At 61.5% G+C, this 115,343-nt stretch carries 96 protein-coding genes and 1 tRNA gene (1 of these 97 cut by a window edge); 62 read left to right on the top strand and 35 right to left on the bottom strand.

Features of this window, described 5'->3' with window-relative positions; genetic code table 11:
* The first annotated feature begins 105 nt into the window (after positions 1-105).
* The 17 genes from mutL (at position 106) to B1781_RS16060 (ending at position 19,808) form a co-directional block, all read left to right on the top strand.
* Positions 106-1,926 (top strand): DNA mismatch repair endonuclease MutL, encoded by a 1,821-nt coding sequence (gene mutL, locus B1781_RS16140; protein WP_078120639.1) that lies wholly within the window; start codon positions 106-108, stop codon positions 1,924-1,926.
* A gap of 44 nt (positions 1,927-1,970) precedes the next feature.
* Positions 1,971-2,885 (top strand): tRNA (adenosine(37)-N6)-dimethylallyltransferase MiaA, encoded by a 915-nt coding sequence (gene miaA / locus B1781_RS16135; RefSeq protein ID WP_125932284.1) that lies wholly within the window; start codon positions 1,971-1,973, stop codon positions 2,883-2,885.
* Positions 2,886-3,114: 229 nt separating this feature from the next.
* Positions 3,115-3,375 (top strand): RNA chaperone Hfq, encoded by a 261-nt coding sequence (gene hfq / locus B1781_RS16130; protein ID WP_078120637.1) that lies wholly within the window; start codon positions 3,115-3,117, stop codon positions 3,373-3,375.
* Positions 3,376-3,469: 94 nt separating this feature from the next.
* Positions 3,470-4,780, top strand: coding sequence for a ribosome rescue GTPase HflX (gene hflX, locus B1781_RS16125; protein WP_078120636.1), 1,311 nt, complete (start codon positions 3,470-3,472; stop codon positions 4,778-4,780).
* Between the two features lie 85 nt (positions 4,781-4,865).
* Positions 4,866-6,059 (top strand): FtsH protease activity modulator HflK, encoded by a 1,194-nt coding sequence (gene hflK, locus B1781_RS16120; protein WP_078120635.1) that lies wholly within the window; start codon positions 4,866-4,868, stop codon positions 6,057-6,059.
* The gene (gene hflC, locus B1781_RS16115; RefSeq protein ID WP_078120634.1) at positions 6,059-6,928 is read left to right on the top strand and encodes a protease modulator HflC; all 870 of its coding nucleotides are present in this window, start codon (positions 6,059-6,061) and stop codon (positions 6,926-6,928) included. Before hflK ends, hflC begins: the two co-directional genes overlap by 1 nt.
* Positions 6,929-7,138: 210 nt before the next feature.
* A complete protein-coding gene (locus tag B1781_RS16110; protein ID WP_078122103.1) occupies positions 7,139-7,324 on the top strand; it encodes a DUF2065 domain-containing protein in 186 nt (61 codons plus the stop codon).
* 6 nt (positions 7,325-7,330) lie between these two features.
* On the top strand, positions 7,331-8,512 hold the full coding sequence (locus B1781_RS16105; protein ID WP_078122102.1) for an ATP phosphoribosyltransferase regulatory subunit: 1,182 nt from the start codon (positions 7,331-7,333) through the stop codon (positions 8,510-8,512).
* A 25-nt stretch (positions 8,513-8,537) separates the two neighbouring features.
* A complete protein-coding gene (locus tag B1781_RS16100) occupies positions 8,538-9,830 on the top strand; it encodes an adenylosuccinate synthase (RefSeq protein WP_078120633.1) in 1,293 nt (430 codons plus the stop codon).
* Between the two features lie 214 nt (positions 9,831-10,044).
* Positions 10,045-12,306: a hypothetical protein gene (locus B1781_RS16095; RefSeq protein ID WP_078120632.1), complete on the top strand. Its 2,262-nt coding sequence runs from the start codon at positions 10,045-10,047 to the stop codon at positions 12,304-12,306.
* A 205-nt stretch (positions 12,307-12,511) separates the two neighbouring features.
* Positions 12,512-12,907: a hypothetical protein gene (locus B1781_RS16090; protein ID WP_125932130.1), complete on the top strand. Its 396-nt coding sequence runs from the start codon at positions 12,512-12,514 to the stop codon at positions 12,905-12,907.
* 47 nt (positions 12,908-12,954) lie between these two features.
* Positions 12,955-13,446, top strand: coding sequence for a L,D-transpeptidase family protein (locus tag B1781_RS16085; RefSeq protein WP_078120630.1), 492 nt, complete (start codon positions 12,955-12,957; stop codon positions 13,444-13,446).
* 144 nt (positions 13,447-13,590) lie between these two features.
* Positions 13,591-13,998 (top strand): hypothetical protein, encoded by a 408-nt coding sequence (locus B1781_RS16080; protein ID WP_078120629.1) that lies wholly within the window; start codon positions 13,591-13,593, stop codon positions 13,996-13,998.
* Between the two features lie 335 nt (positions 13,999-14,333).
* Entirely contained in the window at positions 14,334-15,236 is a 903-nt protein-coding gene (locus B1781_RS16075) for a GAF domain-containing protein (protein ID WP_164513425.1), read from the top strand.
* Positions 15,237-15,352: 116 nt separating this feature from the next.
* The gene (locus B1781_RS16070) at positions 15,353-16,204 is read left to right on the top strand and encodes a DMT family transporter (protein ID WP_078122101.1); all 852 of its coding nucleotides are present in this window, start codon (positions 15,353-15,355) and stop codon (positions 16,202-16,204) included.
* A 120-nt stretch (positions 16,205-16,324) separates the two neighbouring features.
* Complete coding sequence (locus B1781_RS16065) at positions 16,325-17,335, top strand: class 1 fructose-bisphosphatase (protein WP_078120627.1); 1,011 nt, start codon at positions 16,325-16,327, stop codon at positions 17,333-17,335.
* A 412-nt stretch (positions 17,336-17,747) separates the two neighbouring features.
* Entirely contained in the window at positions 17,748-19,808 is a 2,061-nt protein-coding gene (locus B1781_RS16060; RefSeq protein ID WP_078120626.1) for a sensor histidine kinase, read from the top strand.
* Here the strand turns inward: B1781_RS16060 and B1781_RS16055 are convergent.
* Positions 19,805-20,728, bottom strand: coding sequence for a LysR family transcriptional regulator (locus B1781_RS16055; protein WP_078120625.1), 924 nt, complete (start codon positions 20,726-20,728; stop codon positions 19,805-19,807). The genes B1781_RS16060 and B1781_RS16055 overlap by 4 nt on opposite strands.
* Positions 20,729-20,868: 140 nt before the next feature.
* On the opposite strand from B1781_RS16055, the gene B1781_RS16050 reads away from it, so the two are divergent.
* The 4 genes from B1781_RS16050 to B1781_RS16035 all read left to right on the top strand — a co-directional run bounded on the left by B1781_RS16050 (position 20,869) and on the right by B1781_RS16035 (position 23,760).
* Positions 20,869-21,492, top strand: a complete 624-nt coding sequence (locus B1781_RS16050) for an FMN-dependent NADH-azoreductase (protein WP_078122100.1) — start codon at positions 20,869-20,871, stop codon at positions 21,490-21,492.
* An 11-nt stretch (positions 21,493-21,503) separates the two neighbouring features.
* Positions 21,504-22,379, top strand: a complete 876-nt coding sequence (locus B1781_RS16045; RefSeq protein WP_078120624.1) for a pirin family protein — start codon at positions 21,504-21,506, stop codon at positions 22,377-22,379.
* Between the two features lie 62 nt (positions 22,380-22,441).
* Positions 22,442-23,236 (top strand): SDR family NAD(P)-dependent oxidoreductase, encoded by a 795-nt coding sequence (locus B1781_RS16040; protein ID WP_078122099.1) that lies wholly within the window; start codon positions 22,442-22,444, stop codon positions 23,234-23,236.
* A 92-nt stretch (positions 23,237-23,328) separates the two neighbouring features.
* Positions 23,329-23,760, top strand: a complete 432-nt coding sequence (locus B1781_RS16035; RefSeq protein WP_078120623.1) for a hypothetical protein — start codon at positions 23,329-23,331, stop codon at positions 23,758-23,760.
* Positions 23,761-23,776: 16 nt separating this feature from the next.
* On the opposite strand, the gene B1781_RS16030 is transcribed toward B1781_RS16035, so the two are convergent.
* From B1781_RS16030 to B1781_RS15995, 8 genes are all read right to left on the bottom strand, one after another.
* Entirely contained in the window at positions 23,777-25,135 is a 1,359-nt protein-coding gene (locus B1781_RS16030) for a DegQ family serine endoprotease (RefSeq protein ID WP_078120622.1), read from the bottom strand.
* Between the two features lie 66 nt (positions 25,136-25,201).
* Positions 25,202-25,681 (bottom strand): Hsp20 family protein, encoded by a 480-nt coding sequence (locus B1781_RS16025; protein WP_078120621.1) that lies wholly within the window; start codon positions 25,679-25,681, stop codon positions 25,202-25,204.
* Between the two features lie 115 nt (positions 25,682-25,796).
* Entirely contained in the window at positions 25,797-28,535 is a 2,739-nt protein-coding gene (locus B1781_RS16020; protein ID WP_078120620.1) for a cation-transporting P-type ATPase, read from the bottom strand.
* Between the two features lie 51 nt (positions 28,536-28,586).
* The gene (locus B1781_RS16015) at positions 28,587-28,823 is read right to left on the bottom strand and encodes a hypothetical protein (protein WP_078120619.1); all 237 of its coding nucleotides are present in this window, start codon (positions 28,821-28,823) and stop codon (positions 28,587-28,589) included.
* A 54-nt stretch (positions 28,824-28,877) separates the two neighbouring features.
* A complete protein-coding gene (locus B1781_RS16010; protein WP_125932128.1) occupies positions 28,878-32,276 on the bottom strand; it encodes a UvrD-helicase domain-containing protein in 3,399 nt (1,132 codons plus the stop codon).
* Positions 32,269-34,941, bottom strand: coding sequence for a PD-(D/E)XK nuclease family protein (locus B1781_RS16005; RefSeq protein WP_164513424.1), 2,673 nt, complete (start codon positions 34,939-34,941; stop codon positions 32,269-32,271). The genes B1781_RS16010 and B1781_RS16005 overlap by 8 nt, the downstream gene beginning before the upstream one ends.
* A 63-nt stretch (positions 34,942-35,004) precedes the next feature.
* On the bottom strand, positions 35,005-36,093 hold the full coding sequence (locus B1781_RS16000) for an ABC transporter ATP-binding protein (protein ID WP_078120616.1): 1,089 nt from the start codon (positions 36,091-36,093) through the stop codon (positions 35,005-35,007).
* A 9-nt stretch (positions 36,094-36,102) separates the two neighbouring features.
* Positions 36,103-37,734 carry an ABC transporter permease gene (locus tag B1781_RS15995; protein ID WP_078120615.1) on the bottom strand — a complete coding sequence of 544 codons (1,632 nt, stop codon included), beginning with the start codon at positions 37,732-37,734 and terminating at the stop codon, positions 36,103-36,105.
* 451 nt (positions 37,735-38,185) lie between these two features.
* On the opposite strand from B1781_RS15995, the gene B1781_RS15990 reads away from it, so the two are divergent.
* The 3 genes from B1781_RS15990 (at position 38,186) to B1781_RS15980 (ending at position 41,733) form a co-directional block, all read left to right on the top strand.
* On the top strand, positions 38,186-40,399 hold the full coding sequence (locus tag B1781_RS15990; RefSeq protein WP_164513423.1) for an MltF family protein: 2,214 nt from the start codon (positions 38,186-38,188) through the stop codon (positions 40,397-40,399).
* A gap of 83 nt (positions 40,400-40,482) precedes the next feature.
* Entirely contained in the window at positions 40,483-41,172 is a 690-nt protein-coding gene (locus B1781_RS23245; RefSeq protein ID WP_164513422.1) for a DsbA family oxidoreductase, read from the top strand.
* A 36-nt stretch (positions 41,173-41,208) separates the two neighbouring features.
* A complete protein-coding gene (locus B1781_RS15980) occupies positions 41,209-41,733 on the top strand; it encodes an MOSC domain-containing protein (RefSeq protein ID WP_078120612.1) in 525 nt (174 codons plus the stop codon).
* Position 41,734: 1 nt separating this feature from the next.
* Here the strand turns inward: B1781_RS15980 and B1781_RS15975 are convergent, their stop codons facing one another.
* From B1781_RS15975 to B1781_RS15955, 5 genes are all read right to left on the bottom strand, one after another.
* Complete coding sequence (locus tag B1781_RS15975) at positions 41,735-42,235, bottom strand: gamma-glutamylcyclotransferase family protein (protein WP_078120611.1); 501 nt, start codon at positions 42,233-42,235, stop codon at positions 41,735-41,737.
* A gap of 48 nt (positions 42,236-42,283) precedes the next feature.
* Complete coding sequence (locus B1781_RS15970; RefSeq protein WP_078120610.1) at positions 42,284-42,571, bottom strand: encapsulin-associated ferritin-like protein; 288 nt, start codon at positions 42,569-42,571, stop codon at positions 42,284-42,286.
* 75 nt (positions 42,572-42,646) lie between these two features.
* A complete protein-coding gene (locus B1781_RS15965; RefSeq protein WP_078120609.1) occupies positions 42,647-43,111 on the bottom strand; it encodes a hypothetical protein in 465 nt (154 codons plus the stop codon).
* A complete protein-coding gene (locus tag B1781_RS15960; RefSeq protein WP_078120608.1) occupies positions 43,092-43,613 on the bottom strand; it encodes an O-acetyl-ADP-ribose deacetylase in 522 nt (173 codons plus the stop codon). Before B1781_RS15960 ends, B1781_RS15965 begins: the two co-directional genes overlap by 20 nt.
* Positions 43,614-43,916: 303 nt before the next feature.
* A complete protein-coding gene (locus B1781_RS15955) occupies positions 43,917-46,058 on the bottom strand; it encodes an ankyrin repeat domain-containing protein (RefSeq protein WP_078120607.1) in 2,142 nt (713 codons plus the stop codon).
* A 635-nt stretch (positions 46,059-46,693) separates the two neighbouring features.
* On the opposite strand from B1781_RS15955, the gene B1781_RS15950 reads away from it, so the two are divergent.
* A complete protein-coding gene (locus tag B1781_RS15950) occupies positions 46,694-46,969 on the top strand; it encodes a hypothetical protein (RefSeq protein ID WP_125932126.1) in 276 nt (91 codons plus the stop codon).
* A 125-nt stretch (positions 46,970-47,094) separates the two neighbouring features.
* On the opposite strand, the gene B1781_RS15945 is transcribed toward B1781_RS15950, so the two are convergent.
* A tRNA-Leu gene (locus tag B1781_RS15945) sits at positions 47,095-47,181 on the bottom strand.
* Positions 47,182-47,293: 112 nt separating this feature from the next.
* Between B1781_RS15945 and rnr the strand changes: the two genes are divergently transcribed.
* From rnr to radA, 8 genes are all read left to right on the top strand, one after another.
* On the top strand, positions 47,294-49,681 hold the full coding sequence (gene rnr, locus B1781_RS15940) for a ribonuclease R (protein ID WP_078120605.1): 2,388 nt from the start codon (positions 47,294-47,296) through the stop codon (positions 49,679-49,681).
* Positions 49,682-49,684: 3 nt separating this feature from the next.
* Positions 49,685-50,425, top strand: coding sequence for a 23S rRNA (guanosine(2251)-2'-O)-methyltransferase RlmB (gene rlmB / locus B1781_RS15935; RefSeq protein WP_078120604.1), 741 nt, complete (start codon positions 49,685-49,687; stop codon positions 50,423-50,425).
* 152 nt (positions 50,426-50,577) lie between these two features.
* Positions 50,578-50,970, top strand: coding sequence for a 30S ribosomal protein S6 (gene rpsF, locus B1781_RS15930; protein ID WP_078120603.1), 393 nt, complete (start codon positions 50,578-50,580; stop codon positions 50,968-50,970).
* A gap of 19 nt (positions 50,971-50,989) precedes the next feature.
* Positions 50,990-51,214 carry a 30S ribosomal protein S18 gene (gene rpsR / locus B1781_RS15925; protein WP_078120602.1) on the top strand — a complete coding sequence of 75 codons (225 nt, stop codon included), beginning with the start codon at positions 50,990-50,992 and terminating at the stop codon, positions 51,212-51,214.
* A gap of 54 nt (positions 51,215-51,268) precedes the next feature.
* Entirely contained in the window at positions 51,269-52,189 is a 921-nt protein-coding gene (locus tag B1781_RS15920; RefSeq protein ID WP_078120601.1) for a DUF2232 domain-containing protein, read from the top strand.
* 23 nt (positions 52,190-52,212) lie between these two features.
* Entirely contained in the window at positions 52,213-52,668 is a 456-nt protein-coding gene (gene rplI, locus B1781_RS15915) for a 50S ribosomal protein L9 (RefSeq protein ID WP_078120600.1), read from the top strand.
* 208 nt (positions 52,669-52,876) lie between these two features.
* Positions 52,877-54,256, top strand: a complete 1,380-nt coding sequence (gene dnaB / locus B1781_RS15910; protein ID WP_174575439.1) for a replicative DNA helicase — start codon at positions 52,877-52,879, stop codon at positions 54,254-54,256.
* Between the two features lie 27 nt (positions 54,257-54,283).
* Positions 54,284-55,657, top strand: a complete 1,374-nt coding sequence (radA, locus tag B1781_RS15905; RefSeq protein WP_078120598.1) for a DNA repair protein RadA — start codon at positions 54,284-54,286, stop codon at positions 55,655-55,657.
* Positions 55,658-55,660: 3 nt separating this feature from the next.
* On the opposite strand, the gene B1781_RS15900 is transcribed toward radA, so the two are convergent.
* Both B1781_RS15900 and B1781_RS15895 read right to left on the bottom strand, forming a co-directional pair.
* Positions 55,661-56,041, bottom strand: a complete 381-nt coding sequence (locus tag B1781_RS15900; protein WP_078120597.1) for a PilZ domain-containing protein — start codon at positions 56,039-56,041, stop codon at positions 55,661-55,663.
* Positions 56,042-56,195: 154 nt separating this feature from the next.
* On the bottom strand, positions 56,196-57,476 hold the full coding sequence (locus tag B1781_RS15895; protein ID WP_078120596.1) for an HlyC/CorC family transporter: 1,281 nt from the start codon (positions 57,474-57,476) through the stop codon (positions 56,196-56,198).
* 208 nt (positions 57,477-57,684) lie between these two features.
* Between B1781_RS15895 and B1781_RS15890 the strand changes: the two genes are divergently transcribed.
* The 9 genes from B1781_RS15890 to fliJ all read left to right on the top strand — a co-directional run bounded on the left by B1781_RS15890 (position 57,685) and on the right by fliJ (position 67,529).
* Positions 57,685-59,166 carry a sigma-54 dependent transcriptional regulator gene (locus B1781_RS15890; RefSeq protein ID WP_334223753.1) on the top strand — a complete coding sequence of 494 codons (1,482 nt, stop codon included), beginning with the start codon at positions 57,685-57,687 and terminating at the stop codon, positions 59,164-59,166.
* Between the two features lie 111 nt (positions 59,167-59,277).
* Positions 59,278-60,480: a sensor histidine kinase gene (locus B1781_RS15885; RefSeq protein WP_078120595.1), complete on the top strand. Its 1,203-nt coding sequence runs from the start codon at positions 59,278-59,280 to the stop codon at positions 60,478-60,480.
* Positions 60,477-61,853 carry a sigma-54-dependent transcriptional regulator gene (locus B1781_RS15880; RefSeq protein WP_078120594.1) on the top strand — a complete coding sequence of 459 codons (1,377 nt, stop codon included), beginning with the start codon at positions 60,477-60,479 and terminating at the stop codon, positions 61,851-61,853. Before B1781_RS15885 ends, B1781_RS15880 begins: the two co-directional genes overlap by 4 nt.
* 81 nt (positions 61,854-61,934) lie before the next feature.
* The gene (gene fliE / locus B1781_RS15875; protein ID WP_078122097.1) at positions 61,935-62,252 is read left to right on the top strand and encodes a flagellar hook-basal body complex protein FliE; all 318 of its coding nucleotides are present in this window, start codon (positions 61,935-61,937) and stop codon (positions 62,250-62,252) included.
* 53 nt (positions 62,253-62,305) lie between these two features.
* A complete protein-coding gene (fliF, locus tag B1781_RS15870; RefSeq protein WP_078120593.1) occupies positions 62,306-64,000 on the top strand; it encodes a flagellar basal-body MS-ring/collar protein FliF in 1,695 nt (564 codons plus the stop codon).
* Between the two features lies 1 nt (position 64,001).
* Entirely contained in the window at positions 64,002-65,030 is a 1,029-nt protein-coding gene (gene fliG / locus B1781_RS15865; RefSeq protein ID WP_078120592.1) for a flagellar motor switch protein FliG, read from the top strand.
* A complete protein-coding gene (locus tag B1781_RS15860) occupies positions 65,030-65,725 on the top strand; it encodes a flagellar assembly protein FliH (RefSeq protein WP_078120591.1) in 696 nt (231 codons plus the stop codon). Before fliG ends, B1781_RS15860 begins: the two co-directional genes overlap by 1 nt.
* Positions 65,712-67,091, top strand: a complete 1,380-nt coding sequence (fliI, locus tag B1781_RS15855) for a flagellar protein export ATPase FliI (protein WP_078120590.1) — start codon at positions 65,712-65,714, stop codon at positions 67,089-67,091. Before B1781_RS15860 ends, fliI begins: the two co-directional genes overlap by 14 nt.
* Positions 67,092-67,097: 6 nt before the next feature.
* On the top strand, positions 67,098-67,529 hold the full coding sequence (gene fliJ / locus B1781_RS15850; RefSeq protein ID WP_078120589.1) for a flagellar export protein FliJ: 432 nt from the start codon (positions 67,098-67,100) through the stop codon (positions 67,527-67,529).
* Positions 67,530-67,577: 48 nt separating this feature from the next.
* On the opposite strand, the gene B1781_RS15845 is transcribed toward fliJ, so the two are convergent.
* The gene (locus B1781_RS15845) at positions 67,578-71,084 is read right to left on the bottom strand and encodes a sensor domain-containing protein (RefSeq protein ID WP_078120588.1); all 3,507 of its coding nucleotides are present in this window, start codon (positions 71,082-71,084) and stop codon (positions 67,578-67,580) included.
* A 238-nt stretch (positions 71,085-71,322) separates the two neighbouring features.
* On the opposite strand from B1781_RS15845, the gene B1781_RS15840 reads away from it, so the two are divergent.
* Entirely contained in the window at positions 71,323-71,655 is a 333-nt protein-coding gene (locus B1781_RS15840; RefSeq protein ID WP_164513421.1) for a glutaredoxin family protein, read from the top strand.
* 27 nt (positions 71,656-71,682) lie between these two features.
* Here B1781_RS15840 and B1781_RS15835 read toward each other — a convergent pair whose 3' ends face one another.
* The gene (locus B1781_RS15835) at positions 71,683-72,534 is read right to left on the bottom strand and encodes a phytanoyl-CoA dioxygenase family protein (RefSeq protein ID WP_164513420.1); all 852 of its coding nucleotides are present in this window, start codon (positions 72,532-72,534) and stop codon (positions 71,683-71,685) included.
* Between the two features lie 50 nt (positions 72,535-72,584).
* Between B1781_RS15835 and B1781_RS15830 the strand changes: the two genes are divergently transcribed.
* Positions 72,585-73,232, top strand: a complete 648-nt coding sequence (locus B1781_RS15830) for a DUF1287 domain-containing protein (RefSeq protein WP_334223752.1) — start codon at positions 72,585-72,587, stop codon at positions 73,230-73,232.
* A 50-nt stretch (positions 73,233-73,282) separates the two neighbouring features.
* Here B1781_RS15830 and B1781_RS15825 read toward each other — a convergent pair whose 3' ends face one another.
* The 10 genes from B1781_RS15825 to B1781_RS15780 form a co-directional block, all read right to left on the bottom strand.
* Positions 73,283-73,918 carry a V-type ATP synthase subunit D gene (locus tag B1781_RS15825; protein WP_078120585.1) on the bottom strand — a complete coding sequence of 212 codons (636 nt, stop codon included), beginning with the start codon at positions 73,916-73,918 and terminating at the stop codon, positions 73,283-73,285.
* Positions 73,915-75,306 carry a V-type ATP synthase subunit B gene (locus B1781_RS15820; RefSeq protein ID WP_078120584.1) on the bottom strand — a complete coding sequence of 464 codons (1,392 nt, stop codon included), beginning with the start codon at positions 75,304-75,306 and terminating at the stop codon, positions 73,915-73,917. The genes B1781_RS15825 and B1781_RS15820 overlap by 4 nt, the downstream gene beginning before the upstream one ends.
* On the bottom strand, positions 75,303-77,099 hold the full coding sequence (locus B1781_RS15815; RefSeq protein ID WP_078120583.1) for a V-type ATP synthase subunit A: 1,797 nt from the start codon (positions 77,097-77,099) through the stop codon (positions 75,303-75,305). Before B1781_RS15815 ends, B1781_RS15820 begins: the two co-directional genes overlap by 4 nt.
* Positions 77,096-77,758 carry a V-type ATP synthase subunit E gene (locus tag B1781_RS15810; RefSeq protein WP_078120582.1) on the bottom strand — a complete coding sequence of 221 codons (663 nt, stop codon included), beginning with the start codon at positions 77,756-77,758 and terminating at the stop codon, positions 77,096-77,098. The genes B1781_RS15815 and B1781_RS15810 overlap by 4 nt, the downstream gene beginning before the upstream one ends.
* Complete coding sequence (locus tag B1781_RS15805; protein ID WP_078120581.1) at positions 77,755-78,078, bottom strand: V-type ATP synthase subunit F; 324 nt, start codon at positions 78,076-78,078, stop codon at positions 77,755-77,757. Before B1781_RS15805 ends, B1781_RS15810 begins: the two co-directional genes overlap by 4 nt.
* A gap of 6 nt (positions 78,079-78,084) precedes the next feature.
* Positions 78,085-78,537: an ATP synthase subunit C gene (locus B1781_RS15800; protein WP_078120580.1), complete on the bottom strand. Its 453-nt coding sequence runs from the start codon at positions 78,535-78,537 to the stop codon at positions 78,085-78,087.
* Positions 78,538-78,581: 44 nt separating this feature from the next.
* Positions 78,582-80,477 (bottom strand): V-type ATP synthase subunit I, encoded by a 1,896-nt coding sequence (locus B1781_RS15795; RefSeq protein WP_078120579.1) that lies wholly within the window; start codon positions 80,475-80,477, stop codon positions 78,582-78,584.
* Entirely contained in the window at positions 80,477-81,511 is a 1,035-nt protein-coding gene (locus B1781_RS15790; RefSeq protein WP_078120578.1) for a V-type ATPase subunit, read from the bottom strand. The genes B1781_RS15795 and B1781_RS15790 overlap by 1 nt, the downstream gene beginning before the upstream one ends.
* A complete protein-coding gene (locus B1781_RS15785; protein ID WP_078120577.1) occupies positions 81,508-81,837 on the bottom strand; it encodes a hypothetical protein in 330 nt (109 codons plus the stop codon). Before B1781_RS15785 ends, B1781_RS15790 begins: the two co-directional genes overlap by 4 nt.
* Before the next feature lie 126 nt (positions 81,838-81,963).
* Entirely contained in the window at positions 81,964-82,347 is a 384-nt protein-coding gene (locus B1781_RS15780; RefSeq protein ID WP_078120576.1) for an Mth938-like domain-containing protein, read from the bottom strand.
* Positions 82,348-82,503: 156 nt separating this feature from the next.
* Here B1781_RS15780 and alaC point away from each other — a divergent pair, with 156 nt between their 5' ends.
* From alaC to thrC, 4 genes are read left to right on the top strand one after another with little or no spacing between them, the layout of a single operon-like run.
* Complete coding sequence (alaC, locus tag B1781_RS15775) at positions 82,504-83,700, top strand: alanine transaminase (RefSeq protein ID WP_078120575.1); 1,197 nt, start codon at positions 82,504-82,506, stop codon at positions 83,698-83,700.
* A gap of 46 nt (positions 83,701-83,746) precedes the next feature.
* The gene (locus B1781_RS15770; RefSeq protein ID WP_078120574.1) at positions 83,747-85,057 is read left to right on the top strand and encodes a homoserine dehydrogenase; all 1,311 of its coding nucleotides are present in this window, start codon (positions 83,747-83,749) and stop codon (positions 85,055-85,057) included.
* Between the two features lie 4 nt (positions 85,058-85,061).
* A complete protein-coding gene (locus tag B1781_RS15765) occupies positions 85,062-86,057 on the top strand; it encodes a hypothetical protein (RefSeq protein WP_078120573.1) in 996 nt (331 codons plus the stop codon).
* A 32-nt stretch (positions 86,058-86,089) separates the two neighbouring features.
* The gene (gene thrC, locus B1781_RS15760; protein WP_078120572.1) at positions 86,090-87,562 is read left to right on the top strand and encodes a threonine synthase; all 1,473 of its coding nucleotides are present in this window, start codon (positions 86,090-86,092) and stop codon (positions 87,560-87,562) included.
* Between the two features lie 73 nt (positions 87,563-87,635).
* On the opposite strand, the gene B1781_RS15755 is transcribed toward thrC, so the two are convergent.
* A complete protein-coding gene (locus B1781_RS15755; RefSeq protein ID WP_078120571.1) occupies positions 87,636-88,643 on the bottom strand; it encodes an NAD-dependent epimerase in 1,008 nt (335 codons plus the stop codon).
* 24 nt (positions 88,644-88,667) lie between these two features.
* On the bottom strand, positions 88,668-89,939 hold the full coding sequence (gene tviB / locus B1781_RS15750) for a Vi polysaccharide biosynthesis UDP-N-acetylglucosamine C-6 dehydrogenase TviB (protein WP_078120570.1): 1,272 nt from the start codon (positions 89,937-89,939) through the stop codon (positions 88,668-88,670).
* A gap of 202 nt (positions 89,940-90,141) precedes the next feature.
* On the opposite strand from tviB, the gene B1781_RS15745 reads away from it, so the two are divergent.
* From B1781_RS15745 to prsT, 4 genes are all read left to right on the top strand, one after another.
* Positions 90,142-91,533, top strand: a complete 1,392-nt coding sequence (locus B1781_RS15745; RefSeq protein ID WP_334223751.1) for a TIGR03013 family XrtA/PEP-CTERM system glycosyltransferase — start codon at positions 90,142-90,144, stop codon at positions 91,531-91,533.
* A gap of 133 nt (positions 91,534-91,666) precedes the next feature.
* Positions 91,667-93,745, top strand: coding sequence for an XrtA/PEP-CTERM system histidine kinase PrsK (gene prsK / locus B1781_RS15740; RefSeq protein ID WP_078120569.1), 2,079 nt, complete (start codon positions 91,667-91,669; stop codon positions 93,743-93,745).
* 37 nt (positions 93,746-93,782) lie between these two features.
* Positions 93,783-95,144, top strand: coding sequence for a PEP-CTERM-box response regulator transcription factor (prsR, locus tag B1781_RS15735; RefSeq protein ID WP_078120568.1), 1,362 nt, complete (start codon positions 93,783-93,785; stop codon positions 95,142-95,144).
* A 228-nt stretch (positions 95,145-95,372) separates the two neighbouring features.
* Positions 95,373-98,162, top strand: coding sequence for an XrtA/PEP-CTERM system TPR-repeat protein PrsT (gene prsT, locus B1781_RS15730; RefSeq protein WP_078120567.1), 2,790 nt, complete (start codon positions 95,373-95,375; stop codon positions 98,160-98,162).
* Here the strand turns inward: prsT and B1781_RS15725 are convergent.
* Positions 98,159-99,478, bottom strand: a complete 1,320-nt coding sequence (locus tag B1781_RS15725; protein ID WP_125932123.1) for an FGGY-family carbohydrate kinase — start codon at positions 99,476-99,478, stop codon at positions 98,159-98,161. The genes prsT and B1781_RS15725 overlap by 4 nt on opposite strands.
* An 8-nt stretch (positions 99,479-99,486) precedes the next feature.
* Positions 99,487-99,876: a preQ(1) synthase gene (queF, locus tag B1781_RS15720; protein WP_078120565.1), complete on the bottom strand. Its 390-nt coding sequence runs from the start codon at positions 99,874-99,876 to the stop codon at positions 99,487-99,489.
* Positions 99,877-100,069: 193 nt separating this feature from the next.
* Between queF and smc the strand changes: the two genes are divergently transcribed.
* From smc to B1781_RS15685, 7 genes are all read left to right on the top strand, one after another.
* On the top strand, positions 100,070-103,570 hold the full coding sequence (gene smc / locus B1781_RS15715) for a chromosome segregation protein SMC (protein ID WP_078120564.1): 3,501 nt from the start codon (positions 100,070-100,072) through the stop codon (positions 103,568-103,570).
* Positions 103,571-103,630: 60 nt separating this feature from the next.
* Positions 103,631-104,662 (top strand): cell division protein ZipA, encoded by a 1,032-nt coding sequence (gene zipA / locus B1781_RS15710; protein WP_078120563.1) that lies wholly within the window; start codon positions 103,631-103,633, stop codon positions 104,660-104,662.
* The gene (gene ligA / locus B1781_RS15705; RefSeq protein ID WP_078120562.1) at positions 104,659-106,887 is read left to right on the top strand and encodes an NAD-dependent DNA ligase LigA; all 2,229 of its coding nucleotides are present in this window, start codon (positions 104,659-104,661) and stop codon (positions 106,885-106,887) included. Before zipA ends, ligA begins: the two co-directional genes overlap by 4 nt.
* 255 nt (positions 106,888-107,142) lie before the next feature.
* Positions 107,143-108,165 (top strand): amino acid ABC transporter substrate-binding protein, encoded by a 1,023-nt coding sequence (locus B1781_RS15700; RefSeq protein WP_078120561.1) that lies wholly within the window; start codon positions 107,143-107,145, stop codon positions 108,163-108,165.
* Positions 108,166-108,249: 84 nt separating this feature from the next.
* On the top strand, positions 108,250-109,437 hold the full coding sequence (locus B1781_RS15695) for an amino acid ABC transporter permease (RefSeq protein WP_078120560.1): 1,188 nt from the start codon (positions 108,250-108,252) through the stop codon (positions 109,435-109,437).
* 4 nt (positions 109,438-109,441) lie between these two features.
* The gene (locus B1781_RS15690) at positions 109,442-110,542 is read left to right on the top strand and encodes an amino acid ABC transporter permease (protein WP_078120559.1); all 1,101 of its coding nucleotides are present in this window, start codon (positions 109,442-109,444) and stop codon (positions 110,540-110,542) included.
* Between the two features lie 15 nt (positions 110,543-110,557).
* Complete coding sequence (locus B1781_RS15685) at positions 110,558-111,337, top strand: amino acid ABC transporter ATP-binding protein (RefSeq protein ID WP_078120558.1); 780 nt, start codon at positions 110,558-110,560, stop codon at positions 111,335-111,337.
* 12 nt (positions 111,338-111,349) lie between these two features.
* On the opposite strand, the gene B1781_RS15680 is transcribed toward B1781_RS15685, so the two are convergent.
* The gene (locus tag B1781_RS15680) at positions 111,350-111,673 is read right to left on the bottom strand and encodes an EscU/YscU/HrcU family type III secretion system export apparatus switch protein (RefSeq protein ID WP_078120557.1); all 324 of its coding nucleotides are present in this window, start codon (positions 111,671-111,673) and stop codon (positions 111,350-111,352) included.
* Complete coding sequence (gene fliK / locus B1781_RS15675) at positions 111,673-112,794, bottom strand: flagellar hook-length control protein FliK (RefSeq protein WP_125932122.1); 1,122 nt, start codon at positions 112,792-112,794, stop codon at positions 111,673-111,675. The genes B1781_RS15680 and fliK overlap by 1 nt, the downstream gene beginning before the upstream one ends.
* Positions 112,795-112,884: 90 nt before the next feature.
* On the opposite strand from fliK, the gene B1781_RS15670 reads away from it, so the two are divergent.
* The 3 genes from B1781_RS15670 to B1781_RS15660 all read left to right on the top strand — a co-directional run.
* The gene (locus B1781_RS15670; RefSeq protein ID WP_078120555.1) at positions 112,885-113,631 is read left to right on the top strand and encodes a pentapeptide repeat-containing protein; all 747 of its coding nucleotides are present in this window, start codon (positions 112,885-112,887) and stop codon (positions 113,629-113,631) included.
* An 85-nt stretch (positions 113,632-113,716) separates the two neighbouring features.
* Positions 113,717-113,968, top strand: a complete 252-nt coding sequence (locus B1781_RS15665) for a hypothetical protein (RefSeq protein ID WP_078120554.1) — start codon at positions 113,717-113,719, stop codon at positions 113,966-113,968.
* Between the two features lie 219 nt (positions 113,969-114,187).
* Positions 114,188-115,343, top strand: the 5' portion of a protein-coding gene (locus tag B1781_RS15660; RefSeq protein ID WP_078120553.1) for a cation:proton antiporter domain-containing protein. The gene runs 14 nt beyond the window's last position; 1,156 of the gene's 1,170 nt are visible here — the first part of the coding sequence; its start codon is at positions 114,188-114,190; its stop codon lies beyond the right edge, outside the window.

The following is a 115,343-nucleotide window of genomic DNA, read 5'->3' as shown; positions in this document are numbered from 1 at the left end:
GGCTTTTTTACGCCCGGCGTTTGCCGCACGGGCTGAAACAGAGGCCCGAACAACCCGGCGTGCTGGCGGTGGTCAAGCGCCGAACGGCAATGGCAGAATGCCGCCATGTCGTCACGAATACACGCCTTACCCAGTCAACTCGTCAACCAGATTGCCGCCGGCGAGGTGGTCGAAAGACCGGCCTCGGTGGTTAAGGAGCTGATGGAAAACAGCCTGGACGCCGGCGCAACCCGGGTGCAGGTAGATGTCGAGCAGGGCGGGGTCAAACTGATCCGCATCACCGACGACGGTGGCGGCATCGAACGCGACGACCTTGCGATGGCGTTGTCACGTCACGCCACCAGCAAGCTCAATGCGCTCGAGGACCTGGACCGGATCGCCAGCATGGGGTTTCGCGGCGAGGCATTGCCGGCGATCGCCTCGGTTTCGCGACTGACACTCGCATCACGCGCACAAGATGCCGACCGCGCCTGGCAATACGAGCCCGATAGCGGCGAGCTGCAGCCTGCCGCGCTGTCTCAAGGCACGGTGGTAACCGTGCGCGATCTGTTCTACAACACCCCGGCGCGGCGCAAGTTCCTGCGCACCGACAAGACCGAATTCGTTCATCTCGAACAGGTCGTGAAACGCCTTGCCCTGGTGCGCCACGATGTAACGTTCGTGCTGACGCACAATGGTCGCGAGGTGTTCTGCGCGAAGCGGGCCGAAGATCGGGTGGCACGTGAGCGTCGCCTTGCAGACCTGCTCGGCCCGGCCTTTCTCGAAGACGCCTTGTTCTTCGAACACGAGGCAGCCGGTCTGCGCCTGAGCGGTTGGGTGGCGCGCCCGACGTTTTCGCGCAGCCAGGCCGACATGCAGCATTTCTATGTCAACCGCAGGATGGTGCGCGACAAGCTCGTGACCCATGCGGTCCGTCAGGCCTACCAGGATGTGCTGTACCACGGCCGCCATCCAGCCTTCGTGTTGTTCCTGGAACTTGCGCCGGCATTGGTCGATGTCAATGTGCACCCTACCAAGCACGAGGTGAGGTTCCGTGAGAGCCGCCTGGTGCATGATTTTCTGTTTCGCACGTTGCACCAGGTGCTTGCCGAACCTGCAGTGACGGCAGAAGAGTACCAAGCCGTCACCCAGCCGGCGTCGACCGAGGCGCGTGCGGCGGAGTTCGGTCTGCGTGCAGAGGCGGGCGGTTCGATTGAACAGGCGGTGCCCCGTCAGGCGACGATGCGACTGGCGGTCGGCGAGCAGCGCGCGGCCTATCGCGCGGCGCAGGAATGGCAGACGCCGCCGGCGACGCCGGTGGCGCACACAGCAACCGAGTCCGCCGATGACGCCGATACGGACGAGCATCCGCTCGGCTTCGCTATTGCGCAGTTGCACGGCATCTATGTGCTGGCGCAGAACCGGCATGGCCTGGTGGTGGTCGACATGCACGCGGCGCACGAGCGCATCACTTACGAGGCGTTCAAACGTGCGCGTGAAGGTGAGGGCATCAAGAGTCAGCCCTTGCTGGTTCCGGTCAGCGTGGCGGTCAGCCAACGCGAAGCCGACCTGGTTGAAGAGCATGCGGCGGTGTTTGCCGAATTGGGTATGGAGGTCGATCGCCTGGGCGATCAGAGCCTTGTGGTACGTGCCCTTCCGGCGCTGCTGCGTCATGCCGACGCCGAGCGCCTGATGCGCGACGTACTGGCCGACCTGGTGGTGCACGGCAGTAGCCGGCGTATCCTCGAACAGATCAATGAAGTGTTGGGGACGATGGCCTGTCATGGCTCGGTGCGTGCCAATCGCCGACTGAGCATCGAGGAGATGAACGCACTGCTGCGCGATATAGAAAGTACCGAGCGCAGCGGTCAATGTAATCACGGTCGCCCGACCTGGGCGCAGATGGACATGCAGTCGCTCGACAAGCTGTTCTTGCGCGGACGTTGAACACCTTGCCGGCGACCAACGCATTGCCGCCCGCCATTCTACTGATGGGGCCTACCGCGTCGGGCAAGACGGACCTGGCGATCGCGCTGCGCGAGCACCTGCCGGTGGAGTTGATCAGCGTCGATTCGGCCATGGTGTATCGCGGCATGGATATCGGTACCGCCAAGCCGTCAGCGCAAGAGCTGGCCGCGGCGCCGCACAGCCTGATCGATATCTGCGACCCGGCAGAGGCCTATTCGGCAGCCCGCTTTCGGCAGGATGCGCTGGCCGAGATGGCGGCAATCTCACAACGTGGCCGAATCCCCTTGTTGGTCGGTGGCACCATGTTGTACTTTCGCGCGCTGCAGTATGGCCTGTCCGAACTGCCGTCGGCCGATGCGTCGATTCGCGAACGCCTCGAGCGCGAGCTGAAGTCAGACGGCCTGGCGGCGCTGCATGCCCGCCTGGCGTCGGTCGACCCCGTCGCTGCGCAGCGCATCCACCGCAACGACCCGCAACGAACCCTGCGTGCGCTCGAGGTGTTCGAGGCGACCGGCAAGCCGTTGAGCGAGTTGCAGGGTGGTCCGGGCGAGGGGATGCCGTTCCAGGCGATCAAGCTGGTGCGTTGTCCGGCGTCGCGAGCCGAGCTGCACCGGCGCATCAACGACCGCTTCGTGCGCATGCTCGAGCAGGGGTTTGTCGATGAAGTCGAGCGGCTGGTGGGGCGGGGTGACCTCGATCCGGATATGCCGTCGATGCGCTCGGTCGGTTACCGTCAGGTGTGGGCATGGTTGCGTGGGGAATTTAGTCGCGAGGAAATGGTCGAAAAAGGCCAGGCGGCGACCCGCCAACTGGCCAAGCGGCAAATGACCTGGTTGCGTAGTGAGAAAGATTGTCATTGGTTGGACGAGGCTGGCGATGTATTGAAACAGGCAATGACAATCATCAGTAATTCAAGCGGGAAAGCTACGCCGAGCTGACTTCATAAGTGATGTTGTGAAGCGGGTCTAAAGCCAAGAGACGGCTAATAAATCCAATTATCGGAGTAAATCGCTGTGCTATAGTTTTCATGCATCGCACACACAGGGATCGATTGGTGCAGTGGCGCTGGCCAAGTTGGACTGAAGCGCTGCACCGTATCTACGCACTGAGTTGTTTGGCGTAAAGACAAATTAAACCTAAACAAAATAAATCTAGGGAGCCCTCTCCATGTCAAAGGGACAAAGCCTTCAGGATCCGTTTCTAAACGCGTTGCGCAAAGAGCGCGTTCCGGTATCTATTTTTCTTGTGAATGGAATCAAGTTGCAGGGAACCATCGAATCGTTCGATCAGTTCGTTGTCCTGTTAAAGAACAGTGTCAGCCAGATGGTATACAAGCACGCTATTTCGACAGTCGTGCCGGCGCGCAATGTGCGCATCCAGCACGCGCATGGTGATAGTGACGGTGAGGCCGAACCCGGTAACGCCTGACTTAGATTTTTCGCCCGAACTGCTGCGTCCGACCTCGAGCCCCGGCTCGGGGCCGACGAGTTCTGCGTGGCTGAAAACTACGTGACCGTCAGTCGTGTTTGAACGTCCGCAAAGCGGCGAAAAAGCCGTACTCGTGCACGTCGGTCTGCACGGTGCCCCACGACCCGAAGAACTGCAGGAGTTCACCGAGTTGGCGAGCTCGGCGGGCGCGCAGCCGCTCGCCCTGATCTCGGGTCAGCGCAAGGTGCCCGATCCGAAGCTGTATGTCGGCAGCGGCAAGGCCGAAGAGATACACCAGCAGGTGTTGGCACTGGGCGCCGAGTTGGTGATCTTCGACAACACCTTGTCACCCAGCCAGGAACGCAATCTCGAAAAGGTCTTCGAGTGCCGTGTGCTCGATCGCACCGGCCTGATTCTCGATATTTTCGCCCAGCGCGCCCGCTCTCACGAGGGCAAGCTGCAGGTTGAATTGGCGCAACTGCGCCACCTGTCGACCCGCTTGGTGCGTGGCTGGACCCACTTGGAACGTCAAAAAGGTGGTATCGGCCTGCGCGGACCGGGTGAGACCCAGCTCGAAACCGACCGCCGCCTGCTCAATCAACGAATCGACCAGATCGGCAAGCGCCTGGCACGGGTCGACAGCCAGCGCGAGCAGGGGCGTCGCTCGCGGCGCCGCAACGAGGTACCGACGGTTTCCCTGGTCGGCTACACCAACGCCGGCAAGTCGACCCTGTTCAACCGGGTGACCGAGGCCGGGGTGTACGCCCGCGATCAATTGTTTGCCACGCTCGACCCGACGCTCCGCCGGGTCGAACTCGAAGACGGCGCGCCACTCATTTTGGCGGATACGGTCGGCTTCGTGTCGCGCCTGCCGCACGAGCTGGTCGCTGCGTTCAAATCCACCCTGCAGGAGACCGTGGAGGCCGATCTGCTGCTGCACGTGGTCGACGCGAGCAGCGCGCAGCGGGCGGAACAGATCGCCGAAGTCGAGGATGTCCTGGCGCAGATCGGCGCCGACGAAGTGCCGCGCATCGAGGTGTACAACAAGATCGACCTGTTACCGGGCACCGAGCCCCGGGTTGACCGGGATGCCGATGGCAGGCCGCAGCGCGTCTGGCTGTCTGCGGCGGCCGGTCAGGGGGTGGAGCTGCTGTTGGGGGCGCTGGCCGACTGGTTCCGCAGCGACATTATCAATACGAGGGTTTCATTGGGCCCGGCTGACGGTAGACTGCGCGCCTTACTGTTCGAACAGGGCGCCATCGTCAGTGAAAACCACGCCAGTGACGGGGGTTGGGAACTCGAAGTGGAGCTCAGGCGTCAGGACTTCGAGCGCTTGAGGAAGCGTGAATCCGTCCTCGCAGCGCAGTGGCGCGACCAGCCGCCGGCGTTTGACCAAACAGGGTAATGGGCTTTCGCCCTGCACTGTTGGTAGAATCGCCGCGATAAATCGCCTAATGACATCGAATTGAACCAGCGCACGGGAGTAATGCATGGCCTGGAATGAACCGGGTGGGGGCAATCGCGACCCTTGGAATAACAAGGGTGGTGACCAGGGACCTCCGGATCTCGACGAAGTTGTCCGCAAACTGCAGGACAAGATGGGAGGGCTGTTCGGCGGCAAACGTCGTGGCGGCGGAGGCGGTGACGAGGGCGACAGCGGCGGTTCGTCTGGCGGCGGCAGTTTCGCCGGCGTCGGCATCATCGTTGTTCTCGCGGTGATCGTGGTCCTGGCAATGGATTCGTTTTATATCGTCGAGCCCGCAGAACGCGGCGTGGTGACACGCTTCGGCGCCTACCATGTGGTGACGGCTCCCGGTCCGCACTTCAAGCTACCGTTCATCGACACCGTCGACGTCGTGAATGTCGACCAGGTGAACAAATTCCAGCACCGTGCCCAGATGCTGACCAAGGACGAGAACATCGCCGACGTCACGCTCGAGGTGCAGTACCGTATCCAAGACGCGGCAGACTTCCTGTTCCAGGACGCCAATCCGCAGGGCACCATTCATGGCGCCATGGAATCGAGCCTGCGTGAGGTCATCGGTAAGAGCCGCTTGGACGACATCATTACCGAGAACCGTAGTGCTATTGCCGTATCCGTGCAGGACGGCACGCAGTCCCTGCTCGATCTGTACAAGACGGGCCTGAAAGTGACCAACGTCAATATTCAGCGCGCCGAGGCACCGGAGGCCGTGGCCGAGGCGTTTGCCGACGCCATCCGTGCACGTGAGGACAAGGAACGCTTGCAGAACCAGGCCCAGGCCTATGCGCGTGACATCGTGCCGCGTGCCCGCGGTGAGGCCGCACGCCTGATCGAAGACGGTAAAGGTTACAAGGCGCGGGTTGTCGCCGAGGCTGAAGGTGAGTCGCAGCGCTTCCTTGCGCTGAAGAACGAGTATGAAAAGGCACCGCGCGTGACCCGTGAGCGCCTGTACCTGGAAACCATGCAGGACGTACTGAAGAATACCGGCAAGGTGCTGCTCGATGTGAAAGAAGGCAGCAACCTGACCTACCTGCCGCTCGATCGGATGATCCAGCCACCGCAACAGCGCAGCAGCGAATCGACGACCAACAGTCCGTCGGTCAGCCGCATGCCGACCACGAGTTCGACGTCGTCCGACCAAAGCTCGCGTTCGAGCTTTCGCGACAGCCGTAACTTCGATCGCTCGCGGAGGGACCGTTAATGAATTCCGGTAAAGGTATTGTCATTCTGATCGTGCTGGCGCTGCTGGTGGTGATCGGCAGCTCGTCGCTGTTCGTGGTGCGCGAGGCACAGCTGGCACTGTTGCTGCGACTCGGTGAGATCGTCGACGCCGACTTCAAGCCCGGCCTGCACTTCAAGGTTCCTGTGATCCAGGAAGTGGTCAAGTTCGATAAGCGCATCCAGACCCTGGACGCCAACCCCGAGCGTTTTCTGACCATCGAAAAGAAATTTGTGGTGGTCAACTCGTACGCCAAGTGGCGGATCGCCGATGTCGCCCAGTTCTTCCGCTCGACCCGCGGCAGCGCCGACACGGCATCACGCCTGCTGGCTGCACGGATCAATGCGGCACTGCGTGACGAATTCGGTAAACGCACGGTACAGGAAGTGGTGTCGGGTGAGCGCACCGAGATCATGGCCACGCTGGCGCGCAACGCCAACGAGCAGGCCGCCGACCTCGGCGTGGAGATCGTCGACGTGCGGGTCAAGCAGATCGACTTCTCTGACGACATCAGCGAGAACATCTACGAACGTATGCGCACCGAGCGTCACCGGGTCGCCGCCGAGCTGCGTGCACAAGGTGCGGAGGCCGCAGAGCGTATCCAGGCCGACGCCGACAGGCAGCGTATCGAGATTGTGTCGAACGCCTACCGCGACGCGGAACTGCTGCGCGGTGACGGCGATGCGCAAGCCGCCGAGATCTACGCCAACGCGTTCGAGAGCAATCCCGAGTTCTATGCATTCTGGCGTAGCCTCAGTGCCTACCGTGATGTCTTCAAAGACGGCGGCAGCATGATGGTGCTGGATCCGGATTCGGAGTTCTTCCGCTACTTCGGCACCGAAAAGCAGTAACCCGAATCACCCAGATTCGGCACGCAATCAAAGCCGGGGCGATCCACCCCGGCTTTTTTGCTTTGTGCACCGTTCAGCGACGGGCCGCGTGGACAATTCGCGGGTGATCTGGGAAAATTTCGGCTGTTGGTGTCCGGTTTTATCGGCCGGCAACCAAGGTCGAATCGAATGTGGCCGGGTGAACACCCCGGCTTTTTTGTGGATGGAACGATGTGGGACGATCTCTGGGTCGCATTGGCCCTGATGCTGGTGCTGGAAGGTATCCTGCCCTTCGTCAATCCACGAGGTTTCCGCAAGATGATGCAAACGGTCAGCGACATGGATGACAAGGCACTGCGCAATGCCGGCCTGTTTACCATGGTGGCGGGCCTGTTGCTGCTGTATCTGGTGCGCTAACGAATGATGCAAAACAACACCTGGTTGTTGCCCGACGGCATTGACGAACTGCTGCCCGCACAGGCGCGGACGCTCGAGACGCTGCGCCGCAACCTGCTCGATTGCTATGCCGGTTGGGGCTACCAACTGGTTATGACGCCGTTCATCGAGTATCTCGAATCCCTGCTCACCGGCACCGGCCGCGACCTTGAGCTGCAGACCTTCAAGCTCACCGATCAGGTCAGCGGCAGGCAGCTCGGCGTGCGCGCCGATATCACACCTCAGGCAGCGCGCATCGATGCTCACCGCCTGCGTCACGAGGCGCCGACCCGTCTTTGTTATATCGGCAGCGTGTTGCGCACACGCGCCGACGGTTTCTCCGGTTCGCGCAGCCCGCTGCAGATCGGCGCGGAGTTGTACGGTCACGCCGGCGTTGAAAGCGATGTGGAAATCGTCTGCCTGATGATGGAAACACTGGGCCAAGCCGGTTTGAAGGATGTCTATCTCGACCTGGGGCATGTCGGCATCTACCGTTCGCTGGCGCAGGCCGCCGGTCTGACGCAGAGTCAGGAAGCCGACTTGTTCGAGGCGCTGCAACGCAAGGCGGCGGCTGAGATTAGCGCGCTGGTCGAAGGTTTCGGGGTCGATGCGGACCTTGGCCGCATGCTGTTGTCGCTTGCCGACCTCAACGGCGGCGCCGATGTGCTGCCGCGCGCGCGCGAGGTGCTGGCCGGTGCGCCGGCGGCCGTGGGCGATGCGATCGATTATGTTGAAGCCGTCGCCACGCAGTTGCGTGCCTATCTGCCCGACCTTCCCGTGCATTTCGATCTGGCCGAGCTGCGTGCCTATCACTACCAGACGGGCGTGGTGTTTGCGGCGTTCGTTCCCGGCGAGGGCCAGGAGGTCGCGCGCGGCGGCCGTTACGACGAGATTGGCGAGGTGTTCGGTCGGGCGCGACCGGCGACTGGTTTCAGCGCCGACCTCAAGACGCTGATGCGCCTGGGCAGCTGGTCGCCGCAGGTTCTGCAGGGCGCGATATTGGCGCCGAGCGAGTTGGAACCCGCGCTCAATAGGAAGATCGCTGAATTGCGTGCAGCAGGGCAGGTCGTGATCCGCGCCTTGCCTGGCCAGGAAGGTAACCCCGCAGAGATGGGTTGCTCGCATCGATTAGAAAAACAGGCTGAACAATGGGACGTCGTCCCGCTTTAGCCGTCAACCGGAAAGAGATGAACCGATGGGTAAGAACGTAGTCGTCATTGGCACCCAGTGGGGCGATGAGGGTAAAGGCAAGATCGTCGATCTGCTGACCGACAAGGCCGACGCCGTGGTGCGTTTTCAAGGGGGGCACAATGCCGGCCATACCCTGGTTATTCAGGGACGCAAGACGGTCCTGCACCTGATTCCATCGGGCATTCTGCGCAGCGATGTGCGTTGCCTGATCGGCAACGGTGTCGTGTTGTCGCCCAGTGCGTTGCTCGAAGAGATCGACATGCTCGAACAGGGTGGCGTTGACGCGCGAGGCCGCATGGGTATAAGCGAGTCGTGCCCGGTGATTCTGCCGTATCACATCGCCTTGGATCAGGCGCGCGAAGCCGCACGCGGTAAGAAGGCAATCGGTACCACCGGTCGCGGTATCGGCCCGTGCTACGAAGACAAGGTGTCGCGTCGTGGTATCCGCCTCGGTGAGATGCTGGATGCCGAGCATTTCAAAGACCGGCTGCGCGAGGTCATGGAGTATCACAACTTCGCCCTCGAGCATTACTTCAAGTTCGATACGGTGGAGTATCAGCAGGTCCTGGACGAGGCTTTGGCACAGGCCGAGCAGATTAAGCCAATGATCGAAGACGTGCCCGGCACCTTGCACGGTCTTCGCCGTCAGGGGCGCAGCGTGATGTTCGAAGGCGCACAGGGTGCCTTACTCGACATCGACCATGGCACCTATCCCTACGTCACGTCGTCCAACACCACGGCCGGCGGTGCGGCAACAGGCAGCGGTGTTGGTCCGTGCGATTTCGATTATGTGCTGGGTATCGTCAAGGCCTACACGACGCGTGTCGGTGCGGGTCCATTCCCGACCGAGTTGTTCGACGACGACGGCAATCATCTGGGCGAGAAGGGTCACGAGTTCGGCGCCACCACTGGGCGTAAGCGCCGCTGTGGCTGGCTCGATACCGTCGCGCTGAAACGCTCGCTGCAGATCAACAGCGTCACCGGTATGTGTATCACCAAGCTGGATGTGCTCGATGGCTTGGATACGGTCAAGATCTGTATCGCGTACAAGCTCAACGGCCAGGAAACCGACACGCCGCCGGTGGGTGCCGATCGTTTCGAACAGTGCGAGCCGGTGTTCATCGAGATGCCGGGTTGGAAGGAATCTACCGTAGGACTCAAGTCTCGCGACGAGTTGCCCGAAGCGGCAATCAACTATCTGCGCAAGGTGGAAGAGTTATGCGAAACGCCGATCGATATCATCTCGACCGGCCCGGATCGTGACGAAACCATCGTGCTGCGACATCCCTTCGATTGATCGCAATCCTCGGTCGATGAAACATCAAACCCCGCCATCGTTCGATTGCGGGGTTTTTTGATGCGCCGAAATAGCAACATCGTGTAGGAAAACTTCCGTTCGGGTAGTCGCGCGAGATTCGCACGCTAGACTTGCCATTAACAAAAGCAACAAGTTTCAGGGAACCCGACCCGGGGATGGGTCATGGCCAAGGATGGCTCCAGGGGGAAACATAATGACAACAGAAGTGCCGCACGACATCCGTACGCATCATTACAGCGCGCGAGACATTCAGTTCGCCGAATGGCGGCGTATCCACCGCAGGCGTTATCTCGCCGGCCTGAGCGATAAGGATCAAAGTGACGATGAGCCGGCGCAGCGCCCGGAGGATCTTGTCGGTCTGGGGCTGTCGGGCGGAGGTATACGCTCGGCCGTTTTCAATCTCGGCCTGCTGCAGGGGCTGCGGTTTTACGATGTGTTGCGTCACGTCGATTACCTGTCGACGGTTTCAGGCGGAGGCTATGTCGGCGCGAGTATGACCTGGTTCGCCAGCGTGCTCGGTCGCGATTTTCCCTATATCGCACACGACGAGGACTCGGTCGAGAGACGCGGCGAGGTGCGCAACCGCTTACAGTATCTGCGCGCGCACGGCAGTTATCTGATCCCTGGCGACGGGTTGAACCTGTGGTCGCTGATCGCCGCGATTGTGGCCGGCAGTCTGACGACGATGGCGGTGCTGCTGCCGGTGCTGGTGCTGGTGGTCGCGCTGTTGGCAACGCCTTTGGTCTCGGTGCCGGATTGCACTCAGGCTTCGGTCAACGGTTGGCTGCCGCCGTGTTTCAATACCTTCGATATCGCGCTCGGCTTGGGCGTTTTCTCCGCGGCCCTGTTCGGTGTTTCCGTGCTGGTTTACGGCATCGTCAGCAGTCTGGGGCGAGGCTCGAAGATCCGCAGTGCGAGTGCGCAGCGCATGATGCGCGAAGGTCTGGGGCGATTACTCGCGTATGCCCTGGCGCTCATCGTGCTCGGCTGTGTGCCGATCGTCTACGAGTTTATCGCCACGCATTTCCAGGAATGGAAAGCGACGGCGATGTCGGGCATTTCGATCGGTGGCGCGCTATCGTTTGGCGCGGGCCTGTTCGGCGCGAAGAAGGGCAGCGAAGTCCGGCTCGGGCGTTCGAGTCTATTGAGCCTGGGTCTGTTGCTCGCGGTGTTTGGCGTGATGCTGTGGATCTATCACCTGGTGCATGCCCATGTGCCGGCGTTGTTGTGGGATTGGCGTTTCCTCGCCTTGCTCGGTGTTTCCGTCATGCTGGCATGGTTCGCCAATATCAATCACGTGTCGATGCACCGCTTCTATCGCAATCGCCTGATGGAATCCTTTATGCCGGTGCCCGACGAGCCGACGACGGGTGATGACGATCCTGCCGAGCGTTTGCCGCAAGATCCCGATCAGTGCTTTCTGCACGCCATTCCGCAGACGGACTACCCCTATCACTTGATCTGTACCAATGTGCAGACCGTGGGGTCGACCTCGGCACGTCTGCGCCAACGCGGCGGCGACAGCTTCCTGCTCAGCCCGGAATACTGCGGCTCCGAGGCCACCAAATACGTGCGAACCCAAGACTTCGTCGGTGGCTCGATGAACCTGGCGACGGCGATGGCGATTTCCGGTGCCGCTGCGGATACCAACTCGTATGCGACGCGCTCGCGTCCGTTGGTGTTCCTGATGACCTTGTTCAACATCCGGCTCGGTTACTGGATTCGCAACCCTCGCCACACCACGCCGTCGCCGGCGCAATGGCGGGCGAGCAAGCAACCGATGTGGACCTATCCGCGCCAGTGGTTGGCGATGCATCGTCGCCCGATGTGGTATTGGTATCTATTCCGTGAGGTCTTCGGCCGTGGGATGGACGAAGATGCTTTGAATGTCCGCCTGTCCGACGGCGGTCACTTTGAAAACCTGGGGCTGTATGAACTGATCCGGCGTCGATGCAAGACCATCGTCATCTCCGACGTCGGCTGCGATCGCGAAATGACATTCGGCGACCTCGGCCGTGCCGTCGAGCGTGTGCGCGCTGATTTCGGCACGCTGGTGGATATCAATCTCGACCCCCTGCATCCGGAATCCGATGAGGGTTTCTGTGAAGTGCCGTTCGTCACCGGCACCATTACCTATCTGCCGGATGGCGATCTGCCGCGTGATGAGGGGATTCTGATCTACGTGAAGAGCGCGCAACTGAAGAACGTCCCACCGGACGTGGTGGCATACCGGGCGGCGAATCCGGACTTCCCGGACGAGAGCACAGGCGATCAGTTCTTCGACGAAGAGCAGTTCGAAGCCTATCGTGAGCTCGGCTTTGCCAGTGCCCGCTTGTTGTGCTCGCGCGGCAACGGCTACGACGGCAGCGCCAAAGATGCCTGTGCCGGCGCCCTGTCGCATTTCCGCGCCGCTGTCGGGATAGAGACCCAACCGGGAGTCGAGTCAGACGACTGAGCAGCATTTCCGCCGTGTGACACGCTGTGCGGCATTGATCGCACAGCGTGTCGTCTGTTTTACTTCTCGTTGACGCAAGCTTCGAAGCAAGCGAACCGGATGCCCATCGCGTGACCGCGGCTTGATCGGCATACAGGCCGATCAGCCGAGCACGGCCAGCAGTAAGGTGCGTGCGCCTGTGGTCGAGCCCTGAGGAGAGGACCCTATGTCGAATACAGCCACGTCCATTGTGTCGGCGATACTCGGTGGTTTGGTCGCCACGGGGATCACGCTGTTCAGTGTGGGTTGGTCTGAAGCGGAGAAGCAGGCCGAGTTGAGTCGAGCGCAGGCGCTGGCTGATTTTGCGGAGGCGACCTGGGGTCACGATCGCCAGCGGTATGATCGCAAGGTGAGTTCATTGACCATATACGCCTCGCCCGAAGTCATCCAGGCACACGCACTCTGGGTGCAGGCGCATTGCAACGACACGGTGCGCTCCGGATCGGATCGCTGCAAGGGTTTATGGGCCGATGTAGTCATCGCGATGCGCGCGGAGATCGGTATGCGGCCGGTCGACAAGCGCCTGATCGTCGAAGCCATTTGGGAAAAACCGGAGCGCTGAATTTCGCGGCAGCTGCCGGACGTGAATTACGACAGCAAGGAAGAAACATGCTGAGAGGGAAGTTGTTGGCCGGACTGTGTTGTCTGGTGTTGTGGGCCGGCGAGGTGCTGGCTGCAGGCGTCGATCATGTCGTCGTCTACAAGGCCGAACGTACCATGCAGCTGCTGGCGAAGGGCAAGGTCGTCAAGACCTACGCCATCGGCCTGGGTGACGACCCGTTCGGGCACAAACAGCAAGAAGGCGATGAGCGTACGCCGGAGGGCAATTACGTCATCGATTACCGCAATCCACAAAGCGGCTACCATCTGTCGCTGCACATCTCTTATCCCAATGCCCGCGACAAGGCCAATGCGAAGAAGGCCGGCGTCGATCCGGGCGGCATGATCATGATCCATGGATTGCCGAACGGTTACGGTTGGGCCAAGCACTTCTTTGCGGGGCGTGACTGGACCGACGGCTGTATCGCGGTCAACAACGAGGAAATCGAAGAGATAGGACAGCTCGTCGCAAACGGTACGCCCATTACCATCCATCCGTGACGGCTCGATTCTCCAGCGCAAGTCGCGCGTCGGCACAATAGTGAACTGCGAGGCGGCATCCCCGCTCGGCAGAATATCGCCTAAGCTTGCCAGCAGCGCAGCCCTCAATGAGCAGCGTGACCCTCCATTGTCGAGGAAAGGAATATGTTGCGCAGTCTCATAACGTTCGCAGGTATCGCGATGCTGGCGGCTTTGCTGGCCGGCTGTGTAAGCGAGAAGGAAGCGATGATCAAGAAGGGCTACCCGATGGCCTATGCCGATGGATTCGACGATGGCTGCCATAGTGGAAAGAAGGCCGGCGGCAGCATGTTCGACGAGTTTCGCAAAGATGTCGGCCGCTTCGACGACGACCATCGCTATGCGCAAGGCTGGTCGGATGGTTTTCGACAATGCGAGTCGGAGGAAGAGGCCTACGAGCGTCGGTTGCGCATGACGCTTGAGCAACAACGCCTCGTGGACGACCGTAAGCGCAGCGAGAAGGCCGAACAGCGTCACCTTGAGCGCGAGGTACTGAAAGGCATCGACACACGGTCGCTGAAGAACCTGAAGTAGCGAGTCTGCTCCTCACGCCGGCCTTGGTCGATCTCGGCGCGGCAGGGGTATGTTGCGTGGTTCGACCGAAATTGGTGCGTATTCGCTTGCTCTACCGCACTGCCTTGGCGCAGGCATACCGGCCTTCTCCCCCAAGTTCTTGTTTCTCGCACAGGTTTCCTGCGGCATATCCCTTGCTAGCCAGAGCCACAGGCCTTAAGGCCACAAACAATCTAGAACGACGTTCAAATGCGATGACTCGTCGCTGATCGGCGACGGGATTTCCATGGTGGTGAATCGATGTCGTTGGGATGCCTGCACCCAGCGCCACGAAATCGTGTGAGAGAGACTGCGTGATGAAATCTTTTGTTAAAGCCGCTGAGATCTGGCAGACGGGCCCTGAAGGCGACCGTCTGCACCTGAGCACCAGCTATTACGGCGACCTGATCGAGTTTGCCGAGGCCAGCAAAGACATGGGCTTTGCCTATGGTGAAGGTCTGCCGGGCCAGACGTGGGCCCAGGCGCGGCCGCTCGTCTGGACCGATCTGCAAACCGACGCGTTTTTGCGCTCCGAAAGTGCCAAGCGCGCCGGCATCGCCTGTGGCCTTTCGATTCCAATCTTCGCCGGCGACTTTCTGTTGGCCGTGTTGGTGTTGTTTTTCGCGGATGACGAGGATGTCACCGGGGCGGTGGAGGTCTGGGGCAACCGCGGCAGTGAGACCGAGCTGAAACTGGTCGAAGGCTACTACGGCGTGCTTGAACGTTTCGAATGGGTCTCACGTCGATTGACGATAATGCGCGGCCGCGGGCTGCCTGGCGGCGCATGGGGTGACGGCAAGCCGCTGATCATCTCCGATCTCGGTCAATCGAGCGCCTTTCTGCGGGCGCGCAATGCGGCTGAGTCCGGTATCACCACCGGCGTTGCGGTGCCGTTCTCGTATGGCGCAAGTGACACCCAGGTGCTGACCTTTCTCTCGGCACGCGGTACGCCGATCGCGCGGCGTTTCGAGGTCTGGGTGCCGGATACCGAAGGCAAGCGGCTGGTATTCGAAACCGGGCACACCGAAGCGGGTGAGGATCTGCACAGCATCTATCGCGACGTAAGCTTCGCCAAGGGTCACGGAACGCGCGGCCTTGCCTGGCTCACCGGCAGACCGTCGATCTCATCGCCGGCAGAGGGCGCAGACGATGGTCCGCTGGTATTGCTGCCGGTGATCGATGATTGCCGGCTGGTGGCGGTCGTCGGGTTGGTTTTATAACATCGGGCACGTCGGTAACGAATCTTCGATCGACTGCGGCCGAAAGCGCCTGGATGCGCCCGAATGAGGAAAACGCGCCGTTTCTGAACACTGCCCCCTAGCGGGCGAGGATGGCGATGGTTTCCGTTCGTGTCATATCGCTGACCGTGCTGGCGATGATTGCGTTCGCCGGCAACTCCCTTTTGTGCCGGGTCGCACTCAAAGAAACCGCTATCGATCCGGCCGCGTTCACCTCACTGCGGCTCGTCTCCGGCGCCGTGGTGCTGTGGCTGCTGGTCGTCGTGATCAAGCGTCAGCGGGCGGTGGCCGGCAGCTGGGGTTCGGCGTTCGCCTTGTTTGGCTATGCCGCTGCGTTTTCCTTTGCCTATGTCGATCTGTCGGCCGCGACCGGCGCCTTGCTGCTGTTTGGCGCGGTGCAGGCGACCATGATCGGGCACGCGCTGTGGGTCGGCGAACGCCTGCGTGTCGGCCAAACGGCCGGTGTCGTGATCGCCTTGGCCGGCATGGTCGGCTTGATGCTGCCGGGCCTGACTGCGCCGCCGCTGTTTGCTGCTAGCCTGATGTTGAGCGCCGGGGTCGCCTGGGGGGTGTATTCGCTGCGCGGGCGCGGCGGAGGTGACCCGACCGTGGCGACTGCCGGTAATTTCGTCCGCAGCGTGCCGCTGGTGGCGGTGCTGGCCGTAGCGGGCATGAACCACCTCTCTGTCGACGCGGCCGGCATAATCTACGCCGTTGCTTCCGGTGCATTGGCATCAGGAATTGGTTATGCGATCTGGTATGCGGCCCTGCCTGGTTTGCAGGCCGCCCAGGCCGCGACAGTGCAGCTGAGTGTGCCGGTAATAACCGCGGTCGGCGGCGTTTTGTTCCTCGACGAGATGGTCACGCTGCGCTTGATACTGGCTTCGGCGGCGATTCTCGGAGGTATCGCCCTGGTGATCGTGGCAAAAGACCGCACTAAAAGTAGGTGAAAAATGACGCAATTTATATTATTGGTTTATGAAATAAATAAAATTTAATAGAATGCGCGCCTGATTTTATGACTCGGCCGGCTCGGTCCGCCGACAACAGCAGTAGAGGGCAGTAAGCGCATGCACAATGGCACTACCATTACGCAGTTCATCATCGAAGAACAACGCAAGATTGAAGGCGCCACCGGCGACTTCACATCACTCCTGAACGACATCGTGACCGCCTGCAAGGTCATCTCGAACATGGTGAACAAGGGCGAGCTGATCGGCGTGCTCGGTTCGGCTGGCAGCGAGAACGTTCAGGGCGAGACACAGAAGAAGCTCGACATCATCACCAACGAGGTGTTCCTGAAGTCGAACGAGTGGGCCGGCCACCTGTCCGCCATGGCGTCCGAAGAGATGGACGACATCTACGAAATCCCCAATCAATATCCGCGCGGCAAGTACCTGCTGACGTTCGACCCGCTCGACGGCTCATCGAACACCGACGTCAACGTTTCGGTCGGCACGATCTTCTCGATCTTGCGTTGCCCCGGTGAGCGCGTCTGCCCGAATAAGGATGCCTTCCTGCAGCCGGGCACCCAGCAGGTGGCTGCCGGCTATGCGCTGTACGGTCCGTCGACCATGATGGTATTGACCACCGGCAACGGCGTGAATGGTTTCACCCTTGATCAGGATATCGGTGAATTCATCCTCACCCATCCGAACATGACGATCCCGCAGAGCACCCGCGAGTTCGCGATCAACGCCTCGAACATGCGCTTCTGGGAGCAGCCGGTGAAGCGCTACGTCGACGAGTGCCTGGCCGGTGCCGAAGGCCCGCGTGGCGAAGACTTCAACATGCGCTGGATCGCCTCGATGGTTGCCGAGGTGCATCGAATTCTGACCCGCGGCGGCATCTTCATGTACCCGATCGACGAAAAGATGAAAGCCAAGGGTACCGGCGGCAAGCTGCGCCTGATGTACGAAGCAAACCCGATGAGCTTCGTCGTCGAGCAGGCCGGCGGCATGTCGAGCACCGGCCGTCAGCGCATCATGGAGGTTCAGCCGGACGATCTGCACCAGCGCGTGCCGGTCATTCTCGGCTCCAGCGAAGAGGTCGAACGCGTGGTCGGCTACCACTGCGACTAGGCGGTACTCGGTAGATGAGAAAAACGGGCCCCGGTGGCCCGTTTTTTTGTTTTTGTGCCGGGTAGTCGGGTACACTCTGGGCTCCGGATCGACCGGTACGACCGTCACCAAGTCATAACAAAGGCGGCGGCCGCTCGATGACAAACCGGTACCATTGTTGACTCGAATCCACCGCAACGACTGCGGACGCTGGAGCAAACCTCGGGCGGGGTGTGTCCGTGCCAAACACCTGTCGCTCGATCCAGGCATTGCCCGGTGTTGGCGTCGTCGGTGCAAACATGGGGGAACCAGTGCTGACGAAAGCCAGCGCGATGTGCTGCCGCGCGAGCACGGAAGAGCGGCAGTGCCCTGCATACGCTGATATGCAGACACACACGAAGGACCGATCGACTTCCCGCAACGGGAGGGCTGTATGACGTCGACCGACGGGGCATTGAACGAGATCCGGCGTCCGTTCGTTGGTACCAGCCTGTGGATCCCGATGCTGTTGATGCTCGCTGCCTGCGGCGCGATCGTCTATTACGGTTACCTGTTGGCCAGCACGGTCGAGATGTCCGCGGTGTTTGGCGCGCGCTCACAGGCCGACCTGACGGCACGTGAGATCACCGGCTTCATCCAACGCGAGCAGGAGAGGCTTAACGCCTTCGTTGACGAAAAGCACGGCGTCATCACCGAGATCCTCGCCTTTCACGACAACTATCCGGCCATCGATGCCTTGCAGACCAGCGTCAAGCGCATGTTTCCCGGCGCATTCGCGTTCAGCATCACCGACACCGACGGCAAACCGCTGTTCGAGGACTTCGAAGGACTCGTCGGCCCGATCTGCCAGCAGGCGATGCATGAGTATGCGCTGGCGCTGCGTGAAAACGATGCGCCGTCGGCAATCCCCCCCATTCATCCGGTTCCTGATGCCTACCACTTCGACCTGATCACGCCGTGGTCGGTGGAAGACGGCAATCACGGCCTGTTTTTCGTCAGTATGTCGCCGAGCCGCGTTGCCGAGATCCTTGCCATCGGTGAGCAGCACTCGGGGATGCGCATGTTGCTGGTCAACGCACGCGATCCGGGCCTGGTCGAGGTGACCGCGAGCGGCGCCCGCGACGTCTTGGGCAGTGAGATCCGCCTGTCGGATGAAGAACTGGCCGCCGACCATGTCACCTTGGATGTCGCGGGTACGCAGTGGCGTTTGCTCGTGACGCCGGATGTGGAGCAGATTGCCGAGTCGATTCACCAGATCTACGTCAACGTGGCTGCGTGGGTGGTGACCCTGTTGTTGATCAGTGCCGCCTTGTTGTTCGTGATTCGCCGCTTCGAACAACGCAACAGCACGGTGTTCATGCGCAGCCTGCAGGCGAGCGTCGGGCGCCAGCGGGCGATCCTGCAGTCCATGGTCGACGGCATGGTGACGATTGACGAGAAAGGCACGATCCGCGACGTCAACAACGCCATCACCGCGTTGTTCGGTTATGAACCGAACGAGCTGACAGGCGAGAACGTGAAGATATTGATGCCCGATCCGGATCGTTCAGCACACGATGGCTACCTGCACAATTATCTGGCGACCGGTGAAAGCAAGATTCTCGGTCGTGGCCGTGAGGTTATGGCCAGGCACAAGGACGGCCATGTGTTTCCGATTCTATTGACACTGGGTGAGTCATTCGAAGGCGATGAACGCATGTTCGTCGGCATACTGCACGACATGAGCGCCTACAACGAAGCCCAGCGGCAGATCGTTTCGCAGGCGATCGCGATCAAGCGCACGACGCAGGAACTGGAAGAGATCAGCCAGGTGGCGTCGAAGGATCTGCAGGCGCCCCTGCAGCGCATCGCAACCTTGAGTGAGGCCTTCGGTGCGGAACACGCCAGCTCGCTGAGCGGTTACGAACGCGCCCAGCTCCAGCACGTAACCGACGAGCTCAGAGACATGGGCGAACTGGTAAAAGGGCTGGCCGACTATGCGGGCACTCAGACCAGCGATTTCGAGACGGTCGATCTCGACGCAGTGCTCGCGGCGGTCAAGAAAGACCTGTCGTTGAACATCAAGGAGAGCGGCGCAACCATCAATGTCGAACCGCTGACGGTGGTGCGCGGTAATTCGCGTCAGCTACGCCAGGTGTTCTGGAACCTGCTCGACAATGCGATGAAGTTTCGCGATTCGTCGCGTCCGCCGCAGATCGATATCGGTATCGCCCCCGATGCCGAGACCGATGCGGAACACACGGACGGCAGCCGTGTGACCGTGCAGGTTCGTGACAACGGTTTGGGGATTCCGCAAGAGGCGTTCAGCATCGTGTTCGATGCCTTCCAGCGATTGCACCCGCGAGAGAGTTTTCCCGGCAATGGATTGGGACTCTCGCTGTGCCGCAAGATCGTCGAGGGGCTGAACGGGTCGATCCGTGTCACCAGTACCGTCGGGCAGGGCAGCATATTTTATGTGACCCTGATGCGTGCACCGGCCGACGTCGAAGACTAGTTGCCGACCCCGATCTGCTCATCCCAGTAGGGCCGTTCTCCGAAGCGGCCCGCAAGAAAGTCGGTGAAGGCCCGAACCCGTCTGGGCGTCAGACGCCCCGGCGGAAAAACGGCGTACATGTGCATCGGCTTTCGGCAGTAGTCGTCCAGGATCGTCACCAGCCTGCCGTCGGCGATCCAGTCGGCACAGGCGAACGTCGGCGTCGTGATGATACCCAGACCTGCGGCAGCGGCCGCGATCAGTACGTCACCGTTGTTGGCGCTGAAGCGGATGCCGGGGATCGTGGCATGCCTGCTGCCGACCTCGCTGCGAAACTCCCACGCCTGGCGTAACGTGACGTTGTTGTAGTGCAGGCCGACGTGCTGCGGCAACTCGTCGGGCGTTTGCGGCTCGCCGTGCTGTTCGATATAGCTCTGGCTGGCACAGGTTGCGAAGCGGATAGTGGTCAGCTGGCGGGCGATCAGCGTCGAGTCCTGTAGCTCACCGATGCGAATTGCCATGTCGAACCCTTCTTCGACCAAGTTGATCTCACGATCGTTGAGGTCCAGGTCCAGCTCGATGGCGGGGTGTGCGCACAGAAAATCATTGACCGCGCCGGTCATGTGGCGAAGCCCGAATGAGAGGGGGGCTGCGACCTTGAGCTTCCCACGCAGTTCAGTCGCTGCAGTCTCGAGGCTCTGCTCCGCCTCGTCGAGTTCGGCGAGGATGGCGACGGCGCGCTGGTAAAATTGGGTGCCGGCCGAAGTCAGGGATTGGCTGCGTGTGGTGCGTGCCAGCAATTGCGCACCCAGGTGTTTCTCCAGCAGGCTCACACGCCGGCTGACGACCGATTTGGTCGCGCCGAGGCGCTCTGCGGCCTTGCTGAAGCTGCCGGTATCGACAACGGCGACAAAGGCCTCGATGTTGGCGAATCGATCCATATTGTTGCAAATAATAGAACAGAGAAATACGAAAAACCCTATTTATTGCTCATCTTAAAACAATCAATCTCTTCTCAACGGCAGTGCACCGCGCTGCATCAACCCATGAGGCGCCGCGCAGGCGCAGCGGAGAGATGAATATGAGCAAGCCAATCCAACACGTTTTACGCATCGACAGCAGCGCGCGTCGCGATGGTTCGATATCGCGCGAGCTGGGCGACGAGATCGTCGAGCGGCTGGTCAAGGCCAACCCTGGCCTGACCGTCGTCACGCTCGACCTGGCGGACGGCGTCGCGCACATCGATGCCGACTGGGTGGGTGCCAATTTCACCGCAGTCGATGAGCGCACGTCGGCACAACGTGATCGGCTTGCCACATCGGACGATGCAATCGCTGCCGTGCTCAACGCCGATGCACTCGTGCTGACCGCGCCGGTCTATAACTTTTCCATACCATCGGTTCTCAAGGCGTGGATCGATCATATCTGCCGTGCGGGCAAGACATTCCGCTATACCGACAAGGGGCCGCTCGGCTTGGTCGGCGACAAACCGGTCTATCTGGCCATGGCTTCCGGCGGCGTTGAGTTCGGTGGCCCGGTCGATTTCGCCAGCACCTACCTGCGCCAGGTGTTCAGGTTCATCGGTATCGAGGATGTAAGGCTGATCGGTGCGGCCGGCGTTGCCGGAGACGCGGCAACGGCGAGGCAGTCCGCACTAAATACACTTGAACAATGGCTGCCGGCGCAGACCGGCGAAGCCGCTTAGGGAGGTTCGCAATGCACAATTCAGCTCAGCAGATCCAAACCAGTCGGCGCAAGGTAGCGCGTGTGGTCAAGGGTATGCCGACGTCGGACGGCGCCGGTGTGCGATTGACCCGGGTCATCGCCCAGCCGGCATTGCCCATGCTCGATCCTTTTTTGTTACTCGATGCGTTTCGGTCGGACCAGCCGGGCGACTACATCGCCGGTTTTCCACCGCATCCGCACCGCGGTTTCGAAACGGTCACCTATCTGTTGGCCGGCCGCATGCGACACCGCGACAGTACCGGGCGCGAAGGTGTGATCGAGAGCGGTGGCGTGCAATGGATGACCGCCGGCCGCGGTATCGTGCATTCCGAGATGCCGGAGCAGGAGCACGGCCTGCTCGAAGGTTTCCAGCTATGGGTGAACCTGCCGGCCGACAACAAAATGGATGCGCCCGGCTACCAGGAATATCCGGCGGCGCAGATACCCGTTGAGCAAAGGGACTCTGGCATCTTGGTGCACGTGATTGCCGGAGAGACGTCGCAAGGCACGCGCGGGCCCGTTGCGCAGCCGTTGACCGAGCCTTTGTATCTCGATGTCGAACTGCCGGCAAACACGGCATTCAGCGAGACGTTGCCGCGTGATCACAACGCCTTTATCTATGTCATCGATGGTGAGGTCGACATGCACGATATGGATGACAGCGAGCAGCGCCTGGGACGTGACAGCCTGGCGGTGTTGTCGCACGGCGATGAAGTAGCCGTCGCTACCCGCGATCAAGCGGCGCGTGTACTGCTGGTTGCCGGTAAGCCACTGAATGAACCGGTGGCGCGCGGTGGTCCGTTCGTTATGAACACCAAAGCGCAGATTCGCGAGGCGTATGAAGACTACGAAGCGGGTCGCTTCTGAACCGCTCCATGCAAGGCCGCACGTCGGCCTGCGTGAGCGATCTGAATTATCGGGAGAACAATATGGATCTGGGTATAGCCAACAAGCGCGCCTTTGTATCCGGCTCGACGGCCGGCATCGGACTGGCGATCGCGAAAGCACTGGCGATGGATGGCGCGCACGTCACCGTCAATGGTCGAACACAGGCACGCGTCGATGCAGCGATTGCCGCGATCAAGGATGCGGTAGCCGATGCAAGGGTCGATGGTATCGCCGCCGATCTTGGAGATCGCAAGGGTTGCGACCTGCTGATCGAGCAGTTGAGCGACGTCGATATCCTGGTCAACAATCTCGGCATCTTTGAGCCCAAGGCGTTTGCAGCGATCACCGACGAGGATTGGCAGCGCTTCTTCGAGGTCAATGTTCTGAGCGGTGTGCGTCTGTCACGTCACTATGTGGAAGGTATGCGGGCGCGCGATTGGGGTCGCATCGTGTTCATCTCCAGCGAGTCGGGCCTGCAGATTCCGAGCGAGATGATCCATTACGGTGTGACCAAGACGGCGCAGCTGGCCGTTGCCCGCGGTCTGGCGGAGTCACTCGCCGGCACCGGTGTGACAGTCAACAGCGTGTTGCCCGGCCCGACCTCGTCGGAAGGTGTCGGTGGGTTTGTTGCGCAACTCGCAAGCGAGCAGGGCACCGACGTGGCAACCGTCGAGAGGGAGTTCTTCGCGCACGCGCGGCCGTCGTCGGTGATCCAACGCTTCGCCGATGTCGACGAGGTGGCGTCGATGGTTGCCTATGTGTGTAGCGCGAGGGCATCGGCAACCACGGGTGCTGCCTTGCGCGTCGATGGCGGGGTTGTGCGTTCGATCGCCTGACCCAGGTCATGGCGGCGCACCGCAGGCCCTCGCAGCGGTGTGCTGTTTCGCTTACCCTTGACCCTCGATGTCGAAAGGAGCGAGGAGAGGCGATGAACGTGTGCACGCGTGCTGCTGCGATACTGACTTGTTCGATGATGCTGTTGGGTGGCTGTGCGACGCACAAGGCCGACGCGCCACCATCGCAGACCGCAGGCCCGCAGCCGCTCGACAGGGAGAGCCTCGTCTTGCTGGTCAATGACAAGACCGCCGAATGCCGCAAGGAGAAGGATCAGAGTCTGTGCACCAACTATTTCTCGGACGACGGTCGCTTCGTACGCCTGATGCATGAAGATGGTGCCAAACGCGAAGGCGTTTGGTTCGTCGATGACAGCGATCGGCTATGCATACTGTGGTCCGGCCGCATCAAACCGCTGTGTTTCCTGTTGTATGAGCAGGCGGACGGCAGCTACACGATGATCAAGAAAGGCAAACACATCTCGACCTTGCTCGACAGTGTCGACGGCAACCCCAAGGGTCTGTGACGCCAGCAACGCGGCGTCAGCGCGAGACCAGGGTTACCAGTCGCTCACCGCGGCGCAATTTGATCTGATAAACACGCCCGTCGGCAGCCTCTTCGAGGTCGTCGAGTGTGCGGGTGCGTGAACGGTTGATCTGAAAGATCACGTCGCCTTCGCGCAGCCCGCTGTTCCACGCATTGCTGTCTTCACGCACGCGGCCGACCGCGATGCCCGGATTGGTGCCGAGACTCGAATCGTCGACCACCTCGCCGAGCAGTGCACCGCGGAACTGGGGCGAGATGTCTTCACCGTCGACATAGTCTTTGAACGGGTCGGCAATCTGTGCGGTGAAGCGCCGCTTGCGGCCGTCGCGGTAGACGTCGAGTTCAGCGCGTTGACCGACACGCATCAAGGCAAGCTGCGTTTGCAGGTCGGTGGCCGTGATGATCGCCTGCTCATTGATGCGGGTGATCAGGTCGCCCGCCCGCAGGCCCGCGTCGGCCGCTGCCGAGCCCGGTTCGACACCGCTGACGACCGCACCGCGGGTCTGTGACGGTAGCTTCAGCGCTCGCGCCAGGTCCGGGGTCAGGTTCTGCACCGTGATGCCGAAGGTGCCACGCTGGATGCCGCCAAACTCGACGATTTGGCGCTTGATTGCCTCGGCCATGTTGACCGGGATGGCGAAACCGATGCCGACGTTGCCACCACTGGGCGCCAGGATTGCGGTATTGATGCCGACCAGTTCGCCGCGCAGATTGACCAGTGGGCCGCCTGAGTTACCCGGGTTGATCGACGCGTCGGTCTGAATGAAATTTTCGAAGCCTTCAATACCGAGCCCGCTGCGGCCGAGTGCGCTGACGATGCCGGAGGTCACGGTCTGCGTCAGTCCGAACGGATTGCCGATGGCGACCACGAAATCGCCGACCCGCAGCTCGTTGGAATCGGCGATGGGCAGGGCGGTCAGGTCTTCGGCCGGGATGCGCAACAGGGCGACGTCCGTTTCCGGGTCGGCGCCAAGCAGTTCGGCGACCAGCTCACGGCCATCGTGCAGCGTCACGCGTATCTCGTCGGCTTTTTCGATCACGTGATTGTTGGTCAACACGTAGCCGCGGCGGGCATCGACGATCACGCCCGAGCCCAGACTCTGGCTGCGCTTACGCTGCGATTCCCGGGGCAGTTCGAAAAAGCGGCGAAAGAAAGGGTCGCGCATCAAGGGATGGTCTTCGGCGCGCATCAGGTTCACGGTCGAGATGTTGACCACTGCGGGCGTCACCTTCTCGAGCATCGGCGCCAGGCTCGGCAGGGGTTCGCCGTTTACCGCGGCAGGCAGCGCGGCATAGGTCGGCAGCGTGCCGACAATAAGAACAAGCGATGTCAGTAGTCGTGTGATGGTTCGCATGGCTACTTCGTCAACACAGAGATCCCCCGGCAGAGATACCGGGGGATACGTTGGGGACAGGTTTGATTATGCGACTTTGGTATCGACCTTGTCGGTGTTATCCACCTGGCTTTCGATCAGTCGGTCGTCCTGGCCGCGAATCTCGATGCGGCGCGGTTTCATTGCCTCGGGCACTTCACGTGCGAGGTCGACATGCAGCAGGCCGTCCTTGAGTTCAGCGCCGTTCACGCGCACGTAATCGGCAAGCTGGTAGGTGCGCTCGAAGTTGCGCTTGGCGATGCCGTGATGCAGAAACTTGCGATCGGCGACGTCGGCCTTCTTCTTGCCCGTTACCTTGAGCAGGTTGTTGCGCGTTTCGATGTCGATCTCATCGGCACTGAAACCGGCAACAGCCATGGTGATTCGGTATTGATCCTCACCGGTCAACTCGATGTTGTAGGGAGGGTAGCCGCCCGCGTCGGCCCGGTTGGCGGTTTCAAGCGCGTCGGCGAGACGGTCAAAACCGATGGCGGTGCGGAAAAGCGGCGAAAAATCAAATGCGTTCATGGTGTTTTGTCCTCTTCAATCAAGCAACAAAGGTTGGTTTGGCGTTCAAAGAACCGCCGTTGTGCGGACCCGTTCGGCGTCCGTTGGCCCAGACATAGGGGCGCTTTGCCGGGATTCAAGAGGGCGGATTTGCCTGCGAGGAGGGAGGTTTTTTGTACCGGCGCACGGCGGCTTTCTCAAGCTCCACCAGCCACAGCACCGACGACGCGACCAGCGTGATGAGCGCCCAGGTCTGCAGGTCGATCGACGTCGTGCCGAACAGTGATTGCATCACGGGGAGGTAAGTGAAGGCGAGTTGAAACAGTACCAGCAGGCCGACTGCCCCGAGCACGTAGCGATTGCCGAGCAGGCCGCGCGCGTTCAGCACCGAGTGCACGATGTAGCGTGAGTTGAACAGGTAGAAGATCTCGAACATCACCAGCGTGTTGACCGCAATCGTGCGTGCATGCTCGACGCTGCCGTTGGCCTGCATGTCCCACATGAACAGGCCGAATGTGCCGACGACCAGGATCAACGAAACGAACAGGATACGCCATAGAAACAGCCGACTGAGCACCGGTTCGCGCGGGTCGCGCGGTGCACGTTGCATGATGCCGTGTTCGGGCGGTTCGAAAGCCAATGCCAAGGCGAGCGTAGCCGCGGTGATCATGTTCACCCACAGTATCTGCACCGGGGTCAATGGAAACTGTTCGACGCCTAACAGAATCGCGGTCAGTATCACCAATGCCTCGCCACCGTTGGTCGGCAGTATGAACAGGATCGCCTTGCGCAGATTGTCATACACCGTGCGGCCTTCCTTGACCGCATTGACGATGGTCGCGAAGTTGTCGTCGGTGAGCACCATCTCGGCCGAGTCCTTGGCTACCTCGGTGCCGCTGCGTCCCATCGCCACACCGACATCGGCACGACGCAATGCCGGGGCATCGTTGACGCCGTCGCCGGTCATCGCAACTACGCGGCCGTGGGCCTGCAGGTGCTGAACCAGGCGTAGTTTGTGCTCCGGGCTGACGCGCGCATAGATGTCGACGCGTTCCACCTGCTCTGCAAGGGTCGCGTCATCCATCTCTTCGAGTTGGCTGCCGCTCAATATCTCATCGGTGTTCTGCAGGCCGACCTGGCGGGCGATTGCCCCGGCGGTCACCCGATGGTCGCCGGTGACCATCTTGACCCGTATGCCTGCCTGTTGGCAGGTCGCGACTGCCTCGATCGCGGCCGCACGCGGTGGATCGATCAGGCCGCATAGGCCGAGCAGAACCAGCCGATCTTCCACATCGGCAAAGGTTAGTTCGACGGGATGCTGATCGAGCCGGCGCTCGGCGATGGCGAGCACACGGTAGCCTTGCGAGCCGAGGTTCTCGACATGCCGTTCCCAGGCTTCGATAGCGATCGGTATGGCTCCCTGCACCGACCACGTATGGCTGCAGCGTTTCAGCAGTTGTTCCGGTGCGCCTTTGATCAACACAATCGATTCGCCGTCGTGGCTGTGGTGCAGGGTCGCCATGAACTGGTGCGCGGCATCGAACGGGATGAGGTCGGTCCTGGGCCATTGTCGGCCGGTCAGCACGGGATTGAGCCCGGCCTTGATGGCCGCGACGGACAACGCCGCCTCCATCGGGTCGCCCTGGATATGCTGACCTTCTTCGTCCTGCACGATGTCTGCGTCGTTGCACAACAACATGGCGCGCAGCATCTGCATTGCGCCTTCGTGCGCCGCCACGTCGTAGTCTTTGTCCGCCGCCGTGAAAGCGCCGCGCAGGTCGTACCCGCTGCCGCTGATATCCAGTTGCACGTCGGGCAGCATCAGCGTGCGCACTGTCATTTCATTGCGTGTCAGTGTGCCGGTCTTGTCCGAACAGATCACCGAGACGGTCCCCAACGTTTCGACCGCCGGCAGACGACGGATGATGGCATTGGCGGCCGCCATGCGTTGTACACCGATGGCGAGCGTGATGGTCATGATCGCCGGCAGGCCTTCGGGGATGGCTGCAACCGCGAGCCCGACCGCGGCGAGGAACATCTCGGCAGCGGTATAGCCGTGTACGGCAATGCCGAATGCGAACGCGATGGCCGCGATCAACACGATGGCCAGCGTCAGCCAGCGGCCGAAGCTGGCCATCTGTCGCAACAAGGGGGTAGTGAGTTGCTCGACGCGCGCGACCAGCGCACTGATCAATCCGAGTTCGGTACGCGCGCCGGTGGCGGTGACGACGCCGACACCCTGTCCGGCGGTGATCAAGGTGCCCGAATACGCCATGCACACACGGTCGCCGAGTACTGCGTGTTCGGCGCAGGGTGTCACGGTCTTCTCGACCGGCACCGATTCGCCGGTGAGCGCGGCCTCGTCGATGCGCAATCCCTTGGCCTGCAGCAGGCGCACGTCGGCAGCGATCTTGTCGCCGGCCTGCAACGGAACGATGTCACCCGGTACGATGTCTTCGGCATCGAGCGTTATGCGGGTGCCGTCACGCAACACCAGCGCGCGGGCAGACAGCATGTTGCGGATGGCCGACAGAGCGTCTTCTGCCTTGCCCTCCTGCACGTAACCGATCACCGCGTTGACGATGACCACACCGATAATCACCGCGGCGTCCACCCAGTGTTGCAGTAGCAGGGTCACCAGACCGGCCACCAGCAGCACGTAGATCAGCACGTTGTGAAATTGGGCGAGAAAGCGCATCAAGCGGCTGCGCGATTTTGCCTCAGGCAGCCGGTTCGGACCGCATTGTTCGCGACGCTCTCGTGCCTGTTGCCCGGTCAGGCCGCTGGCACGCGTGTCCAGCTCGGTCAATACGGCTTCGACCGGCATCGCATGCCAGTGAGGCGTGAGTGGGGCATTGTCCGATACAACAGCCATGATGCGCTTGGCTCGTTCGACTTGGGCCGGTCGGCGACCGGCGACGGTAATTCAGAGCCAGCGGACCAGGTAATAGATGCGCTGGCTTTCCGACGACACTGATGGCCCGTAGACCACGGCCGGGTGCAGGTTGTGGGCGCTGTCGGCGGCGTCTTTTGCCGCCTGCTCTGTTGCAACGATGTCGACGCAACCTTCGGGATAGCGTTTGCGCGATTTGCGCGGCGTCTTGATTAGCGCAAACCGCTCCTGCAGCGAAGTGGATTCCGGGTCAACAATGACGTGTGGCATGGCTTGATAGTAACACCGGCCCGATAGCCGCGCAGCCGGCGGCCTGCCGTGGCTTTACACGGGGGTTTCCATGGCATCCGGCGCGTAATCCCATACCCGCCAGTCGGCGAACAACGGGAAGTACAGCGCCAGGCGGATCGGGCGTTGCTCGAGCAGGTGAACAATCTGGCCGTAGTTTTCGAGCTGCGCGCGGTAGCGTTCGAGTTCCTGGTCGAGGAAGGCATCGCGGTCGTCCTCGAGATGTTCACCGGTCTTGTAGTCGATGATCCAGCGAATGCCCTGGTCATCGACGAAGGTGCGGTCGATCACGTAGTGGGCGATACGTTCGGCGCGTACCGTCAGCGGCCATTCGCAGGCAGCTTCTGGATGATCGCCCAATATCCAGCGGCCGGTTTCATCGTGTAGCGTCTGGCGCAAGGCGCGCAGCGTCTTGTCGGTAGCGCGCTCGAGTTCTTCGGCGTCGACGCCCAAGTTGCTCAAGCCGCGACGCACCGTGGCAGTCATCGCGTCGATGCGTTCCACGGGCCAGTGTGCGAGTCCTTCGTTGGCGATGCGTTCAAGGTAGCGGTGAACCAGGGTGCCGACGTGGCGCGCAGTATCGCCGGCCCATGAAAACTCGATCGCCTGCGGCTGCTCGGTTGACGCCGTCGCCGCCGACGCAGCGGTAGGTTCGCTGTTGAACGAGACCTGCCAGTCGGCTGGCAGGCGCTTGAGTTCCTGTAGCGGGATATCCTCGACGTCGGCAACACTCGGCGGCTGTTGCAGCTCTTCGAACGCGGGTTGCACAACCGGCCACAGCTTTTCCAGCAAAGAACCGGAAGTTGGTTTCTCGGCGATGCCCTTGTTGCTGACGGCGAGATGACCCAGCAGGTGCAGGCGGCGCTTGGCGCGGGTTGCCGCGACGTACAGCAGACGCGCCTGCTCCAGGCGATCCTTGTCTTTATCGAGGTCGCGCAGGTAGTCCGAGATCGGCTCGTGGTCTTGCGTGGCGGCACGGATCGGCGCCATCAGCAATTGGCTGCTGCCGTCATCGGCGGTGCGCTCCAACCAATACAGCAATTCGCTGTTGTTGCCGCGGGTACTGCGACCCAGCCCGGGCAGGATGACGGTATCGAACTCCAGGCCCTTCGATTTGTGCATGGTCATTAGTTGTACCCGGCCGTCGGCCTGGGTGTCCGGCGATGCATATAGGCTGTCCAGGGCATCGTCGAGTACGGCGAAATCCAGCAGCCCGCCGGCCTGCTCATGTTGGTCTAGCAGTTGCAGGTAGGCCTGGGCATCGGCATCGGCGTTGCTGCCGGCGGCGGCCAGGCCGCCCAATGACAACCAGATCGATTCGACCCATTGGCGCAGGGGCCTGCGCCCACGTGCCGGCAGCTGCGGGTCGAGCAGGCGCAATAGACGTTCGATGCGCCGCCGACCATCGGTGCTCAGCGCACTGCGCAAGGCCTGGTCCCTTAGCCGCGCCGGCATGCTGCGGTTCGACGACTCGGCCAGCACCAGCAGATCGTTCAGTTCGATGCCCACCCAGGGTGCACGCAGAACAACCAGCCAGGAGAGTCGGTCGGCGGAATGCAGCAGCGCCCGGGTCAAGGCATGCAGATCGCGTACGACCGGTTGCTGTCCCAGTGGAAACACGTCGACCGCCTGAAAGCCGACGCCCGCGCACCTTAATGCATCGGCGATTGGATAGAGGTGACTGCGCGCGCGTGCCAGCACGGCGACCTGTCCATCGTCGGTCTGGCGCAATGCCTGGCGAATGAGTTCGACGACCTGTGCTGACTCGGCCTGGCGATCGTCACCAACGTGAGGGTGTATCTGTACCGCTTCGCCATCTTCGTCTGCCGAGCCGTCGGCGAAGGCAGTCGCAGGTGAGTAGGGGACAGCGCCACGGCCGACGTCGGTCGTTGCCGGCAGAACCGTGGGAAAACCGTCGTTCACCCAGTCCACGATGCCGCGGGTCGAACGAAAGTTGACGCTTAAGGTCAGCGGCTGCAGTTTCAATTGGCCGATGCCGTGTTCACGCGCTGCGAGGTACAGGCCGACTTCGGCTTCGCGGAAGCGGTAGATCGATTGCATTGGATCACCAACCGCGAACAGCGTACGACCATCGTCGTTCTGCCAGCCGGCGGTCAGCGTCGCGAGCAGCCGATACTGGCTGCTTGAGGTGTCCTGAAACTCGTCGACCAGCAGGTGCTGTAGACGATAATCGAGCGCCAGGGCCAGATCGGTCGGCGCTTCCGGGTCACCGAGTGCACGTTGCGCGCGCAACTGGATCTCGACGAAGTCGACCTCGCCGTGTTCTTCAAAGACCAGTTGCAGTTCGGCGGCAGCATGCAGCAGTACATGAAACAGGCTGCGCAGTACCTGTTGTTGCGCGGCGTCGGGTCCGTGTCGTGGCAGGCTGCGCACACCAGCCCAAAGGCGCAACAGCTCGTGATCGTCGGTCAACCGCGCGGCGAGTGACTTGATGTCGTGCTTTGCTTGTGTGCGAGCCTGCTTGGCATCGGCATCCAGGCCTTTCTCGCTGGGCGCCGGAAAGCCTTGTTTGTTGGTCCAGCTTTTGCGCGGTTCGTTCTGCGCCGTCAGCAGCAGTTCGGCAAGACCCAGCCACTTTGCCAGATCCGGCCAGCCGGGTGTGGGCAGCGTGTCATCGTCGGCCCACGGTGCCAACGGTGACGACGCTGCGCTGTCGGCCTTGCGCAGGTTCAATGCGGCCTGTTGCGCAAGGAGCGCGAGTTGATGCAACCAGTCGGCGGGACACGCAGTGATCAACCTCGCCAGGTGATCGGTGACGGCGTCGCGCAGGGCGTCTTCGATCGTCTCACCGTCCGGCGACGACAAGGCGTGCGTCAGCCATTGGTCACGCCGCGACAGCATGCGGCACAGCAGTGTCTCGAGTTGTTCCTGGCGACTGTCGAGGTGGATCAGCAGGCGCTCGATGTGATCGCCCAGCGCCGGCTCGTCGAGCATGCGCAGCGTAGCGCGGGCGGCGGCCTGGTAGAACGGTTCGGCATGCTCGGTGGTTGCGGGGGCTGCACCTAACTCGCTGAGCAACGGCATCTGGCGCGCCAGCGCGTGGCTCAGGCTGTCGAAGGTCTGGATGCGCAGGCGGTTGGGGTTGTCGGTCAGCTGCCAATCGAGTTCGGTGTCGCGCGCCAACACATCGCGCGCCAGCGCCCAGGTCGTTCGCCGGTGCGCTTCGTCCGGCTCATCGCTACGTGCCAGCTCGAGCGCCGCCACGATGCGGTTGCGCATCTCGGCAGCGGCCTTGCGGGTGAAGGTGATCGCGTAGATCTCTTCCGGGTGCTTGACGATCGCCAACAGCCGCAGATAGCGCTGGGTCAGCAGCTCTGTCTTGCCCGAGCCGGCCGGCGCCTGCACGATGAACGAGTCGTCGATGTTTAGCGCGCGGCTGCGCTGATCCTGATCGGCTACGTGCACTTCAGGCATCGTCTTCTCCGAGCATCTCCTGAACCCGGCACAGGTCGCCGTACGGGCAATAGCTGCACGCCTGGGGCGATGGTGTTGCATCGGCGCGGCCGTGCCGGATCTCGTCGGCAAGATTTGCCAGGGCCCATCGCCAGTGGTCCAGCAGGGTCGACCAGTCGGTTTCCTCTTCGTAATTCTGCGGTGTGATGACACCCTGCGCGAATCCTTCATTGCGACTGACACCGACGAAGCTGCAGCCGGCCTGGTCGCGACGCACGCGCGCCAGCAGGGCGGCGCTGACCTCGCCGTCGCTGTGCAGGCAGTACAAGGGCACCTGCGGCTCGGTGACGCGGTCATCGAACCAACCGCTGTTGTTCACCTGCCGCCCGGTCTTGTAGTCGATCACCGCCAGCGTGCCATCGGCCAGTCGGTCGATGCGGTCGGTGCGCGTGTGCAGGCGCAGCTCGCCGAGTTCGACGAGCTGCGATTGCTCCAGTTGCTCGACGCAGAATGGCTGACTGCGCGAGCGTTCGCTGTTCAACCAGTCGATCAGTAGGTGGGTCAAACGTTGCGTTTCGATGGCCTGAAAGCGTGGTGAGAACAGGTCGGGTCGCCGCCGTCCCAGGTCTGCCAGCGTGGCCTGGGCGAGTGGCACGATGAGATCGCGCAGCGATGCGTCGTCGTGCTGTGCGAGCGTTGCCGAGTCGTGCAGTTGCTGCCAAACGCGCTGCAACAGGTCGTGCACCAGGTTGCCGACGATGGCGGCATCGACGTTGAACGAGGCCTCGGCCAAGGGTCGCGCAGCGAGGCGAAAACGTGCGACCGCTTGGAATGGGCAGTTTGCCTGTGCGGCGAGCAAGGCCGCGCCGCCGCGCTGTTCGCTGGGCGGGCGTCGCAAGGCCTTGTCGGGCAATGGCAGCAGGCCGTCGTGCTGGGCGCAGGCATCGCGCAAGCTAGCGCGTAAGTCGCCGACGAGTTCACTGGCGTCGATCGACGGCCAATCCCTGATCAGCGGACTGGCGCGCTGCTCGCGATCGCCGCACTGACGGGCGTGGCTGGCAATGACCAACGGGGCGCTGTGGCACAGACGTTCGGTGAGTCGTCGGGCGAACGCGAGCTCGCGTGACGCCGACGCATTCGGCATGTCGAGTTCGCGTTGCAAGGCCGCCGGTAGCAGCGGGTTGGGTTGCGGTGATGCCGGCCAGGTCTGATCGTCGAGACCCAGCAACCAGATTGCATCGAAATCCATGCCGGCCGCTTCGAGGCCGCCGAGTATCTGGATCGGTGTTGCCGGTGACTGCGGTTGGAAGACGGTATCGTGCGTGAGCGTCCGCAGCTGCGTAAGCGCATCCGTCAGGCTCATCGACGGCTGTACCTTGCCGAGTGCTGCGAACTCACTGAAGACGCGTTTGAAGCGTTCGTGTTGTTGATACTCGTGACTGTCGAGCGTCTGCTCGCCGGGCCAGCCGAGTATGCCGAGAAGCGCCTGAAGATGGCCGACCCATTGGTTGGGCGAGCAGCGTCTCGGCAGCTGGTCATGAAACTCGACGAGCTTGGCCAGACGAGACAGCAGGTCTGCGCAGTGTCTGTAATCCGTGACGTCAAAACCGCCCAAACGAAACTGCAGGCGCTCCACGCTGATGCGCGGTAGACCGTCATCGCGCAATGCCGCATCGAACAGGGCGCGGTTCTCCCATTCGGACGCATAGCCGCCGAGAAATGGGCTGCGCAGCAACTGCCCGATGTCGTTCAGCGCGTGCTCGCGGGTGAGCAACGTCAGCGCGAGCAATGCATGAGCCGCCAGCGGACGTTCGTCCAGCGGTTCACCCAGCGACAGGTTGAACAGCGCCTGCGCGTCGCCGCCTGTGGCGAGATAGTGCTGCGGCGTCAGTGTCTCGGCGAAGATGCGCTGCAGGTCTTGTCGTTGCTCGCTGATCCGCGGCGACACGATGCCGATGCGCACATTGGCATCACTCGCCAGCCGTTGTTTGGCCCATTGCGCGGCCAGTCGTATCTCAGCTTCGCTGTCGTCGGCGGTGAGGCGAGTGCGTTCGAATGTTCGCGCCGGTTCGAGGTGTTCGACGATCTCGGTGTTTCGTTGACGCAATCGCTCGAACAACTGTTGTTGTGCGGGCGACAAGGTATCGAAGCCGCTGTAGACCAGTCGTGCAGGTGAGTTCAGCACCTGTTCGTCGAAGGCGGCGGTAATCAGTGGCAGCAGCGCAGCCGCACTGATCAGTGCGTGCTCGCTCAATGCGGTTTGAAACCGTTCGCGCCATTCGAGGAAGGTCGACAGTTCTTCGCCGCCACTCGACTTCAGCCGGGCCTCGTCGAGTTGCCAGTCGGCGATCAGCAGATGGGCTGCCTGTGCCTGGCGGGCAGCGGCCGCGGCGCGCAGCAGCTGGGGTTGATTCTGCGCGCGGCTGGATTGTTCGACGATGTTTTCCCAGAGCAGGCGTTCCTGGTTGGCATCCAGGAGGTCGGCACTGGTGAAGCCGCTATCGAGCAAGTGCTCGTAACAACGCGTCAGCCAGGCGTTCCACGGCAGGATGTCGGCCGAGGGCCAGACGCGCAACCCGGATTCCGACTGCAGCCTGTCGTAACGTGCGCGCAGCTCGACGGCCAGGCGGTTGTTGACGGTCAGCAGGGTCGTGTTGCCGTCGAGGTCGGCAAGCGTCCAGGTCACGATGGATCCGATAGGCGGTGCATGTCGGCCTAGGCTAACAGAACACCGGGCCGGATTGATTGCTCAGTGTTCGAGTATCCGGATCTTGCTTGCGTCCAGGCCGACGACCAGTTGATCGCCGATATGCAGCTGCGGTTGACCGGCAGTGCGCGGCAGATCCATCCACACCAGATCGCCTGCGAGGTCGATGCAGTAGCGCATGCTGTCGCCGAGGAATTCGGCCTGGTCGACGCGGCCGGTGAAGCGGATCTGTTCGCCGGGTCGCTGCTGTTCGGTACTGACGATATGTAGATCGTTCGGCCGGAACATCGCAGACCCTTTGCGGGGGCGCTTGTAGGCCTCGTCGAACAGCGGGATCACCATGCCGTTGGCAGCGCGGAACAGCGGCTGGTCACCGGCGTACTCGATCTCGCCATCGAGCAGGTTGGTCCCGCCCAGGTACTCGGCGACGAAGCGGTTGCGCGGCGCATCGTATAGATCGATCGGCGTGCCGACCTGCTGGATTCTGCCGTCGTGAATGATCGCGATGCGATCGGCGATGCGCATGGCCTCTTCACGTTCCTGGGTTGCAAGCAACATCGTTGCCCCGGACTGCTGCTGTTGTTTCTTCAACAGCCGCAGCAGTTGGCTGCGCAGTTTCGGGTCCTGTTCGCTGAGCGGTTCGTCCAACAACACAACGTCTGCCTTGGCGATCAGCGTACGCGCCAGCGCGACCCGTTGGCGTTGGCTCGGCCACAGCTGCGAAGGCAGGTGGTACAGGAACTCGGACAACCCCACCGCCTGTAGTTCGCGTTCGACGTGCTCGTGAATCTGGCTGCGCGACAGGTGATGTTGGCGCAGGCCGAAGGCGACGTTCTCGAACACACACATGTGCGGCCACAGCGGAAAGGTCTGGCACATCATGGCGACGCCGCGCTTGTTCGGCGCCGTCTGCGTGATCTCGCGATCGTCGATCCACATCTCGCCCGCAACCGTCTCTTCGAGCCCGGCCAAGGCACGCAGCAGGGCCGTCTTGCCGGCCCCGTTGCCGCCGAGGATGACGCACATCTCGCCGGGCAGGACATTGAGGTTCACATCGTGGAGGATCTCGCGTTGTGCGACGTTGACGTCGAGACGTCTGATTTCAAGACTGGCGGGTTGCGTTTTTATCATTGCTTTCTCTTATTCGCACCGGTTACCACGATTTGCCGAGATGTACGTCGGTCTCACCCAGAATACGGCTGCGATCGTTGCCGCTATCATAACGCCGAGAAGCACCGCTGCGGTGATTCCGACGAGATTTAACGGGTCATCGCGCAGCTTGTCGAATGCCACGATTGCGATCGGCGGTGTCCAGGCGTCGCTAGCCATCAGCAGCAGTATCGATGCCTCTGCCACCGCGCCGACAAAGCCCACACTGAACGCCGTCCACAGGTGCCATTTCATGGCGGGCAACAGGTAGCGAACGACGGTTGCAGGGCGGGACATGCCGACCATACGCCCGGTATCCGTGAACTCATGGCGCATGAAGTCTGCGCCCTGCACCATGATGCGATGCAGATAGGGCAGTTGTTTGAGGGTGAGGGCGAACACCACAACCGCCAGTGCCGAAGCCGGACTGATCGATGGATCGTGGTTCATCTGGCCAAGCGGCCAGACACAGGCAATGACCAGAACCGCTCCCGGAACTGCCAGCAGGCTGGTGATGGCCGCGCGTAGGGCGCGTACTGACAGTCTTGATCCGCGGGTCAGCAGACCGGTTGCGCCGGCCAGCAGCAGACCGCCTGCAGCGACGGCAAGCCCGATGACTACTGACGAAAGCATATTCGGCTTGAGTTGTTCGACCGCAACCCCCTGGCCCGGTGTCGCGATCATTGCATGCAACAGCATGACGAACGGGGTGAGCGCCAACAACGCGAGCATGGCGACGACCAGTGTCGATCCGTAGCGTGTCGAGCGGCCGGGGCGCCAGCGGTAGGGGCATGCATCCGGTCCGTTTTCAGAGGCGCGCAACGTCGCCTGCAGGCTGTTCCAAGCGACGACCGTTAGTAGCGCAGACAGCAGCAACAGCAAGGCGGCGCTGACGAGAACCGGTGACGATGTCTTGCCGATGTCGCTCCATTGCAGAAACAGCATCGGCGCCAGCACGTCGTCGGTACCGACGATCAACGGCGTTGCAACATCTTCGATGATTCTCAACATGACCAGCGCGAGTGCGGCGATATAGGCCGGCGCCAACAACGGCAGCGTGATGCGGCGAAGCACTGTGAAGGCGCTGCCGCCGAGGTTGACGGCTGCTTCCTGTAATGCCCGGTCGGTTGCGTTGAGTCGCAGTGTCAGCAACAGCATGACCAAAGGCAGGTAGTGCAGGGCGAAGGCGATGATCAGGGCCATGGGCAGGTTTGACCAGGCACTGTCGGTGAGCGCGATCTGTGTTGGCAGACCGAGGGCCTGCATCGATCGATCGACCATCGCGGCCACGATGTAAGGAGGCGTGGCGAGCGGAAGGAGTCCGAACGCGAGGGACCACCCACGATGGGCACCCGATGCTCTGGCGGTGACAAAGGCCAGCGGCGTGGCGATCACACCGCACAGCACGGCGGCGCTAATTCCGATTAGCAATGTCTTCAACAATGAATGGTGTACCGCCGGATCGGTAAGGTAGTCGCGCGTTGTCTGCAATGCCGCAGCGTTGCGCGGAATGGCTTCGGTCAGCAGGTAGGCGACGGGCAGGAACACCGCGGCGACGATCAACACGCCGAGCGGCGCAGCCAGAAAGCTGCCGTGCCCTGTGGATGTTGGCGGGTTGCTCATCGGCCTGCGGCGAGGGAGTCGTGGCGACAAGTTCGGTTGCGGGTGGCTCTGGGCGGTCTCAACGCACGGCCTTCGTTATTTTGCGAGTTGTCTGATGATTCTGCCGCCACATCCGCGCGGCGACAACCGGGATGAAGCCAAGCCAACGCGTTTCGGGGCGTCTCAAAGGCGTCGGTAAGAACGCCGTTCGCCAGCGCGAAGCTGCAGCGATGCGGCATTTTCCTCGCACTTTCGTGCGCCTTCGCGGCACATTGTGGAAAATCAGAATTTTATTATGTTTTCAGTGACTTGGAACGATGTTCCTGAAGTTCTGATGAAACTGATAGCTCGCTATACTCGGTCCATCGTGTGACTGATAACCAACAACAACGTGTTTGCCGAGCGTCTCCCGATCATTGCTGCGAGTCTCATGCTTGCTGCCGTGCTTAGCGGCTGCAACGAAGACACGCCCGTGGTCAAGACACCGGCCAGCGATGTATCGCAGGGTCGTACCGAACGCGCAGTGACGCGCACACCCAGCGCGCCGGCCGACGTCGAAGGTCTGGCCGAAGTCGCACTCGAACAAAAGCCCGAGGAGAGAAACAGCGCGGCATCAGCGCTGACTGTCGATGACAGCACCTACACCGGCGACCTCGCCGTACTCAAGAATCGGGGCAAGCTGCGTATCCTGATACCGGCGAACATTGGCGGCGCGTTCTATCTGCCGCGCAAAGGTTGGCCGGTAGATGCACAGCATGAGACTGCGTCGTCGTTTGCACGTCGTCACGGTCTCGAGCCGGTGTTGGTGCCTGTGGCGTCGTTCGCCGACATGATTCCCTCGTTGCTCGAAGGCAAAGGCGACATCATCGCCGCCAACCTGACGGTGACCGAGCGCCGCCGTGAGGAGATCGCGTTTTCCGTTCCGCTGACAACGGTGCATCAACAGGTGTTGGTCGCCCAGGACCAAACCGGTATACAGGGCGTGAAGGATCTCGTCGGCAAACGCGTCATGGTCGACCCGCATTCGTCGTTCTGGGATCGGATGGCGGCGCTGCAGAAGGAGTACCCGGGGATCGAGCTGGTGAAGCGTCCCGAGGGGCTGACCGATGAGGCTGAACTCGACGCTGTAGCGCACGGCAAGATCGATGCAGCGGTTCGCGACAGCAACGTTGCGAGCATGTACCTGAGCTTCCGCGACGATATCAAGGTGGCATTCGCGATGCGCGGCACCGACGATATCGCCTGGGGTATCCGGCCCGGCTCTCCGCACCTGCGTGCGGCGCTGAATAAGTTCCTGCACCTAGAGCTGCTGGCCGGCAATGAGCCCATCCGGCATACCGATGGTTTTGAGGGTATCAAGAAGCGCAAGGTGCTGCGCGTGCTGATGCCGAACAATGCGGCTTCGTATTTTCTCTATAAAGGGGAGCTGCACGGATTCGAATACGAACTCGCCAAGGCGTTCGCCGACGCACACAAACTGCGGCTTGAAGTGATCGTGCCCGAAACCCACGAGCAGCTGCTGAACTGGCTGGTGGATGGCCGCGGCGACATCGCAGCCGGCTTTCTCGAACCCAGCGACGAGTTGAAGGCACGCAGCCTCGCATTCTCGCGACCCTATCACTTCGCTCCGCGTCATCTGGTCGTCAAGGCCGACGATCCAATGAACGGTATCTGGGATATGCAGGACCGAACGGTGATGGTTCGCCGTTCCAGTCCGTACTGGCGCGATCTGCAGGAAATGCTGGAGTCGGGCTACGCGTTCGATCTGGTGGCCGCTCCCGAGCACATGGAAACCGAAGAACTGATCGCGCGTGTCGCCGAGGGTGAAATCGATGCGACCGTTGCCGACGGCCACCTGTTGGATATCGAACTTGCGCGTGGCCTGGCGGTGAAATCGGGCTTTCAACTCGGCGAGGACCGGCCGCATGCGGTCGCAGTCAGGGCAAAAGACAAGAAACTGCGCAAGGCGTTGAACCGCTTCATCAAGAAAGAATACAAAGGGCTGGTCTACAACATTCTGTACAAGAAGTACTTCACCAACGCGCGTGCGGTGAGGGCCTTGGCGGCAGGACGTTTGAGCAGTGATGGAACGGGCCTGTCGCCGTACGACGACATCACCCAGCGTTATGCAGAAGAATACGGATTCGATTGGCGCCTGATTACCGCACAGATGTTTCAGGAGAGCCGGTTCGACCCGCAAGCCCAGTCGTTCGCCGGCGCCCGCGGCCTGCTGCAGGTCATGCCGAGGACTGCCAGGTTCATGGGGTTTGCCAACGTTCTCGAACCCGAAGATGGCATCCATGCCGGCATAAAATACCTCGACTGGGTCAGAAACCGGTTTGAGCCGTCTTTGCCGTTCAATGAGCGTATGTGGTTCAGCCTGGCCGCGTACAACGCCGGTCACGGACATGTGGACGATGCACGACGGCTGGCACGCAATCTCGGCCTGAACGGCGATCGCTGGTTCGAAAACACCGAGAAGGCGATGTTGCTGCTGTCCAAGAAGCAGTACGCCAGCAAGGCGCGTTACGGCTATGTGCGCGGGGTAGAGCCTGTCAGTTACGTGCGCGAGATCCGCCAGCGCTATCGCGCTTATGTCGAGATCGCCGATCGTCGATTGTCTCGCCGCGAAACGATGCCGCTGTCAGTGGCCGGTTCGGACATCGTGCACGCGCCCAGCGGCTGAAGACCTGCGGCAACGCCGGGTTGCGCAATGTGCCCGGTCGCTATTTACTTGGTCAGCGGGCAACCAAAGGAAGGCGAAAGGGCGTGATTACCATCGATTATTTTTCCGACGTGCTGTGCGTGTGGGCTTACGGCGGCCAGATTCGGCTCGACGAACTGCAGCGCGAGTTCGGTGGCGACATTCAGGTAAGGCATCGATTCATGATGCTGTTCGCCGATACCCGAAAGCGCATCGGAGAAGGCTGGAAAGACGAGGGCGGATTCGCGGGTTTCGGCACCCATCTGCATGAGGTGTGTGAACAATGGCCGCATACCTCGCCGCATCGTGAAGTCTGGACACAATGTCGTCCGTGTAGCAGCACGACCGCGCATGTGTTTCTGATAGCGGCAGGCTTGTGCCTGGGTACCGACAATGAGCAGGACGTAAGCGACGAGCGCAGGCGCCTGTTCGACAGCTTGGTTAACAAGACCCGTTTACTGTTCTTCGAACAGGCACAGGACATCTCGTGCCTGGCGACGCTGTTGCCACTGCTCGACGATGTCGGCCTGGGCGAAGCGGCGGTACGCGCAAGGATCGACAATGGCGAGGCCTATGCGGCGCTGCACCGCGATGCCGAGTTGATGAAGGCGTACGGCGTGCAGGGGAGCCCGACCTATGTGTTCAATGAAGGGCGGCAACTACTGTATGGCAATGTCGGCTACCGAATCATCGAGTCGAACGTGCGTGAGTTGATGCTGCCGAACGCAGGTACCGGGGTGCCGAGCTGGTGTTGAGCGACGACCGGCTCACTCCGCGGAGTTGTTGAATTCATGCCCTCCAAAATCAGCCCCCTGTTTTCCTGGCTCAACCAGTGGCGCGCCGATGAGTTGCGCGGCGTCCTGAGCGACATTTACGTGGCCGATGCCGCGGGCGCGCCGATGCGTCGCGTCGAACAGGCCGATTGCCTGCCGGGTCGGGGACTCGCCGAAGATCGCTACGCCGAAGGTCGTGGCCACTGGCGGTCGGTCGATGGTTGTGAAGTCACGCTGGTCACGCTCGAGGACATGCGCGACGCGTCCAATGCCAAGTTGTCGTTCCTCGCCGGCGAGCATCGGCGCAACCTGGTAATAATGGGGGTTCCGCTGCAGGCCATGATCCGCCAGCAACTGCGCATCGGTGGCGTATTGTTCGCTTTTCATCGACTGCGCCCACCATGTGCGTATCTCGACAGAGCGGTGCAGGCCGGCGCGGCCAAGGCGCTGCGTAAACGCGGCGGGCTCGGTCTGCGGGTAATCGAGCCGGGCACGATCGCGGTGGGCGATGCGGTCGAGGTGATTCGCAGCAGCGAGCGGTGAGCTACTCGTCTTCGGTCGTGGTGTAGATCAACAGCTCGGTCTGCCGCCGCAGCAAGTCCGTATCATCGATCGTCTCGATCGCCTGCAGCGCGCGAATGTAGTCGGCGGGCAGAGCGTGTTCGGTTGCACCGTGGATGACATGGCGTCGGTACCAGTCGAAGGGTTTGAGCGAGGCATCGATGCGGGTTGCGTAATAGGTGAAGGCTTTGACGACGGCACCGTTGGTCAAGGTTACGTCGACCAGTTTGTCGTTGTATCCGCGCCCCAGATCTTCGTAGCGATCGAGCAACGTCTTGTGTTCCTCCGCCAAGGTGAACACCACGCCGTAGACCGTGTGTCCCGGGGCTTGCGCGGCATCGCATTTTGCCGAACCGTCGCGACCGATCTTGTGAAACGCCAGTCGATGATCGCTGAGTGTTGCGACGCCGATCGGGTGGGCCGATGAAACGCGGTGTTGCAGGCGTTTCACCGACATGTTCGAGCCGTAGGCGAAATAGTGCATTGGGCGGCGGCGCGGCATCCGTGCCGCATGCGGGAAGGCTGGTCGCGCTTACTTGTGTGCGATGGGTTTTTCGGTGAACAGGTAATCTTTCAGTTCGCCGTCAAACTTCGGGTCGTTGCGCCGAATCCATTCGAGCACCATCGCGGCGTGTTCTTTTTCTTCGTCGCGGTTGTGCGCGAGGATGGCCTTCAGTTCTTCGTTCTTGCAGGCGTCGACGCGCTGGTTGTACCAGTCGACCGCCTCGAGTTCTTCCATCAAGGAGATGATGGCACGATGCATATCGCGGGTTTCATCGGACAGTTCGGAAATCGGCTCGTGATAGCCTTCGTTCGACATCGGTGGTTTCCTCCGGTTTATCGATGCTGTGAAATCATCATAACGCCAATTGATGACGGGTAGCCCTGAAGATCGTCAAGTTGTGCCGGGTTGTCGGTCGGCTTTCCGAGTACCGTGCCACCGGTAGAAGATCGAAGGCATCAGACCGGTCCATGCCAGGAACAATGGCCACACGCGGCCAGCCGAGAGATCGTAGTCGCCCAGCAGACGTTGCCAGTCATGTCCCATGACGAAATGACCGAACAAGAATTCGAACGCGATGGTGGCGATCAGCCAGACGCCGCCGACCGTATGCGCGACTTTGTGGTTGGGTAGCGGCCAACGCCGGGCGAGCCACCAGGCGACGGCGCCGCTCAGCAGCACAGCGATCAATGTAGAGGCCTGGTGCGCGGTGAGTGGAGAGAGCAGGGGGCCATAGCCCAGATCGCGCAACGCGCCATTGCCGATGGCGATGATCAACAACGCGAACCACGCAAGGATATGCCGCCGGGTTGCGCGGCTACCGTCGCGGGTGGTTGGTTCAGCGGTCGGGTAAGTCATCCAGAATCGCCTGGTATACCGCCAGGTCGCCGGCGGAGAAGCAACAGAACACAATCGACGTCAGGTCATTGCGATCGCGGGTTATCGCGTAAACGGTATCGACCGCGATCGAGGCTGCGCGTTCGATCGGGTAGCCATATACCCCGGTGCTGATGCTGGGAAACGCCAAGGACCGTAGGCCGTGCTCGAGGGCCACGGCGAGGGAGCGACGATAACAGGATGCCAAACGTTCCGGTTCGCCGCGTTCGCCGCCGTGCCAGACCGGGCCAACCGTGTGGATCACATAACGTGCAGGGAGACGGAAACCTGGCGTGATCTTGGCGTCGCCGGTTTCGCAGCCTGCCAGCTTGCGACATGCCTCCAATAGTTCGGGACCGGCGGCACGATGAATCGCGCCATCGACGCCGCCACCGCCCAGCAGTGAGTTGTTGGCCGCATTGACGATACCGTCCACGTCGAGCGCGGTGATGTCCGCGCGAATCGCACGCAAGTCTGCCGCCATGGTCGCGTCCTCCTCCGCATGCCGAGTTTAGCCGCCGGCCGAGCCCGTGTGTGCGAGCCAAAAGGCAACGCGGGCGGCGCGCCGACGTCGCCGAGTCCCCCTGGGAACAAAAAGAACCAGATGTTCAATTTCCCGCGGGGTTGGCCGTAATCCCAGATATCAGCGGTGACTGTCCGCCGACGGTCCCCGCCGAAGCTCTCCTCTGGCGCGATGATTATGCGCTTTACGGGTTGTCGCTCTCCCCGCGACAACCCGTTTTTTTTCGCCCGATGTCTGCCGCCACAGGTGAACGCGAGCGCGCTTCTAACGTACCGAAACCTGCCTGGCGCGGTAACGCAGGTGCTGGCGTGAGGGCTTGCGGCCGGTCAGTTCGGCGAGGTACTCGATAGCAGCGCCGTATCCTTCGTCTTCGCGATCCGACAATACAAAGAGCGTTTCTCCGCCGCTGCAGTTGCGACATGCCGAGGGCTCCGCCGTGGTGACGTGCAGCAGGGTGTCGTGAACCAAACCATCGACCCGCTGGGGTTGCTGGCCGCTGACGATCACGCCCGCGATGGGACGCTTGGTCGGATTCTTTACTACCCATCGGGTGCTTTGGTGCGCGGTCAGGGCGAGGATCAAGGGGTCTTTGCCGGGACCGACGTCGACGATGACCTGGCCGACCACATCGGCCGTGTCGCCGGCGAGTTGTGCCGCGCAGGTAGCGCCGTCGGCGGCGCAATCCTTGTTGGCCGACAGCGGACCGTCTTCACCGGGGACCGCGCCACGATAGATGCCGATGAGATACAGCTTGGCGTTGTCCGGGAATTCCAGCGGTTTGACGGTGTCGGGGTCGCCTGCGGCAGTTGCATCGGATGCCAGCGCATCGTCGACTGCGCGCTTGGCCAACTGCGACTGCAGCGGCGGTGCGAGCGGTTCTTCGGTCTGCCGGTCGACGAAGCGCATGCGCTGTGCCGAGTCGCGCAGCAGCGCACTGGGCGCGTGCACCATCCATTGCAAGGCCGCCAATGTCGACTGTGACTGCAGCACCTGAGGTGTCGTATAGATATTCTGATCGAGCAGTAGCAAAGTGACTTGCTCGGCAGGGTGGTTGTCGGGCTGCGCCTTGAGCGTCTCTACCATGGCTTCTACGGCGGGCCAGGGTATGTGCGGATCCTTGCCGGCGGCGGCATTCGCCTGCAACAACTGCCGGGTTATCGGGAACAGCTTCTTGTTCAGCGCCAAACCGATCGGGGTGCTTTGCCAAGGTTGATCGGCGGCGCGTTTACCCTGCAGACCTGCGCCGCGCTCGATCAACTCGCCGACGAGTTTAGGGTCTGCGGCGCGAATCGCCCCGGTCAGGCATTGTTCGTCGAGGTCGGAACGCCCGGCCTTGGAGCGCGCGGCTTTGCGCAGCAGCATGAGGGCTTCGCCACGCGCCTGGTCGCCGGCCATCTGCTCACACAAGCGCACGATCGCTCCCGGCGGCAGGGTATCCAGGCCGGCGCCCATCTTCAGTGCGACGCGAACCTGGGCCGGGTCGCCGGCGGAGACGGCCTTTTCCAAGGCAGTGCGGCCACTGGATGTGACGAAATCGATATCGACCTTCTTCTGGGGCACCAGTTTGCCCAGCTTGAGTTCGGGATGGGCGAGTATGTACAGGCCGACCGAGGTATCGCCCTGCATCGGTACGTTCGGGTTGGCCCCTTTGCGCAGCAACTCACGCGCGATGGTCCATCGTTCTTGGTTGGCCGCCAGCGATAAGGGGGTGTCGCCAGCGTGGTTCGGTCGATCGATGTCGATCTCGTCTTTGAGCAGCAAGTTGAGAAACGGCTCGTCGTTGGCGTCGACCACGGCGTGCAGCACGCCGTTGCCCTGGTTGTCGGTCATCTCGGTATCGGCGCCGCGCTCGGCGAACAGCTTGAATAACGCCTCGTCGCCCACTTGCGCGGCCAGCAGCAAGGGGGTCTCACCGCGCGCGTTCTTCAGGTTGAGATCCGCGCCGTTGGTGAGCAAGAGTTCGACGTAATCGATCAGGCGTTCACGCGCGGCGACGTGCAAGGCGGTATCGCCGTCTTTGTTCACCGCATTGATGTCGACACCCTGTTCGACCAGAAAACGCACGATGTCGGCATCCGGCGTGTTGAGCAGCATCAACGCTGTGTTTTCGTCGTCGTCGCGCAGCGTCGGACTCGCGCCGCGTTCGATCAACGCTTTAAGCGCCGGAAATCTGATCTTCGTGCTGCCATAGGTCGTCACCATCAGGAACGGCGTCTGACCTGCGCGCGTGACCGGTTGATTGATCTGTTCCTGCGGGATCTGCTCGATCGACTTGAGCACGGTGTCGACGTTGCCGCTGGCCAGATCGTTGATCGACCACACGGTCTGGGCGACAGCGGTGGATGCGATGCCGAACAACAGGATCAGCAGGGCGATCGATCCTTGACGCAATGGGTCCAGCAGCATGGGATTACCTCTTATTATGTTTATCTGAATGCTGCCGTATCGCTGGCGGCACGCCGTGGGTCCGGGTCACGGCACGCTAGTGTGCCAAATCTTCGGGGCCTGTTCACATCGCATACAGCGCCGCGCTGCCATCAGACAACGTTTCGGGTATCAGGCAGATGTCTCGTCGGCGAGTCTGGCCGAAAGGGCGGTTGGCCAATCCAATCTGCGAGGCTTCGCCAGAGCGGCTGCGTACCGTGTCCAAGACACGCAGGTGGATCGATGTCAATCACCCTGCCGAGAAAAAATATGAAGTGGATCACATTAATATCCATAGAATTCTTGTTCAAAAATCTCGACGACTATAGTTCCCGACGTCGGTGGCGGCCCTACTGATGAGGTCGACCTGACACTCAAAGCCAGCCAGTTTGCACAAGCTGGATGGATAGGGAAAAAGAACAACGGGGCTGATGGCAACAGGCCCCATCGCTGGTTCCGCACGTCGGGCGCCAGTCTTCATTTCACCGGTCTTCTTTACAACTTGGTCGAACGCCGCAGATCTGACGACGCGACACGGGCGGTGTCGATCCGGCACGGCAGACAAGACAGGGAATGGGGCCCCGGCAGCGGAAGCACATCGTTCTAAGGGGAAGACGATGGTTAATAAGCGGCAGCGCATGTGCGACCTGATCGAAGAATTCAGGCGCAAAGGCCGGGAAGGGGATGCGGAGGTATTGCGCGATGCCTGGTACGCACTCCACGACGCTTATCATGTTCTGGCGGTTGTCGGTGAGGACATTCCTCAGGGAAGGGTCTATAGCCACGCCACGACCAACTTCGGCAATGTTCTGGTGATTCTGCAAGCCTTCTCCCGACGTCTTGACGATCAGCGTGAAGACAAAGAGTCGGGCAGTCTGGTCGGCATCAAATAGCGAGTTCGTCGGATGTGACGCCAGCCTCTGCTGGCATCGGGTAGTGTTGCACACCGGTGGCGTCCGGCGGCATGCCGAAAATGAAAAAGCCCGGTTCTTCACAGAACCGGACTTTCGAATCTTGATGGTGCCGAAGAGAGGACTTGAACCTCCACCGGGTTGCCCCGACATGGACCTGAACCATGCGCGTCTACCAATTCCGCCACTTCGGCATCGTTTTTGGGGAGCCCAAAAACGGAAGCGCGGACTGTACAGCGACACCATAGGGCTGTCAACGCTACAATAGCCGGATGAAACAAACACCAGACAGAGAAAAATCACTCCGTGTCGAAGCGTAAACCACGGCGTAACGTTCGCGATCGCGATCCCTATCAGGCCCGCGAGGCCAAGAAATACGAAAACCCGATCCCCAGCCGCGAGTTCATCCTTGGCATGATGGAGGAACACGGCGCGCCGCTGCGTTTCGACGATATCGCCGAGTCACTGCAACTGGCCGGCGATCCACAACAGCGCGAGGCCTTGTCGCGAAGGCTCAACGCCATGCAGCGCGACGGGCAGGTGGTGTGCAATCGGCGCGGCGGCTATTGCGTGGTCAACCACGAGGACCTGCTGCATGGACGGGTGATCGGCCATCCCGACGGCTTCGGCTTCATGCAGGCCGACGAGGGCGGCGACGATCTCTACCTCAGTCCGCGCGAGATGCGTCGCCTGTGGCACGGCGACCGCATCGTCGCGCGTGTTGCCGGCATCGACCGCCGGGGTCGGCGCGAGGCAGCGGTGGTCGAGGTACTCGAGCGCGCCTTCGAGAATATCGTTGGCCGTTTGCAGATCGAGGCGGGTGTCGCCTTTCTGCTGCCGGACAACAAGCGTGTCGCGCAGCAGATATTGATAACGCCCGATCGCCTGATGGGTGCCAAGCATGGCCAGATGGTGGTGGTGCACATCACCGAACACCCACAGACCTGGCGTCAGCCGCTCGGTGAGGTGGTCGAGATACTGGGTGACCACCTGGCGCCGGGGATGGCGACCGATGTGGCCATTCGCGCCAACGATATCCCGCTGGATTGGCCCGCCGAGGTCGACGCAGAGATCGCCGAGCTCAAGCCTGAGGTGCCGGAGGCGGCAAAGCAGGGTCGGACCGACCTGCGCAACGTGCCGCTGGTGACGATCGATGGCGCCGATGCGCGCGATTTCGACGACGCGGTATTCTGCGAACGCACCAAGAAAGGCTGGCGGCTGTTGGTGGCGATCGCCGACGTATCGTCTTACGTGGTGCCCGGTACGGCGCTCGACGACGAGGCCTACAAGCGCGGCAACTCGGTGTACTTCCCGGATCGGGTGATCCCCATGTTGCCGGAGATCCTGTCGAACGGGTTGTGTTCGCTGAATCCGAAGGTCGACCGGCTGTGCATGACCGGCGAGTTGTACTTTGATGCCGAAGGCAAGCTGATCCGCTCACGCTTCTTCGAGGCGGTCATGAATTCGCATGCGCGCCTTACCTATGACCAGGTCGGCGCCATGCTGCTCGATGGCGATGCCGAACTGTGCGCACAACATGCCGACGTGCTGCCGCACCTGCATGATCTCTACGGCCTCTACAGGCTGCTGCACGAGGCGCGTGCTGAACGTGGTGCGATCGATTTCGATACCGTCGAGACGCGTTTCCGTTTCGGCGACGACGGCAAACTAGAAGAGATCGTGCCCTTGGTGCGCCACGATGCACACAAGCTGATCGAGGAATGCATGCTGGCGGCGAACGTGGCCGCGGCGCGCCACCTGCTGCGCAAGAAGATGCCGGCCTTGTATCGGATACACGAGCAGCCCAGCACTGAAAAGCTGTCGGATCTGCGTGAGTTTCTTGCCGAACTCGGCCTGTCGCTCGACGGCGGCGACGAGCCGACCGCGAAGGACTACGCCAACCTGCTCGACAAGGTCAAAGACCGGCCGGACTTCCACGTGATCCAGGTCGTGCTGTTGCGCTCGATGATGCAGGCGGTGTACTCCGATACGAACGTCGGCCACTTCGGTTTGGCGTTTCCTGCCTATACGCACTTCACGTCACCGATCCGGCGTTATCCGGATCTGATGGTGCACCGTGCGCTCAAGCATCTGCTGACCGGCGAACCACCCGAGGCGTTCGAGTACACGCATCAGCATCTCGCGGCAATGGGCGAACACTGCTCGGCGACCGAGCGGCGCGCCGACGATGCGACCCGCGACGCGTCCGATACGCTCAAGTGCGAATTCATGCTCGACAAGGTCGGCGAGTCGTTCGATGGCGTGATCTCGGGCGTCAACAGCTTCGGCATCTTTGTCGAACTCGACGGTATCTACGTCTCGGGCCTGGTGCATATCACGGCGCTGGATTACGACTACTTCCATTTCGATCCGATCGGGCACCGATTGACCGGCGATCGCACCGGACGCGTGTACCGCCTCGGCGACACGCTCCGGGTCAAGGTGGCGGCGGTGAACATCGACGATCGCAAGATCGATTTTGTTCTGGCCGACAAGGTCGAGGGTCCGGGCAAAGGTCGTGCGACAGGTGACAGGCAGCGTGATCGCAAGGCCAGGAACAACGACAAAGGCAGCGCCACACGCAAGTCGAAGAAAGACGCGGCAGGTCAGAAATCCAGTGACAAGAAGTCGCAGAAGCGCGACGGCAAAACCGGAAGCCGTAGAAAGCGCAGCAAGGGGAAAGGTAAGGGCTGATCGATGTCCGGCCAGATGATTGTTGGAATACATGCGGTGCGTACAGCGCTCAAGCACGGCGCACAACGCATCGACAGCCTGCTGTTCGATGTGGCGCGCAAAGACAAGCGTCTGCGTCAACTGCTCGACGAAGCGCGGGCAGCCGGCGTCAAACCGGAGCCGAGCGACAAGGCGTCGCTCGACAAACTGACCGGCGGCGCGAACCACCAGGGCGTGGTCGCGCATGGCGAGATGCCGACCAGTCTCACCGAAGCGGCGCTCGACGATTTGCTCGGAGGATTGGATGACCCCCCGTTGCTGCTGGTGCTCGACGGTGTTACCGACCCTCACAATCTGGGCGCCTGTCTGCGCAGCGCCGACGGTGCCGGGGCGCACGCGGTGATTGCGCCGCGCGACCGCGCCGGCGGTCTGACCCCGGTGGTGTGCAAGGTTGCCAGCGGCGCGGCAGAAACGGTGCCCTTCGTCCAGGTCACGAATCTGGTTCGCACACTCAAGTACCTGCAGGATACGCACCGGGTGTTCGTGATCGGCACCGCCGGCGAAGCAGACATCGATCTCTACGCGGCCGATCTCACCGGTCCGCTCGCGCTGGTCATGGGTGCAGAAGGCGAGGGTATGCGTCGGCTGACACGTGATACCTGCGATCAGCTGGTGCGTCTGCCGATGGCGGGTCATGTCGACAGCCTTAACGTGTCGGTGGCAACCGGCGTCTGTCTGTACGAGGCGGTGCGCCAGCGTCGCTGAGCGGTCCGACCGGCGGCGACTGCTTAAATGCTTGCAATCGCTTGCCTTTTCACCTAATATCCCGCGCCTTTCCGGCCGGCCTCAGGGCCGGTCCTCCTTGCCTCACCGCGGCAGTTGCCGATGGGAGGCTGTGTAAACCGTAAGGAGCGACAATGCGTCACTACGAGATCGTGTTTCTGGTCCATCCGGATCAGAGCGAGCAGGTACCGGGTATGGTCGAGCGTTACCGCGGGACCATCGAAAACAGCGGCGGCGTGATCCACCGCCTGGAAGATTGGGGCCGTCGTCAATTGGCCTTCCCGATCAACAAAATCCACAAAGCACACTACGTCCTGATGAACATCGAGTGCGGCGCCGAAGCGTTGGCCGAGCTCGAAAGCGCGTTCCGTTTCAACGACGCGGTGCTGCGTAACCTGGTCGTGCGTCGCAAAGAGGCGATCACCGAGACCTCGCCGCTCGCCAAGGAAGACGAGAAAGAGCGTGACGAAGCACCTGCTGCACGTACCGATTCCGATAAGAACGACGCCGAACAGGCCTCGGCCTGACGCCTAGGAGAGCATTACGATGTCACGTTTTTTCCGTCGCCGTAAATACTGCCGATTCTCCGCCGAGGGCATCAGCGAGATCGATTACAAAGACCTGAACCTGCTGAAGCAATACGTCAGCGAGTCGGGCAAGATCGTGCCCAGCCGTATCACCGGCACGAGCGCGAAATATCAGCGCCAGCTGGCGGATGCGATCAAACGCGCCCGTTACCTGGCTCTGTTGCCGTACTCCGACAGTCATTGATTTGATCTGTCCGGCATGTCTCGTCGCGGCGGGATATGCTGATGAGGTAGTTGCATGAAGGCCTTCGCCAATTGGGTGATGAAAGGCCGTATGCAGGCGGTCATAGCCGCCACCGTGTCAGCCATGCTGGCGCTGATTGTTACGCCGGTAGGTGTTGTCAGCGCCGCGGTGATCGCATTGACGGTTCTGCGGCAGGGCTGGCGCGAAGGCACGTACGTGATCGTGTCGGCGCTGCTGGCTATTGCGGGCATCGGCGGGCTGATTTTTCAAACGCCCATCGGTGCTGCAATGATCGGCGCGGCCATGTGGCTGCCCGCCGGTATCCTCGGCGGCGTGATGGGACGCTTCGGCTCGTTACGCATGGCGATCGAGGTCGCAGTCATCGGTGCGCTGGTTGTCGTCGTACTGCAGTACGTGACGATGGGCGATCCGGTGAGTGAGTGGCGCGAGGTACTGCGCGAACACGTGCAGGGCACGCTGAACCCCGGCACATTGTCGTCGGCCGATGTGGAGGCCGTGTTCGATCAGACCGCGTTGTGGATGCCGGGTGGCATCGCAGCGACCTGGTTACTGGGTGCGGTGATATCACTGCTGCTGGCACGCTACTGGGCAGCGGTGATCGATAGCCCGGGTGCATTCGGCGAAGAGTTTCGCCGCCTGAGATTCGGGCGCTGGTTATTGATCGGTGTGCCGCTGGTGTTTGTTGGCGGCGTGCTGATGACCGACGGTACGCCCAACGCGATTGCGCAGTTGTTTATCGTCGGCATGATGGTGTACCTGATTCAGGGCATCAGCGTGGTTCACGGATTACTGGCAATGTTCGGTGGTTCGTCCGCGTGGCTGGTGGGTTTTTACCTGCTGCTGCTTGTAGTGATGCCGCAGGGCATCACGACCGTCGCCTTCCTCGGTTATGCGGACGGGTGGCTGGACATTCGGGCACGTGCCCGACGTCGGTCGAAGACCGATGACGAGTGAATTGCTTATAGAGGTTGAGAACGATGGACGTCATTCTTCTGGAAAAAGTGGCTAACCTGGGTGGACTGGGTGAAAAGGTTTCGGTGAAGTCCGGCTTCGGTCGCAACTTCCTCATCCCGCAGGGTAAGGCTGTATTCGCCAGCGCGGAAAACATCAAGGTGTTCGAAGAGCGTCGCGCCGAACTCGAACAGCAGGCGGCAGACAAGCTGGCTACTGCTGAAGAGCGCAAGGCCAAGATCGAGGCGCTGAGCGACGGTGTGACGATCACCCACAAATCGGGTGAAGAAGGTCGCCTGTTCGGTTCGGTGGGTACCGTCGATATCGCCAATGCCTGCACCGAAGCCGGTGTCGAGGTGGCCAAGTCGGAAGTGCGTCTGCCGGAAGGTCCGTTCCGCAACGCCGGTGAGTACGAAGTCACGCTGCACCTGCACACCGACGTCGATGCAACCGTCAAGGTCACGATCGTCGGCGAAGAATAAGCCCGATCTCGACCCAGGGCCGGCGACCGCGTGAGCGGCCGCTTACCCGATGCATTCGATAGAAACCCGACGCCTTGCGTCGGGTTTCTGTTTTTCAGCCTATGCTCTCCCTCATCGCGCACCTTCTGTGGTGTAATCAACGGCCATTCCCCGACGATGTTCCGGCAGCGGCATGATTGACGCGGTTTACGATTCCATTCCCGAAGCGATGGCAGATCACGGCGACGCGCAGATGGAAGCGTTGCGCGTACCGCCGCATTCCGTGCAGGCGGAGCAGGCCGTTTTGGGCGGTCTGATGCTGGACAACGGCGCCTGGGACAAGATCGCCGATCAGATAACCGAGCAGGATTTTTACCGCCGCGAACATCAGCTGATCTTCGCCGCGATCGCCAGCCTGTCGGATGCCGACCGGCCATTCGATGTCGTGACCCTGGCCGAGGAACTCGAAAGCCTCGAGACCCTCGACGAGGTCGGCGGGCTGCCGTACCTGGGCATGCTCGCCAACGACACGCCGAGTGCGGCCAACGTGCAGGCCTATGCGGCCATCGTGCGTGAGCAATCCGTTGTTCGCCAGTTGATCAAGGTCGGCAACCAGATCGCCGAAAACGGTTACCGGCCGAAAGGGCGCAAGGTGCACGAACTGCTCGACAGCGCCGAAAACCTGGTGTTTCAGATTGCCGAGCAGCAGGCGCGCGGCGGCGGTGGTTTCCGCTCGATCACCCGCCTGCTGACGGAGACGATCAATCGTATCGAAGAGCTGTACGGCAGCGACGATGCGCTGACCGGTGTGCCGACCGGGTTTACCGATTTCGACAACAAGACCTCCGGTCTGCAGAAGTCCGATCTGATCATCGTGGCCGGGCGCCCGTCGATGGGCAAGACGACGTTTTCGATGAACATTGCGGAGAACGTTGCCGTCGCCACGGGCCTGCCGGTCGCGATCTTCTCGATGGAGATGCCGGGCGAGGCACTGACGATGCGCATGATCTCGTCGCTCGGCCGCGTCAACCAGCAAGCGGTGCGCTCGGGCAAGCTCGAAGATGACGACTGGCCGCGCGTGACCTCGGCGGTCAACATCCTGAACAACACCAAGTTGTTCATCGACGATACGCCTGCCTTGACCCCGACGGATCTACGCGCGCGCTGTCGGCGTCTGACCAAGGAACACGGCCACCTCGGTCTTGTCGTGATCGATTATCTGCAGCTGATGCAGGCGCCGGAGTCCGGCGAAAACCGTGCGACCGAGATCTCGGCGATATCACGCGGCCTCAAGGCCCTGGCCAAAGAACTCAACGTGCCGGTCATCGCCTTGTCACAGCTCAACCGCTCGCTCGAGCAGCGCCCGAACAAGCGGCCGGTGATGTCCGACCTGCGTGAGTCGGGCGCCATTGAGCAGGACGCCGACCTTATCGTTTTTATCTACCGCGACGAGGTCTATAACGAAGACACTCCCGACAAGGGCAAGGCCGAGATCATCATCGGCAAGCAACGTAACGGTCCGATCGGCACCGTCAGTCTCACCTTCCAGGGTCAGTTCACGCGCTTCGACAACTTCGCCTACGACGTGTACGGCGACGACGAATATTGACGTGATTGCACCGGAGCTGCCGTAAGTATGGCCAAGGCCGCCAAGACGATTTACGTCTGTTCTGAATGCGGCGCGCAGTCGCCGAAGTGGGCAGGGCAGTGCGGCGATTGCGGTGCATGGAACAGCCTGCAGGAAACCGTCGCTGCGCCGACGCCGAAAGCCGATGGGCGTTTCAGTGGCTATGCGGGCGCTGAAGACACGGCACGCATCCGCAATCTCTCCGAAGTCGTCGCGCAGGAAAACGAACGCCTGCCGACCGGGCTCGATGAACTCGATCGTGTGTTGGGCGGCGGCTTGGTCACCGGTTCGGTGGTATTGATCGGCGGCGATCCCGGGATCGGCAAGTCGACCTTGCTCGTGCAGGCCCTGGCGCTGTTGGCGCGCGATCACCCGGCGATCTATGTCAGCGGTGAAGAGTCTGCCGAACAGATCAGCATGCGCGCGCACCGGCTGGGTCTGCCGACAGAGCAACTGCGGCTGCTGACCGAGACCTGTGTCGAACGCATCCTGTCGTTGATCGCGGTTGAAAAGCCCAAGGTGCTGGTGCTCGATTCGATTCAGACCTTCTACACCGAATCGCTGCAGTCGGCGCCCGGCTCGGTGGCGCAGGTGCGCGAATCGGCCGCGCGCCTGGTGCGCTATGCCAAGCAGTCCGGCACTTCATTGTTTCTGGTCGGCCACGTAACCAAGGAAGGCGCCCTGGCGGGACCGCGTGTACTCGAACACATGGTCGACACCGTGCTGTATTTCGAAGGCGAGAGCGGCAGCCCGTATCGTTTGATCCGTGCGATCAAAAACCGCTTCGGCGCGGTCAACGAACTTGGCGTGTTTGCGATGACCGACAAGGGGCTACGCGAAGTAGCCAACCCGTCGGCGATCTTTCTGTCGCGCCACCAGGAGCAGGTGCCGGGCAGCTGCATCCTGGTCACGCGTGAAGGCACGCGACCGTTGTTGGTCGAGGTGCAGGCCCTGGTCGACCAAAGCCCGTTGGCGAACCCGCGACGCGTCGCCCTGGGTCTCGAACAGAACCGACTGTCGATGCTGCTCGCCGTCATGCACCGTCACGGCGGTATCGGCATGTTCGATCAGGACGTATTTCTGAATGTTGTCGGTGGCGTGCGCGTCACTGAACCCGCGGCCGATCTGCCGGTATTGCTGTCGGTGTTGTCGAGCTTTCGCGATCACGCCTTGCCTGGCGATCTGGCGACGTTCGGTGAGGTTGGTCTGGCCGGCGAGATACGACCGGTGCCCAGTGGTCAGGAGCGCCTGCGCGAGGCTGCCAAGCACGGCTTCAAGCGCGCGATCGTACCGAGTGCGAATGCGCCGAAGCGCGCGATCGAAGGGCTGGAAGTGATCGCCGTGGGGCGGATCAGCGAAGCGATCGATGCCGTCGTAAATTAGTTGTCAGTCCTGGTTGGCGACCAGCTCCGCCAGTTCACGCTTCAGCAGTGCATCATCGGCAAGGTTGAGTTCGACCAGGCGGCGCAGATTACTGGCGCTGTCCAGATCGATGCTGACACACTTGAGGCCGACCCGTTGCGCTTCGACGTGCGCGACCTCACCCTCCATATCGATGCAGCAGGTCTCGTCGTTGAGCACGACGTGCGCACGCACCGTGGCACCGCTTTCGACGTTCCATGCCACGTCGGTTTCGAACAGCAGGCCGTGCAGCGAGATATCCAGCACCGTGCCGTGCAGTTCCGTACCGTCGTGGGTAATGACCACCTGTTTATCGGTCGCGATACGGTGAAAGTGTCGGCGCTCTTCGTTGGAGGTGTCTGACATGTGTTGCGTCCTGGTGTTGGTTGCGTTGTTAGCGGCAGACCGTTTCGAGAACTAAAGTCCGCCGGCGACGACGGCACCGCATGGCTTACTAGGATCAAACATAGCATTGGTGGTCGGGTAGGCCAGGAGGGTAGCCGCCAGATCCCGCGGGTTATCAGTCGTCGCTGGCGGTCTCGCGTCGCTCGTCCGGTCGGATGCGGGCGGTTTTCACGGCGTTGTCCTGCGTCTGCACGACCTCGACCGGGTAGCCGGCGATCAGCAACGAGGTGCCGTTCTCCGGCAAGCTTTCTAAATGCTCGACGATCAATCCATTGAGCGTCTTGGGGCCGTCGGTGGGTAGCTCCCAGTGCATGGTCCTGACGAGTTCACGCAGGTTGGCGGCACCATCGACCAGGAAGCTGCCATCGTCCTGCGGCTGGACGTCGGCGATCGCATCCGACGGGTCGGTGGCGAATTCACCGACGATCTCTTCGAGCAGGTCGGCCATCGTCACCAGCCCGAGGACGTCGCCGTATTCATCGACGACCAGTGCGGTACGCCGACGGTTGCGTTGAAAATTCAGCAACTGGCGGTTCAGTGGCGTGCCTTTCGGAATGTAGTAAGGCTCGCGAATCAGTCCTTCGAGCGCTTCCTGCGTCAGCTCGTTGTCGAGCAGTGCCTGCATGGCGCGCCGTGAATGCAGGAAGCCGACGACCTGGTCGATGCTGCCGCGATACACCAGCACACGCGTGTAGGGCGTCTGTTCCAGCTGTTCGAGAATCAGGTCGAGCGGGTTGTCGAGGTCGATGCCGTCGAGTTCACTACGCGGCACCATGATGTCGTCGACCGTGACCTTCTCCAGATCGAGGATGTTGAGCAGCATCTTCTGGTGGCGCTTGGGAATCATTGCGCCGGCTTCGTTGACGACCGTGCGCAGCTCCTCGTGGCTTAGCGCATTGCCCTCGGCGTCTTCCGGGTAGATGCCGAGCACCCGCAGCACATTGTTGGCGATCAGGTTGACCAGCCAAACCATCGGGAAGAGTACGCGCAGCAACGGTGTGTAGATCCAGGCGGCAGGGAAGGCCAGCTTTTCGGGATACAGCGCCGCCATGGTCTTGGGTGCTACTTCCGAGAAGATCAGCACGACCAGCGTCAGCAGGCCCGCGGCGATCGCTATCGCGCCCTCGCCTCCGAGACGCAACGCAATCACGGTGGCGAGCGACGAAGCCAGGATGTTGACGAAGTTGTTGCCCAGCAGAATCAGACCGATCAGGCGGTCGGGGTTCTTCAATAGCCTCTCGGCAAGCTTGGCGCCCGGGTGTCCGGCGCTCGCCAGATGGCGCAGCCGGTAGCGGTTCAGCGTCATCAAGGCGGTTTCCGAACCGGAAAAAAAGGCAGACAAAACGAGTAGGAAGATCAGGGCGCCGAAGAGCGCGCCCAGGGGCAGATCGTTCAACAGGACGAGTCCGAATTACTGCGGCAGAGGGGTCCTTTCTAGGAGCGGAGTGGGGGTGCTGTCAAGCACGCATCGACGGATATCGCTGCGTAGCGGACTTTTGCTATCTGACGTTTTTTTGACATGCCGCGAGGCGCATGCTTAACTTTGTGAAATAAAGCAGTTTTCTGGACGAATCAGCCTGCTGTGGGGCAATGGAGCAGATCGGATGACGCCCGATGACGAAGAAGGTCAACCTTTGAATGCCGCGACCGTAATGCTTGTGACGTCCGACGCGTCATCGCTCGATTACCTGCAGAACATCTTGCAGTTTATTGACTGTGACGTGCATGTGCCTGAATCGCCAGAAGATTTGAAGCGCGTGTCGCAACGCTTTAACGACCGTTCCATGGCCGTATTCTTGAGCAGCCAGCTCGAGGCCGGCAATCGCAGTGCCTATCTCAGCGCGATCAACGAACTCAGCCCGCGCCCGGCGCTGATCCAGATCCAAGACAAGTCCGGTGACGAAATGCTGGTTAGCGGCGATGTGCTCGGCACGCTGCGCCTGCCTTGTCAGTACGACGCAATTTCGTCTCTTCTGCATAAAGCGCAGGTTTTCGACGAATCGCAGCGCCACGGCGAGGCGCCGCGCCGCCCGCTCGAGCTGTTCCGCAGTCTGTCGGGCAACGGTCGCGCGACGCGCAGCATCAATAAGATGATCGAGCAGGTGGCCGATTCCGACGCCACCGTGTTGATCCTCGGCGAATCCGGCACCGGCAAAGAGGTGGTGGCGCGCAAGCTTCATTATCATTCGAAGCGCCGCGGCCGGCCGTTCGTGCCGGTGAACTGCGGCGCGATACCGGGCGATCTGCTCGAAAGTGAACTGTTCGGTCACGAGAAAGGGGCATTCACTGGCGCCATCACCGCGCGCCAGGGCCGCTTCGAGCTTGCCGAGGGGGGCACGCTGTTTCTCGACGAGATCGGTGACATGAGCATGCATATGCAGGTCAAGCTGCTGCGTGTGCTGCAGGAACGCACCTTCGAACGGGTCGGCAGCAACCGCACGATCAATTGCAACGTGCGCATCATCGCGGCCACCCATCGCAACCTCGAGCAATCGATTCGCGAAGACAATTTCCGCGAAGACCTCTATTACCGCTTGAACGTATTCCCGATCGAGGTGCCGCCGCTGCGCGAGCGGGTCGAAGACATCCCGGTACTGGTCAACGATCTGATTGCACGTATCGAGCATGAAAAGCGCGGTTCGGTGCGTCTGACGCCGGCTGCGATCACCGCGCTGACGCATTATCGCTGGCCGGGCAATGTGCGCGAGCTGGCCAACCTGATCGAGCGCCTGGCGATCTTGTTCCCCTATGGTGTGGTCGACGTCGGTGACCTGCCGGAGAAGTTCCGTGCCGGCATCCCGGTACCGGCTGTCGAAACCCCGGCGGACGAAGAATCCCTGCCGGTCGTCAGCATGCACGGCGACCAGCCCAATACCGTGTCGAGCATGCCGCGCCTGCCGGCCGAGGGTATCGACCTCAAGGTGCATCTCGCCAACATGGAACAAAGCCTGATCCGACAGGCCCTCGAAGAATCCAACGGCGTGGTCGCGCATGCCGCCAAGAAACTGAAGATGCGGCGTACGACACTCGTCGAAAAATTGCGCAAGTACGGTCTCCAGCGCGGCCAAGAGCTGACGGGCCTTTGACGTAATCGTTTAGTTCTTCGCTTAAGTTGCTGTTTTTAAACATATTCAATTGATGGCATACGAATTGCTGTTTCCCTCCGCAGATTCATTGCGGCAACGGAAAACAGCCACATGCCCACAGCACGCAGCAAACCGGTCAGCCAATCGCTAGAGCTCGAACAGGCCTTTGGCGTGTTCAATCAGTTGTCTGAACAACTGACGTCGGCCTATGGACAGCTCGAAGGTCGCGTCGCCGCGTTGACCGAAGAGTTGAACCGCTCGCGCCAGGAACGCCTGACCGAACGTGCCGAAAAGGAGCACCTGGCCGATCAGCTCGGCGTGTTGCTTGAAGCGCTACCGGCGGCGATCGTGCTGGTCGACATGCGCGACCGCGTTGACCGTTTCAATCCTGCTGCCGAGCTGTTGTTTCCCGGACTTGCCTGGGGTCGACGCTGGAGCGAGGTCAAGCAGGAAGTGGTCGAGGCCGAGCCCGGCCCGGGTGACTGGCGGTTGCGCGACGGACGTCATGTCAGCGTGTCGCAGCGCCCGTTGATCGACCGTGGCCGGATCCTGGTTGTGGTCGACGTGACCGATCAACGTCGTCTGCAGGAGCGCGTCGAACGTCAGGACCGCCTGACCGCGATGGGCGAGATGGCCGCGCAACTGGCCCACCAGGTACGCACGCCGCTGTCGACCTCGGTGTTGTATGCCGGCCAGCTGGCCAAGGGCGGACTCAACGAAGAACAACGTCAGCAGTTCAGTGAAAAGCTGCTCGCCGGCCTGCGGCATACCGAAGCGCTGGTACGCGAGATGCTGGCCTTCAGCCGCGGCGGCAATTTCCGCAACGAACCGATCCGCATCGCCGACGTGGTCGCCACCGCGTTGGCCGGCCTGCAGCCGCGCATCCGCCAGCTCGGTGTCGATGTCGACCTGCAACTCGATGCGGTCTGCGATACCTGGATCGCCGGCAATCTCGATGCGCTGGCCGGCGCCTTCAGCAACCTCATCGACAACGCCATGAACCACGGCGGCGAAGGTGTGCAGGTGCGCATCAGCGCCTGCCGGGGTGACGACGACAGCGTCTGCCTGGCGGTAGAGGACAACGGTCCCGGCATCGACGCGGCCGCCGCGTCACGCATTTTCGACCCGTTCTTCACCACCCGCGAACGCGGCACCGGCCTCGGTCTTGCCGTGGTGCAGGCCGTGGTGCTCGAACACGGCGGCGCGGTGCGCGCCGGTGAGTCGGCGCTCGCAGGTGCACGATTCGAAATCCAACTTCCCACGATCCCGACGCCTGCTCAGGCGCAGACAACTCCGAGGAGCCACGTCTCATGAACCCCTCGCGTATCCTGGTTGTAGAAGACGACAGCGCACTCTCTCAAGCGCTCACCGACACACTGACGTTGTCGGGCTACGAAGTATTGAATGCCACTGACGGCGAACAGGCCCTGGCCAAGCTCGATCGCGACCAGGTCGACATGGTGTTGACCGACGTGCAGATGCGGCCGATGGACGGCCGTGCGCTGTTGCGCAACCTGCGCTCGCGCTTTCAGGATCTGCCGGTGCTGGTCATGACCGCCTATGGCACCGTTGAACAGGCCGTCGAGGCGATGAAACTCGGTGCGGTCGATTACCTCGCCAAGCCGTTCGAGGTCGATGACTTGCTGGAGAAGGTCGAGCGCTATCTGCCGCATCATCAGATCGAGAACGGCCAGATGGTGGCCGAGGATCTGCGCACCCGCGAGCTGGTCGAACTGGCCAACCGGGTCGCCGCGAGCGACGCGACGGTGATGATCGGCGGTGAGTCGGGTACCGGCAAAGAAGTCTTGGCGCGCTATATCCATGCGCGCTCGCACCGTGCAGACGGCGCCTTCGTCGCGATCAACTGCGCAGCGATCCCGGACAACATGCTCGAGGCGGTATTGTTCGGCTACGAGAAAGGTGCCTTCACCGGTGCGGTACGTGCCAGTGCCGGCAAGTTCGAACAGGCACAGGGCGGTACCCTGCTGCTCGACGAGATCTCCGAGATGAGCCTGCCGTTGCAGGCCAAGCTGTTGCGCGTGTTGCAGGAACGCGAGGTCGAACGCCTCGGCGGTCGCGACATGATTCAACTCGACGTGCGCGTGTTGGCGACGTCGAACCGACACTTGCGTGAAGAAGTCGCGGCGGGGCGTTTCCGCGAAGACCTGTTCTATCGCTTGAATGTCTTCCCGCTGACCCTGCCGCCGCTGCGCGAGCGGCCGCGCGACATCTTGCCGCTGGCAAAGCATCTGATGGGCCGGCACCTGCGCGGCGGCGAAACCTTGCCGTCTTTCGAGCCGGATGCCGAGGCGCGCCTGCTGGCACACGACTGGCCGGGCAACGTGCGCGAACTCGACAACCTGATGCAGCGTGCGCTGATCCTGAGTAACGGCCGTGAGGTCGCCGCCCGGGATATCCACTTCGAATTCCAGGACGGCAATGTGCCGGCACCGGCTGCGGTCATTCCCGCATCAACGCCCGCAAATGCCGCGCCGGTCGAGGATCTCAACGCCAAGGGCCGCCTTACCGACGACCTGCGCAACGTTGAGGAACAGATGATTCTCGATGCGCTGCGCAACGGCAACGGCAGTCGCAAGCAGGCCGCCGAGATCCTCGGCATCAGCCCACGCACGCTGCGCTACAAGCTGCAGAAGCTGCGCGAGGCCGGCGTCGCGATCCCGCGATAACAAATTGGCGTGAAAACTGCACCTTAGACGCCATAGGCGCGGGTGCGTCAAAAAACCGAACACAACGACAGGCGAAGCACGATGAGTACTCCGGAAATCAACCAGGTTTTGGCCCAGATGCGAGTCGCACGTGCGCAGGCCATGGGCGGCGCCGAGGCGATGCAACAGGTGCCCGAGAACGATTTTCGCGACCTGTTGAACAAGTCGATCAGTGCCGTCAACGAAACGCAGCAAAACGCCAATGCGTTGAAGACCGGCTTTGAGCAGGGCCAGCCGGGCATCGACCTGGCCGACGTCATGATCGCCGTGCAGAAATCCAGCGTGTCGTTCCAGGCCATGGTCGAGGTGCGCAACAAGCTGGTCGAAGCCTACAAAAACGTCATGAACATGCCGGTGTAACGCCGGTATCCAACCCCCGATCTTGAGTAGAACAACGCAAACGGATTCGAACGATGGCCGAAGCTGGCAGCGCTAAAAGTCTTCCTGCACCCGGTGGGAACGCGATGGGCAACGTGGTCGACAACCCGTGGGTTCGCCAAGTTGCAGTGATGGTCGGTATCGCGGCGAGCGTCGCCCTGGGCGTCGCTGTCGTGTTGTGGTCGCAGGCACCGAGTTACGCGCCGTTATACGGCAACCTCGCTGAGAAGGACGCCAGCCAGGTCATCGAGGCGCTGCAGCAGGCCGGCGTCGAGTTCCGCGTCGACGAAGCCACCGGCATGGTGATGGTGCCATCCGGCAAGATCAAAGAGATCCGTATGAAACTCGCCGGCCAGGGCTTGCCCAACAGTGCCGGTATGGGTTTCGAGCTGTTGCAACAGGACACCGGTTTCGGCACCAGCCAGCTGGTTGAGAAGGCGCGCTATCAACAGGCCATGCAGGGCGAGTTGGCGCGCACCATTGCAACCATCGGCGCGGTGCAGAGCGCACGCGTGCATCTGGCAATGCCCAAGCAATCGGTGTTCGTGCGCAAGCGTCAGCCGCCGAGCGCATCGGTCACCCTGCGTCTGCATAACGGGCGCATACTCGAAGATGAACAGGTCGAAGCGATTGTGCACTTGGTTGCATCGAGCGTGCCCGAACTGGAAACCGGCAACGTCACGGTCGTCGATCAGAAGGGTCGCCTGCTCAGCGGCGACGTCAACAATCGCGAGATGAAGCTGTCAGCGACCCAGTTCGAACACACACGGCGCATCGAAGATCACTACCGTGAACGCATCGAGGCCTTGTTGGCGCCGATCGTCGGTCGCGACCGGGTGCGTGCACAGGTCACGGCGGACGTCGACTTCACGGTTACCGAACAGACACAAGAGCGCTACAACCCGGATCAGCCGGCGCTGCGCAGCGAGCAGGTCAACGAAGAGCAATCGCGCAACGGTGCCGCTGCCGGCGGTATCCCGGGCGCATTGAGCAACCAGCCGCCGGCGGCCGGTGCTGCACCGGAGAATGCCGTTGCCCAGGGTGGGGCCGAGGCCGAAGGTACGCCGCTCAATCTGAGCAAGCAGCAAACCCGTAACTACGAACTCGACCGCGTGGTCAGCCATACCCGCATGTCGCCGGTGGCGCTGCGTCGCCTGTCGATCGCGGTGGTGGTCGACGACATCGCGACGGCCGCTGCAGACGGTGCGGTGACGACGCGTGAGCGCACGCCGGAAGAGATCGAACGCCTGACCGAACTGGTGCGCGAAGCGGTGGGCTTCGATGCGCGTCGCGGCGACAGCGTGCGGGTCATGAACAGCTCCTTCCTGGTGCCCGAGCCGGTCGCTGATCTGCCCGAGGTGCCGCTGTGGGAGCAGGGCTGGTTCCTCGATATCGTCAAGCAGGTCGGCGGTCTGTTGCTGGTGGTGCTGTTGATCTTCATGGTGCTGCGCCCGGCGATCAAGCGCCTGACGGCCACGCATGCCGAAGTGGCCGGCATGCCGGCCATGGCAGGCGCCGGTGGTGGCGCGGCCAGTGTCGAGGGGCCGTTGCGCGATGGCGCAGACGGCGAGGGAGAAGACATGTTGCTGGGCAGCGACGGCGAGCCGATCCGTCTGCCCGGTGGCGGCAAGTACGAAAACATCATGGACGCCGCACGTCAGCTGGTTGAGGAGGATCCGAAGCGGGTCGCTCAGTTGGTCAAGACCTGGGTGAAAGAGGAAGCGGCCTGACATGCCGGAACAAAGCAGTGATGCACAGAAGATCCAGAAGCTGAGCGGTGTCGAACGCTCGGCTTTGCTGATGCTGGGGCTGGGCGAGAAACACGCTGCCGAGATCCTGCGTCACATGGGGCCGAAAGAGGTGCAGGAGATCGGCTTGGCGATGGCCAGCCTGAGCAACGTCACCAACTCGCAGATGGAGTTGGTGATGCAGGACTTCGTCGGTGCGATCGGCGAGCAGACCTCGCTGGGCGTCGGCTCGGACGAATACATCCGCAACATGCTGACCTCGGCGCTGGGTGCGGACAAGGCCGGCGGCGTGATCGATCGGATTCTGCTGGGCCGTAACAGCAAGGGCCTGGAACAACTCAAGTGGATGGACCCGCGCGCGATCGCCGAACTGATCCGCCTGGAACACCCGCAGATCATCTCTATCGTGTTGTCGTTTCTCGATCCCGATCAGGCGGCCGGTGTGTTGGCCGAGTTTCCGGAGCGTGTGCGCACCGACATCATCATGCGGGTTGCCGCGCTCGAAGGTATTCAGCCGGCAGCGCTGCAGGAGCTCGATGAGATCCTCGAGAAACAGTTCTCCGGCGGCAGCAACGTCAAGTCGTCGACCTTGGGCGGCGTGAAGAAGGCCGCCGATATCCTGAACTTCGTCGACGGCACTATGGAAGCCAAGGTGATCGAGCAGATCAACGAGGTCGACGAGGACCTGTCGCAGCAGATTCAGGACAATATGTTTGTCTTCGAGAACCTGATCGACGTCGACGATCGCGGCATGCAGACCCTGCTGCGCGAAGTCTCGTCCGATCAACTGTTGCTTGCGTTGCGCGGCGCGCCGACCGAACTGCGCGACAAGATCTTCAAGAACATGTCGTCGCGTGCGGCCGAGATGCTCAAAGACGATCTCGAGGCAGCACCGCCGGCCAAGCTCAGCGATGTCGAAGCCGCGCAGAAAGAGATCCTTACCGTTGCGCGTCGCCTGGCCGATGCCGGTGAGATCAACCTCGGTGGCAGCGGCGGCGAAGAGTTCGTTTGATGAGCGAGCGTAAGCCCAGCGGCACCCAGGTTATCCGTTCGCGCACGCAGGGCGTCACGCAATGGAAACCGCCCAGCGTCCGCGAGAAGAACGAACCCCAGATCGATGAAAATCCCGGGTTGTTGACCGCAGCCCAGCTCGACCAGATTCAGAAGGCGGCGCACGCCGAGGGTTTCGAACAGGGTTGCAAGGAAGGCATGACCTACGGCCATCGTGAGGGTCTGGAGCAGGGGCGCGCCGAGATTCAGGCGCGTGTCGCCCAACTCGATACGCTGTTGCACGCCTTGGACAAGCCGTTCGAGCAACTCGACCAGCAACTGGAAAACGAAGTCGTCACGCTGGTGATCAACATGGTGCGCCAGCTCATCCGGCGCGAGGTGAAACTCGATCCGTGGCAGATCGTCGGCGTGGTGCGCGAGGCGTTGAGCATCCTGCCGATCAGTGCGCGCAACATCCGTGTCGTACTGCATCCGGAAGATGCCGTGCTGGTACGCGATGCCTATACCATGGGCGAGCACGATCAACAGTGGCAGATCGTCGAAGACCCGGTGATTCAGCGCGGCGGTTGTCGCATCTTTACCGACACCTCGCAGGTCGACGCCACGCTCGATTCGCGCCTGAGCAGTCTGATTGCACCGCTGCTCGCCGGCGAACGCCAGCAAGACGGCGAGGAGTCTGGCGATGGCGCTGCCTGAGACAGATCGCAATGCCATCTGGTCGACGCGCATCAAGCGTCTGGGCGACCGCCTGGGCGGCACCCGTGGCCTGGTGGTCGAAGGCAAGCTGACCCGCATGGTCGGGCTCACGCTCGAGGCGGTCGGCTGTCGTGCGGCTATCGGTGGGCGTTGCGATGTCATCAACGCGACCGGCGAGCGCATCGAGGCCGAAGTGGTCGGCTTTGCCGGCGAGAGCCTGTACCTGATGCCGACCGGCGATATCCATGGACTCGAACCCGACGCACGTGTCGTACCTACCGGGCGGGTCAGTGAGGCGGCCGTCGGCGATGAGTTGTTGGGCCGGATCATCGATGGCAGCGGCAAACCGCTCGATGGTCGTGGCGTGTTGCACGCCACCAAGCGTTGGCCTCTGAACGGTGGCTATATCAACCCGCTGGCGCGTACCCCGATTCGTGAGCCGCTGGATGTCGGTATCCGCGCGATCAACTCGTTGTTGAGTGTCGGCCGCGGGCAACGGCTTGGTCTGTTTGCCGGTTCCGGCGTCGGCAAGTCGGTGCTGCTCGGGATGATGACGCGCTATACCAATGCCGATGTCGTGGTCGTCGGGCTGATCGGCGAACGTGGCCGCGAGGTAAAGGAATTCGTCGACAACATCCTCGGCGAGGAAGGCCTGGCACGCGCGGTCGTGGTCGCGGTGCCGGCCGATCAGCCGCCGCTGCGCCGCATGCATGGCGCCATGCTGGCGACCGCCATCGCCGAGTATTTCCGCGACCAGGGCAAGAACGTGTTGCTGCTGATGGACTCCTTGACCCGCTTTGCGCAGGCGCAACGCGAGATCGGCCTGGCGATCAACGAGCCGCCCGCCACCAAGGGTTATCCGCCGTCGGTATTCGCCAAACTGCCACAGCTGGTCGAGCGCGCTGGGAACGGCGATCGTGGCGGCGGTTCGATTACCGCCTTCTATACCGTGTTGGCCGAAGGCGACGATCAGAATGATCCGATAGCCGACGCGGCACGTGCCATACTCGATGGGCATATCGTGTTGTCGCGACGCCTGGCCGAGCAGGGCCAGTATCCGGCGATCGATATTGAGGCGTCGGTCAGTCGCGCGATGAACGAAATTACTGACGTGGGCCACCAACAGGCAGCGCGCGAGTTCAAACAGCTCTATAGTCTGTATCAGCAGAACCGCGATCTGATCTCTGTGGGCGCCTACGAGGTCGGGTCGAACGATCAGATCGATCTGGCGATCGGTGCGATACCTTCGCTGCGCGAGTTTCTGCATCAGGATATGCGTACGCGACACGGTCTTGATGACAGTTTGCAGGACCTGATGTCGTTGTTCCCTCAGGACAATATGCCGGCCACCGCCGGAATGGGGTAAGGATAGATGTCACCGCCGTCTGAACGCTTCAAGCCGATCCAGAAGATTGTGTCGCAACGTGAGCGTAAGGCAGCGGCGGCCTTGGGTGAATCGCTCAAGCAGCGCGAGGCGGCCAAGCAACGGCTTGCGGAACTGCGTCAGTACCTCAATGAATACCTCGAGCGCTTCTCGAATGCGGCACGCAGCGGCCTGTCGAGTGGCCAAGTGCTCGAGTACCAAGTGTTCATCAGCAAACTCGAGACCGCGATTGCGCAGCAGGAAGAGATCGTTGCCCAGTCGCAGGTGCATTGCGACACCAAGAAGACCGACTGGCGCGGTCGGTACACCAAGTCGAAAGCGATGGACAATGCGGTCGACCGCATGCGCCTCGAAGAGCGCAAGATCAGCGACAAGAAAGAGCAGAACGAAGCCGACGAGCGCGCCCAGCGCAAGCGCTGAACATCTCGCGCTGTTTCGAGTTTCTTTTAAGTCCCGTCCTGGGCGCCGTCAATGCGCCACCCGGGCAACCTCGTTTTCATCGCGTAGCAGGCGTTCCATCTCGAAGGCCGTCAACGGCTTTTGGAATAGGAAGCCCTGGCCGATCTGGCAGCCCTCGGACAGCAGGAAGCGTCGCTGACTGTCGGTCTCGACGCCTTCGCCGACCAGCTCGAGATTCAGGCTCTTGGCCAACGCGATGACGGCGCGGGTGATTGCCATGTTGTTGCCGTCTTCCGGAATGTCGCGGATGAACGACTTGTCGATCTTCAATGCATGAATCGGCAGCGACTTGAGGTACGACAGCGACGAATAGCCCGTGCCGAAGTCGTCGACCGCCAGGGTCAACCCCAGATCGCGCAACTCGCTCAGGATGTCGATCGCCTGTTGCGACTCGCCCATGATGAAACTCTCGGTGACCTCCAACTCGAGCTTCTCGGCGGGTAGGCCGGTGTTGGCCAGTACGCGCCGCACCACCGTCGCCAGATCGCCGCGCCGCACCTGCACCCCGGAGATGTTCACCGCCATCGTGCCCTTGAGCAGGCCGGCCTGCAGCCACTCGTAGGCCTGGCGACAGGCGACTTCGAGGATCCATTCGCCGAGTGGCAGGATCAGGCCGTTATCTTCGGCGATCGGAATGAACTGATCGGGTGGCACCAGCCCGAGTTCCGGGTTGTGCCAGCGCACCAGTACTTCCATGCCGACGATGCTGCCATCGGCCAAATCGATCTGCGGCTGGTACAGCAGGTTGAATTCACCCTGTGGGATCGCCTTGCGCAGCGCGCTGTCCAGGTGCATGCGTTCGAAGGCGATCTTGGTCAGCTCCTGGGTATAGAACTGGTAGTTGTTGCGCCCCAAAGACTTTGCGCGGTACATCGCGGCATCGGCGTTGCGCATCAGCGTGTCGGCATCGCGGCCGTCGTCCGGCGAGATGCTGACGCCGAGGCTTGGCGTAACACGGATGGTCGATGCACCGAGCGCGAACTCGCGATCGAAGGCCTCGATGATCTTCTCGATGACCGACACGACCTTTTCCTTGGTCTCGACCTCTTCGAGCAGGATCGTAAATTCGTCGCCGCCGATGCGCGCGACCGTGTCATCGTGGCGCAGTGCCGATTTGAGGATATCGGCGACCTCGATCAGCAGCTTGTCGCCGTAGGAGTGGCCCAGGCTGTCGTTCACATGTTTGAAGTTGTCGAGGTCGACGAAGATGACCGCAACCCGGCCGCCGCGGCGTTCGGCGCGGTCCAGGCAGTGCTGCAGACGCTCGTTGAACAGGATGCGGTTGGGCAGGTTGGTCAGCGCATCGTGATGGGCGAGGTGGGCGAGCTGCTGCTGCGATTCCTTGATCTGGCTGATGTCGGTATAGATCGCCACGTAGCCGACCGGATTGTCGTTTTCGTCGGTAACCGTGCTGATTGCCGACAAGGCCGGGGCAACCGAGCCGTCTTTGTGGCGGTTGATGATCTCACCACGCCACTCGCCGGTCTCGATGATCGAATTCCACATGTCGGCGTAGAACGATTGGTCGTGAAAGTCCGACTTCCACATGTTGGGTTTTTGACCGATGACCTCTTCGCGTTCGTAGCCGACGATCTCGGTAAAGGCGGCATTGACGTCGCGCACCACGCCGTTGGTATCGGTGATCACGATAGCTTCGGCGGTGCAGTCGAATACCGTGGCCGACTGGCGCAGTTGGCTCTCCGACTCACGTCGCCTGCTGATGTCGTGTACCAAGGCGATGTAATACTCGTGATCGGCAAAGGCGAGATAGTTCGCATACACCTCGACCGGGTAGGGCTCGCCATTCTTGCGATGAAACTCGGTCTCGTAATGCATGCTGCCGCGATGCTTGGTGATCTCCCAATGGGTATGCCAGTCCTCGCGCTCGAACGACGGCGTGACATCGGTGAGGTGCATGCTATCGATCTCGCGCCGCTGGACCCCCAGCTTCTCGATGGCATTGTCGTTGGCATACAGTAACCTGCCGCTGGCATCGGCCCAGTAGACGCCGACATTGGCGCGGTCTACCGTCGTCTGGGTCAGTGCCAGGCGACGTTCCGCACGTTTACGGTCCGTGATGTCGGTCGAGATGCCGCAGATGCCGTCGACATTGCCTTTGGCGTCGAGCAGCGGAAACTTGGTCGACAGGTAGTCGTGCATGCCGTCGGCATGTGGCGCTTTTTCGTCGATCGATAACGACCTGCCGGTGGCCAATACCTCGAGGTCACCGGCGCGGGTGGTTGCCGCGATGTCGTCGGGAAACAGGTCGTGGTCGAACTTGCCGATGATCTGTTCGCGCGGAAGGTCGACCAGTCGTTCGTAGCTGCTGTTGACCAGAATGTATTTACCGTCCCGGTCTTTGATGTAGATGACGGCGGGCGCGTTGTCGATGACGGCCTGCAGCTTCGCCTCGTTGACCTTCACGGCATCGAGCAGCTGCTCGTTACGCGCCAGCGTGCGTTGCAGCTTGTGCGTCTCAATCGAGATCTTCTGCACCAGGGGATGAATGATCCGGTTGGTGACATAGATGCCGATACCGGCGAGCAGCAGCACCGCGAGTGCGGCCGTGCCTGCCTGCAGCCTGGCGGCGGTGAAGAACTCGTGGGGGTCCGCGAAGTACAGCATGACCCAGGGGGTGCCGCCTATCCGCCGGTGCACCGACGCGAACTCACCTCCGTTCACTGCCGCCGAAGGCAGGTAATGCAGGCCTTCGCCGATACCGAGGTTGATCTCTTCCAGAATCTCGGCCTTGAGCACCTCATCCGGCAACGTGCCGAAAGCATTGTCGGCATCGTAGAAACGCCGGACACGACCCTCGACGAGCGACGCGACCTGGATCTGGCCGGCATGTTCGAAGCGCGTGAAGAACTCTCGAATGACCGCGCGCAGCCGATCGTCCTTGAACATCACCAGGTCGAAACCTGCGATCTGCATCGAGCGATTGCGGATCGGCGACGACACGACGAGCAGGCCGTCTTGCGGGATACCCAGGCGCAGATCGCCGCTCATGTACTGTGAAGGCCACAGGCCGCGATCGATTGCCGTGCCGACCTCGAGCAGCACCTCGCCGGATGGCGACAGTCGCGTGATGCCGACCACGTCGTGGTTGGAGTGCATCGCATCGGCGAGCTTGGGCACCGAGAAATCGACCAGTGCGCTCAGCTTGATCTCGCCCTGGGTATACCGCTCGAGTTCTTGGCGGATGCGCGTGCGACTGGTGATCTGGCTGGTGATGTTGCTCATCCGCGCCAATTCGGCATCCAGCGCCGAGGCCTGCAACTCGATGGCTGAGTGCAATTGAGTCTCCAGCGTCGATGCCAGTGATCGATAGAGCAGGGTCGTCGCGATTCCGCCGACAACGAAGGTGGTAATGAGAATCCCAAGGACTGCCATCATGCGCACACGCTTCTCGAGCGCACGCGAATTCTCGATGCTTTGTTGGGCGGTGTATTCGGGCAAACGGGGCATCGGCCGGGTATTGGATTTGGTGTTGTCCAGGTTTAACGGCGGATTCACCTAATAATGAAGCGTTTATGGGAACGGTTTATCGAATAAACGGGCCGTCTGCGGTCTGCGTCGAGACATCAGGCATAAGGTTCTGATACGCACTGCGAACCGGTGTTGAGCGGAACGGCAGGCGATTAGCCGTTAGAATGCAGCGAAGACTGATTCTGGTGTGAACAAGGTTCCCCGGCGCATCCGCGACTGAAAAAGCCAATCACCGTTTCGTCGAGTTAAGAAAGGGATTACGACTTTGAAGAAACTGTTGTTTGTTGTTTTGGTTTTGGCCTCGATTCAGCACTGGCAAAAAATCGTCGGCTTTTTCGATTCACCCGCACAAGTGGCCGGAGATCACGAAGTGATCTTGTACGGCACTGCATGGTGCGGCTACTGCAACCAGGCGCGACGCCTGTTCGCCGACCATGGCGTCTCGTACCTCGATGTGGATATCGAGAAATCCAGCGAGGGAAAAGCGCAGTTCGACCGACTGGGGGGCAGGGGTGTGCCTTTGATCGTTGTCGGAGACCGTAAGATTCGCGGATTCGACAAAAGGGCACTGCTGGCGGAACTCGGTATCGCGCAGTGACGGCCTGGAACCTGACAACAGCTCAAGTCAGGCCGTATCCACCCAGCTGAGGCCTTGCGCCAGCGGTGCATCGCAGTATTCGAGGTGAATGATTCGACGCGGTCGATCGCTACTTGCTTTGTGTGAGGCGTGAACCAGCAATGGGTGGAACAGCAGTGCATCGCCCGGCTGTGCTCGGCAGATGGTCTGTTCCGCATTTTTCGCCACCGTGGCGACCTCTGATGCCGCGATTCTCCCCATACGGTGCGACCCCGGGATCACGCACAATGCGCCATTGTCTTCGTCGGTAACGTCGAGGTGGATCCTGACGGTCAACATGCGTTGCAGGACGGACAAGGGTGGCTGCACATGCGTGACTCGCTCCTTTGTCGACCACGCGGAGTACTGCGGATCCTCCGTCGTGCCATCGACGGCGATGGTCACGTCCTGATGCCAGTTCACGTGCCAGTTAACCTGTGCGTCTTTCCTGAACAGGATGGATCTGACCAGGCGGGCCGAAGGGTCGAGAATCATGTCGACCGGCTGACGGATGTTGTGCGTTTGTGCCAGTAGGCCGACGGCAGGGACCTTGCCGGCAAGCCCACGGACCCCGGCTGAACGGGAAGCGGTCGCTTGCGGTGCAATCGCTTGGCTGAGGTTGTTTACCTCATGCAGGTTAACGAGGCCGCGGACCAACGCGAAGCCATCTTGTTGCAGTTTTTCAATCAACGATCTGGGGCCTGGTAGCATTTCTTTCAGTTCATCCATGCGGCGGCAAAAAAAAGCCAATCCGGTTTTGAAACGAAGTGCGATAACAGCGTAATCTACTACCCGATGTTGCAGGGCGAAAGCCGTGTACTTGATCGGTGTTAAGACTCGCCGAGTCGATACGATGATCACATGTCGATCAGCGTTCAGCCGGACTACAAACAACGAAAGGAGAAGTGTCAGTGCAAGGAGTAGCGTTCGTGGTCCGGTCTGTCGAGCGAGTGACGCGATTTCCCACCCGCCTGTTAGTACCGTCTTTGTTATTTCTCGCCGGACCGTTGTTCGCCGATTCGTTTGAAGAGCGATTGGTTGCGGCCGCATTGGAACGCACCCAGTACGATGTGACCTATGACGGCACCTACTATTCGATCGCCTATCCCGGCGGTGATGTACCGGCTGACCGCGGTGTCTGTACGGACGTTGTTGTGCGCAGTTACCGATCGTTGGGTATCGACCTGCAACAACGGGTGCACGAAGACATGGTCGCGAGTTTCTCGCTGTATCCGTCGCGACGTTTTTGGGGATTGACGCGGCCGGACCGCAATATCGACCATCGTCGCGTGCCCAACCTGCAGGTGTTCTTCACGCGCCACGGCGAGTCATTGGCGGTTACCCAGCGCGCTGCCGACTATGTACCCGGCGATCTGGTGACATGGATGGTGGCCGGCAATCTACCGCACATCGGTATCGTTACCGATAAGATCCAACGCGACACCGGTAACCCGATGATCGTACACAACATCGGTGCCGGCCCGCAGTTGGAAGATATGCTGTTCAGCTATCCGATCACCGGGCACTACCGTTACCACCCGGATACCGCCACTGAGTGATGTTGTTGGTCAGGCGGTGCGCAGAGCACGCGTGCACTGTCTGAACCCGCTCAGCCGACCGAACCCTGTTTGCGCTCGGCCGACTCGCGCAGCCGCTTGATCTGGAACAGGGTGCCGCGCTCTTCCTCTTCGAGCGCCTCGGCGATCTTCTTGATCATCTTCACGTACGACGGAATGATGTTGTACTTGAGCGCGTTGACCCGCTTCTGTGCCTTGCGTTGTTCGCTGATCAGGCGATACAGCGCCATCTCGACCTCGGCCAGTTCGGCCAGATGCACGGCGGCCTGGGCGAACGCCCGTCGCGCTTCGTCGAAACTTGGATCGGTCCCGAGCAGGCCGACCGGTTGCGGTGCGACCACGGTGGCCTCGACCGAAGGATATTGCACACCCAGCGAGCGTCGCGGCAGTACCTTCATCTTGGTCGATGGTGTGGCACCGAGCGTCGCCTGGGCAATACTGCGATCACCCATGCGCAGCTGCGCAATGCTCAGCCAGCGATAGGCACTGCGTACCGCCTCGTTGGCGACACGTTTACGTTCCTGGTAGTCCTTGATGTACTGGTAGACGAGGCGCGTGAGCAGTTCGCGCTTGCGTTCGAGCAGCGCATGACCGTCTTCGAGAAAGCGCACCTGCTTGCGCAGGTTGAGCAGGGCGCTCTTGGTGGGTGCTGTGCGCAGCTTTCTCATGCGGCGGCTTCTTCACCGCTGCGGTGATAGTGAGCGAGGTCGGTCTCGCTGACGCGCGTCAATGCCTCGCGCGGGAAGCGTGACAGCAGCTCCCAGGCGAGGTTGAGGGTTTCGACGATGCTGCGGTTTTCGTCTTCGCCCTGGCCGACGAAGTGCTTGTCGAACTCGCGCGCAAACTCGAGGTAGCGTCGGTCGCGCGCCGACAGTTCCTCGGCACCGATGATCGATGCGAGGTTGCGCGCCTCCTGCGCCTTCGCGTACAGCGCATACAGCTGGTTGGCGACGCGCGGGTGATCGTCGCGGGTGTCGTCCTTGCCGATACCGTCCTTCATCAGGCGCGACAACGAAGGTGCGATGTCGACCGGCGGATAGACACCCTGGTTGTGCAGGTCGCGCGACAACACGATCTGGCCTTCGGTGATGTAACCGGTGAGGTCGGGAATCGGATGGGTGATGTCGTCGGACGGCATCGAGACCACCGGCACCAGGGTGACCGAGCCGTGACGGTCGCGTATGCGCCCGGAGCGTTCATAGATCTCGGCGAGGTCGGAGTACAGGTAACCTGGATAGCCTTTGCGCGCCGGCACGTCGCCCTTGGCGGTCGCGACCTCGCGCAGTGCCTCGGCGTAGTGCGTCATGTCGGTCATCACCACCAACACGTGACGGTCGAGATCGAAGGCGAGATATTCGGCCGCGGTCAGCGCAACGCGCGGCAGGGCGAGTCGCTCGACCGGCGGGTCGTCGGCGTGATTGATGAACATCACCACGTTGCCCAGCACGCCCGAATCGGAAAACGACTCGCGGAAGAATCGCGCATCGGCATACGACACGCCCATGGCTGCAAACACGATGGCGAAGTTGGTTGCCTCGCCGGGCAGACGCGCCTGGCGCACGATCTGCGCGGCCAGCCGGTTGTGCGGCAGGCCCGAGGCCGAGAAGATCGGCAGCTTCTGTCCGCGCACCAATGAATTGAGGCCGTCGATCGTCGAGATGCCGGTCTGGATGAATTCACGCGGGTAGTTGCGTGCCGCCGGGTTGATCGCCGAGCCGGCGATGCCGCGTGCCTCGCCGTCGACGATTGGCGGGCGATCGTCACGCGGTTCGCCGATGCCGCTGAACACGCGCCCGAGCAAGCCGGGGCTCACCGTCAGGGTCAGCGGCTCGTCGAGAAAACGCACCCAGGTATTCTCCAGGTCGAGATCGTCGGTGCCCTCGAACACCTGGATCAGGGTCTCGTTTTCGGCGGCGCGTATTACCTGGCCGTTGCGTCGACGACCGAGGTGGTCGCGGATGCGCACACGGTCGCCGAACGACACGTTATCGACCCCGGCGACCACCAGCAGCCCGCCCTGTGCAGCGGTTGCGCGTCGGTACTCAACGTCGCTCATGAGCTCGCCTCCTGGTTCGATGCGTATTCACTGCGCAGCGCGGCAAACGCCTGGTAAACCTCGCTGGCGAACTCGGCCATCTGATCGGTTTCGTCGCTGCGCCAGGTCGACTTGGCGCGACGGATGCGCGCCAACACCGGGTGCTCAGCCAGTTCCTGTACCGGCGCGCCGAGTGAGATGAGTTCCTTGCCCTGATCGAACACCTGCATGACCAGTTCGAGCAGTTGGAACTGCTTCTCGGGTGAGCAATAGGTGTCTGCCTCGTCCAGCGCGCTCTGCTGCAACACCGCCTCTTTCACCAGCGAAGCCCCTTCGAGTTCCCAGCGTTGCGCCGATGACAATGCCTCGGGGCCCACCAGGTTGACGATACGTGACAACTCGGCGTCGCGCGCCAACAGCGACAGTGCCTGGGTGCGGCGCTTGCTCCATACGCCGCTGATCTCCTTGGCCCACCAGCCTGCCGCAACCGGTACGTCCTGCGAGAAGCTGTCGACCCAGTCCACCGAAGGGTAGTGGCGTGCATCGGCGAGTTCTTTCGACAGCGCCCAGAATGTCTGGATGATCTCTTTGGTATGGCTGGTGACCGGTTCGGAGAAATCACCGCCGGGCGGCGAAACCGCGCCGATCAGTGTCACCGAGCCGCGTCCGCCGTCGAGCGTTTTGACCCGACCGGCACGTTCGTACACCGCGGCGAGTCGTGAACCGAGATAGGCGGGATAGCCTTCCTCGACCGGCATGTGCCCGAGGCGACCTGCGACCTCGCGCAAGGCCTCGGCCCAGCGTGAGGTCGAGTCGGCCAGCATGACCACGTCGTAGCCCTGGTCGCGAAAGTATTCGGCCATGGTCATGCCGACGTAGATCGAGGCTTCGCGCGCGACCACCGGCATGTTGGAGGTATTCGCAACCAACAGGGTACGTTCCATCATGCCGCGGCCGGTATGCGGGTCTTCGAGTTGCGGAAAGCTCTCGAGTACGTCGACCAGTTCGTTGCCGCGTTCGCCGCAGCCGACGTAGATCACGATGTCGGCGTTTGACCAACGCGCGACCTGTTGTTGCACCATGGTTTTGCCCGCGCCGAACGGGCCGGGCACGGCGCCTTTGCCGCCTTTGAGCAACGGAAAGAAGGTATCGAGTATGCGTTGCCCGGTGATCAGCGGTTCGACGCCGTGGTCGCGCTGATCGTAAGGGCGCGGTTGGCGCACCGGCCAGCGGTGATAGAGCTTGAGCTTGTGCACTTCGCCGCCGGCATCACGAACCCGGGCGATCGTTTGATCGAGCGTGTAGTCGCCGGCCGGGGCCAGGTCGATCAGTTCGCCTTGGATGTCCGGCGGCACGAGGATCTGGTGCTCGATGGTCTCGGTCTCCTGCACCGCGCCCAGGCGCGCGCCGCCACGGATCGCCGACCCTGGCTCCAGTCCGGCGAGCGGCGTGAAGCTCCATGCTTTGTCGCGGTCGAGCGAGTGCACGCGCAGACCACGCGGGATGTTGTCGCCCGACATCGCGGCGATCTCGGTCAAGGGACGCTGCACGCCGTCGAAGATGCCTTGCAGCAGACCGGGGCCGAGCTCGACCGTCAACGGGTGGCCGAGACCGCTGACTTCTTCGCCCGGTCTGAGTCCGTCGGTGGATTCGTAGGCCTGGACGATGGCATCGTTGCCTTCCAGCGCGATGATCTCGCCGACGATATCGAGACTGCCGATGCGCACCTGCTCGCCGTTGCGTCCGCCCGGCAGGTGGATGCGCAGAATGGGGCCGTTGATCTCGCGGATGTGCCCTTTGCGTGCGTCGCTCATTGCGGACCTCCGCTGCGTGCCGTCGCATGGATATCGGTCGGGAACAGGGTCTGCAGGATCACGCGTTGCACGCTGGCCTCCATGCGCGACAGGCGGCCTTCAAAACGGTTGTCGACCTGGGCGCGATTATCGACGGTGCGCAGCTTGAGACCGCCGCTGCCCCAGGTCGCGGAATCGGCGAGCGTGATCTCGCGATCGGGTGCGGCCTGCGCAACCAATTGCGCCCATTCGCTGCTCAGCCATTGCAGATCGTCACTGTTGGCCTCGGCCGTCAACGCCCCGTCCGGCAGCCGTTCGGCCGCTTCGCGGATCATGGCAATCAACCATTGGCGGTAGCGGTCGCGGTCGTTGCGCAGTTTCTGCATCTTTTCAATCAGACGTGTCTGCACCGATTGCACCAGTTCCCAGCGCAATTGATCGAGGCGTGCCTGCATCTTCAGTTCACTGGCCTGGGTCACCCGGTGGAAGTGGCGTTCGGCGTCCGCCTTGGCGACCAGCACCTCGCGTTCTTCGGCCATGTGCAGGCGTTCGGCCGCATCGCGCAGGATGTTGTCGCGCTGCCGGTTTGCCTTGTCGTGAAACTCCTGCGCAAGATCTTCGGCGCGCGCCATGATCGCGCGCTCGAGTGCGTGCAGTGAGCCGTTGTCGGTTTCGCTCATGGCTGCTCCCCGTCGAGCCCGAGAAGCTGCTGAATACGATCGTCGACCGAACTGTGCATCTGTCCGGGCTCGGTCAGCGGCGGCACCTGGGTCAGCAGGATGCGCCCACCTTCGCTACGTACCTCCTCGAGTCGACGACCCGCCATTTCGGCAAGTCGCTGATCGATGACGACGAAGGCGGGCGTACGTGATGTCTGCAGTTGTTCGAGCACCTCGTCGAGCTGATCACCGTCGGCGTCGGGATAGACCTCGAAGCCGGCGAGCCTGAAGCCGGTAGCCAGCGTGGCGTCACCCAGAAACACTTGGCGTGTGCCGTCCATTGCAGATCACACCTTGTTGAGCAGCAGGATGGACAGCACCAGACCATAGATCGCGATACCTTCCGCCAGCCCCAGGTAGACCAGGGTTCGGCCGAAGATCTCGGGTTTTTCCGAGACGGCGGCGAGTGAGGCGGCGCCGATCGGCCCCACCGCGAGACCCGCGGCAATCGTGCTGAACGCGGTCGGTAGTGCGATACCGATGAAGGCCAGGCCCATGCCGATCGAGATGTCCGCCTGTCCGCTCAATACCTGTTCGACCTGTGGCTCTGCCATTGCTTCGCGCACGCCGAAGAACATGATCGCCAGCTGGGCACCGAAGAACAGCGCGATGTTGGTGCCGATGGTCGGCAGAAACAGGCGTTTTGCCCGATTGGCTTCCAGTGGGCGGAAATGGAGGAAGACGCCGGCCGCTATCACGCCAAGCAGCGCCATTGTGAGTAGCGTGATCAAGGTAGTCATTTGAGCTCCTGGATGTGCGGATTGAGGTTCATGGGTTATGTCTTTCAGATACTCTGTGTGCGGCCCACGCGTAGCGGCCGAAATGCCTGGCCGTCGCCGTAGAAGTAGCGTGAAAAGCCTTCGTAGTATTCGAGACGCAACGTCTGGATGGCGACGATGATGCCTTCGAGCACGATGACGAACAGGTTGCCAAGCACCAGCGTGATCCAGTGACCGATCACGCCCATACCGTCGGCCAGCGTGAACACGGCGAGTGACAGGGCGACATGATTGAGACTGAAGGCGGCGACGCGCAGGAACGACAGCGAACTGGTGATGTAGCCGTTGACGATCTCGAAGGTCTCGATCAGCGTGGTCATGAAGCGCTCGCCGAAGGGCGCATTCGATGCCTGCCATTGGTAGGCGACCAACAACACGAGTGCCAGCACGATCACTGCCGTCGCGACCAGCGGAAAGCCTTTGCCGTTGGCCAGGTTGATCAGGCCGATCAGCAGCGCGAGGTACAGCACCAGCGGCAGCACGCCACCGGGCCCGAAGATCGCGCCCGCCTGATCGCCGGCGCGCAGGCGGTTGATGATCGCAATCGCCGATCCAAGCGTAAGGAACGCCACGCCCCAGCCGAGCGCGACCGTAAGCATGTAGATCGGATCGGTCATCGGCGCGATCCATAGCGGATGCAGCCAATGCTCGACACCGAACACGCTGCCGTACAACCAGCCGAACAGCATCGATGAACCGCCGGCCAGCACGAACAGGTAGGTAAAGGCACCGATGCGTTTACGTAGCACCAAGCCGACCAGCACGATGACGGCGCCGTGGCCGACATCGCCGAACATCATGCCGAACATCGCGGCAAAGGTGATGGCGAACAGCACGGTCGGGTCGAATTCGCCAAAGCGCGGCACACCATATTGCTGTACCAAGACGGCGAACGGCTTCAGCAGGCCGCGGTTCTGCAACGGCACCGGGACGAGGTGCTCTTCATCGGGCCGCGCTGGTCGCGATGAGATCAGGAAAGGCAATGCCAGTTGGCGTTTCAACATGGCTTCGACATGTGGCAGACGTTTTGCCGGCACCCAGCCCTGCAGTGCGGCGAGTGTGCCGCGTGTGCGCGCCGCCCCGCGCAAGGCTACGTACGGCTCAGCCGCTTCGAGCAGCTGTCGGGCGCGCAGAAATTCGCGGCGATTGGTATCGCGCCAGTTCGCCAGGCGATTGCGCAGCGCATCGCATTTACGTTCGAGTTCGAGACGCTGCTCGGCGAGCTGTTCACGGACCGCATCGGGGTTGTCGTCGAAACGCTCGGGGATTGCCAGCGGTTGAAATGCCGCGGCATGCAGCACGCTGTCGAGCACGTCGGATTTCTCGCGGCTACCCGCGATCAACACCCGCACTGTTTCATCGTCACCCGACACATTCAGGATCATGTGATTCGACAGCGCCAGTACCTCGCGCAGTCGTTTCAGGTTGTCGGTCGGGATCGAACCGATGCGCATGTCGAGGTAGGCATGCTCGCCCTGCAGGCGACTCAGATCGATATCGAGATCGGCGAAGTCGTTCAGCGATTGTTCGAGGTGTCCCAGTTCACGGAACTCGTCTTCCAGTCTGTGCAGGTCTTCGTCGCACGGTGCGCATTGTTCCCAGGCCTCCGCCAGCCAGCGGTCGACTTCGATCAATTGTTCGCGCTGCAACACCAAGGGCGGCATCTCGGCGTCGTTTTTCGGCAGTTCACCGAGCAGGGCTTCGAGGCGATCCAGATGTCCCCAGGCGCGTCGGATGCGGGCGCGGAAGGTCTGACCCGGTATCTCAGGTAGCTCGGATTCGAGCAAGGGGCGTTCATCGGGAGCGAAGGCTTCGAGTTCGGCCAGTACCAGGCTCGCGCGCGGCAGCTCCTCACGCATCAGCGTGATGGTGACATGGCGCATGTCGTTGCCGGCGAGCATCAGGCGGCCTCGCGGTGCAAGGGATCGAGCGCGTCGCTGAGGACCGCGTCGTCGATGCCGTAGATCCGGGCATGGACGATGGCGTACAGGGTGTTGATGTCGCCGAAGCGCAGAACCAGGTAGGCGAGCACACTGGTCAGCGCCGACGGGCTGCGGCGCATCAGGCCGCGTGCGCGATCGTGCAGATTGCGCCGCAGCATGGCCTCGATCAGCAGGATCTGCTTGGGAACCGCTTTGTCGCCGAACAGGCTCGCCGGCAGCACCGATATCGCCTCGTCGAGCGTATCGGCCTGCAGGATGTGCTGCAGTTCCTGACGATTGAGGATGCGCCCACCATCGATCGCCAGGTACAGCACCTCGCTGGCCTGCAGTTCGTAGTTGTAACGGTAGCGCAGGCTCCACACCAGGTTGTGCCGGTCGACAATGCGGCCGATCAGGTCGAGTGTCTCGTCGCGATCGGGCGATTCGAGCTGGCGCGCGCGATCGATCAGTTCGGAGTAGAACTGTTGATCGAGCGTGGCATCGAGCAGAAACGGATCGGGGCGTTCCTCGTAGCGACGCAGTGCCTGGGTCGCGATGCGGTTGTAGCGTGTCTTCTGCAGGTGGCGCAGCAGTTCGGGCACGCTGTCGGTGTTCAGTAACTCATCGTGGTTGAGACTGAGAAAGCCGGGCAATTGGAACAGGCTGCGTTCGATCTCTTCGTTTGGTAGCTGACCGATCTTGCCGCGCACCAGGGCTTTGATATTGAGTAACTCGTAACGGCTTGCCCATTGGGTCAGCAGGCGACGCGCCGGGCCCTTTAGCGGTCGCAGCAGGGCACTGAGTTCATCCAGCCAGGTCTGCATCAAGGCGCGCTCAAAGGTGGCCAGTCGTTGGGCGACGTTGTTGCCCTTGATCACGTCGAAGCCGCTGCGCGTACTCAGCTCGTCCAGCGGCAGTTGGCTCAGGTCGATGAGCTGTTCCGGGCTGAGCAGGTTGGTGCTCATGATCGCCAGTCGTGTCCGCAGATAGGCCTGATCGGCGATGCGACTCACGGGCGATCCTTTTCGTTGTCACCCAGCAGATGGGAGAACGCCGCGTCCACCGCAGCCTCTTCGTGCGCCTCGGCTGCGTCGCGCAATTGCGACAGGGTCTCCTGAAAACGCCGCTCCATCTCGGCGACGGTCTGGTTGGCGCGCTGATCGGATTTTTCGAGAAACGAGGCACGAATCTCGGGAACGCGCGCCTGGAACCGGTCCTCCTGCTGACGTGCCTCCTGCAATGCCGTCTGCACCTTGTGGTCGCTGTCGGCTTGCGCCTTGGCGACAAGTTCACCGGCAGCATTTTCGGCGGCCAGTAGCCGTTTCAGGGTGTCGTCCACGGTATCCGGTTCTCTACCATCGGTGAGTGGGATTGATATTTAGTCTAATCCGCGAACGATGGTGTCATATGACAGACGCCAGGTTAATTGATTTGCGTCATAACGTGGCGGACGGTGGGACGGGGCTCAGTTGTCGATTGGGGGAAACAGCAGGGCGAGGGCGACGCGGCGTTGTTCCGCGAGCAGGATGTTGAAGGTGCGGCAGGCGGCCGCGTTGTCCATCACCTCGAAGCCGATCTGCAGATCGATCAGCGTGACGAATATTCCCGGGTCGGGAAACACCTGGATGTCACCGGTTCCCAGGATCAGCACCTCGGGTTGCCGGTCGGCGATCGGTCGCAGGTCGGCTGCGCACAAACGGCTCGCGTCGTCGGCCGGCCAATCGTCGACGATCTCGTTCGGCAGCACGATCAGGCTGCGCTTGTACCGCTGCTGGCGGATCTGAACCTCGCCCGGGCGGTACGATTTGACGACGTTGGTGTTGGCGGCGCCGTCGAGGGCCATCTTCATCGTTTTCTCCCAGTGTGCGCCGGTGCGCGCCGGAATCCCATCGTTGGTGGTCTAATCACCTAATTTCATTGACATTTTGCGCGGGACTCCTGTAGCGTATCTCGTTTGATTTTCGCTCCGCAAAACCGTTGAGGTAACCCCGTGTCGTCCCCGGAAATGGAAGATTTTCGCAGAATCAAGCGCTTGCCGCCTTACGTGTTCGCCATCGTGAACGAGTTGAAGGCCGAAGCGCGAGCGCGCGGGGAAGACATTATCGATTTCGGTATGGGAAACCCAGACCAGCCGACGCCGAAACACATCGTCGACAAACTGGTCGAGGCCGCGCAACGCAACGATACCCATCGCTACTCGGTGTCGCGCGGCATCCCGCGCCTGCGGCGTGCGATCTGCAACTGGTACAAGTCGGAGTTCGACGTCAACCTGGATCCTGATTCGCAGGCGATCGTAACGATCGGTTCGAAAGAGGGACTGGCGCACCTGGCGCTTGCCTGCATGGGGCCGGGCGATTCGGTACTGGTGCCCAATCCGGCCTATCCGATTCACCCTTACGGCTTCATCATCGCCGGCGCCGATGTGCGCCATGTGCCGATGACGCCCGAGCACGATTTCTTCGAGGAGCTGCACAAGGCGATCGAGGAGTCGTGGCCGCGTCCGAAGATGCTGGTAGTGAACTTTCCCGGTAATCCGACCACGCAGTGCGTCGACCTCGAGTTCTTCGAACGCATCATCGAGGTCGCCAAGGCCAACAACATCTGGGTCATCCACGACCTGGCCTATGCCGCGATCTCGTTCGATGGCTACAAGGCGCCGTCGATCCTGCAGGTGCCGGGTGCAGAGGATATCGCTGTCGAGTTCTACTCGATGTCGAAGACCTACAACATGCCCGGCTGGCGTGTCGGTTTCATGGTCGGTAACAAAACCCTGGTAGCGGCGTTGGCGAAAATAAAGTCGTATCTCGATTACGGCATGTTTACGCCGATCCAGGTCGCGGCCATCGCGGCGCTCGAAGGACCGCAGGATTGCGTCGATGAGATACGCATGATGTATCAGCGTCGCCGCGATGTGTTGTGCGACGGTCTCAACGCCATGGGTTGGGACGTGGTCAAACCGAAGGCGACGATGTTCGTCTGGGCGCCGATCCCGCAACCGTACCGGCAGATGGGATCGCTGGAGTTCTCGAAAAAGCTGTTGCGTGAAGCCAGGGTGGCGGTATCGCCGGGCGTCGGATTCGGCTCCTACGGCGATGACCACGTGCGCTTCGGCCTGATCGAGAATGAGCACCGCACGCGTCAGGCGTTGCGCGGTATCAAAGACATGTTTCGCCGGGATGGCGTGCTGAAAGCGGCGAGTTGAGAATACGCTCGATCCCGTCGCACAGAGAAAGTGGAGTAATACAACGTTGAAACCCGTCAAAGTCGGCCTGTTGGGCCTGGGTACCGTGGGTGGCGGTACGCTCAATGTACTGGTCAGAAACGCGGTTGAGATCGCGCGCCGTGCCGGTCGCGAGATTGTCGTGGCGCACGCAGCGGCGCGTGAGTTCAATCGGGAGTCACTCGATGGCATCGATACCGTCGAGGTCACCGATGATGCCTTCAAGGTGGTCGAGAACCCCGAGATCGACATCGTTGTCGAGTTGATCGGCGGTTACTCACCGGCGCGCGAGCTGGTGCTCAAAGCGATCGAGAACGGCAAGCACGTGGTCACCGCCAACAAGGCGCTGATCGCCATGCACGGCGACGAGATCTTCGCCGCGGCGCAGGCCAAAGGCGTGACCGTCGCGTTCGAGGCGGCGGTTGCCGGCGGTATTCCGATCATCAAGGCGGTGCGTGAAGGCTTGGCGGCGAACCATATCGAATGGATCGCCGGCATCATCAACGGCACCGGCAACTTCATACTGACCGAGATGCGCGACAAGGGTCGCGACTTCGCCGACGTGTTGGCCGAAGCGCAGGCGCTCGGTTATGCCGAGGCGGATCCGACCTTCGACGTCGAAGGTATCGATGCTGCGCACAAGCTGACCATCCTGGCGTCGCTGGCGTTCGGTATCCCGCTGCAGTTCGACCGCTGCTACACCGAAGGTATCAGCCGTATCGAACCGCAGGACGTGACCTATGCCGAAGAGTTCGGTTACCGCATCAAGCATCTCGGCGTCACGCGACGCACGGAGAAGGGCATTGAACTGCGCGTGCATCCCACGCTGATTCCGGAGCGTCGCCTGATCGCCAATGTCGACGGCGTGATGAACGCGGTGCTGGTCAAGGGCGACGCGGTGGGTCCGACGCTGTACTACGGTGCCGGTGCCGGCTCGCTGCCGACCGCTTCGGCGGTCGTGGCCGATGTGATCGACGTCACCCGCACGTTGACCACCGATCCGGAAAATCGTGTGCCGCACCTGGCCTTCCAGCCGGGCGAGTTGTCGGATATGTCGGTGTTGTCGATGGACGATGTCGAGACGGCGTACTACCTGCGCATGACTGCCGAAGATAAGCCGGGCGTGGTTGCGGCGGTTGCCGGGATCCTCGGCGATGCCGGTATCAGCATCGAAGCGATCAAGCAGAAACAGCCGCGCGAAGGTGAAAACCAGGTGCCGCTGGTGATGTTGACGCACCGCGTGCTCGAACGGCAGATGAACGAGGCGATCAGCAAGATCGAGGCACTCGACGCCATCTCTGCCGACGTGATCCGGATTCGCGTCGAAAGCCTTAGCTGACGGTGTGATTCGTCACCTGTTCGTGCCCGGCTTGCTGGGGCCCTTGCCGTGGGCCGGGCACGACGATCATCCCGCGCTGCCGCAGATCGAGCGCCTGCTCGCGCGCGCCGACCGGCTCTTTGAACCGGCCGGTTATGCGGGCGGCTTGTTTGCGCTGTTCGGTATCGAGCAGGCAGCGGGTAGCGATCTGCCGACCGCTGCGGTCAGCTATTTCGCCGATGCCGGTGAGGCGCCTGCGGGTTATCTGTTGCACGCCGATCCCTTGCGCCTGGTGCCCGATCGCGATTGCCTGTTGGCGTTCGATCTCGACGACGATCCGCTCGACGACGATGAACGCAATGAGCTGGTGCAGGCGTTCAATGCGCACTATGCCGACGACGGCTTGCGTCTCGCCAGTGATCATTCCGGCCGACTCTATCTGCAGTGTGAACAGGCGCCCTCGATCAGGACGCGTCCGCTGTCGGCCGTGATCGGGCGTGGTCTCGACGGTCATCTGCCGGTGGGTGATGCGCAACGTGAGTGGCACAGCCTGCTCAACGAAACCCAGATGCTGTGCTACGGCTTGGATTTCAATCGGCAACGCGAGGCGCTGGGTCGACCGACGCTCGGTGGCCTGTGGTTCAGCGGGGGCGGTGTATTGCCGCCGCAGGGGGATGGTCCCGAGGTGCGCGTAGTCGGCGAGTGCGCGCTGGCCCGCGGTTTGCGCCAACTGCGTCGCGGTGGCGAGCGGCGTGAGCTGATCGTCGATCGCACGGTAGAGCAGGCCGTGTCGCGCGCCGATAAGGGCAGCTGGGTGCAGGCCCTAGTCGCACTCGACAACTGCGTGGCGATACTGCTGGATGACTGCGACGAACTGCACCTGCATCCGGGCAACGGCGGGGTTCACCGCTGGCATGCGGGTGCGGCCAGGCGTTTCTGGCGCAGGCGGCGACCCTTATCTGCCTGGCTCGAGGATGGTCCGCAAGCGCCGGTCAGCCGCGGTAGCAACAAAGAGTTATAATCCGCGCCTTTGTTGAACACGCAGCGCTCATCATGAATTTCATCGAAACCCGAGGCAACGACGGCAAGCGGTCGTCGTCGGTCAGCTTCTCCCAGGCCATTCTCAGCCCGATGTCGTCGTTCGGCGGCATTTACGTCCCTGAATACCTGCCACAGCTCGGTGAATCGTTCCTTCGATCGCATCTGTCCAGCGACTACAAGACGCTGGCGCGCGCCGTGCTCGATGCCTATGAACTGGATATCGACGCCGAGGTCATCGATGCGGCGCTGAGCCTCTACGACGGTTTCGACGACCCGGCCCAACCTGTTCCAGTGGTGCGGGTGCGCGACGATCTGTTTGTCACCGAGCTTTACCACGGCCCGACACGGGCATTCAAAGACATGGCGCTGCAGCCGTTCGGCGTGGTGCTGTCGAGCCTGGCGCAGGCACGCAATGAGCAGTACCTGATCCTCGCGGCAACCAGCGGCGATACCGGTCCGGCAACGCTGGAGACCTTTAAAGATCGCGCCAACGTGAGGGTCGCCTGCCTGTATCCGGATGGCGGCACCTCGGATGTGCAGCGCCTGCAGATGGTGACAGAAGATGCCGCCAACCTGAAGGTGATCGGCATCCACGGCAACTTCGACGACGCACAAACGGCGCTAAAGACCTTGCTGTCGTCGGATGCGTTTCGCGGCACCTTGCGCGAACGCCATATCCATTTGTCGGCGGCGAACTCAGTCAATTTCGGCCGCATCATCTTTCAGCAGATCTACCACATCCACAGCTACCTTGAGCTGGTGCGCCAGGGCGCGGTCACGCTGGGCGACAAGGTCTACCTGAATGTGCCGAGCGGCAACTTCGGCAACGCACTCGGCGGCTATTACGCGATGAAGATGGGCCTGCCGGTCGAGAAGATCCTGATCTCGTCGAACAGCAACAACGTGCTGACCGACTTGATCCGTACCGGCGTCTACGATCTGCGCGATCGGGCGGTGATCGCCACCAGCTCACCGGCGATGGATATTCTCAAGTCGTCGAACATCGAGCGCATTCTCTTTGACCTGTTCGGCGCGCAGCGTACCCGCGAGTTGATGGCGGACTTGGATCAGAAGCGCATATACCGTTTGAAGGGCGATGAGTTGGCCGCGTTGCAGGCCGTGTTCGCCGCCGACTATGCCGATGATAGCGAGGTCGAAACCTCTATCCGCGACACCTTCCGCGACACCGGCTACCTGATGGATCCACATACCGCGACATGCTTCAAGGCGCATGCAAGCTGTCGTGAAAAACCATTACCTGGCATCGTCTATTCGACGGCGGAATGGACCAAGTTTTCGCCGACCATCGCGCATGCGCTGACCGGTGAGGTCGACAGCCACGATATCGATGCGTTGAAGTCGATCGCCGCCACCGCCAATACACCGATCCCGCCGATGATCGAGGCGTTGTTCGACAAGCCCGTGGTGCAGGATACGGTGATCGACAAGGACGACATCGAGCGCGAAGTGCTCGCCTTTCTCTGACGGCGAATCGGTAAAAGGCAACAAAAAACGGGGCAGAGCCCCGTTTTTTTTGGTCGGTCAGGTAGCCCCGCAGTCAGACGTTGTAGTACTCGCGATACCATTTGACGAAGTTGGCCACGCCTTCTTCGACACTGGTCGCCGGCTTGTAGCCCAGGTCGTTCACCAGGTCGTCGACGTTGGCATAGGTATCCGGTACGTCGCCCGGCTGCAGCGGCAGCAGTTCCTTCTCCGCCTTCTTGCCGAGGCAGTTTTCCAGCGTTTCGATGTAGTGCATCAGCTCGACCGGGCTGTTGTTGCCGATGTTGTACAGGCGGTAGGGCGCGCGGCTGGTGCCGGAGTCGGGTTCGTCGCCGTTCCAATCCGGGTTCGGCTGTGCCGGCTGATCGAGCACGCGGATCACGCCTTCGACGATGTCATCGATATAGGTGAAGTCGCGACGGTGTTTGCCGTAGTTGAACACCGGGATCGATTTACCCGCCAGGATGTTCTTGGTGAACATGAACAGCGCCATGTCCGGACGACCCCAGGGGCCGTAGACGGTGAAGAAGCGCAGGCCGGTCGTCGGCAGGTTGTACAGGTGGCTGTAGGTGTGCGCCATCAGCTCATTGGCCTTCTTGGTCGCCGCATACAGGCTGACCGGGTGATCGACATTGTCGTGCACCGAGAACGGCATATTGGTGTTCGAGCCATACACCGAGCTGGAGGATGCGTACACCAGGTGCTCGATGTTGTGGGTGCGGCAGCCTTGCAGGATGTTGCCGAAGCCCACCAGGTTGCTGTCGATATAGGCGTAAGGGTTTTCGATCGAGTAACGCACGCCCGCCTGGGCGGCGAGGTTGACCACGCGCTGCGGCTGGTACTTGGCGAAGGCGTCGGCCATGGCCTCACGGTCTTCGATGCGTGCACGTACCTCGGTGTAGCCGTCGTAGGCCAGCGTGCGCGCCAAGCGCGCTTCTTTGAGCGTTACGTCGTAGTACGGGTCGAGACAATCGACGCCGATGACCTCGTCACCGCGTTCGAGCAGGCGCAGGGCAAGGGTCGATCCAATGAAGCCTGCACTACCGGTAATCAAAACTCGCATAACAACAATCCTGTGGGTTTCTGCTTACAGTCGGCCGTCGGTGTCTGCGGCAGGGAAGAGGTATTTCACATCGAACAACACCGCATTCTCGGCACCGAGGGCGCGGATATCGTCGGCGCCCATATCGGCGAACTGACGATGTGCAACAGCCAGTACGATCGCATTGTAGGCACCGCTATCCGGCTGGGCGACGGGCGTGATGCCGTACTCGTGCTGCGCTTCTTCGCTGCTGACCCATGGATCCCAGACATCGACCTGCATGCCGTAGCTCTGCAGTTCGTCGATGATATCGGTGACCCGGGTGTTGCGCAGGTCGGGGCAGTTCTCCTTGAACGTCAGGCCCATGATCAGTGCGCGCCCGCCTTTGACCGTGAGGCCGCGCTGCAGCATCAGCTTGACCACGCGACCGGCCACATGCGAGCCCATGCCGTCGTTGATGCGCCGGCCGGCGAGGATCATCGCCGGGTGATAGCCGATCGCCTGCGCCTTGTGTGTCAGGTAATAGGGGTCGACACCGATACAGTGGCCGCCGACCAGCCCGGGACGGAACGGCAGGAAATTCCACTTGGTGCCGGCCGCCTTCAACACCTCTTCGGTATCGATACCGAGCTTGCCGAAGATAAGTGAAAGTTCATTCACTAACGCGATGTTGACGTCGCGCTGGGTGTTCTCGATAACCTTTGCCGCCTCGGCGACCTTGATGCTGCTCGCCTTGTGCGTGCCGGCGGTGATGATGCTGGCGTACAACTCGTCGACGAAATCGGCGATCTCCGGCGTCGAGCCCGAGGTTACCTTTTTAATGGTGGTGACGCGGTGTTCCTTATCGCCCGGGTTGATGCGTTCGGGACTGTAGCCGGCAAAAAAATCCTGGTTGAACGTCAATCCGGATGCCTGCTCGATGACCGGTATGCAGTCTTCTTCGGTGGCGCCGGGGTAGACGGTGGATTCGTAAATCACGACATCGCCCTTGCCGATGACTTTACCGACGTCGCGACTGGCCGATATCAAGGGGCGAAGGTCGGGGCTCTTGTAGTCGTCGATCGGGGTAGGGACCGTAATGATAAAAACATTGCAGTCGCGAATGTCGTCGACTTGCTCGGTGAAGGCCATCGACACCGAGGCCAGTTCTTCGGGCTCGACTTCGAGCGAGCTGTCTTTTCCCTGTCGCAGTTCAGTAATACGCGGAACACTGATATCGTACCCCACCACTGGAAATTTCTTAGCGAATTCAACCGCCAGCGGCAGGCCGACGTAGCCCAGTCCGATGACGGCGATTTTTGCTTCTTTGACATTCATGGGGAGAAGAACCTTCCTCTACGTGCGGTCAGCCCAAGCTGGCGATGGCGCGGGGATGATAACCTGCCGCGGGATTTCAGGCGAGACGAAGCCACCCTATGAGTGAATCGATTGAGAAAATTTTTATTATTCGGTTGATAAACGTGATCGGGTTTGTCAGTCTCGGCGCGCCCGTCACCAGCAACCAGGAATCCTTGCGGCCATGATGATCCGGCTTTTCGGCCACTATGTCTCCAAGCTCTATCTCGTGCTTGGCGTGGTCGAGTTCTTGGTGATGTTCTATTCGCTGCTCGCCGGGTTCTACATGCGGTTCTCGATGGGCGATACGAAGGTTATCGAGACCCCGGAAACCCTGTCGTACACGGCGATCGCCTACGCCTTGGCAATGAACGTCTCGATGGTTTCGGTAGGGCTCTACCAGCGGGGCCTGCCCTTCGGCGCCGGCCTGCTGGTGCGCCTGGGCTTGAGCTTCCTGATCGCAAGCGTGGCGATGAGCGTGGTCTTCTACGCCTTTCCCGACCTGGTCGTCGGGCGCGGCGTCATGGCCTACACGATGCTGTTCACGCTGGTCGGGGTACTCGGCCTGCGCACCCTGTTCTTCCGGGTTACCCATAGCGAGACGCAATCGACCAATGTGCTGGTGGTCGGCACCGGCCGGCAGGCGCAGATGATCGCCGAGCTGGAGCCGGGACAGCCTGGGTTCCGCGTCGTCGGCTACGTCGCGGTCAACGAAGAAGAGGCGAATATTCCCGACAACCGGCGTATCTCGCACGACCGCCGCTTGATGGAAATGGTGCTGGACTACGAGGTCGACGAGATCGTCGTGGCGCCGGACGACCGCCGCCTGCGCCTGCCGGTCGACGAGATTCTCGACTGCAAGATGTCGGGCACCATGGTGCTCGATCTGCTGAGCTTCTTCGAAAAGGAGACCTCGCGGATCAAGCTGGACGTGCTGCACCCGAGCTGGATCTTCTTTTCCGAAGGATTTCGCCTCAGCGGCCTGGCGCAGTCGTCGAAGCGGGTGCTGGATCTTGCGGTCGGCATCCTGATCTTTTCCCTGTCATGGCCGTTGATGCTGCTGGTCGCCGCGGCGATCAAGATCGAGAGTGGGGGGCGCGGCCCGATCCTGTTTCACCAGACGCGCGTCGGCCTGAACGGCGAGACGTTCCGCGTACACAAATTCCGCAGCATGCGCACCGACGCCGAGGCGGACGGTGTGGCGCGCTGGGCGACCAAGAACGACAGCCGGATCACGCGCGTCGGCGCCTTCATTAGAAAGACGCGCCTGGACGAACTCCCGCAGGTGTTCAACGTGCTGATGGGCGAGATGAGCCTGGTGGGCCCGCGTCCTGAGCGGCCGGAGTTCGTCGAGCAACTGGAGAAGGAGATTCCATTCTATAGCGAGCGGCACCGGGTCAAGCCGGGGCTGACCGGCTGGGCGCAGCTGTGTTACCCCTATGGCGCCACAATCGATGATGCGCGCAACAAGCTGGAGTTCGACCTGTACTACGTCAAGAATGCCAGCGCCTTTTTGGACCTGATCATTCTGCTCGAGACGGTCGAGGTGGTGTTGTGGGGCAAGGGCGCGCACTAGTCGCCATGGCGTGCGGATCGGCCAGTGTCGCGTCGTATGCCCGTCTCGTCGACCTGTCTGTTTCTCGCCTGCATCAATCGCCCGATGTTCAAACGCCTCGTTCCCTCGAGTTGATCCGCCGGGCCGGCACGACATGATCAATCAGCTCTCGTTCTACGGTTACGGGCTGGCGGGGATCGCCTTCTTCCTACTGTTCCTGTTGTTGTTGACCGGCTGGCGGGCGCGCTTCCAGGGCTCGCAACTGATGCTCGCAGTGGCCGGTTCGGCGTTGTGGAGCCTGGGTGCGGCCAGTCACGCGCATTTCGAGATACCGGCGCTCGACCTGGTGTGGGCCAGCGAGGTCGTGCGCAACCTGCTGTGGATCTTCTTCCTGCTCCACCTGTTGAAGCCCTTTGCCAGCGGCAACGCGATCTACATGCGCATGCTCAGTTATGTGCGGCTCGGTTGCCTGGTGCTCGGTTTCCTGATGCTGGTGATGCTGGTGGATATCTCGCAACTGCTGTCGTATCTCGAACCGACCGCGATCAAGCGCGACTTTTCGCTGATCGGTCAGTTGCTGCTGGTGGTGTTGGGCCTGGCCCTGGTCGAACAGTTGTTCCGCAACACGCCGGTAGAGCAACGCTGGGGTATCAAGTACCTGTGTTTCGGTCTCGGCGCCGTTTTCGTCTTCGATTTCTACCTGTATACCGATGCCTTGTTGTTCGGACGCCTCGACGCCTCGATCTGGTCGGCACGCGGCTATGTCAACGCGATGGTCATTCCGATGATCGGCATCACTGCGGCCCGCAATCCCGAATGGAACCTGCCGGTGTTCATGTCGCGCCGCATGGTGCTGCACTCGACCACGCTGTTCAGCGCCGGCCTGTACATGTTGTTGATGGGACTGGCCGGTTACTACATCAAGCTGTACGGCGGGGAATGGGGCGGCGTATTGCAGATCGCCTTCCTGTTCGGCGCGATCATCGTGCTCGTGGCGTTGCTGTTTTCAGGCCAGTTTCGCGCCCGCACCAAGGTTTTCTTCAACAAGCACTTTTTCAGTTATCGCTACGACTATCGCGAAGAGTGGCTGCGTGTAATCGGTCTGCTCGCGGGCAAGAGCGTCGAGATGCCGCTGAGCGAACGCGTGATCTGGGCCCTGGCCGAGATCGTCGAGAGTTCCGGCGGCGTGCTGTGGTTGCGCAACGAGAAAGGTGAGTACCGTTATAAGGCACGGTTCAATGCACCGATCGAAGGCGAACCCTCGTTTGACGCCAGCGAACCCATGGCGCCGTTCATGGAGACGCAGCGCTGGGTGATCAACCTCGACGAATATCGTACCGACCCGGATGTATACGGCGACTTGATCTTGCCCGACTGGATCCTCGACGATCCCGAAACCTGGCTGGTCGTGCCCCTGATTCACGACGAACGTCTACTCGGCTTCGTCATGCTGCTTCAGCCGCGTGCACCTCAGTCGATAAACTGGGAGAACCTCGATCTGCTCAAGACGGTCGGCATGCAGGCAGCGAGCTACCTGGCGCTAAATCAGGCGGCCGAAGCGCTCGCCGAAGCGCGCCAGTTCGAGGGCTTCAATCGACTTTCGGCGTTCGTCATGCACGATTTGAAGAACCTGATCGCGCAGTTGTCGTTGGTCGCGAAGAACGCGGCGAAGCACAAACACAATCCGGAATTCGTCGACGATGCGATCCGGACGATCGAAAACGCGGTCAACAAGATGAACCGCCTGATGGTGCAGTTGAAGAGCGCGGATGTGACCGGCGAGAACCGCACCATCAACCTGGTGGATGAATTGCGCGACGTAGTAGCAGCGAAATCGAGTGGAAAACCAGCGCCCAGCTTTCATACCGAGGTCGACGTGGCTTACGTCTCCGCGGAACCCGATCGTTTGTCGTCGGTCTTCGGCCACGTCGTGCAGAACGCCCAGGATGCCACGCCGCCGGATGGCCGCATTGACCTCGGGCTGCGCATCAATGACGACCAAGCTATAGTGGAGGTTCGCGATACGGGCAGCGGCATGGATGAAGATTTCATCAAGACCCGCCTGTTCCGGCCGTTTGATTCCACCAAAGGTTTGACGGGCATGGGCATCGGTGCCTACGAGTGTCGCGAGGTTATCTCGGCGCTCGGCGGGCAGATCGATGTCGAAAGCATGCCGGGAAGAGGGACAACATTCCGCATCATGCTGCCGCTCGCCGAGCAGCCGGTCGGATAGTCGATCAGTGGACGACAAAACAAAAGGGTAGTGCCCAGTGGCTGAAGCAAAAGACAAGCTCCTGATCGTCGAAGACGATCCGGGTCTGCAAAGTCAGTTGAAATGGAGTTTCGAAAACTTCGACGTGGCGGTCGCCGAAGATCGTGCCGGCGCCTTGGCGCATCTGCGCCGTCTCGAGCCGCCGGTCGTCACGCTCGATCTCGGCTTGCCGCCGGACCCCGGCGGTGTCTCGGAAGGTTTCGGTCTGCTCGAAGAGATCCTGTCACTGGCGCCGGATACCAAGGTGATCGTGGTGACCGGCCACAACGATCGCACCAATGCGATGCGTGCGATTGCGATGGGCGCCTACGATTTCTTCGAAAAGCCGATCGATCCGGATCTGCTCGGCATCACCATCCAACGCGGTGCACGTCTCTACCAGATAGAACAGGAAAACCGCCGACTGCAGACCTCGCACGGCGCCTCGCCGCTCGACGGCCTGCTTGCCTCCAGCCCGGAGATGCTCAAGGTCTGCAAAACCATCGAGAAACTGGCGCCGACCGATGTGTCGACCCTGATTCTCGGCGAGAGCGGCACCGGCAAAGAGGTTGTGGTCAAGGCGCTGCACAATCTCAGCGATCGACGCGACAAGCGCCTGGTGGCGATCAACTGCGCCGCGATTCCGGAAGCACTGCTCGAAAGCGAGCTGTTCGGCTACGAGAAAGGCGCGTTCACCGGTGCGGCGAAAACGACCCCCGGTAAGATCGAAGTCGCCAACGGCGGCATCCTGTTTCTCGATGAGGTCGGCGACCTGCCGCAGCCACTGCAAGCCAAACTGTTGCGTTTCCTGCAGGAAAGGGTGATCGAACGGATCGGTGGCCGCTCCGAGATCCCGGTCGATGTCAGAGTGATCTGTGCAACGCACCGCGATCTGCCCGAACTGATCACGAGCGGCGATTTTCGCGAAGATCTCTACTACCGCATCAATGAGGCGACGATCAGAGTGCCGCCGGTACGCGATCGCCAGGGCGATACCTTGTTGTTGGCGCGGGCGTTTCTCGAACGCTTCGCCGAACAACTCAAGCGGCCGGTCAAGGGTTTCACGACACAGGCGATCGAGGCGATCGAGGCCTATAACTGGCCCGGCAACGTGCGCGAACTGGAAAACCGCGTCAAACGCGCCGTGATCATGGCCGACGGCAACCAGGTGTCGCTCGAGGATCTCGAACTGCCGGGACAGACCGAGGGTGCCGACGTCGAACCGTTCAATCTACGCGAAGTCAGGGAAAAGGCCGAATCTCAGGCCATCTTGCGTGCCTTGACGCGGACTGAAGGCAATGTCTCAAAAACCGCCGAATTGCTGGGGGTCACCCGTCCGACGCTGTACAATCTGATGAAAAAATACGGCATCGGCGACTGATTTGCCGGGTGGAAGCCCGACCTGCCATCTCATTGCCCGATCGCGATAAACGATAAAACTCCCGGTGACGGTACGCCTGTCGCCGGCGCGCCGGGAAACTTAGCAAAATTCAAACAGCCTGAAACGCAACATGCTACGAAGGTGCGTGACGCGTGAAGGCCACTGTCAACTTGAAGACGTATGATGGTCGTCTGGCCGCGAAGCCCACGACGATAAGGAGCATACCGAATGAAGTCTCACCCCGCGAAACGCTGTCTGGCCACGCTCGCGCTAGTGTCGATGTTGACCGCCCCGGTCGTTGTGACGGCGGCATCGGTCGACGAATACCTGGCCGAGGCGAAGGAGTTCGTGCAGAAGGGCGAAATCAAGGCCGCGGTGATCCAGCTGAAAAACGCTCTGCAGGAGGACCCGACCAATGTGCAGGCGCGGGTCATGCTGGGTTCTCTTTATCTGCGCGGGGGGGATGGTCCGGCAGCCGCCAAAGAGTTCGGCCGGGCGCGTGATCTGGGGGCAGCGGAGAAGTTGTGGTTGCCGGGCTACGCACGTGCGTTGATGTTGCAGGGTCAGTTCGATGCGGTTCTGAAAGAAGTCACCGCCGAAGGTGATCTGGACAATAAACAGCGCGCCGAACTGATTGCGCTGCGCGGCAATGCAAATCTTGCCACCGGCCAGATCGAGGAAGCCCAGGGCGAGTACGACAAGGCCTTGGCGCTCGATCGCGGCAATCCGATGGCGCGTCTCGGTAAGGCACAGATACTGCTCAGTCAGCGCCAGGAGGAGCAGGCACTGGAGCAGCTCAACAAGGTGCTGCTTGAGCATCCGGCACACGTCGAAAGTCGCCTGGCGCGCGGTGATCTGATGCGCCGCCTGCGTCGGCTCGACGATGCCTTGGTCGACTACAAGCGTGCGATTGATGAATCGCCGCGCAACGCCCGTGCCTACATCGGGCAGGCGCTGGTGCACATCGCCCAGCGCGATGTCGACAATGCCAAGAAGGACCTCGAGGTATTGCACACCATCGCAGCCGATCTTCCGGCGGTGAATTACCTGCAAGCCTTGGTGTCGTTCCAGGAAGGCGACTATGACCGTGCCTCCGACGAGCTGCAGGCGCTGTTGCGGGTTACGCCATCGAGTCTGCAGGCGCAATTGATGTATGGCGTCGTCAGCTATGCGCGCAATGAGTTCACGATCGCCGACGAGTACCTGAGCCGCGTATTGTCGAGCAATCCAAATAACCCGCAGATCGCGAAACTGGTGGGCGCGGCGCGAATCAAGTTGCGTGATCCGCAGCGTGCGGTGAAGGCCCTGGCGCCGGTGGTCAGCGAGGCGACGCGCGACGCGCAGTTGCTGGCCCTGCTGGGTACCGCCTACCTGCAGACGGGTGAGAATTCGAAAGGTGCCGCATTGATCGAGCGTGCGGTAGAGCTGGACCCCGAGCAGGCGATGCTGCGCACCCAATTGGCCGTGGGCAAGATCGCCAGCGGGGACACCGCTGCTGCGATCGATCAGCTCGAATCGGCGGTGGCCCTGGGGCAGGACGTGGTCCAGGCCGACGTGCTGCTGGTACTCAGTTACCTCAACAAGAAGGAGTTCGACAAGGCAATCGCGGCCTCCGAAGGGCTGGAAGAGCGCATGTCGGATAGCCCGATTCCGTTCAATCTGACCGGCCTGGCTTACCTGGCGCAGAGTAATTTTACCGAAGCCAAGCAGCGCTTCGAACGCGCCCTGGAAAAGGACCCCAAGTTTCTCGTTGCCCACATGAACCTCGCGCGCCTGGGCTTGCTGACGAACGATCCGGGTGCAGCCAAGAAGGCCTATGAAGACGTGCTGGCGAAAGATGCCAAACACATCGGTGCGATGATGGGGCTGGCGGCGCTCGCGCAAAGTGCCAACGATGCTGAGCAGGCCGAGGCCTGGCTGCGTCGCGCCAATGATGCGAACCCGCAGGCCTTGCAGCCGAAGGTGGTGTTGGCCGAGCTGTATCTGCGCCGCAACGAGGGACTCAAGGCCACCAATCTGCTCAGCGGACTGCCGGCCGAGCAGGCCGAACTGCCCGCCGTGTTGCGCCTGCGTGGTATGGCGCAGCTGCAAAGCGGCGATTACAGCAGCGCGATCCACACGCTGCGGACGCTCACCGAGCAACAGCCTAAGTCAATGGAGGCCTGGTTCCAGCTGGCCAGGGCACAGGCTGCGTCCAATGATCTGGCCGCTGCACGCGAGAGTTTCGCCAAGGCGACCGAACTCGATCCGGAATACAAGGTGCCGGTCGTCTGGGTTGGCCTTGGCGAACTGGAGTTGCGTGACCGCCGCTACGACGCAGCGCTGGAACTCGCGCAGACCTTGAAGGAAAAGTTCCCTCAGCGCGTGTTCGGCTATGACCTCGAGGCTGCCGCGTACCGTGGCCAGGGAAATACCGAACGTGCGACCGAGGCGCTGGAGGCGGCGATTGCGATCGAAGGCGACACCCGCAGGGTCAATCTACTTGCCAGTGCCTATGTTGCAACCGGAGACAACGACAAAGCCGTAGAGGTGCTGCAGGACTGGCTCGACAAGCATCCGACGGATGGCGCGACCTGGGCCAACCTCGGTGTGTTTCAGCAGCAGGTCGGCGATACGACGGGGGCCTTGCTGGCGTATGAAAACGCGATCAAGCACGGACAGGCGAATTCGGTCATCCTGAACAACATGGCGTGGCTTTATCTGCAAAAACGCGACAAGCGTGCTGAGGAATACGCGACGCGCGCCTACCAGATGGCATCCGACAGCCCCGAGATCATCGACACTTATGGCTGGGTGCTGTTCCAGACCGGCAAACGCAATGATGGTCTGGCTGCGTTGCAGCAGGCGCTGGTTATCGCGCCGAACAACGCCGAGATTGCGCTGCACGTTGCCGAGGCGCTGCACGCGCTCAACCGCGATGCCGAAGCCCGACCGGTACTCGAACGCATTCTGCGTGAGCATGCCGGATCGGCGATCGAGAAGGATGCACGGGCGCTGCTCGGCAAACTGCGCGGCTAGTTCTCGCTCTGCTCGCGCGCTGCGATATATCCGCGGCGCGCGAGCAATGCCATACCGTAGGCCGCCTCAGTGTGCGCGGCTGGCGTTACCGGTACGCCAAGAAAACGTGCACGAATCTGCTGCCATGCCGTGTTGACGGCGCCACCACCACTGGTTTGCACCCGGCAAGGGTACGGCGCACCGAGTGCCTGCAGTCGGCGGTACCCTTGTGCTTCGATCGCTGCGATGCCTTCCAGCATGGCTTGCAGGAACACGGCATCATCGTCCGGGCGCGGCGAGAGCACCGGTCGTTTGCCGGGGTCGGCTGTCGGAAATCGTTCGCCGGTGGCGGGCAGGGGATAGTAGTCCAGACCTGTCGGCGTATTAGGATCAATGCGTTCGCTCAGCTCGGCCAGCCGCGCATCGGTGAAATGCTGACGCAGCACGGCGCCGCCGCAGTTCGAGGCGCCGCCAACCAGCCATCGATCGCCCAGGCGATGACTGTAGATGCCGTCTGCTGCCGAGTACACAGGGCGTTCGGAGACCACCTTCAACACCAAGGTGCTGCCCAGCGAGGTGACGGCATCTCCCACCGCGTCGGCGCCGGCGGCCAACGCCGCCGCATTGCTGTCGGTTGTGCCCGCCACGACGACCAGGTCGCGCGGCAGGTGGACTTCGTCGGCAACGTGCGGGTCGATCACGCCGATGCGCGAGCCGACCGGTATCACGCGCGGTAACCAGTCACGATCTATCGGCAGTTCGTCCATCCAGTCCGGCCACCGGCGGTGCACCACGTCGTAGCCCAGTTTGAGCACGTTGTTTTCGTCTGCAATGCCGAACTGCCGCGTGAAACAGGCGGCAATCCAGTCGGCTTGGTGGTGCACGTAGGCTATGCGCTCACGTGGCGTGCGTTCGATAAGCCGCAACGCCTTTGCCAACGCCGAGGTCGGTCCCTGGGCGGCGCTGTCGAGCGGGGCAATGCCGGCGAGCGCGCGTGCCTCGGCCAGCGCCTGGCGGTCGTTGTACATCAGGGCGGGGGTGAGCGGCTCGCCTCGTCGGTCGCACACCAGCACCGATGACGAGGTGCCGTCGATGCTCAAGGCGCGGATGCGCTGCGGTACGTTCGCAATAACCGTTTGCACGACCTGCCGAACCGCCTGCCACCAGTCTTCCGGCGACTGCTCTGCGGCGCCATCGGCCGGGTGTTCGGAAGGGGGGAGTGCGGCCCGCGACTCGGCGACCACAGCAGCGTTGTCGTCGATCACGATGGCACGACAGCCGGATGTCCCCAGGTCGATGCCCAGATAGGCGTTCGCCGTCGTGCTCGGTTCGGGCAATGTCGGGGTCAGGGCAACTGTACGGGGGCTGGCGCGACCCAGTCGTCGGCGCGGTGTTCGGCGACCACGTTGGTGTAGACGCCGCCACGCACGTTGAACTCCGCCGTCAGGCGCATGAAGCGGGGGCTAGTGGCACGCACCAGATCGTCGAGGATCTGGTTGGTGACGTCCTCGTGGAAGGCGCCTTCGTCACGGAACGACCAGATGTACAGTTTCAGCGATTTGAGCTCGACGCAGCGCTCGGCCGGGACATATTCGAGGTGCAGAGTCGCGAAGTCCGGCTGGCCGGTTTTGGGGCACAGGCAGGTGAACTCGGGCATGCGGATACGGATGGTGTAGTCGCGCTCCGGGCGCGGGTTGTCGAAGGTCTCCAGTTCTTTACTGGGTCGGGTGGACATGATGATTCCTGGTATTGGTTCGCAAATTGCCGCGGATTATACGTGACCACCTGCTGCCGGGGGCAGGAAAATGCCCGTGCTTTTCTTGGAAAACCGTTGTTTTTCATGCGGATGAAGCCAGTTATCGGCACCGTTTTCGCACCGGTGTTTGTTGCTTGTGTCGGCGCCGATCCATCCTGTATCTTTGCCCGCCATGCGTCTGGAAAAAATAAAACTGGCGGGCTTCAAATCCTTTGTCGACCCGACCACCGTACTATTCCCCAGTAACCTCGTTGGCATCGTCGGACCGAACGGCTGCGGCAAGTCGAACGTGATCGATGCCGTGCGCTGGGTCATGGGTGAGAGCTCGGCCAAAATGCTGCGCGGCGAGTCGATGGCGGATGTCATCTTCAACGGCTCGAGCAGCCGCAAGCCGGTCGGCACCGCAACCATCGAACTGGTGTTCGACAACTCGGACGGTAGCGCCGGCGGTCAGTACGCGCAGTACGCCGAGATCTCGGTCAAGCGCCAGGTGTCGCGCGACGGTCAATCGTTGTATTTCCTCAACGGCGTGCGTTGCCGCCGTCGCGACATCACCGACCTGTTTCTCGGTACGGGACTCGGGCCGCGCAGCTATTCGATCATCGAGCAGGGCATGATCTCGCGCATCATCGAGGCGCGCCCGGAAGATCTGCGTGTCTACCTCGAGGAGGCGGCCGGCATCTCCAAGTACAAGGAGCGCCGCCGCGAGACCGAAAACCGCATTTCGCACACCCGCGAGAACCTCGAACGCCTCGACGACCTGCGCGAAGAGGTGCAGAAACAACTGCGCCATCTCGAGCGCCAGTCGGCGACTGCGCAGAAGTACAAATCGTACCGCGAAGAGGAACGGCGGGTTCGCGCCGAGCTGCTGGTGCTGCGTCTCGACGAGATGCTCGGTGATATCGAAAAGCGCGACCGTACGATCGCCGAACAGGAAAACAAGCTCGAGGCGGCCATCGCCAATCAGCGCAATCTCGAGGCGCAAATCGAGGAGCAGCGGGCGGCGCATTCCGAGTCGAACGATGCCTTCAACGAGATCCAGGGCCGTTACTACGCGATCGGCTCGGAGATTGCGCGCCTCGAAGAATCGATCCAATACGCGCGTGAGGCGCGTCGCCAGCAAGAGGCAGATCTCGAGCAGGCACGTCGCTCCTTGCAACAGGCGATGTCGCTGAGCGAGCAGGACAGCAGCAAACTCGCGCAACTTGCCGGCGAACTCGAGCGCGACCAGCCGATGCTCGAAGAGTCGCGTGCGCGGGCCGACGAAACCGCACAGCAGTTGCAGGAAGCCGAGGCCGCGATGCAGTCCTGGCAGAACGACTGGGACAGTTTCAACCAGCGGGCCAATGAGCCGGCGCAGCAGGCGCAGGTCGAACGTACCCGCATCAACCACCTCGAACAGCAAGAGGTGCAGATCAAGCGCCGTCTCGCGCGCGTCGACGAAGAGCGTCAGAACCTGTCCGACGTGTCGCTGCAGGCCGAGATCACTGAACTGTTGCGCCGCGAATCCGAAGGCGAAGCCGGGTTGGGCACGCTGCGTCAGCAGGTTGAGATGCGCGTGCAATCGATTGCCGAGTTGCGTGAACGCAACCAGCAGTCGCAGGAAGAACTGGCCGCCTCGCGCTCAGAGTTGGAGACGCTCAAGGGACGCCTCGCCTCGTTGCATGCACTGCAGCAGGCGGCGCGCGGCGAAGGTGACAAAGACGTCGCTGACTGGCTGCGCAACCAGGGGCTCGACCAGGCACAGCGGCTGCTGGAACGTTTGCAGGTGTCGGATCGTTGGCAGCAGGCGGTCGAGGTGGTGTTGGCTGAGCAGCTGCAGGCGGTCATGGTCGATCGCGTCGACGCATCGGCGGCGCAGCTCGCGCAACTCGATAGCGGTGTGCTGACGCTGTTCGAGGCCAACGGCGACAATGTTGCCGCCAAGCCGGGTACGCTGGCCGAAGTGGCCCAGGGCCCCGGTCCCCTGGTGCATCTGCTCAATGCCATCTATGTCGCCGACAGTCTCGACGAGGCATTGTCGCGGCGTGGCCAGCTCAATCCGGGCGAGAGCCTGGTGACGCCCGACGGCATCCGTGTCGGTCGCGGCTGGGTCAGCCTGCAGCGTGGCAGCGATGCGCAGGCCGGCGTGCTGGCGCGCGAACAGGAGATTCGCGATCTGCAGCAACGCCAGGAAGAACTCGAACCGCGTGTTCACGAACTGGCCGACCAACTGGCGCTCGATCGCGAGGCCCTGGTCGAGGCCGAGCAGGCGCGTGAGACACAGCAGCGTGAACTCGAAGCCGCGCAACGCGTGGTGTCCGAGGTGCGCGCACTGCTGAGCGGCAAACAGGCGCGCGCAGAGCAGATCCGGCACCGACTCGAAGGGTTGGAGAGCGACGCCGAAGAACTGCGTCAGCAGATCGAGCAGGGTAACAGCGACATGGAGGAGGCGCGTAGCCGCCTGCATGCAGCGCTGGCCTCGATAGAAGACCTCGGCAACCAGCGCGATCAGTACGTGGCCAAGCGCGACGAGCTGCGCGGCGTGCTCGACCATGCGCGCAGTGCGGCGAGCGAGGCGCGCAACAAGGTGCACGAGATTGCCCTGCGCGTCGAATCGATGCGCACCTCGGAAGACTCGTTGCGTAACGGCATCGACCGCATGCAGCAACAGCTCGAGCAACTGCAACAGCGTTGCGGCGATCTCGAGACCAGCCTCGACTCCAGCAAGGCGCCGATCGGCGAACAACAGGCGAAACTCGAGAGCCAGTTGCAGGAACGTTCAGGCGTCGAGACGCAACTGACCGAGGCGCGCAAGCATCTGGAAGCGATCGACCATCAGCTGCGCGAACACGATCAATCACGTCACCAGGTCGAGCAGCGCGTGCAGGACGAGCGCTCACGCCTCGATCAGGCCCGCATGGCACGCCAAGAGATAATGGTACGCAGCAAAACGCTCGAAGAGCAGCTCGCTGAGACCGGCTTTGAGCGTGCCCAGCTGCACGAAGAGATGGCCGAAGAGGCGAGCGTGCAGGCCTGGCAGCAACGCGCTGAAGAACTGGCGAATCGCATCCAGCGGCTCGGGCCGATCAACCTGGCGGCGATCGACGAGTTCAAGGAACAGAGCGAGCGTATGGCCTATCTCGACAGCCAGCACGAAGACGTCAGTAAATCGCTGGCGACGCTCGAAGAGGCGATTCGCAAAATCGACCGCGAGACGCGCACGCGTTTCAAAGAAACCTTCGACCGTGTCGACAGCGGGTTCAAAGAGCTGTTTCCGAAACTGTTCGGTGGCGGTCATGCCTACCTGGAACTGACCGGCGAAGACCTGCTCGACACCGGCGTGACCGTTATGGCCCGCCCGCCCGGCAAGCGCAACAGCAGCATTCACCTGTTGTCCGGCGGTGAGAAGGCATTGACCGCGGTGGCACTGGTGTTCGCGATCTTCCGCCTGAATCCGGCACCGTTCTGTATGCTCGACGAGGTTGATGCGCCGCTGGATGACGCCAACGTCGGTCGTTACTCGTCGCTGGTCAAGGAAATGTCCGAGCACGTACAGTTCATATTCATCACCCATAACAAGGTCACGATGGAGATCGCCAATCAACTCAGCGGGGTTACGATGCATGAACCCGGCGTGTCGCGATTGGTCTCAGTCGATGTGGAAGAAGCGGCGGCGCTTGCCGCGGTTTAAGGGTGCGTACCGGCCGAATCCGACATTCGGTCGATTGGAGTTGTTCGACGGCAAATAGCGATGGATCCAGATCTCGTTAGACTCATACTTATCGTCTTCGGTGTCCTGCTGGTGGTGGGCATCTATCTTTGGGATCGCTACAAGCACGCCATGCCGCACAAACGCATGGCGCGCGACGTTGCTCGCGGCGACGATTACCAGGGTGGGGAAGAATCCGCCCGGGGATCGCGTGCCGAACCGACGCTGGATGATGACGACGTCGACGACTACAGCGACTACGACGACGATCCCGACGAGGTGCTTGGCCTCAAACCCAAACAGCAGCCACCCGTGGCGTCCGCCAAGGACGAACCGGAAACCGTGATATCGCGGTTGGCGCAGGCCGAGATGCCGTTGGGCAATGAGAGCCGGCCGCAAACCGCAGCGCAGCCGCAACCCGAGCCGCAACAAAAACCGGCAACTCAGGCCGAACCCGAAAAGCCGAAAGCCGCGCCGCGCAACCCGAACAAACGTGCGGCGTCGACACTCGATCCCGATCCGGTCGATGTGGGTGACTGGTCTGCGTCGCGCAACGATGATCCGCAATTCTCGATGGATCTGAACTTCGATGCACATGGCGACAACGACTACCTGCACACCGACCCGGCGCTGGCCGATGAGGTCGAACGCAAGATTGTCGTAATCAACCTGAAGGCCAAGAACGGTAGTTTCAGTGGCAGCGCCATCGAACGCGCATGCCAGCAGAACGGCATGCAGATCGGAGATATGTCGATCTACCATCGGTACGACGGCAACAGCGACCGTGTCATGTTCAGCATGGCGAGCATGGTCGAGCCGGGTACCTTCCCGGCCGACGACATGGCGAATTTCAGCACGCCCGGCCTGTCGATGTTCACCCAGTTGCCCGGCGTGCGCGACGGCGTCGAGATCTACGAGGCCATGCTGGCGACGGCCAACAGTCTGGCCGCGTTGATGCAAGGTGAATTGCAGGACGAGCGGCACAACAAGCTGACCCGTCAGATGCAGGAACACACCCGCGAATCGATCATTGAGCATCGTCGAAAGATAAAACTGGCGCGGAGCCGGCATTGAGCAAAAAGCCATCGCCGCAGGCCGAGATCACCTCCCTGCGCGAACTGATCGAACGCTACAACCATCGATACTATGTGCTGGATGACCCGGAAGTGCCGGACGCCGAATACGATCGGGTATTCCGCGCGTTGCAGGAACTCGAGCGCCAGCATCCCGACCTGATCACCCTCGATTCGCCGACCCAACGCGTCGGAGGTGCGCCGCTTTCCGCCTTCGAAGAGGTCAAACATCGACTGCCGATGTTGTCGCTAGACAACGCCCTGTCGGCCGAATCGATGGCCGACTTTGACCGACGGGTGCGCGAACGACTGAAGCTCGATGGCGAGGTGGGCTATGCCGCCGAGCCCAAGCTCGACGGCCTGGCCATCAGTATCCGCTACGAAGACGGTGTGCTGGTGCAGGCAGCAACGCGTGGTGACGGCACGCGCGGCGAAAACGTCACGCAGAACGTCAAGACGATCAAATCGGTGCCACTGCGCTTGAAGGGAAAGGGTTGGCCGCCGGTACTCGAGGTGCGTGGCGAGATCTTCATGCCCAAGGCCGGTTTCGCCAAGCTCAATGCACGCCAGCGTGCGCAGGGCGATAAGGAATTTGCCAATCCGCGCAATGCCGCCGCCGGCAGCCTGCGACAACTGGACTCCAAGATCACCGCGAGTCGACCGTTGGCGATGTTCTGCTATGGGCTTGGCGAGGTCGAGGGCCATGACATGGGCGACACCCACAGCGGCAACATGGCGTTGCTCGAAGGCTGGGGCCTGCCGATCTCGCCGGAGCTGAAAGTGATGGTCGGGCTCGAAGCATGTACGGCTTACTACACGGATATTGCTGAGCGCCGCGATGCGCTGGCCTACGATATCGATGGCGTGGTTTTCAAGGTCGACCGTGTCGCCGATCAGCAGGCGCTGGGCTATGTGTCGCGCGCGCCGCGCTGGGCGATCGCCTACAAGTTTCCCGCTCAGGAAGAGATCACCGTTGTCGAGGCGGTCGAGTTCCAGGTCGGGCGGACCGGTGCCGTCACGCCGGTCGCCCGTCTGACACCGGTCTTCGTCGGCGGCGCGACCGTCAGCAATGCCACGCTGCACAACATGGATGAGATCGCACGCAAGGATGTACGGGTGGGCGATACCGTTTTCGTACGCCGCGCCGGCGATGTCATTCCCGAGGTTGTCAGTGTTGTTCTGGACAGGCGGCCGCACAAAACCAAGCCGGTCATGATGCCGACGCATTGCCCGGTGTGCGGCTCGGATGTCATCAAACCGGAAGGTGAGGCCGTCGCGCGCTGCAGCGGTGGTCTGTACTGCGCTGCGCAGCGCAAAGAGGCGATCAAGCACTTCGCCTCACGCCGCGCGATGGACATCGAGGGATTGGGCGACAAGCTGGTCGAACAGCTTGTCGACCGTGAGATGGTCGATGATCTTGCCGATCTGTACGAGCTGAGCGTTGAGCAGTTCGCCGGCCTGGATCGCATGGCCGAGAAATCGGCGCAGAACCTGATCGACGCCTTGGCCAAATCGCGCGAGACGACCCTGCCGCGCTTTCTGTTCGCGCTCGGAATTCTCGGCATCGGCGAGACCATGGCGGCCAACATCGCCAACGCGCTGGGTACGCTCGACGCCGTGATGTCACTGCGTCTGACGGACCTGGTCGAGCTCAAGCAGAGTCAGGCCAAACGTCTGCGCGAGGTGCTCGAAGAGCATGCCGATCGCAAGACGCCCATCGCGGAGGTGATCGTGCCGCTGCCGGGTCTGAAATGGTTTACCCATACGCATGCCCTGTTGCTCGCCGAGCGCTTCGAGTCGGTCGGTGACGTGTTGCAAGCCGATGCCGATGCGCTGGCCAACACCCCGTCGGTCAAGATCGAAGGCGTTGGTGACGTGTTGGCCGAAAAGCTGGTGACCTTCTTCAAGCAATCGCACAACCGTGAGGTCATCGATCGGCTGGTAAAGCAGGGCATTCACTGGCCTGCGATCGAGGTTGCCGAGGCACAGGATCAGCCGCTGAACGGCAAGACGTTCGTGCTTACCGGCACCCTGTCGGAGCCGCGCGACGCGGTAAAAGCCCGACTGATCGCGCTCGGCGCCAAGGTCTCGGGCAGCGTGTCCAAGAAAACCGATTATGTTGTCGCCGGTGAAGCGGCCGGTTCGAAACTCACCAAGGCCCAGGATCTCGGGGTTGCCGTACTCGATGAAACGGGCCTGGGCAAACTGCTCGACAGCCTGAAATAGCGCCTTCTGCCGGCCCCGTCCTGGGGCGCGATCGAATCGCCTTGCACCAGCATGTCGCCGTCGTATGCGGCGACGCACCGGTGACAGGCGCCATGTCCCCATTCCCGGTATTGCCTTGACGCCCGCATCCGGGCGCGACACACTCGAACGGTGCTGAAAATGCGAGTAGCAGCACCCACGGCAGTCTTGGCACGGTCGTTGAATAAACAAATAATCTCGAAGAATTTCGATGCACACGGGAGGAGACCCACCATCATGAAAGCAAAGTTAACTGTCGTTCTGGGCGTGGCGGCCGCGTTGTCGATGTCGACTGCTGCGAACGCAGGCGCGACCCTGGATGCCGTGAAGAAGAAAGGATTTGTGCAGTGCGGCGTAAGCACGGGTCTGCCCGGTTTTTCGAGCGCCGATGACAAAGGCAAGTTCACCGGCATCGACGTCGACATGTGCCGCGCCGTCTCGGCTGCGATCTTCGGCGATGCCGATAAGGTCAAGTACAGTCCGCTGACCGCCAAGGAACGCTTCACTGCGCTGCAGTCCGGCGAAATCGACATGCTGCCGCGCAACACGACCTGGACCTATACCCGTGATACGTCGCTCGGTCTCAACTTCACCGGCGTCAACTACTACGACGGTCAGGGCTTCCTGGTAAACAAGAACCTCGGCGTCAAGAGTGCGCTGGAGATGGATGGCGCTTCATTCTGTATCCAGGCCGGCACCACCACCGAGCTGAACCTTGCGGATTACTTCCGTACCAACAAGATGAACTACACGCCGATCACCTTCGACACCTCGGATCAAACGATCAAGGCCTTCGAAGCCGGGCGTTGTGATGCGCTGACCTCGGACCAGTCTCAGCTGTATGCGTTGCGCATCAAGCTGGGCAACCCGGAGAGCGCGATTGTGTTGCCCGAAGTCATCTCCAAAGAGCCGCTGGGCCCGGTCGTGCGTCAAGGCGACGACGAGTGGTTCAATATCGTCAAGTGGTCGCTGTTCGCCATGGTCAACGCCGAAGAACTCGGCGTGTCCTCGCAGAACGTCGACGAGATGAAGGGCAGCAGCACCGACCCGAACATCCGCCGCCTGCTGGGCCTCGAAGGCGTCAAGGGCGAATGGATGGGCCTGCCGGATGAGTGGGGCTATAACATCATCAAGTTGGTCGGTAACTACGACGAGGTGTTCGAGCGCAATGTCGGCAAGGGCAGTCCGCTGGGTATCTCGCGTGGCCTGAACGCGCTGTGGAGCAAAGGCGGCATTCAGTACGCGCCGCCGATTCGCTGAAGCCGTCCCAGGTGTAGCTAATGCCCATCCCTGCGAACACAATCGCAGGGATGGGCAGCACTACCCACAAATCAGAATAACAATATGCCGTCAGAGAATCTGTCGCAGTCTTCTTCCAAGGTGCCGTTGTGGCGACATCCGGTTTTCCGCGCCACCCTGTTTCAGATCATTCTGGTCGTTGCCCTCATCGCCTTCGGCCACTACCTGCTCAGCAACACGCTGCAGAACATGCAGCAGCGTGGCATTACCACAGGCTTCGATTTTCTGTCGAACGAGGCAGGTTTCGGCATCCTGCAGAGCCTGATCCCGTACGACGAGACCTACACCTACGGCCGAACGTTTGTCGTCGGTCTGCTGAATACCTTGTTGGTAGCCGGTCTCGGTATCTTTTTCGCGACGCTGCTCGGCTTTTTTATCGGTGTGGCGCGTCTGTCGCATAACTGGCTGGTCGCCAAGCTGGCGACCGTTTACATCGAGACCTTCCGCAACATTCCGTTGCTGCTGCAGATCATGTTCTGGTACTTCGCGGTGTTGCGTCCGCTGCCGCGACCGCGCGAAAGCCTGAGTGTCGGTGAATCGGTGTTTCTCAACAACCGCGGCTTGTTCGTGCCCAAGCCGGTGGCCGAAGACGGCTTCATGATGGTGATCGTCGCCCTGGTCGCGGCGATTGCCGGCGCAATCGTGCTGGTGCGCTGGGCGCACAAGCGCCAGGAGGCGACCGGCAAGCAATTCCCGAGTGGATGGGTATCGACCGGCCTGATTATCGGTGCGCCGTTATTGGCGTTTTTCGCCAGCGGATCGCCGCTGCACTGGGACTATCCGGTGCTCGGTGGTTTCAATTTCCGCGGTGGCCTGGAAGTGATCCCCGAACTGGCTGCGCTGACCCTGGCGCTGAGTATCTACACCGCGGCATTCATCGCCGAGGCGGTGCGCTCGGGCATCCAGTCGGTCAGTCACGGCCAGACCGAGGCGGCCTATGCACTGGGCTTGCGCCCGAAGGTCACGTTGAAACTGGTGATCATTCCGCAGGCGATGCGCGTGATCATTCCGCAGCTCACCAGCCAATACCTGAACCTGACCAAGAACTCGTCGCTGGCGACCGCCATCGGCTATCCGGACCTGGTCAACGTATTCGCCGGTACCACGCTCAACCAGACCGGCCAGGCAGTCGAGGTGATCGCAATGACGATGGGGGTCTACCTGGCGATCAGCCTCGTGATCTCCTTGTTCATGAACTGGTACAACAAGCGCAAGCAGTTGGTGGAAAGGTAGACCGATGAGCAGCCATATACCGCAACCGGATCTGCCACCGCCGAGCACGAGTGTCGGCGTTTTGGGTTGGCTGAAATCCAACCTGTTTTCGTCATTGCCGAACGCCTTGTTGACGCTGGCGGCCATGTACCTGCTCTACGTCACCGTGCCGCCGCTGGTGCAGTGGGCGTTTATCGATGCCAGTTGGGTCGGTGAAACCCGTGCGGCCTGTGAAGACAGTGACGGCGCCTGCTGGGTATTCGTCGGTGTACGCTTCAATCAGTTCATGTACGGGCTCTATCCGGAATCCGAGTATTGGCGGATCAATCTGGCCGGCGTGCTGCTGGTGCTGTTGATGATTCCGCTGTTCATCAAGCAATTCCCCTGGAAACTGCAACTCGGCCTGTTCATCCTGGTCGGCTATCCGATTATTGCGTTCTACCTGTTCTCCGGTGGCGCGTTCGGCCTATCGTATGTTGAGACCAGCCGCTGGGGCGGACTGACACTGACCTTGATCCTGTCATCGGTAGGCATGGCGGCATCATTGCCGCTCGGCATCCTGCTGGCACTTGGTCGACGTTCGAACATGCCGATCGTCAAGGCGCTGTCGGTCGTGTTCATCGAGTTCTGGCGTGGCGTGCCGCTGATCACCGTGCTGTTCATGTCGTCGGTGATGCTGCCCCTGTTCCTGCCCGAAGGCACCCATTTCGACAAGCTGCTGCGCGCCATGATCGGCATCTCATTGTTCCAGTCGGCCTACATGGCCGAGGTTGTGCGCAGTGGCCTGCAGGCGATTCCCAAAGGCCAATACGAGGCGGCCCAAGCGCTCGGCCTGAGCTATTGGCACAGCATGGGGCTGATCATTCTGCCGCAGGCGTTGAAGCTGGTGATACCCGGCATCGTCAATACCTTCATCGCCCTGTTCAAAGACACGACGCTGGTATTGATCATCGGCCTGTTCGATATGCTGGCGATGATTCAGGCGGCGCTGGCCGACCCGAACTGGCTCGGATTCGCCATCGAGGGCCTGACCTTTGCGGCGTTCGTCTATTGGATATTCTGTTTCGGTATGTCGCGCTACAGCATGGCCCTGGAGCGCAAGCTGCATACCGGCCACAAACGTTGATGCCCGGAGGCAACGATGTCTGATTCGACAAGCTCACAACCGGCAATGAAAGTGTCCGATCGGGTCATGATCCAACTCAACGGTGTGCATAAATGGTACGGCCAGTTCCATGTGCTCAAGGACATCAACCTGACGGTGAACAAGGGTGAGCGCATCGTCATCTGCGGGCCGTCGGGTTCGGGCAAGTCGACCATGATTCGCTGCATCAACCGGCTGGAAGAACACCAGCGCGGGCAGATCGTTGTCGACGGTACCGAGCTCAACGAAGACATCAAGAACATCGACCAGATCCGGCGCGAAGTCGGTATGGTGTTTCAGCACTTCAACCTGTTTCCGCACCTGACCGTGCTGGAGAACTGCTGTCTGGCTCCCATCTGGGTGCGCAAGATGCCGCGCAAGGAGGCCGAGGCGATTGCGATGGAATACCTGGAAAAGGTCAAGATTCCGGAGCAGGCCAAGAAGTATCCGGGTCAGTTGTCGGGTGGGCAGCAGCAGCGGGTCGCGATTGCCCGCAGCCTGTGCATGAACCCCAGCATCATGCTGTTCGACGAACCGACCTCCGCACTCGATCCCGAGATGATCAAGGAAGTGCTCGACACGATGATCGAACTCGCCGAAAGCGGCATGACGATGTTGTGCGTTACGCACGAGATGGGTTTCGCCAAGACGGTGGCCAACCGCGTGATCTTTATGGACGGCGGCGAGATCATTGAGCAGAACAAGCCGGAGCCGTTCTTCAACAACCCGCGCTCAGATCGCACCAAACTGTTCCTCAGCCAGATCCTGGCGCATTGAGGCCCGCCGTATTCAGGCAACCACGTCGGCTTCGTCTTCCGGCGGTATGAAACCCTCCGGGAACTTGCCGGCCAGGATGTAGGCAAACGCAATCACCTCGGCAATCGCCTTGTACAGGTTGTCCGGTATTTCTTCACCGAGTGGAATCTGCGACAGGATCATCGCCAGTTCCGGGTCCGGGTACAGCGGTATGCCGGCCTCTTCGGCCGCGGTAATGATGCGGTCGGCAACCTGGTTTTCGCCCTTGGCGGTCACCCGCGGGGTGTTCCTGCCGTCGTAGTGCAGGGCGACGGCGATATCGCTCTTGCCGCCTACTGTCTGCTTGCCGCGTTTCATCAGGCGCGCTCGTCCACCAGTCCGTCGGGGCGGGGGATGTGGATCATGGGTTCCGGGGGATCGCCGAGCACGCCGGCCAGGTGCACAACCTCGAGACCCTGCGCCTCGAATGCCGTCCGCAGATCGGGCAGGCCGGCCTCGACCTTGTTGTGGGTCAGGGGGCGTTCACTCCAGAAGGTCGCGGACACCCGGTCACCGGCCAGGCCGATCCGACACTGCAAGGTGCCGATGGTGTCGAATTCGAACGCCAGGTTGACGGCCCATGGCGTTTTCGCCCCGTCGTTGTCTTCACGGCGCTCACGTTCGATCCGCAGCCTGGTTTCGTGGGTCTCGTCCGGTAGCTTGATCGGCAGATCGATCTGCCAGGCCTGACGTTGCTGTTCGTCGACCGGCAGGGCGCCCGCCTGCTGTAGTTGGATACGTGCGATCGATGCCTCGACCAGACGGATCATTCGCGAGATCAAGCCATCGTCGGCACCTTGCCGTGCGACCTGCGCCTCTTGGCCGGCAGGTGCCGGGTTGCCGCCTTTGGGTTCACCTGTGATGCCGCCGCGCAGCAGGTTGAGCAAGTTCAGCAGTTGAACCTTGGCGTCGGCAGGATTGGCCGGCTGTCCGGCCGCAAGATTCGCCTCGTGGTACAGGCCACTCAGTGAGAGCGCCCGCTGCAGTTGCGCCGGATTGATCTGATCCCAGCGCAGCCCGGCATTCTGCAAGGTGCTGCTGAGCTGGCGGAACAGCTCGGCATGGCGCGGTGACTGTTGCACCTCCGGTCGCATCTGGCGCACTGCCTGACGGATCTCGTCGGGCGGCAGCTGTTGCGACATGGCGGACTTGAGGGCGCGCATCTGGTGGTCGCGCATGTCCGGCTGCCGGACGATACGCAGCTCGGGCAACGGCTGACCTTTGGTGACCTCCAGTTGGAGCTTGGTGCCAGGGCGCAGTGTCATCGGGGTACGCGCCAACAGCTCGGTGGTGGCGATTTGCAGGCGCACGAGGTTGGGTTGAAGCTGCGCCAGGACCTTGGCCTGCACCGTCTGGCCGACCTGCAATTGCTTGAGCAGCGACGGTATGTTGCCGCGCGTGGCGTCGATCAGCGGCTGTAGGGTCTTGGTTATCTTCACGCTGGTTGTGATGTGAGGATTGCCATTCACAAGTTATCGGCAGGCATGCCGCTAAATTCATTATAGGTACGATCAGCGTAAGGAACCCGGATGTCGGCACACAAGGCCAAGGGTAGTGGTCTGGAATGGTATGTAAAACGCGGCAAGGCGGTTCGCGGACCGTTCAGCAGCACGCGCGTGCGCCACTATGTGCTCGAAGGCAAATTGCAGCTCGACGATGAAGTGAGTGCCGACAAGAAGGAATGGCGGCGGATCGGCCAGGTCAAGGAGGTGGTGCCGCTGCAGATGCGTGCCGAGGGTGCCGAACTCGAGGCCGAGGAGGCCGATGAGCGCCGCGGCGACCGATTGCGTGCTGTGCGCAGCATCGTGGTCGTCGTCGTCCTGGTCGTTGCGCTGACCGGTCTGGTGATGCTGGTCGGTGAGCAGGACGAGGCAACGCAACGCGACTGCAGTGCATCGCCGGCACCCGGGGTGAACTACGAGAGCTGTCGCCTGAGCGGCGTCGATCTGCGTGCAGCAACGATGTCCGGCGCCAACCTCAGCAACGCCGCGCTGGTAGATGCCAAGCTGGCGGAGGCCGATCTGAGCAACGCCAACCTGAACTACATTGACTTGACGTCAACCGACCTTTCTTATGCGAATCTCAAAGGCGCCAGCCTCAAGGGCGCCAATCTGCGCTCCGCCGATCTGACCAACGCCGATCTGAGCGGCGCCGATCTGAGTTTTGCCGACCTGGGTGCGGCGCGCATCGGGGGGGCGCGCTGGACGGGCGCGAAATTCGACGGCGCCATCTGGGTTGATGGGCGCCAATGCGAAGCTAACGACTGCCCTCGCTGACAGACCCTGTTCAGCGGGGTCGACTCGGTTAGAATGGCGTCCGAGTGCACGGATCCGCACTCGCAATGCTAACAAGGAGTCAAGCATGAACCTATCTATCGCATCTGTTTCCATCCGCGTCGCCACCGCTGCCGTGTTGCTCGGTCTGTCGTTCACCGCCGGTGCCGCCAGCCAGTGCAAGGGCATCGAACAGAATGCCTGCTCGGCATCGAGCGAGTGCACCTGGGTAGACAGCTACGAGCGCAAAGATGGCCGTACCGTGGCCGCTCATTGCAAGAGCAAGCCGAGCAGGAAGTCGGTATCCAAGGCATCGGCCGAGGCAGCCAAAGAAAGTTAAGCGCTGAAAACAACAACAAGCTTGAGATACTCGACGCACCCGCCATTCGGCGGGTGTTTTTTTTCGCACGACTTACTATGATCTCCACGATGATGATCTGTCAGGTGTATTGTCCTCTCAGCAAGCTGCGCGCCGGCGTCGTCCGATACGCGCTGCTTCCACGCCTGGTCGACAGGGGGTTCACGGTCGTCGCGTTGAATCCCCAGGTCTGAGCTCTCCATGGCACACGACCCCATCGTTTTTGCCATCTTTCTGATCTTCGCCGGCGCGGCGCTGTTCGCGACATTGGCCTTGTTTGCCCGCCAGTCGCTGTTGGTGGCGTATATCGTGCTCGGGGCGTTGCTTGGCCCGTCGGCACTCGGTTTGGTCACCGATCCGGAGTTGATTCGCAGCATCTCCGAGTTCGGCATCATGTTTTTGCTGTTTCTGCTTGGTCTGAATCTGCAGCCGCAGGAACTGTTTCGCATGGTTGCCAAGACCACCGAAGTCACTGTGCTCAGTTCACTGGTGTTCCTTGCCACCGGCTTCGGCATCTCGCTGGCCTTCGGGTTCGACGTGACCGAGAGCCTGCTGATCGGCGGTACCGCGGCCTTTTCGAGCACCATTGTCGGATTGAAACTGCTGCCGACGACGATGCTGCACCATCAGCGTACCGGCGAGGTCATCATCAGCATCCTGTTGCTGCAGGACCTGTTCGCCATCGTGATGTTGCTGGTGGTGCAGGGTAGCGCCGAGGGCAGCGTGCAGGTCGGCGACATCATCAAACTGTTGATTGCCTTGCCCGCCTTGATCGCTTTTGCCTGGCTGTTCGAACGCTACGTGTTGATCCGCCTGATCCGTAAATTCGACAAGATCCAGGAATACATCTTTCTGATGACCATCGGCTGGTGCATGAGCATGGCCGAGTTGGCCGGGCTGCTGGGCTTGTCCGCAGAGATCGGCGCCTTCATCGCCGGTGTCGTGCTTGCATCGAGCCCGATTGCCATGTTTATCGCCGAGAGCCTGAAACCGCTGCGCGATTTCTTCCTGGTGCTGTTCTTCTTCTCGCTGGGTGCGGGTTTCGATGTCGGCATGATCGGGCAGGTCATCATGCCGGCGTTGTTGTTGGCCGGGGCCCTGATGCTGCTCAAACCGCCGGTCTTCCGCTGGCTGCTGCTGCGCACCGGCGAATCCGAGAAGCGCTCCCATGAGGTCGGATTCCGCCTCGGCCAGATGAGCGAGTTCTCGCTGCTGGTGGCGGTGCTGGCGCTGGAAAACCGGGTAATCAGCGCCGAAGCGTCTTACCTGATCCAGCTATCGACACTGCTCACATTTCTGGTCTCTTCTTACCTGGTTGTGCTGCGGTTCCCAACACCGATTGCCGTCTCGGATGCCC

It is taken from the genome of Thiosocius teredinicola (genome assembly GCF_002009425.1).
GTDB classification, from domain to species: domain Bacteria; phylum Pseudomonadota; class Gammaproteobacteria; order Chromatiales; family Chromatiaceae; genus Thiosocius; species Thiosocius teredinicola.
Note: the sequence above shows the minus strand (reverse complement) of the source record. Positions and strands in the feature narration are given on the sequence as shown.

Bases quoted from the DNA above. Each gene is read 5' to 3' on its own strand.
- B1781_RS16060 (WP_078120626.1), top strand. From the start codon at position 17,748: ATGACGTCGACCGACGGGGCATTGAACGAGATCCGGCGTCCGTTCGTT.
- B1781_RS15825 (WP_078120585.1), bottom strand. From the start codon at position 73,918: ATGAGAAAGCTGCGCACAGCACCCACCAAGAGCGCCCTGCTCAACCTG.
- B1781_RS16095 (WP_078120632.1), top strand. From the start codon at position 10,045: ATGACAACAGAAGTGCCGCACGACATCCGTACGCATCATTACAGCGCG.
- fliG (WP_078120592.1), top strand. From the start codon at position 64,002: ATGCCGGAACAAAGCAGTGATGCACAGAAGATCCAGAAGCTGAGCGGT.
- B1781_RS16075 (WP_164513425.1), top strand. From the start codon at position 14,334: ATGAAATCTTTTGTTAAAGCCGCTGAGATCTGGCAGACGGGCCCTGAA.
- B1781_RS15880 (WP_078120594.1), top strand. From the start codon at position 60,477: ATGAACCCCTCGCGTATCCTGGTTGTAGAAGACGACAGCGCACTCTCT.
- B1781_RS15745 (WP_334223751.1), top strand. From the start codon at position 90,142: ATGATGATCCGGCTTTTCGGCCACTATGTCTCCAAGCTCTATCTCGTG.
- hfq (WP_078120637.1), top strand. From the start codon at position 3,115: ATGTCAAAGGGACAAAGCCTTCAGGATCCGTTTCTAAACGCGTTGCGC.
- rplI (WP_078120600.1), top strand. From the start codon at position 52,213: ATGGACGTCATTCTTCTGGAAAAAGTGGCTAACCTGGGTGGACTGGGT.
- B1781_RS15815 (WP_078120583.1), bottom strand. From the start codon at position 77,099: ATGAGCGACGCACGCAAAGGGCACATCCGCGAGATCAACGGCCCCATT.
- mutL (WP_078120639.1), top strand. From the start codon at position 106: ATGTCGTCACGAATACACGCCTTACCCAGTCAACTCGTCAACCAGATT.
- thrC (WP_078120572.1), top strand. From the start codon at position 86,090: ATGAATTTCATCGAAACCCGAGGCAACGACGGCAAGCGGTCGTCGTCG.
- B1781_RS16025 (WP_078120621.1), bottom strand. From the start codon at position 25,681: ATGAACGCATTTGATTTTTCGCCGCTTTTCCGCACCGCCATCGGTTTT.
- B1781_RS15820 (WP_078120584.1), bottom strand. From the start codon at position 75,306: ATGAGCGACGTTGAGTACCGACGCGCAACCGCTGCACAGGGCGGGCTG.
- B1781_RS16015 (WP_078120619.1), bottom strand. From the start codon at position 28,823: ATGCCACACGTCATTGTTGACCCGGAATCCACTTCGCTGCAGGAGCGG.
- B1781_RS16110 (WP_078122103.1), top strand. From the start codon at position 7,139: ATGTGGGACGATCTCTGGGTCGCATTGGCCCTGATGCTGGTGCTGGAA.
- B1781_RS15780 (WP_078120576.1), bottom strand. From the start codon at position 82,347: ATGAAGATGGCCCTCGACGGCGCCGCCAACACCAACGTCGTCAAATCG.
- prsK (WP_078120569.1), top strand. From the start codon at position 91,667: ATGATCAATCAGCTCTCGTTCTACGGTTACGGGCTGGCGGGGATCGCC.
- B1781_RS15965 (WP_078120609.1), bottom strand. From the start codon at position 43,111: ATGACTTACCCGACCGCTGAACCAACCACCCGCGACGGTAGCCGCGCA.
- B1781_RS15690 (WP_078120559.1), top strand. From the start codon at position 109,442: ATGAGCAGCCATATACCGCAACCGGATCTGCCACCGCCGAGCACGAGT.
- B1781_RS15695 (WP_078120560.1), top strand. From the start codon at position 108,250: ATGCCGTCAGAGAATCTGTCGCAGTCTTCTTCCAAGGTGCCGTTGTGG.
- B1781_RS16045 (WP_078120624.1), top strand. From the start codon at position 21,504: ATGCACAATTCAGCTCAGCAGATCCAAACCAGTCGGCGCAAGGTAGCG.
- B1781_RS15805 (WP_078120581.1), bottom strand. From the start codon at position 78,078: ATGGACGGCACACGCCAAGTGTTTCTGGGTGACGCCACGCTGGCTACC.
- rpsF (WP_078120603.1), top strand. From the start codon at position 50,578: ATGCGTCACTACGAGATCGTGTTTCTGGTCCATCCGGATCAGAGCGAG.
- B1781_RS15890 (WP_334223753.1), top strand. From the start codon at position 57,685: ATGACGCCCGATGACGAAGAAGGTCAACCTTTGAATGCCGCGACCGTA.
- radA (WP_078120598.1), top strand. From the start codon at position 54,284: ATGGCCAAGGCCGCCAAGACGATTTACGTCTGTTCTGAATGCGGCGCG.
- B1781_RS15950 (WP_125932126.1), top strand. From the start codon at position 46,694: ATGGTTAATAAGCGGCAGCGCATGTGCGACCTGATCGAAGAATTCAGG.
- hflK (WP_078120635.1), top strand. From the start codon at position 4,866: ATGGCCTGGAATGAACCGGGTGGGGGCAATCGCGACCCTTGGAATAAC.
- B1781_RS16040 (WP_078122099.1), top strand. From the start codon at position 22,442: ATGGATCTGGGTATAGCCAACAAGCGCGCCTTTGTATCCGGCTCGACG.
- B1781_RS15685 (WP_078120558.1), top strand. From the start codon at position 110,558: ATGTCTGATTCGACAAGCTCACAACCGGCAATGAAAGTGTCCGATCGG.
- miaA (WP_125932284.1), top strand. From the start codon at position 1,971: ATGGGGCCTACCGCGTCGGGCAAGACGGACCTGGCGATCGCGCTGCGC.
- B1781_RS16020 (WP_078120620.1), bottom strand. From the start codon at position 28,535: ATGGCTGTTGTATCGGACAATGCCCCACTCACGCCTCACTGGCATGCG.
- queF (WP_078120565.1), bottom strand. From the start codon at position 99,876: ATGTCCACCCGACCCAGTAAAGAACTGGAGACCTTCGACAACCCGCGC.
- B1781_RS16010 (WP_125932128.1), bottom strand. From the start codon at position 32,276: ATGCCTGAAGTGCACGTAGCCGATCAGGATCAGCGCAGCCGCGCGCTA.
- B1781_RS16035 (WP_078120623.1), top strand. From the start codon at position 23,329: ATGAACGTGTGCACGCGTGCTGCTGCGATACTGACTTGTTCGATGATG.
- B1781_RS16030 (WP_078120622.1), bottom strand. From the start codon at position 25,135: ATGCGAACCATCACACGACTACTGACATCGCTTGTTCTTATTGTCGGC.
- B1781_RS15995 (WP_078120615.1), bottom strand. From the start codon at position 37,734: ATGAGCAACCCGCCAACATCCACAGGGCACGGCAGCTTTCTGGCTGCG.
- rpsR (WP_078120602.1), top strand. From the start codon at position 50,990: ATGTCACGTTTTTTCCGTCGCCGTAAATACTGCCGATTCTCCGCCGAG.
- rlmB (WP_078120604.1), top strand. From the start codon at position 49,685: ATGTCCGGCCAGATGATTGTTGGAATACATGCGGTGCGTACAGCGCTC.
- B1781_RS16090 (WP_125932130.1), top strand. From the start codon at position 12,512: ATGTCGAATACAGCCACGTCCATTGTGTCGGCGATACTCGGTGGTTTG.
- hflC (WP_078120634.1), top strand. From the start codon at position 6,059: ATGAATTCCGGTAAAGGTATTGTCATTCTGATCGTGCTGGCGCTGCTG.
- B1781_RS15920 (WP_078120601.1), top strand. From the start codon at position 51,269: ATGAAGGCCTTCGCCAATTGGGTGATGAAAGGCCGTATGCAGGCGGTC.
- B1781_RS15810 (WP_078120582.1), bottom strand. From the start codon at position 77,758: ATGAGCGAAACCGACAACGGCTCACTGCACGCACTCGAGCGCGCGATC.
- B1781_RS15955 (WP_078120607.1), bottom strand. From the start codon at position 46,058: ATGCTGCTGGACCCATTGCGTCAAGGATCGATCGCCCTGCTGATCCTG.
- B1781_RS15960 (WP_078120608.1), bottom strand. From the start codon at position 43,613: ATGGCGGCAGACTTGCGTGCGATTCGCGCGGACATCACCGCGCTCGAC.
- zipA (WP_078120563.1), top strand. From the start codon at position 103,631: ATGGATCCAGATCTCGTTAGACTCATACTTATCGTCTTCGGTGTCCTG.
- B1781_RS15975 (WP_078120611.1), bottom strand. From the start codon at position 42,235: ATGCACTATTTCGCCTACGGCTCGAACATGTCGGTGAAACGCCTGCAA.
- B1781_RS15980 (WP_078120612.1), top strand. From the start codon at position 41,209: ATGCCCTCCAAAATCAGCCCCCTGTTTTCCTGGCTCAACCAGTGGCGC.
- fliF (WP_078120593.1), top strand. From the start codon at position 62,306: ATGGCCGAAGCTGGCAGCGCTAAAAGTCTTCCTGCACCCGGTGGGAAC.
- dnaB (WP_174575439.1), top strand. From the start codon at position 52,877: ATGGCAGATCACGGCGACGCGCAGATGGAAGCGTTGCGCGTACCGCCG.
- B1781_RS16085 (WP_078120630.1), top strand. From the start codon at position 12,955: ATGCTGAGAGGGAAGTTGTTGGCCGGACTGTGTTGTCTGGTGTTGTGG.
- B1781_RS15860 (WP_078120591.1), top strand. From the start codon at position 65,030: ATGAGCGAGCGTAAGCCCAGCGGCACCCAGGTTATCCGTTCGCGCACG.
- fliJ (WP_078120589.1), top strand. From the start codon at position 67,098: ATGTCACCGCCGTCTGAACGCTTCAAGCCGATCCAGAAGATTGTGTCG.
- B1781_RS15670 (WP_078120555.1), top strand. From the start codon at position 112,885: ATGTCGGCACACAAGGCCAAGGGTAGTGGTCTGGAATGGTATGTAAAA.
- B1781_RS15900 (WP_078120597.1), bottom strand. From the start codon at position 56,041: ATGTCAGACACCTCCAACGAAGAGCGCCGACACTTTCACCGTATCGCG.
- B1781_RS15800 (WP_078120580.1), bottom strand. From the start codon at position 78,537: ATGACTACCTTGATCACGCTACTCACAATGGCGCTGCTTGGCGTGATA.
- B1781_RS15680 (WP_078120557.1), bottom strand. From the start codon at position 111,673: ATGAAACGCGGCAAGCAGACAGTAGGCGGCAAGAGCGATATCGCCGTC.
- B1781_RS15970 (WP_078120610.1), bottom strand. From the start codon at position 42,571: ATGTCGAACGAAGGCTATCACGAGCCGATTTCCGAACTGTCCGATGAA.
- fliE (WP_078122097.1), top strand. From the start codon at position 61,935: ATGAGTACTCCGGAAATCAACCAGGTTTTGGCCCAGATGCGAGTCGCA.
- fliI (WP_078120590.1), top strand. From the start codon at position 65,712: ATGGCGCTGCCTGAGACAGATCGCAATGCCATCTGGTCGACGCGCATC.
- B1781_RS16055 (WP_078120625.1), bottom strand. From the start codon at position 20,728: ATGGATCGATTCGCCAACATCGAGGCCTTTGTCGCCGTTGTCGATACC.
- B1781_RS15795 (WP_078120579.1), bottom strand. From the start codon at position 80,477: ATGCTCGCCGGCAACGACATGCGCCATGTCACCATCACGCTGATGCGT.
- B1781_RS16100 (WP_078120633.1), top strand. From the start codon at position 8,538: ATGGGTAAGAACGTAGTCGTCATTGGCACCCAGTGGGGCGATGAGGGT.
- B1781_RS16080 (WP_078120629.1), top strand. From the start codon at position 13,591: ATGTTGCGCAGTCTCATAACGTTCGCAGGTATCGCGATGCTGGCGGCT.
- B1781_RS15885 (WP_078120595.1), top strand. From the start codon at position 59,278: ATGCCCACAGCACGCAGCAAACCGGTCAGCCAATCGCTAGAGCTCGAA.
- B1781_RS16000 (WP_078120616.1), bottom strand. From the start codon at position 36,093: ATGATAAAAACGCAACCCGCCAGTCTTGAAATCAGACGTCTCGACGTC.
- B1781_RS16065 (WP_078120627.1), top strand. From the start codon at position 16,325: ATGCACAATGGCACTACCATTACGCAGTTCATCATCGAAGAACAACGC.
- B1781_RS16070 (WP_078122101.1), top strand. From the start codon at position 15,353: ATGGTTTCCGTTCGTGTCATATCGCTGACCGTGCTGGCGATGATTGCG.
- B1781_RS16050 (WP_078122100.1), top strand. From the start codon at position 20,869: ATGAGCAAGCCAATCCAACACGTTTTACGCATCGACAGCAGCGCGCGT.
- tviB (WP_078120570.1), bottom strand. From the start codon at position 89,939: ATGAATGTCAAAGAAGCAAAAATCGCCGTCATCGGACTGGGCTACGTC.
- alaC (WP_078120575.1), top strand. From the start codon at position 82,504: ATGGAAGATTTTCGCAGAATCAAGCGCTTGCCGCCTTACGTGTTCGCC.
- smc (WP_078120564.1), top strand. From the start codon at position 100,070: ATGCGTCTGGAAAAAATAAAACTGGCGGGCTTCAAATCCTTTGTCGAC.
- B1781_RS15665 (WP_078120554.1), top strand. From the start codon at position 113,717: ATGAACCTATCTATCGCATCTGTTTCCATCCGCGTCGCCACCGCTGCC.
- B1781_RS15755 (WP_078120571.1), bottom strand. From the start codon at position 88,643: ATGCGAGTTTTGATTACCGGTAGTGCAGGCTTCATTGGATCGACCCTT.
- prsT (WP_078120567.1), top strand. From the start codon at position 95,373: ATGAAGTCTCACCCCGCGAAACGCTGTCTGGCCACGCTCGCGCTAGTG.
- B1781_RS15700 (WP_078120561.1), top strand. From the start codon at position 107,143: ATGAAAGCAAAGTTAACTGTCGTTCTGGGCGTGGCGGCCGCGTTGTCG.
- B1781_RS16105 (WP_078122102.1), top strand. From the start codon at position 7,331: ATGCAAAACAACACCTGGTTGTTGCCCGACGGCATTGACGAACTGCTG.